Source organism: Paracoccus sp. Ld10, assembly GCF_045064235.1.
Taxonomy (GTDB): domain Bacteria; phylum Pseudomonadota; class Alphaproteobacteria; order Rhodobacterales; family Rhodobacteraceae; genus Paracoccus.
On record NZ_JBISHD010000032.1, the window covers coordinates 567,278 to 681,298 of the forward strand.

Here is a 114,021-nt window from a genome sequence, read left to right on the forward strand (position 1 = left end):
TGGTTCAATCCACCAATTCCCATGTCGGTATCCATGATGCAGGCCGACACGCAGGAGCCCAGAACAGTCGTCAGGACCGCGTCGGGATCGTCACTGATCGCATGCTCTCCCTGTACGACGTGGATGACGCGGGTCGCTTCGTCGCGGATCATGACTGCCTCCGGATGCGGACAGGCTCTCGGGACATCAGACCGGATCCGATACGAGGCAGGGGCAACACATCGACTGCACCGCCCATCTCGACCGCAACGCGGGGCATGCCCCATACGACCGACGTGGCACGATCCTGTGCGATCGTGTGCGCACCCGCGCGACGCAGCGCACACAGACCCTGCGCCCCATCCGCCCCCATGCCCGTCAGCAACGCGGCGCGCACGTCCAGGCGGTCGGCAATCGCCGCACCATCGGAAAACAGCACATCGACGGACGGACGGTGCCCAGAGACCGGCGGGGTTGCCGACAGCCGGGCACGGGGACCAGCGCGCAACGACACGCCCAGATGGCGATCCGGGACAGCAGCCAGGTAGATGACACCGCGCTGCAAGGGCATGTTGTCCTCTGCTGCGACGACGCGTGGCGTCAGCAGCTGATCAAGGCGTCGGATCAGCCCATCGGCAAAACCGGGCCGAATGTGCTGCACAATCATCGTCGGCGGACAGTCGGCGCGAAAAGATGCCAGCACCGCCTCAAGCGCGGTGATTCCACCGGTCGAGGCTCCCAGCAGGATCAGGCCTCCTCCACCGTCAGAACCCGTCGGTGCCGGGTCGATCGCGCGGGCCGGGGTGGGGCGAGCAGGCTGCAGGCCGCTGAACAATCGTGCCAACATCTGTTCCGGACTGGACAGAACTGGATAGCCCCCGGCAGGCACGCGGACCTGACCGTACACAACCACGCCTGCGTCGATCATCGTCAAGATGTCCGCCAACGCATCGAATTCGATCGATTCGGCGAATTCGGCTGCGACGGCCACACGACGCGGCAGGTGCGATTCGATAAGCACGTACGCCTCTCCGGGCGTGGTTGCGCCCAGAACGGTGGCACCGCCTTGTTCTTCGCATCGTCGCAGCAGGGCGCCGAGACGGGCGTTATTGGGATCAACGATCAGCAGGACCGGATGCGACACAGGTATACTCCTGAATTGGTCAATGGGACCATCGCCCGGAAAGATTAAAATATCGTTTTCAAATAAACGCTTACAGGACATAAAATTTATCGACGGCAGCAATGTTTCCTTAACTCCTGGCTGCTAGCGATGGGGATGCCGACGACAATACGAGGTAGTTGAGATGCACGCCCTGCCCCTGCCCGAGACGTTCGACCGCAAGGCCGTCTCAGCCTTTTCCAGAACCCTGCTGGACCACCGGGGTGCGGACGCGATCCTGGATGCGTCCGGGGTCATGCGGATGGGAACCCTTGCAGTCGAGCTGCTGATTGCAGCGCGAAAGCAATGGCAGGCCGACGGCAAGACGCTGTCGATCCGCGATGCCTCGGAACCCTTTATGACGACGATCCAGGCTGTCGGCGCCTCGGTCCAGCTTCTTCAAACCGGGGGACCCGCATGACGACCCGAATTCTGGCGGTCGACGATTCGCCGACAATCCGCGCGCTGGTGTCCAAAGCCCTGCGCAATGCCGGCTTTGACGTGTTCCTCGCCGTGGATGGCGTGGACGGCGTCGGCGCCCTTAGCGAGGCCGACCCGCATCTGATCATTACCGACATCAACATGCCCCGCATGGACGGCTTCGGCCTGATCGAAAACGTCCGCGCGACCGGCACCTATGCCGATGTGCCCATCCTGGTCCTGACCACCGAAAGTGGCGCCGACCTCAAGGCGCGCGCCCGCAGTGCAGGAGCCACCGGGTGGATCGTGAAACCCTTCGAGGACGAGCGCCTGATCGCCGTCATCGACAAAGTTCTGGGGCGCTGACGATGGCAGACATGGACGAATTCCGCGACATGTTCTTCGTCGAATGCGACGAACTGCTCGAGGTTCTTGCCACTGGCCTCCGCCAGATAGAGGAGCCCGGCTCTGACGTTGAAACGGTGCATGCGGTGTTTCGCGCGGTGCATTCGGTCAAGGGGGGCGCCGCAGCTTTTGGATTGACCACACTGGTCACCTTTGCCCATCGGTTCGAAACTGTTCTGGATCTGGTCAGGTCGGACAAGCTTGATGTGACGCCGCAGATCATGGCGTTGCTGCACCGCTGCTCTGATTGCCTGACGGATCTCGTGGCAACGGCACGATCGGGACAGGAAGCCGATGCGGCACAGGTCGACGGGCTGATGACCGAACTGGCTGCGCTCATCGACACCGACACCCCGGAAGAGACCACGTTTGAATTTACGCCGATCTCGTTGGATTTCGACGCGCCGCTATCCTTTGACCCGATCACGCCGCCGGCCGCGTCCTTGCTGGTCCAGATGACACCGACCTTTCAGCTTTACAGATCGGGCAATGATCCGTTGGCACTGCTGAACGCCCTGCAAAAGTTGGGCGACGCAGAGATCGATCTGGATTGTGACGGTGTCGCCCTTCTTGAAGACTGGTCTGCCGAACACCCTGGGCTGTCGTGGCGTGTCCGGTTGACAGGTGCGGCAACACAGACGGATGTGATGTCTGTTTTCGAATTCGTCGAGGACTGCTGTACGTTGTCGATCCGCCTGATGAGCGATGACGCCCCGCCTCCGCCTCCGCCTGTCGAAGAGGCGCCGGTCATCGCCACGGAAATTGCCGCAGTGGCGGATGTCGTACGCGACACGCCCACCGCGGCGCCGGCGCGTACGGTCCAACAGGCCGACAATGCCCAGGCAGCGCCAACCATCCGGGTTGCCCTGGACCGGGTCGATCGCCTGATGAACATGATCGGCGAATTGGTCATCAAGGAGGCGATGCTGTCCCAGGTGATTCAGACGGCGGGCCTGCATGAGCAACCCGATGTCATCGCCGGCCTGGATGCGATCCGTCAGCTTGCAAGCGACATTCAGGAAAGCGTGATGGCCATCCGTGCGCAACCGCTGAAGCTGGTGTTCCAGCGTATGCACCGCATTCTGCGCGAGGCTGCGGACGCGACGGGCAAGCCGGTGCGCATGATCACCATTGGCGAACAGACCGAGGTCGACAAGACCATGATCGAACGCCTGGTCGAGCCATTGACCCACATGATCCGCAATTCCGTCGATCACGGGCTTGAGGACAGCGTGACCCGCCAGCGCCGCGGCAAACCGCAGGAAGGCACGATCACGCTGTCGGCGGCCCATCGGTCCGGCCGCGTCCAGATCGAAGTATCGGACGATGGCGGCGGCATCAATCGCGCAAAGGTCCGACAGATCGCCGAAGATCGCGGCCTGATCGTACCGGGCGCAAACCTTTCACCGGCCGAGATCGACCAACTGCTGTTCCTTCCTGGTTTCTCCTCCAAAGACGAAGTCTCTGCATTGTCAGGACGCGGTGTCGGCCTCGACGTAGTGCGCCGAGAAATCATGGGGCTTGGTGGTCGTGTGATGATCCAGTCGACAGAGGGTCAGGGCACGACTTTCTCGATCGCGCTGCCGCTGACACTGGCCGTTGTCGAGGGCATGCTGATCCAACTGGGTGATCAGACAATGGTCCTGCCAATAACTGCGGTGCAGGAGACACTGCGTCCGGAAAACACGATGCTCCACGGCGTGGGCCATGGATCGCAGCTGCTGTCCAACCGCGGAGAGCTGATCCCCATCATCGACCTCTGCAACAGTTTTGGCGTGACCCAACCTGCGGGTGACCCGGATGCCGGTGTGCTGATCGTCGTCGAGACAGACAGCCGCAAGCGCGCGGCATTCCGGGTGGATGCGATCTTTGATCAACGCCAGGTTGTCATCAAAAGTCTTGAACAGAACTATGGCCGCGTGCCGGGCGTATCTGCCGCCACGATCCTGGGCGACGGAAAGATCGCCCTGATCATCGACCCCGAAGAAATCCTTCTTTCCATGTCCAACGACCAGGGCCGCCGCATGGCCGCCATGGCATCGAACGGGTGACGCATGCTCCAATCAATCTCGCATAATTCCGTCGGCAAAAGCGACGTGGTGGCCTTCAAGCTGGCCGATCAGGACTTCTGCATCGACATCGGACTGGTCCGTGAAATCCGCGGCTGGACGCCAACGACGATGCTGCCCCACGCCCCCGATTACGTCAAAGGCGTGATCAACTTGCGCGGGTCAGTCGTCACCGTGATCGATCTGTCGGCGCGGTTGGGCTTTGGGGCGGCAACGCCGTCGCACCGACATGTGGTCATCATCGCGATGCATGCAGGGCGTATCGTTGGGCTGCTGGCAGACCTGGTGTCCGACATTCTGCCCATCAACGACGATCACATCCAAGCGGTGCCAGACATCGCGTCCAATCCGGCGCGAGAGTTCATTGTCGGGATGATCACGCTGGACGACGGCCGCATTCTGCGCAAGATCGACCTGGCACAGCTGCTTCCCGCAGCGCATGGGGTCGACGCGTGAGGTCGGCGCCCCTTGCGGCTCCCGCCCCCGCGGGACCGGTGCTGACGGACAGTCAGTTCCGCAAGATCGCCGCAATCGTGCATCAGGACAGCGGTATCATCCTGGCGGAATCCAAGCGTAGCTTGCTGATGGCACGGCTTAACCGACGGCTGCGTGCTCTGTCGCTGCCCGACTATGGCGCATATTGCGACCGGCTGGATGGCGCCGACGGGCCACAGGAACGGCGGCACCTTCTGTCCGCCATCACCACCAACGTCACCGCATTCTTTCGCGAAGGGCACCACTTTCAGGCGCTGGCCCAGGAGGTGCTTCAGCCACTGATCGCACAGGCCCGTGCGGGTCGGCGCCTGCGCCTGTGGTCAGCGGCGTCCTCTTCAGGAGAAGAGCCCTATTCGATCGCGGTGACGCTGCTGGATGCCTTTCCCGACGCGGCACAGCACGACGTCCTGATCCTGGCAACCGATATCGACCCCGAAATGGTGGAACGCGCCCAACACGGCCGGTTCGCGGCCGAGGCGCTGGCCCCGGTTCCGCCTGCGCAGGTCAAACGGTATTTCCAGCCCAACGCATCGGGGTTCGAGGCCAAACCAGAGGTCAAGCGCCTCATGCGGTTTGGCGAATTGAACCTGCATGACGAATGGCCGTTCTCTGGCAAATTCGATGTGATCTTCTGCCGGAATACGGCGATCTACTTTGACAGCGCCGCAAGACAGCGTCTCTGGTCGCGCTTTGGCGCCGCCCTGAATGACGGCGGCGCGCTGTTCATCGGCCATTCGGAGCGGCTTGACGGTCCGGCTGCTGGCCTGTTCGCAGCCACAGGAACCACTCAATACCGGCGCAATGCGACGCCGGCATCTGCCACGGCGTGAAAGGGACAACATGGCACTGAAATCGAACCTTCATGTGATGGTGGTTGACGACATGACCATCAGCCGCTCGCTGATCGAACAGGCGCTGGACTGGGCCGGTTTGGTCAACGTCCAGTACGAGGCGAACGGAGAGACCGCGTTCCGCAAACTGGCGGCGGCACCGGTGCATCTGGTCATTTCCGACTACAACATGCCCGGGATGGATGGCCTCGCGCTGCTGGAGGCGCTGCGGCAGAACCCAAGCACACAACGCATCGGATTCATCCTGATCACCGGCACCGCGACACGCGAAATGATTGAAAGGGGGCAACGTGCAGGAATGAACAACTTTATTGCCAAGCCCTTTACCAAGGAGGCACTGCTGCGCTGCGTCGAATCGGTCACGGGTAAACTGCAGTGACTGTGCCGCCAGACCCATGCCTGAACACCGCGCTGCAGCGCGCGGCCGCCGAGGCGCATCGCATCGCCTTGGGTCTGGGACAGATCGATGCCGCGTTGGGGGCGATGTTACAGGTTACAGATGCGGCGGCGGAGTCGCTGCAGGTTGCCGATCTGCTGCGTCAGGAGGTCGAGGGGTTGTCCCACTTCTTGGGCGTCCTGGCACAGCAGACGCCATCCGGGCATCCTTGTGATCTTGTACGTGCCGCGGCAGGGCTGGATCTGCGGGCACAGGCGGTTCGGCTGGGTGGTCTGGTCACCGCCGCGGAACCCGCCTCGACGGATGATCTGTGGTAGCCAGGTCAGTTGCAGGCATCGGTCGCGTATCGCGCCGCCGATAGTTGACTTAAACGATAAAGAAATATAATCCCCATCTGCCAGCATCTGCCAGCCTCGTGATTTCCCGGCCCAAGGCCGCACCCCGAGGCGCAGATGACCTTTTCCAACCCTCGTCCGACGCATGCCGTCCAGCATGACGATGCACGATACACGACCTGCACACGTCTCGATCCGTGCGCGTCCTGCGACCCTTCTTGTGTCGCTGACTTGGCCAGCCTCCGAGCACTGTTGATCTGCGACATCCGAGAGCTTGGCGGTGGACGCAATCTTGTCCCCGTCGCAGGCGGCTGGATCGAGATAGTGACCGACGTGCCCCTGGCCACGGGTTTGTCGCGCATTCATGGGCTGGTCCAGCATGGACCGGAGGGATCGCGCGCCATCGGCCCCGATATTGCACTGTCACTTGTTCTGCACCGCTTGGCCAGCGACCATGGTCCGGACGGGGAGGCGCTGGCGCGTCGTGTACACGACAGCCGCGACCGGATTGCCACCATTTGCGGACAGCGCATGGCGCGGCCCCAGCCCGTGCCAGACTGGCTGGCCGCCGAACAGGCCGTGATGTTCGGACACTGGATGCACCCCTGCCCAAAGGCGCTGTCGGGCATGTCCCTCCAAGAACAGCATGCGATGACACCGGATTGGCGCGGCGCGGCGCGTCTTGTCGGCCTGTCGGTGCGCGACGATCTGATCGCGGGCACGGACCCGGACCGCATCCGCGACCTACCGGGCATGGACACGGAGCTTGAACCGGGGCGTATCCTGCTGCCCGCGCATCCTTTGACTTGGGACCGTGCCCGTCGCGATCCGGCCATCGCCGCGCTGCTGGCGTCAGGTGATATCCGCGACCTTGGGCCGATGGGTCCGGCATGGTGGGCGACCTCGTCGGTACGGACATTGTGGCGCGGCGACAGCCCATGGCAGGTCAAGGTTTCGCTGCCCGTGACCATCACGAATTCACGACGTGTGAACAAGCATCACGAGCTGCTGGCTGGCGCGGCGATGGCGGCGCGGATTTCGGTGCTGCAAGGGCGGTTCGGGCCGCTGCGGCTGGTCGATGATCCGCATTGGATCACGCTCTCTCTGCCGGGCCGTGCCGAATCCGGGCTGGAGGTGATCTTGCGCCGCAATCCGTGGCGCGGCGCGCGCGGGGGGCGGGTGATGCAGGTCGCCGGGCTGGTTGCGGAACCCCTGCCGGGGCAGGCCTCGATGCTGGCGCAGGTTATGGCGGGGCACGACCCGGCCACCTGGTTCGACGCGTATCTGAACTGCGCCGTCGCCCCCCTTTTGCGCCTGTATGATGCGACCGGCATCGCCGTCGAAGCGCATCAACAGAACGCACTGCTGGACCTGTCCTGCGGCCTGCCAAGCCGCTGCGACATTCGCGACAATCAGGGGTTCTATGTCGCCGACAACATGGCCAGCGCCGCGCTGCGCGCCATTCCCCAACTGGTCTATCCGCGCCCCGAGGCCGAGGATGCGCTGGCCTATTCGCTGATCGTGAACCAGGTCTTTGGCGTGGTCCATCGCATGGCACTGGACGGGATATGGCCGGAAACGCGCGCGCTGACCGCGCTGGCCGCCCATCTTGGCGGGCTGGCACGGCTGCCGGGTTATGGCGGTGCGCTGGCACGGCGCTGGCTGACGCAGCCATATCTGCCCGCCAAGGGCAACCTGCTGACACAACTGCGCGGGGTGGACGAACTGTTGATCCCCGGGGAACGCGCGCCGATGATCCGCGTGCCGAACCCCCTACCCGCACTGGCACATGCCGGGATGCTGTCCGATGTCGCCTGACACGCGCGCCCTGCGCCAGACGATCGAGGCACTGGCATTCGAGGGCATCCTGACCCCAGCGCCGGGTGGGTGGAGCGTGGGCGGCCTGACCATCCGCGCGCCCCATCGCCTGCAGGCAAGTGGCCGGGTGCGGCTGCTGGACGATCCGCGCGACGCCATGGGCCGGTTGCTCGATGCCGATACCCTTGCAGGGGCGATGGCCACGGCGGGCCACGACCCCGCCGCCCTGCTGAATGCCATGCGGCGCAGCGCGCATTTCCTGCGCATGGCGGGGCCGGCGCGCGCAGGTCGCCTGTCCTTGACCGGCCTCGCACTGGAAGCGAGCCTGATCGAGGGGCACCCCTATCACCCCGGCTTCAAGACACGCATCGGTTTTTCCGACGCCGACAATGCGGCTTTTGGCCCCGAAGGCGGCCGTCCCATCGTGCCTGTCTGGCTGTCGGTCGATTCCGCATTGGTGACGCGGGCGGGGACAGACCCCGCACAGGGCTGGGCGCCGCCGGGTGCCGTTCCCGTCCATCCGTGGCAATGGCGCACCCTGCAGCGCGACCCCGCGGTGCAGGCCCTGATGGCGCGTGGCGCGCTGCGGGTGCTGCCGATCGACGGGCCGCGGATGCAGGCCACGGCATCGCTTCGGACGCTGGCCGCGTGTGACGGGGGCGACCACCTGAAGCTGTCGGTTGGCGTTGGGGTCACCTCTTCGGTTCGCGATCTGGTGCCGTGGTCGGTGGCCGTGGCGCCCGTCCTGTCGGACTGGCTGGGGCGGGTGGTGGCGTCGGACGATGACCTGGCGGGGCTGACGATCCTGCCGGAACATGGCGCTGCGATCGTGGCGCGCGACCAGTTGGGGGGCAGGCTGGCCGTCATCCGGCGCAGCCCGCCGCCCCCCGGCGCCGTTCCCCTGTCGGCCCTGTCCCTGACCCAACCAGACGGCCGCCCGTTGATCGCGCCGTGGCTGGACGCGCATGGTACCCGCGCCTGGACCGCACGGCTGCTGGCAATCCTGCGACCGGTCTGGCGGCTGATGACCCATCACGGCATCGCGCTGGAGGCGCATGGACAGAACCTGCTGATGACCCATGACGCGGGGTGGCCGACCGGCCTGATCGCCCGCGATTTCAGCGAAAGCCTGGAATATGTGCCCGACCGCCTGACCCTGCCCGCCCCGGACCTGGCCCTCATCGAACCGGCGATGGCGGGTGCCCCGGATGGCACGTATCACCGCATGGGGCGTGCGTCCGACCTGCGTGATCTGATTGCCGACTGTCTGGTGACCCATGTGCTGTCGGACCTGGCCGATCTGCTGCACCGCACCGATCGCCTGCCCGAGGCGACCTTCTGGCGGCTGGCCCGCGCCGCCCTGCCCCACCCCCCCGGCCTTGGCACCGATGCGGCGACCGTTCCCGCAGAGAGCCTGGCCGCGGGGCTGCTGGGCCGTGCCGAATCCCATCCCGCGCCGAACCCGTTGAAGGACACCCCCATGACCCGCCTGTTCCACCTGAACGACACGCCGATCGACCCGTTCGGACCGGACATCCCCGACCTGCTGACGGGCCGCGACCCCGACCGCACGCGTATCGCACTGCTGATGACCGACCGCGCGGCGTGCCTGTCGCAGATATTGCGCCTGCGGGACGCGGGGGCGTCGTGCCATCCGATCCACCCGGAAACGCCGCCGGATCAGGCGCGCGATATGGCGCGGCGGGCGGGGTGCGACCTGATGCTGACCGACGCCGCGCTGGCGGGGTTGGGACAGGATGCGCCCCATGCGCCGGGGGGCGTGCTGATCCAGACCAGTTCCGGCACCACCGGCGCGCCCAAGATCATCGCCCGCAGCTGGGCCGCCATACAGACGGAAATCGACGCCTATCTGCGCGCCTTTCCACAGGCTGCCGACATGACCCCGGTGATCGCCGCACCGATCACCCATTCCTATGGCCTGATCGCGGGGGTGCTGGTGGGTCAGGCGCGGGGGCATGTCCCGGTCGTTCTGGACCACGCCAATCCGCGTGCCATCCTGCGCCAGCTGGCGCAGATCCGGGATCCGTTGATCTATGCTGCGCCCCCCTTGCTGCACGTGCTGGCGCGGCTGTCGGGGGCACGCGGACTGCATGCGGTGATGTCGTCGGGGACGGTGCTGCCGCAGCCGTGGTTCGACGCGATCCGCGCCGCCACGCAGCACATGTTCCAACAATACGGCTGTTCCGAGGCGGGCTGCCTGTCCATCGCCCCAGATCCAGACCGCCCCGAGGACATGGGCCTGCCCCTGCCGCACATCCGTCTGCAGGCCGGGCAGGACGCGCCCGCCCCCGTCACTGTGCACGGTGCGGGCCGCGCGGTGGACACAGGCGATCTGGGCGTGATCGACGCGCGCGGCCGCCTGATCTTTGCGGGGCGCGCGGCCGAGGTGATCGATGTCGCGGGTCTGAACGTCTATCCCGCCCAGATCGAGGCCGCCGCCCTGTCCCTGCCCGGTATCGCCGACGCGGTGGCCTTTGCCATCCCCGATCCCGTCGCGCATCAGCGCCCGGCCCTGGCCTATGCGGGAGACGTTGCGGAATCGCGGCTGGACGCGCATCTGGCCACCCTGCTGTCGCCACGCCAGCGCCCGGTGCGCCTTATCCGCCTGCCCGCCTTGCCGCGCAGCGCGAACGGCAAGATCGCGCGCCGCACCCTTGCCCGGACCCTGTCGGAGACCCCCGCATGACCGATCCCCGTCCCATCCCCACCCCCCAGGATGCGCAGGACCGCATCCGTACCATTCTGGCCGGACCGATGTCCTGTCCCCGCATGGCGGCCTTTGGCCCCGACGCACGGATCGGCCATGATCTGGGTCTGGATTCCGTGGCCCTGATGACGCTGATGCTGCATCTGGACGAGGCCGGCATCCAGATGGCCGAGGACACGTTCGACCGCGCCCCCGGCATGACCGTCTGGGCCCTGTCCATGGCGCTGGCAGGCGTGACCCCGGCCCAGGACGACCCCGCCGACATCAAGGTGCATTGCGTTGTCAGTTGCCTGTGCCAGGCGCTGAAGGATCGCGGCGGGATCGACCATCGCCCGCTGTATCTGGGCCTGTGGGACGGGCAGGTGATCGTCGACGACCACCTGCGCCTGTCCTATCACGTGCCGGGGATCGATCACGGCTTTTATCTGGACTGGGCCGAGCGCCTGTTCGGCCTGCGCGTCACGCGCTGGTATGACGATGCAGCACTCAAGGCGCAGAACCTGAACGACCTTCACTCGCTGCTGGCCGATTGGCGGCCCGGCCGCTATGTCATGCCGATGGTCGACATGGCGCTGTTGCCGCAACGCGACAACAAGTTCGCCCAGGCCAGCTTTCCGCATTACGCCCTGCTGGAGCCCACGGCGGACCCTGACACCTGGCTGATGCGCGACCCCGATTTCCGGTGGGAGGGGCCATTGCCCGCCCGCGACCTGCGCGCAGCGTTCATGGCGCCGACCGTGGCGGGGGGCTTTGTCTTTGACAATGCCGATGCCCATGCCGCCGACGATGCGACCATCGCGGCCATGCACCACGCGACCTTCGACGCCGAGGCTGTGCCGCTGATCGACGCGGTCCGTCGCATCGTTCAGGCCCATGTCGCCGATCTGCCGCGCGCCGATCTGGAACCTGCGTTGCGCGAGCTGCCGGTCATTGCGATCCGCAAATACGCTTATGAACACGCGCTGGCGATCTTTGGCGACATCGAGGGCGCAGACTATGACGCGTTCGAGGAATGCTGTGACCGGATCGCGGCGCTGCATGGCGGGCTGAACGCGGTCCACCTGCGCGCTGTGGCCTTTGCCCGGGGCGGCGACGGCGACGACCTGTTGCAGGTGCTGGCCGATCTGGACCGCCTTACGGTTCTGGAACGCGGCATCAAGGCGACTCTGGGCCGGTGGTTCGACCGCTGGCAGGTGGCGTGCGCATGAGGATCAACACCTGTTCCGTGGCCTTTCGCCATCTGGACGTGACCGCCCGCGACCTGGCCCGCTATGTCGCCCGCGAAGGGTTCGACGGGTTGGAGATCTGGGCACCCCATGCCCGCGCGCTGGCCGCCGAATGGCAGACCCTGCCACAACGCCCGCCGGTGCCGATGCTGGCGGGTTACCTGCCCCTGGGCACACCGGATTTCAACCGTGCCGACGCGAACGCCCTGTTGGATCTGACCGGGGTCTGGGACGCGCCGCGCCTGCGGCTGTTCGCGGGCGGGCTGGGCAGTGACCGGGCCGACGCGGATCAGCGCCGCGCCGTCCAGCGCGATCTGGCGACAGTGGCCGACATGGCCCGCGACCGCGGCCTGCGCATCGCGGTCGAGACGCATCCCGACACACTGGCCGACAGTCTGGGCGCGACGCTGTCCCTGCTGGACGCGCTGGACCACCCGGCGGTTGGCGTGAACTTCGACGTGCTGCATGTCTGGGAATCCGGCACCGACCCCATGGCGGCACTGTCCGCGCTGCGCAGTCACGTCGATCACCTGCACCTGAAATCCGTCACCGGGCGCGACCGCCTGTCGGTGTTTCACCCCGCCAATGTCCACGACCCGCAGGGCAGCCGCGACGGCATGTGCCCGCTGCTGTCAGGCGCGATCGATTATGCGGCGCTGCTGCCCTGCCTGCCCGCAGACATCGGCGCGTCGCTGGAATGGTTCGGGCCAAAGCCCGCAGCGACCATGGCGGGGGACCTGCGCGCGCTGCGGCGCGACATGCTGGATCGGGTGGCGTGACGATGCGCGGTTTCCGCGCCTGCCCCCCTTTTCATCCCCGGTCATATCCCTATGCTTGCCCCCAAGACACAGCAGGGTGACGTCATGGCGCGATCGGGACTGGATTACGGCGGAATGATGCATCGCGCGATGCAGGGGCTGATTGCCGAGGTGTTGCGCCAGATCGCCCGCGACGGCCTGCCCGGAGAGCATCATTTCTTCATCACCTTCGACACGCGCGACGACGGTGTCGAGATGGCCGACTGGCTGCGCGAACGGTACCCCGAGGAAATGACCATCGTCATCCAGCACTGGTTCGACAACCTGACGATCCAGCCCGACCATTTCACCATCACGTTGAACTTTGGCAACCAGCCCGAACCGCTGAAGATTCCGTTCGACGCGCTGCGCACTTTTGTCGATCCGTCCGTCGAATTCGGCCTGCGTTTTGAGACGCAGGACAGCGACGATGACGACGAAGATGAGGACGCCGAGGCCGATGCCGAATATCAGCTGGACGCCGAAGATGATGGCGACGACACGCCCCCGTCCGGCGGGGCCGATGTCGTGCGGCTGGACCGCTGGCGGAAATAGCGCCGTGACCATGCGCGGCCTGTCGGCCTTTCCGATCACGCCGACCGACGCCGCGGGCAACCCCCTGCCCGCCGACCTGCGCCGCATGATCCTGCGCCTTGCGCGGGCGGGTGTGGACAGCATCGGGGTGCTGGGGTCGACGGGCGGCTATGCCTATCTGGACGCGGACCAGCGTCGCGCCGTTCTGGAAACCGCGCTGGACGCCGCAGGCGGCAAAGTGCCGGTCATTGCGGGTGTGGGCGCGTTGCGCAGCGACACCGCGGCGGCGCTGGCGCGCCATGCCGCGGATGCGGGGGCGTCGGGCCTGTTGCTGGCGCCGATGTCCTATACACCGCTGACCGGGAACGAGGTGTTCGCGCATTTCGAAACCGTCGCGGGGGCATCGGATCTGCCGATCTGCATCTACAACAACCCCTCGACCACGCATTTCACCTTTACGCCGGCGCTGATCGCCCGGCTGGCGGCACTGCCCACCGTCACCGCCGTCAAGATGCCCCTGCCTGCGGGCGGTGATTTCGCAGGCCAGATCGCGGCCCTGCGCGCCGATCTGCCGCCCGGTTTCGCCATCGGCTACAGCGGCGACTGGGGCTGTCCCGACGCACTGCTGAACCATGCCGACGGCTGGTTCAGCGTGGCTGCGGGTCTGTGGCCCGACCAGACGCTGGCATTGGCCTGCGCCGCCCGTGCGGGCGACCGGGCCGGGACCGGCGTCTGGCAGGCGCGGTTCCAGCCGATGTGGGATCTGTTCCAGGCCCATGGCAGCCTGCGCGTCGTTCATGCCTGCGCCCGGCTGATGGACCTGACCGAGGCGCAGCCGCCGCGTCCGATCCTGCCCCTGCCCGACGCGATGACGCCACGCCTGCGGGCGGCGATGCAGGCGATGGACGGCTGACGGCGCTGTTTGCGCCAGCATACCGTTGCATACGAATTGCGCCCAAGCCCCCGGACCGCTACAACCCGCCACGAAACCGTGAGGGAGCGACCCGATGACCAAGACCCGCACCGAAACCGACAGCTTTGGCCCGCTGGAGGTTGACGCGTCGAAATACTGGGGCGCGCAGACGCAGCGTTCGATCATCAACTTCCCGATTGGCTGGGAACGCCAGCCGGTGCCGATCATCCGCGCCTTGGGCGCGATAAAGCTGGCCGCCGCGCGCGTCAACCGCGCCTCGGGCGACCTGCCCGGCGATCTGGCCGACGCGATGGAACAGGCCGCAACCGAGGTGTTCCAGGGCAAGTTCGACGACAACTTTCCGCTGGTCGTCTGGCAGACCGGGTCAGGTACCCAGTCGAACATGAACGCCAACGAGGTGATTTCGAACCGCGCGATCGAGATCATGGGCGGAGAGATGGGTTCGAAAAAGCCTGTCCACCCCAATGATCACTGCAACATGGGCCAGTCGTCGAACGACACCTTTCCGACGGCCATGCATGTGGGCATCGCCATGCTGGCCCGCGACACCCTGCTGCCCGGTCTGGACAAGCTGGCCGCCGCGCTGGAGGCCAAGTCCGCCGAGTTCAAGGACATCATCAAGATCGGCCGCACCCACACCCAGGATGCGACGCCCCTGACCCTGGGTCAGGAATTCGGCGGCTATGCCCATCAGGTCCGCAAGGGGATCGAACGGGTCAAGGCCTGCCTGCCCGATATCCATGAACTGGCGCAGGGCGGCACCGCCGTCGGCACAGGTCTGAACACCAAGGTCGGCTGGGACACGGCGATTGCCGCCGAGATCGCCAAGATCACCGACCTGCCCTTTGTCACCGCCCCCAACAAGTTCGAGGCGCTGGCCGCCCATGATGCGATGGTCATGTTCTCGGGCGCGCTGAAGACGGTGGCCGGTTCGCTGTTCAAGATCGCCAACGACATGCGCCTGCTGGGCTCTGGCCCGCGTTCGGGTCTGGGCGAGCTGATCTTGCCCGAAAACGAGCCGGGTTCGTCGATCATGCCGGGCAAGGTGAACCCGACCCAGGCCGAGGCGCTGACCATGGTCTGCGCGCATGTCATGGGCAACGACGCCGCCGTGGGCTTTGCCGGATCGCAGGGGCATTTCGAACTGAACGTCTATAACCCCATGATGTCGTACAACGTGCTGCAATCCATGCAGCTTTTGGGCGATGCGGCCAGCAGCTTTACCGACAACATGGTCGTGGGTACGCAGGCCAACGTGAAACGCATCGACCAGCTGATGCGCGAATCGCTGATGCTGGTGACGGCGCTGGCGCCGACCATCGGCTATGACAACGCCACCAAGGTCGCCAAGACGGCGCACAAGAACGGCACCACCCTGCGCGAAGAGGCCATCGCCCTGGGCTTTGTCGACGGCGAGACCTTCGACCGCGTCGTCCGCCCCGAGGACATGATCAGCCCCAAGGGCTGACCTCTTGACCAGAGCCATGGGGGCGCGCCACGGTGGCGCGCCCCTTGTCGTTCCCGGACCGCCATGACCCGCATCATCAACCTTCGCCAGGCCCGCAAGGCCCGTGACCGCGACGTCAAGCGCGCCAAAGGCGACACGAACGCCGCCCTGCACGGAGAGGCCAAACCCCTGCGCGATGCGCGACAGGCCGAACGCGACCGCGCGGCACGCGTGCTGGACGCGCACCGCGCTGATACGCCGGACGAATGATCGACCTGCCCCCCATGACGCCGCCACTGAAGCGGTCGGTCACCATCGACGGCCACCGCACATCCGTCTCGCTGGAGGACGCGTTCTGGAAGGCCTTGGCGACCCAGGCCGCGGCACGCGACCTGACTCGTGCCGCCCTGATCGGACTGATCGACCACGCCCGCCCCCCGCAGATCGGCCTTGCCACCGCCCTGCGGCTCTTCGTGCTGTCATCCGCGCAGACGCAGGAACGCTGACCACGTCTGACACCGGCGGCTGCAGCCCCCCCCTACTCCCGCAGATCGGGCAGAACGTGGTCGCGGAAATGCTCCCGCAGGGTCAGCTTGCTGACCTTGCCGGTCGCGGTCAGCGGCATTTCGTCGACATAAACAACGTCGTCGGGCAACTGCCAGCCGGCCAGATGCGCGCCCAGATGGGTCCGCATCTCTTCCAGTCCCGGCCGGGCCGTCCCCTTGGGCTTGATCACCAGCAGCGGGCGTTCGTCCCATTTGGGATGGGGCAGCGCGATGACCGCACATTGCGCCACATCCGGATGGGAAACCGCCAGGTTCTCAACGTCGATCGAACTGATCCACTCGCCGCCCGATTTGATCAGATCCTTGGCCCTGTCGCGCAAGGTCAGAACGCCATCGGCGCTGATCGACGCGATGTCGCCCGTTCCGAACCATCCGTCCGCATCGATCACGCGGGCGGTGGCATCGGCATTGTCGTGATACCCCGCAGCGACGGTATTGCCGCGCACGAACAACTCGCCCATGGCGTGCCCGTCATGGGGCTGGCGGGCACCCGCGTCATCGACGATCTTCATCTCGACCCCAAAGACGCGGCGCCCCTGCGCCTGCTTCAGTGCCATCCGGCGCTCGAACGGCAGGTCGCGCTGATCCGGCGTCAACGACCCCTGACTGCCCAGCGGTGACGTCTCGGTCATGCCCCAGGCGTGGTTCACGTCGATGCCCAGACGCTCGAAACCCTCGGTCAGGCTGCGGGGCATGGCACTGCCGCCGACGACGATATGGCGCAGGGCATCGGGCTTGGCACCGCGGGCCTGGATCTCGGCGAACAGACCCTGCCAGATGGTGGGCACGCCCCAGGCGCTTTGCACGCCCTCGGCCTGGCACAGGTCCCACAGGCTGGCCCCGTCCAGCGCCGGGCCGGGCATGATCAGGCTGGCCCCGATCAGCGGCGCGGTAAAGGGCAGCCCCCAGGCGTTGACATGAAACAACGGCACCACCGGCAGGATACGCGGCTGTGGTCCCAGATCGGGACCCAGCACCGCGGCCGTCGCCAGCGCGTGCAGCATGTTCGACCGGTGCGAATACAGCACGCCCTTGGGGTCGCCCGTCGTGCCCGACGTATAGCACAGGCCCGATGCGGTCGTCTCCGGGAACTCCGGCCAGACCCGGTCGGTCGGCTGGCCCGCCAGCAGATCCTCATAGCACAGCGCGTCCAGCGTCGTCGCGGGCATGTGGGCGGCGTCCGTCATCACCACATACCGCATGGCCGGCAGGCGATCCTGCAGCTTTTCCAGCAGCGGCACAAAGGTCAGGTCGGTGAACAGCAGCCCATCGCCCGCGTGATGCGCGATGAACACCATCTGATCAGCCGACAGGCGCGGGTTGATGGTGTGGCAGACGGCCCCGATCGCAGGGACCGCGTGATAGATTTCCAGATGGCGATGCCCGTTCCAGGCCAGCGTCGCGACCCGATCGCCCGACGCCACGCCAAGGCTCTCCAGTGCCAGCGACAACTGAACGGCGCGAGCGCGGGTGTCGGCCCAGCTTTGTCGGTGCAGGTCGCCCTCGACCCGCCGCGACACGACCCGCCCTTCGGGAAAGCTCTCGGCCGCATAATCAAGAAGCCCGCTTTGCAGCAGCGGGCGATGCATCATCAGACCATTCATGACGTCTCCTCCATCATGGTCCTATGATGACGGGATCGCCGCGCGGTTCAAGCCGCGCGGTAGGTCCCTGCCGTTGGGTCAGCGGGCGCTGACATGGGTCGATGTCAGGTCCAGCAACAACGCGCCGTCCGCGTCGCTGACCTGCGTACGCACGGTCGAGATGCGCCGCCCCCGCTGCACCCAGCATGCCGCCGCAGTCAGCACCCCGTCGCGACGGTTTGACAGCAACTGGGCATTCAGCGTGATGGCCACCGGAAAGCTGTCCATCCCTTCCTGCGGCTGCTCTCCGCCCAGGACCAGGTTGGTGGCAACCACATCACCGAACCAGACCAGCGCCCCGGCCTGAACGGTACCGAACGGATTGAGCACACCCGCGGTGATCGTCATCTCGCCAGTGGCCTCCTGATCGTTGACGCCGGTGATCTCGAATTCGATCTGTCCGGCAAGGGTGTGATTCGACATCCCCCAAAGTCCTTTTCAGCAAATGCGGGCACGCCGCGACATGTGGTTGCCGGCCCTCAGCGGGTCAGCCGTGCGATCAGCGAAGAGGTATCCCACCGGCCCCCGCCCATCGCCTGCACATCCTTGTAGAACTGGTCGACCAAGGCAGTGATCGGCAGGGCCGCCCCCAACTGATCGCCCGCCTGCAGGCAGATCGCCAGATCCTTGCGCATCCAGTCGACGGCAAAACCGTGTTCGAACTCTCCACGATGCATGGTTGAGTGACGGTTGACCATCTGCCAACTGCCTGCCGCGCCCTGACTGATCACTTCGACGACATCGGCCACGTCCAACCCTGCCTTTTGCGCAAATGCCAATGATTCCGACAGCGCCTGAACCAGACCCGCAATCGCGATCTGGTTGCACATCTTGGTCATCTGGCCAGCACCCACATCGCCCATGCGGCGGCAGATCTTGGCATAGGCGTCGATCGCGGGCGCGGCGCGGTCGAAATGCTCGGCGGCACCGCCGCACATGACCGACAACTGTCCGTTTTCGGCCCCTGCCTGCCCGCCCGATACCGGCGCATCGACATAGCCGATCCCCGCCTGCGCCGCAGCCTGTGCCAGCTCTTGCGTGACTTGCGCGGAAACGGTCGTGTGATCGATAAAGACGGCACCGCGCGCCATGCCAGCAAAGGCGCCATCAGGGCCCAGACATACCTGGCGCAAATCGTCGTCGTTGCCGACGCAACACATGACCAGGTCCGCACCTGCCGCCGCCTTGCGCGGGGTCGGCGCCGCAGAACCGCCGTGGCGGCCGACCCAGTCCTCGGCCTTGGCCGGGCTACGGTTGAACACCGTCACCTGATGCCCGGCCGCCGCCAGATGCCCGGCCATCGGAAAGCCCATAACGCCCAGTCCCAGAAACGCCGTCTTGGTCATGTAAATCTCCCTCGGGTCGCGACCCTTGGCACGGGGGTGCGTTGAAAAGCCCGCGCGCCTGTCCTATGCAATACACCACCATCCATGCGCGACAGGGTCAACCCGTGCCGCGCCCCCGGCCAAGGACCTGCCCGCACATGCTGACCTTGTTTCGCTGGCTTTTGCGGCTGACCATTGCACTGATCGTCCTGGCCGTCCTGTCCGCCGTTCTGATCTGGTATTTCGCGGTCCGATCGCTGCCCGATTATACCGCAAGCTACTCCGTGACGGGCATCACAGCCCCGGTCGAGATCATACGATCGACCGAGAACGTACCCCATATCTTCGGTGAAACCGATCCCGACGTCTTCTTTGCTCTGGGTCTTGCTCATGCTCAGGACCGGCTGTTCCAGATGACCCTGCTGCGCCGTGCGGCACAGGGGCGCCTGGCCGAGGTGCACGGCCCGCGTGCCCTGCCCGCCGACGATCTGGTGCGCAGGCTTGGCCTGCAGCGCGCTGCAAGAGCGTCGCTGGAGGTTCAGGACGATGATACGCGCGCCGCACTTCAGGCCTATGCCGACGGCGTTAACCAGTGGATCCGTATCGTCAACGACAGTGCGATGGGGCGTGGCGCGCCGGAATTCTTTCTGTTCCCGGACGTCATCACCTTTTGGCAGCCGGCTGATTCGCTGGCGATCCTAAAGCTGCTGGCCGCCGCCGGCACCGATGCCGCGGGGGACGAGATCCTGCGCGCGCGTCTGGCCCTCGCATGGCCCGACCGCGGCATGCAGATCGTCGAACGCGGCGGCACGCCAAAGACCCTGCCGCCCTATGCCGAACTGTTTCCCGGCGCGCGACTTGGGGCACCGGAACGGCGGCTGGACGCACAGGCGGAATACGATCCGCTTGGATTTCTCCGGCCCGGGCAGGCCCTTGGTGGCAATGCCTTCGGGGCGGAACCGCAACGGACGGCGGCGGGCGCATCGCTGTTGGCCAATGACCTGCATGCAGGACTGACGGTGCCATCGCTGTACTACCTGGCGCGGCTGGAGCTGACGGGCGGCGGCGTGATCGGCGCCACGGTGCCCGGGCTGCCGCTGGTTCTGTCAGGGCGCAATCCGACCCTGTCCTGGGCGCTGACGCCGCTGGACCTGGACGTGGCCGACATCGCGATCGAAGAGGTTCAGCCCGGCAACCCCGACCGTTATCGTGGATCGCAGGGCTGGACCGAGTTTCAGACCCGGACCGAGGTGATCCGCGTGCTGGACGCACCGCCCCAGACCATCACCCTGCGGGAAACACAGAACGGCCCCGTGGTTCCCGGTCTGGACCCCGGCCTGCGCGACGTGACGCCCATCGGCCATGTCCCATCCCTGCGTTGGACCGGTCTGTCGCACCGCGACCGGACCATGTCCGCGCTGATGGGGCTGATGCGCGCCACCGACGCGGATCAGGCCACCCGCGCCTTGGCCGATGTCGTGGCCCCGGCGCTGGACGTCATGCTGGCACAGGGCGACAGCATCACCCGCCTGGCAGCCGGCGCCGCACCGCAACGCGCGCCCGATCACCCGACCGGCGGCGCCCTGCCGGCGCCCGGCTGGCTGGCCGGCACCGTCTGGCAAGGCACCGTGTCGCTGGCGACCCAGGCTCGCCGCCCCCAGGACGGTCTGGCCCTTGCGACCGAGGAGGCCGACGCCGATGGCCTGCGGCAGGATCGCCTGTCCCGCCTGTTGGGCGACCGAGAGGTGCATTCCCGCGACAGCTTCATCGCGGCGCAGCTGGACGTGGTCAGCCCGGCCGCGCGCGCGCTGTTGCCGCTGGTGGGGGCCAACCTGTGGTTCACCGGCGATCCGGCCGCGCCCGGCACCCCGGAACGCCAGCGTCAGGACGCCCTGACCCTGCTGGCCGAATGGGACGGCGCCATGAACGAGCACATGCCAGAGCCGCTGATCTATGCCGCATGGATGGGCGCCCTGCAGGACCGCCTTGTCAGGGATGAACTGGGGCCGGTCGCGGACGACCTGATCCACCTCCAGCCCCATTTCGTCGATAGGGTGTTCCGCAATCGTGACGGCGCCGCCGCCTGGTGCGACGTGGTGCAAAGCGCCGTGACCGAGGATTGCGCCACCATCGCCCGCCAATCGCTGGACCGCGCCATTCTGGACCTGTCTGCCCAGTACGGACCGGACGTGACCAGTTGGCGTTGGGGTGATGCCCATCAGGCGCGGCACATGCATCCGGGTCTGGGCGCGCTGCCTGCGCTTGGCTGGATCATGAACATCACCCAGTCAATCTCGGGCGGAGAGTTCACGGTGGCCCGCACCGGGCAGATCGGCACAGGCCCCACCCCGTTCCAGGCCACCGGCGGCGCGGGCTATCGCAGCGTCATCGACCTGGCCGATCCCGACAGTTCGGTGTTCATCACCTCGACCGGGCAATCGGGGCATCCGCTGTCGCGGCATTATGACGATCTGGCAGGCCTTTGGCGGCGCGGCGAATATATCGGCATGTCGCTGGACCCCGATCTGGCCCGCGCCGCAGCCACGGGCGTCACCCGGCTGACACCTGCGGACTGACGTAAAAAGGGGGGCGAAACGCCCCCCTTTGTCATCGCGATCCCGGTCGGATCAAAAGTGGATCGCACGCCCATACGCGTCCAGCACGGATTCGTGCATCATTTCGGACAGGGTGGGATGCGGGAACACGGTTTCCATCAGGTCCTGTTCGGTCGTCTCCAGCTGGCGGCCGATGACATAGCCCTGGATCAGCTCGGTGACCTCGGCGCCGACCATGTGCGCACCCAGCAGTTCGCCCGTCTTGGCGTCAAAGATCGTCTTGATCATGCCCTCGGATTCACCAAGGGCGATGGCCTTGCCGTTGCCCACGAATGGGAAACGACCAACCTTGATGTCCAGCCCCTGTTCCTTGGCCTTGGCCTCGGTCAGGCCAACGCTGGCGACCTGGGGGTGGCAATAGGTGCAGCCGGCGATAGAGCCCGGTTTGATCGGGTGCGGATGACCGCCCGCGATCAGTTCGGCCACCATGACGCCCTCGTGGCTGGCCTTGTGCGCCAGCCAGGGCGCACCGGCCAGATCGCCGATGGCATAGACGCCCTCGACCCCGGTACGACAGTATTCGTCGGTGATGACATGGGTGCGGTCGATCTTGATGCCCGCTTCTTCAAGACCCAGGTTTTCGGTGTTGCCGACGATGCCCACAGCCGAGATCACGGTATCGAACTCGTGCGTCTCGGTCTTGCCCCCGACCTCGATATGGGCGGTGACGGTATCGCCCTTGCGGTCCAGCTTCTTGACGGTTGCCTTTTCCATGATCGTCATGCCCTGCTTGACGAACTGTTTCCTGGCGAATGCGCTGATCTCGGCGTCCTCGACGGGCAGGACGCGGTCCATGACCTCGACCACCGTCGTCTTGGCGCCCAGCGTGTTGAAAAAGCTGGCGAACTCGATGCCGATCGCACCCGATCCGATAACCAGCAGCTTTTTGGGCATGTGCGGCGGGACCAGCGCGTGCTTGTAGTTCCAGACCAGCTTGCCGTCCGGTTCCAGCCCCGGCAGCTCGCGCGCCCGCGCGCCGGTCGCCAGGATGATGGATTTTGCGGTGACCTCCTCGGTCCCCTTGTCGGTCTTGACCGAAACGCGGCCTTTCCCGGCCAGCTTGGCCTCGCCCATGATGACGGTGACCTTGTTCTTTTTGAACAGATGGCCAATGCCGCCGGACAGCTGCTTGGCGACACCGCGCGAGCGTTTCACGACCGCGTCCAGGTCATAGCCGATGCCGTCGGCCGACAGACCGAACTCCTTGGCGCGGTGCATCAGGTGATACACCTCGGCCGATCGCAGCATGGCCTTGGTCGGAATACAGCCCCAGTTCAGGCAGATGCCGCCCAGATGCTCGCGCTCGATGCAGGCCACCTTGAGGCCCAGCTGCGCGCCCCGGATCGCGGCCACATAGCCGCCCGGCCCTGAGCCGATCACCACCAAGTCGAAATTCTGGGCCATCGGGTCCCCCGCTGATGAATTATAGTTCAGCGTTAAACCATTTACCCCAAGGCAGCAAGCCGCCGGTCAGGCGGTGGCCTGCTGCTGGGGGTCGTCAGACTGTGCCTCCTCCAGGATGGCATCGACGGCCAGGGGGGTGGCGTTCGGGGTGATGACGGCAAAGCTGCCCTGTTCGTCCGGCGTCAGCGCCCGACGCTGCGTGGTCCGCCATCCGGCATACCCGGTCAGCAACGCCAGCAGCGTGCCCATATAGACCCAGTACCCATCGGGTCCCATCACGCCCATCATCCAACCGGTGATGACAGGTCCGCCCATGCTGCCGATGCCATAGATGAACAGCAGGCCCGCCGATGCGGACGCCATGTCGGACTGGTCCAGATAGTCGTTGGTATAGGCCAGCAGCAGCGCATAGACCGGGTTCGCGATCCCGCCCATGATCGCCCCCGCGATGACCAGCCCCACGGTCCCCGGCTGCGCAGCCACCGTGATCAGACCGCACAGCCCGCCGATGGCCGACATTCCCAGCACCAGCTTGCGCCGGTCATAGCGGTCCGAGATCCAGCCGATCGGATATTGCAGGACCAGACCACCCGCATAGATCGCGGCCACGAACAGACTGATCTGCGCCACCGACAGGCCGATCTGCGCGCCCCAGACGGACGACATCCCCGACAGGACCGAAAACACGCCCCCGATCAGGAAAATCCCGACGCACCCCAAGGGCGACGCCTCGTACAGTTTGGCAAAGGACATCCGCTTGATCGTCTGGAACTGCGGCGCGGGCTGGGCCGACAGCAGGATTGGCGTGAACGCCAGCGACACCAGAACTGACGGGATGATGAACAGCAGATAGCCCGCGGGGCTGCTGATGTTCAGCAGGGCCTGAGCGATGACGATGCCCAGCAGCTGCACGATCATGTAGAGCGACAGCGTCTGGCCGCGGTTCTCATTGGTCGAACCGGTGTTCAGCCAGCTTTCCGCCGCGACATAGACCCCGCAGAAACAGAACCCGATCAGAAATCGCAGGAGGGTCCAGCTGATCCAGTGCGGTTCCACCGCAAACAGCACCAGCACCGCGGAAATCAGCGACCCCAGGGCTGCAAAGACCCGCACGTGGCCGACATTCTTGATCAGGTCGGGCACGGTCAGGCTGCCCAGCATGAACCCGCCGTAATAGCTGGCCATGACGACGGACATCTGCAGGGTCGGGATGCCCTCGATCCCGCCGCGGATGCCCAGCAGGGTGCCCTGCATGCCGTTGCCGACCATCAGCAGCAGGATGCCAAGCAAAAGCGGCCATGTCGTGCGCAACACCGAAATCATCGCGGGTCTCGTCTTGTTCAGGGGCGTGGAGGCTGGATGCCCGACCTATGCCCGAAGGGCCCTCGATGCCAGCCGGAATGCGACCTCAGGGGATCAGCAGCGACGCATCGCCATAGCTGAAGAAACGATAACCGCGTTCGACCGCATGTCCATAGATATCCTTGATCTTTTCCGACCCCATCAATGCCGACACCAGCATCAGCAGCGTCGATTTCGGCAGGTGGAAATTCGTCATCAGCCCGTCGGTCACCCGGAATTGATACCCCGGATAGATAAAGATGTCGGTCGTCCCCGTGAACGGCGCCATCTGTCCGACCCCGGGGGCGGCCGATTCGATCAGGCGCAGGGCGGTTGTGCCCACCGGGATCACCCGGCGGCCTTCGGCCTTGGCGCGATTGATCGCGTCGGCGGCGCGGGGCGACACCTCTCCCCATTCGGCATGCATGCGATGGGTCGTGACGTCGTCGACCTTGACCGGCAGGAACGTCCCCGCCCCCACATGCAACGTCACATGCGCAAATTCGACACCCCGTTCGGACAGCGCCTGCAGCAGTGGCGCGTCGAAATGCAGGCTGGCGGTGGGGGCCGCGACGGCGCCCTGCCGCGCGGCCCAGACCGTCTGATAATCATCGCGGTCCTGGTCGTCAGGCGCCCGCAGCGCGGCGATATAGGGCGGCAGGGGCATCGCGCCCACCTGCTGTAACGCCGCATCGAACGCATCGCCCGTGGCGTCAAAGACCAGCCGCAGGCCCGTTTCCGTCATCTCGGCCACGGTGGCTGACAGGGCGTCTCCGAACCGGATCACCTCGCCCACGCGCAGCTTGCGCAGAGGCTTGGCCAGCGCCTGCCAGCCGTCGGCTGCGGGTTCCAGCAGGGTGATCTCGATCCGGGCGACGGCCTCTCCCTGCGGGGTCTGGCGGGCGCGGGTGCCGGTCAGGCGGGCGGGAATGACCTTGGTGTCGTTCAGCACCAGCAGGTCGCCGGGACGCAGGATCTGCGACAAGTCGCCCACGTGGCGATCAGCGATCATGCCGTCCTGTGCCAGCAACAGGCGTGCGGAACTGCGCGGCTTGGCTGGCCGCGTGGCGATCAGGTGCGGGGGCAGGTCGAAATCAAAATCGGACAACTTCATGGCACGGGGTTTGCGGCCACCCCGCGCCCGCGTCAAGCAGCCGTGAAGACAAAGCAAAAACGTCGGACTTTACAAGACCAACGAAATTGGTAAGTCTTCGCCTGACAGGAGCCCGCCATGATCGTCTGCCATTGCACCATGATCTCGGATCACGACATCCGCGCCGCCATCGACTGGATGCGGGCGGCGGATGCCCAGACCATCATCACGCCCGGCAAGATCTATCACGCGTTGGGAAAGCGGGCCGATTGCGGGGGCTGCATGCCGCTGTTTCTGGACACCATGCGCGCGTGCGATAAGCTGGGCGTCGCACCGCCGATCTTGCGGGCCGGAACAGATAGCAAAAAGGATGCCACCCATGAAGGGCGACGCCAAAGTCATCGAGTATCTAAACGCCGCACTTCGCTCTGAGCTGACGGCGGTCAGCCAGTACTGGCTGCACTATCGCCTCCAGGAAGACTGGGGTTTTGGCAAGATTGCCAAGAAATCGCGCGAAGAATCCATTGAAGAGATGAACCACGCCGACAAGCTGATCCAGCGGATCATCTTTCTGGAGGGGCATCCCAACCTGCAACGGTTGGACCCGCTGCGAATCGGACAGAACCTGCGCGAGACGCTGGACAGCGATCTGGCCGCCGAACACGATGCGCGCACGCTGTACATCGAGGCGCGTGACCATTGCGAAAGCGTCGGCGACTATCCCAGCAAGATGCTGTTCGAGGAACTGATCGCCGACGAGGAAGGTCATATCGACTTTCTGGAAACACAGATCCACCTGTTCGAGACGATCGGCGCCCAGAATTATGGCCATCTGAACGCGACCTCCTCGGACGAGGCCGAATAGGAGCCTATCCCAACCAATCGCGGGCAATGTCCGGCAACCGGTCGAAATGGCCCAGCAGCGCCTCGGGGGCCAGGCGGGAAATCGCCTCTCCCTCGGGGCCAAAGCTGACCAGCGCCACGCGCACCCCCGCCGCCGCAGCCGTCTTGCGGTCGGTTTCGGTATCGCCCACCAGAAAAGATTGCGCGACGGTGCCGCCCGCGCCTGCGACTGCGGCCTGATAGGGACGCGGATCGGGCTTTCGCACGGGCAGCGTGTCGGCGCCGATCATCGCGCCGAACCGGTCGCGAATGCCCAATTCGCGCAGCAGAGTTTCAGCCAGCGCCGCGGGCTTGTTGGTGCAGACGGCCAACCGGTGCCCGTCGGCGGCCAGACGGTCCAGCGCCGATTCTACCCCCGGATACATTCGGGTATGCACCGCGATGGCCGATCCGTAATGGGACAGCAGGCTGTCGAAATCCTCGTCTTCGGCACCGGGCGGCAACAGCGTGTCGCCTGACATCCGGCCATAACCCGCCCGCAACATCGCGCGCCCGCCATGGAACGCGATCAGCGCATCGGCCACAGGGTCCAGCAGGTCCCCCAAGCCCCGCGCGCGAAAGCATGCGTTCGCCGCCGCGACCAGATCGCCGGACGTATCCGCCAGCGTCCCGTCCAGATCAAAGACCACCGTACCCGCCATGCGTCATCCCCTCTGGAAATGTTCGGAAAACAAAGGTGACCGCGCCGGGCCTTTCCAGCGCGTCCCGCCCCGATTAGAACGCCAGGAAGAAAAAGCAAACAGGCGATGGGGGCGGTGATGTCGGAAGCTGGATTGGCGGTCGTGATTCTGGCGGCAGGACAGGGCAGCCGGATGCAATCGGATCTGCCCAAGGTCCTGCACCGGCTTGGCGGGGTACCGCTGGTGGGGCACGCGTTGCGCGCGGCGCGCAACCTGCAGCCGGAACAGATCGTCGTCGTGACCGGCCACGGGTCGGACGCTGTCGCGCGCGCCGTGGCAAAACTGGACCCTGAGGCGGCAACGGTCCTGCAGGCCGAACAACTGGGCACCGGCCACGCCGTGCGCCAGGCTCTGCCCAGCCTAGAGGGGTTCGAAGGGCGGGTGATCATCCTGTACGGCGACACGCCCTTTATCGCTCAGGACACGCTGGACGAACTGGCCGCCCACCCCGCCGACCTTGTGGTGCTGGGCTTCGAGGCCGGCGATCCGGGCCGCTATGGCCGGCTGGTCGTCACCGATCGCGGGCTGGAACGCATTGTCGAATACAAGGACGCCGATGCCGCGACCCGCGACATCGCGTTGTGCAATTCGGGCGTCATGGCGCTGCAGGCCGACCTGTTGCGCCGTCTGATCGCGGGGCTGGGCAATGACAACGCGGCGGGCGAATACTATCTGACGGATCTGGTCGCCCTGGCCCGGGCCGATGGGCACCGCGCCGACGTGGTGATCTGCGACGAGGCCGAGACGCTTGGCATCAACACCCGCGCCGAACTGGCCGCCGCCGAGGCCGCGTTCCAGACCCGCGCCCGTGCCGCGCTGATGGAGGACGGGGTGACGCTGACCGATCCGGGCAGCGTCTTTCTGGCGCTGGACACGGTGATCGGCCGCGACGCGGTGATCGGGCCGAACGTGGTGTTTGGCCCCGGCGTGACGGTGGAGTCGGGCGCAGAGATCCTACCCTTCTGTCACCTTGAGGGGTGTCATGTCAGCGAAGGCGCGACCGTCGGACCCTTTGCCCGCCTGCGCCCCGGTGCGGAACTGGGCGCGGATGTCCATGTCGGCAACTTTGTCGAGATCAAGAACGCCGTTCTGGACGAGGGCGTCAAGGTCGGCCACCTGACCTATCTGGGCGACGCCCATGTGGGCGAACACACGAACATAGGCGCGGGCACGATCACCTGCAACTATGACGGCGTGTCCAAGCATCGCACCACGATCGGCCCGCGCGCCTTCATCGGCAGCGACACCATGCTGGTCGCCCCCGTCCATGTCGGCGCGGACGCGATGACCGGATCGGGCAGCACCATCACCGAGGATATCCCGGACGGTGCCTTGGCCATCGGCCGGGCGCGCCAGGTCACGAAACCGGGTCTGGCCACCCGCCTGATGGCGGCGCTGCGGCTGAAAAAGGAGGCGCGCTGATGTGCGGCATCATCGGAATACTGGGCAACCACGAGGTCTCACCCCAGCTGGTCGATGCGCTCAAGCGGCTGGAATATCGCGGCTATGACAGCGCCGGCGTGGCGACTGTGGACGCCACCGGACAACTGGCGCGCCGGCGTGCGGTGGGCAAGCTGGTCAACCTGTCGGACCGGCTGGTCCACCAGCCGCTGACGGGCCACGCGGGCATCGGCCACACTCGATGGGCCACCCATGGCGCCGCGACCGAGGTCAACGCCCACCCCCACCAGTCCGGCCCCGTCGCCGTCGTCCACAACGGCATCATCGAGAACTTCCGCGAATTGCGGGCCGAACTGGCGGAACTGGGTATTCAGGCGGAAACGCAGACCGACACGGAAACCGTGGCACTGTGGACCGCGCACCATCTGGCCCGTGGCCTGTCGCCGCTGGAGGCCGCGCGCGCCACGCTGGCCCGCCTGAAGGGAGCGTTCGCGCTAGCCTTTCTGTTTCAGGATCAGCCCGACCTGCTGATCGCGGCCCGCCGCGGCAGCCCGCTGGCCATTGGCCACGGCGACGGAGAGATGTTTCTGGGTTCCGACGCGGTGGCGCTTGCCCCCTTTACGGACCGCATCACCTATCTGGAGGATGGCGACCACGCCGTGCTGACCCGCGCGGGCGTGCAGGTCTGGGACGCGGACGACCACCAGGCCCACCGCGCATGCGCCCGCATCGATGTGGGCGCAACCGTGATCGACCGTGCCGGACATCGCCATTTCATGGCCAAGGAGATCGCCGAACAGCCCGTGGTGATCGGCGACGTGCTGAACCATTACGTCAAGGGCGACCGGATCGTGCTGCCGGAAGGCCTGGATTTCGCGGCGCTTGACCGGGTGACCCTGGTCGGTTGCGGCACCGCGCATCTGGCGGGGCATGTGGCGAAATACTGGTTCGAACAGCTGGCGGGCCTGCCCTGCGACATCGATGTCGCGTCCGAATTCCGCTATCGCGAGCCGCCTTTGTCGGATCGCAGCCTGTTCGTTGCCGTCAGCCAGTCGGGAGAGACCGCGGACACGCTGGCCGCTCTGCACTATGCGCGCGGCAAGGTCGCCCGGACCGTGGGATTGGTGAACGTCGGCACCTCGGCCATCGCACGCGATGCGGACATGGCACTGCCGACGCTGGCGGGGATCGAGGTCAGCGTCGCGTCCTCCAAGGCATTCACCTGCCAATTGGCAGTTCTGGCCGTCCTGGCGCTGAAGGCGGCGCATGATCGCGGCCGGATCGACGATACCGGTTTGATGGCGCATCTGCGCGACCTGCGTGCCATTCCCGCGCTGCTGGCGCAGGCGCTGGCCCTGTCGGACGAATGCCGGACGCAGGCCGACTGGTTGGCGCAGGCCCGCGACGTGCTGTATCTGGGCCGCGGCGCGCTGTACCCCGTCGCCTTGGAAGGCGCGCTCAAGCTTAAGGAACTGAGCTATATCCATGCCGAGGGCTATGCGTCCGGAGAGCTGAAGCACGGCCCCATCGCCCTGATCGACGGCGACGTGCCGGTGGTGGTGCTGGCGCCGCATGATGCGCTGTTCGACAAGACCATCTCGAACATGCAGGAGGTGATGGCGCGTCACGGACAGGTGCTGCTGATTTCGGACGCGGCGGGGATCGCGGCGGCCGGTGACGGCATCACCGCCAGCCTGGCCCTGCCCACCGGCGGCGGGGTGTTCCAGCCGATCCTTTATGCGGTGCCCATGCAGTATCTTGCCTATCACACGGCCGTCGCCAAGGGCACGGATGTCGATCAGCCCAGAAATCTGGCGAAATCCGTGACCGTCGAATGAAATAGGCCCGCCTCGGTGGGCCTTTTCCTACAGGCGGCGAAAGGTCACGTAATGGGGCGGACGCCCCTCACGCAGGGCCTTCTGTTCATAGCGGGTGCTGATCCAGTCGTCCCAAGCCACCGGCGTATCATCGACCGTCTCGAACCCTGCCGGCGGCACTTCCTCACGGGTCTGGCGGATATAGTCGGGGATGTCGCTGGCCGCGCGAAAGATCCCGCCGGGCTGCATGATCCGCGCAAGGGGCCGCAGATGTTCTGGCGTCACGAACCGGCGCCGGTGATGGCGGGCCTTGGGCCAAGGGTCGGGATACATCAGAAAGGCACGCTGGACGCTGTTATCGGGCAGCACGTCCATCAGGTCGCGCGCATCGCCCGGGTGGACGCTGACATTCGTGACGCCGGCCGCACGGATCTTGCCCAGCAACATTGCAACGCCATTGATAAAGGGCTCGCAGCCAATGATATTGATGTCGGGATAGGTGGCGGCCATGTGTACCATGTGCTCACCCCCGCCAAACCCGACTTCCAGCCAGACTGGATGATCGTTGCCGAAAATCGCGGCGGGGTCGACCTGCGCGCGGTCAGGGTTTTCCTGCACGGTGATGCCATGGGGCCGCAATTCGCCCAGATCTTCGGACAAATAGCCCTTCTGGCTCTGTCGCAGCGTCTTGCCATGACGCCGCCCATAAAAGTTGCGGCGGGGCGGGTTCGGATCAAAGCCGGATTCGGGTGTGTCGCTCATGGTGCTGGGCATTGCCGCAAGCGCGCCGCGGTTTCAAGCCCCCTGCGCCGCTTTGCGTCCCGCGGTGGCCGGGGGGCTTCGCACCCCCCGGACCCCCTGCGGTCTGGCCAAGCTTACACTACCGTACCGTGCGACATCGGGGGGTCCGGGGGGCTGGCCCCCCGGCCATCGCGGGACGCAAGCCAAGGTAATGGTCAGTCGGCCATCAGACGACTGATGCTGACGGTGACCTCCGGCTTCTTGCCGATCTCTTCCATCGCGACCTGACGGGTGATCTTGCGGATCGCCTCATCCATCTTGCCGTCGTCGCGCACGGTGCGGGCATCGGCCCGCTCGAGGAACTCGGACAGCTCTGCCTCGATCTGGCGCGCCAATTCACCGCCCGAACGGGTACGCTCGGACAGGCCCATCAACTCGACCCAGGCATCTGGCAGGGCGTTGTCATCCTCATCGACGATCACGCTGACCATCGCATGCCCGTTCAGCGCCATCCGAATGCGGTCGCGAACGACCCCGTCCATCGCGCCGATCAGCTGGTTGCCGTCCAGATACAGCCGCCCAGTCTCGACCTGGTCGCAGACCTTGGGGCGGTCGCCCGTCAGGTCCAACATCGTGCCGTTCGTCACGATCTCGGCGGTCATGCCCTTGGCGCGCGCCAGCATCGCATGCTCCCGCAGATGCAGATGCTCGCCATGCATCGGGATCACGACCTTGGGCTTCAACAGATCGTGCATCGCCTCGATGTCGGGGCGGTTCGCGTGACCAGACACATGGTACAGGCCATCATCCGCGTCCCAGACATCGACGCCCGCCTCGCTCAGCGCATTCATGATGCGACCGACCGATTTCTCGTTGCCGGGGATGGTCTTGGAGCTGAACAGAAAGCTGTCGCCTTCCTTAAGGGACAGGCCCAGATAGCGACCGCGCGACAGCTGCGCGCTGGCCGCGCGGCGTTCGCCCTGGCTGCCGGTGACCAGCAGCAAAACCTTGTTGCGGGGCAGCTTGGCGGCCTCCTCGGGCCCGATCGTGTCGGGAAAATCCTTGAGGATGCCGCTGTCGAAGCCGACACTGACCATGCGCCGCATCGCACGACCCAGCAGGCAGACCTTGCGACCCGACGCACGGGCAGCATCGGCCAGCGTCTTCAGACGCGCGATGTTGCTGGCGAATGTGGTGGCAACGATCATGTTCTGTTGTGCCATGACCCATTCCAGGATCGGGGTCGCCAGAACCGCCTCGGACCGGCCAGGATGGGTCGAGAAGATATTGGTGCTGTCGCAGGCCAGGATCTTTACGCCCTTGCCCTCTGCGGCAATCTGGGACAGGCCGACCGGATCGAACGCATCGCCCACAACCGGGGTCACGTCCATCTTGAAGTCGCCCGTATGCACGACGCGCCCGGCGGGCGTATCGATGATCAGCGCACTGCTTTCCGGGATCGAATGGCTGATCGGCACGAACTGCACGCCGAAGGGGCCGACATTGGTCACGGCGGGGCGCGCCTCGGTGATGTTGACCACCTCGGTCGGAAGGCCATGCTCCTCCATCTTCAGGCGCACCAGCGTCCCGGTAAAGCGGCGGGCATAGATCGGCACGTCCAGACGTTTCCACAGATGCGCGATGGCACCGATATGGTCCTCGTGGCCGTGGGTGACAAAGATCGCCTCCAGACGATGGCGGTTCTTTTCCAGCCAGGTCAGGTCGGGCATGATCAGGTCGATCCCCGGGCTGCCCTCCATGTCACCAAACGTGACGCCAAGGTCCACCAGGATCAGCCGTTCCTTGCCAGGCAGGCCGTATCCGTAGACATAGGCGTTCATGCCAATTTCGCCCGCTCCGCCGAGCGGCAGATAGATCAGGCGTTCAGCCATTTCCCATCTCCTTGTTAAAGTCGTGAATGAGCCGAAGCCCGTGCATCGTCAAATCGTCTTCTATCGCATCGAACAGGTCGAACCCCTGATCGAACAGTGGCGCAAGCCCGCCAGTGGCTATGACTTTCATCGGGCGGTCGCGCTCGGCGCGGATCTTTCCCACGATACCGTCGACCAACCCTACATATCCCCAGAACACGCCTGACTGGATACATGCAACCGTATTCGTGCCGATGACCGCCGCCGGCATCGTCACATCGACATGCGGCAGGGACGCCGCCCCCATGTGCAGCGCCTCCAGCGACAGGTTCACGCCGGGCGCGATGACGCCGCCGATATAGGCGCCATCGACGTCTACCACGTCGAACGTGGTCGCCGTGCCGAAATCAACCACGATCAGGTCCGGCCCGTGCCGGTCATAGGCGCCGACCGTGTTCACTAAGCGGTCCGGCCCGACCGTCGTGCCCGCATCGACCCGCGGAGAGACCGGCAACAGGCAGTCGGGCTTGCCGACTACCAGCGGGCGCGTGTCGAAATATCGGTTGCACAGCACCCGCAGGTTGAAGACCACCCGCGGGGCCGTGGCGCTGATGATGCAGGCGTCGATCTGCAGTTCAAATCGCTGCACCGCGATCAGCGTCGACAGCCAGACGTAATATTCGTCGGCCGTGCGCCGGTGATCGGTGCGGATCCGCCAATGGGCCAGAAACCGCGTCCCCTCCCAAATCGAAAAGACCGTGTTGGTGTTGCCGGTATCAATGCACAACAACATTGGGTCTATCCCCCGAAGTGGATGTCTGCGGCGGAAATCGCCTGCCTGCCGCGCGGGCCGGTCAAGATCAGAGCGCCGGTGTCGTCGATGCCGTCAAACCGTCCGGTGATCTCGGCGGTGCCGGTTCGGGCGGTGATCGTCTCTCCCAGCCGTGCGGCGCGAGCCAGCCACGCAGCGCGGATGGGCGCAAAGCCATAGGCCGCCATCTGGCGTGCACCCTCATCGAACCGGACGGCCAGCGCATCTAGCAGATCGTCGGGTATGACCGTCAGGCCGGTTTCCCCGGCCAGGCTGACCGGGCGTAACGCGCCGGGTTCGACCTGCGACACCTCGGGCGCATGCGTCAGGTTGACGCCGATGCCGATGGCAAGAACCGCGACCTGCCCCCCGGCACCGCTGCTTTCCAACAGGATACCTGACAGTTTTCCGCCGTTCAGCAACACGTCATTGGGCCACTTCAACGACACATTCAGCGACGGGCCGCACAGGTCGCGCAGGGCATCATGAACGGCCAGTGCCGCAACAAAGGACAGCCGCGCCGCATCGGCGGCTGTTCCGTCCGGGCGCATAACCAGCGTGGCCGCAAAGTTTCCCGGCGGATCGGTCCAGGCGCGCCCGCGACGACCCCGACCGGCCTGCTGTTCGCGCGCCATGATCCAGGTCGGACCGCTGAGCGTCGGGGCCAATCGGAACCCTTCGGCATTGGTGCTGTCCACGCGGTCAAGAATGTGGCGCGCCACACCCTGAGGCCATGTGGCAGGCGAATTACTCACCCGCAACCGTGACGTCACCCACCAGCGACTGCGCAGCAACCGCTGCAGCATCGTCGATGCCCAGCAACGTGATCGACCCCAGCAGCAGCGCAAATGCCGGGACCAGCAGGGCGGCGTATTGAACGCCACCCATGCGGCTGGTCACGCCTTCGGACTCGGCGCCGAAATACATGTAGAACACGATCCGCAGGTAATAGAAGGCACCGATCACCGACGCGATCACACCGGCAATCGCCAGCCATGCCATACCGCCATCGACCGCTGCCGACAGCACGCCGTATTTGGCCCAGAAACCGACCAGCGGCGGAACGCCTGCAAGGCTGAACATCAGCAGCAGGACGGCCATTGCCTTCAACGGTTCGGCGCTGGCAAAGCGGTTCAGGCTTTCCAGGTCGGTGACCGGGCGCCCGTCGCGTTCCAGCGACAGGATGAAGGCAAAGCTGCCCACATTCATCACCGCATAGATCGCCATGTAGATCAGCATCGCCTGCACGCCATAGGCAGTGCCGGCGGCCAGACCGACAAGCGCAAAGCCCATATGCGCAATCGAGGAATAGGCCATCAGACGTTTGATATTGCGCTGGCCGATGCCCGCGATCGAGCCGAGGAACATCGACATCACTGCCAAGGCAGCGATGATCTGGCCCCAATCGGCCGGGACATTTCCAAACGCGTCGAACATCAGACGTGCGATCAGCGCCATCGCGGCAACCTTGGGTGCAGTCGCAAGAAAGGCCGTCACAGGCGAGGGTGAGCCCTCATAAACGTCAGGCGTCCACATGTGGAACGGCACAGCGGATACCTTGAACGCCAGACCGACCAGCAGAAAGACCAGACCAAACAGCAAACCCAAGGGCAGGCTGCCGGCCTGAACGGCCTGCAGGATGCCCGCGAACTGTGTCGTGCCAGCAAAGCCGTAAACCAGCGAGGCACCATAGAGCAAAAGACCCGAGCTCAAGGCACCCAGCACGAAGTATTTCAACCCGGCCTCGGACGACTTGACGCTTTCGCGGCGCATGGCCGCCACGACATAGAGCGCCAGCGACTGCAGCTCCAACCCCATGTACAGCGACAACAGGTCCCCAGCCGACACCATCACCATCATGCCGACAGTCGCGAGGACAATCAGAATCGGATATTCAAAGCGCATCAGACGATGCCGCTCCATGTACTCGGCACTCATCGCCAGCACGGCGGCACCGGACAGCAGGATCGTGACCTTCGCAAAGCGGGCAAAGGCGTCGTCCATGAACATCCCGAAGAACGCGCTTTGTTGTGGGCGGTCCGCCATGCCCACGACCATCGCCGCAGCCAGCAGCGCCACGACGCTGGCCCACAGGATCTGCCGCGCGATCCGGTCCTTGCCCAGATAGGCCCCCGCCAGCAGCGCAGCCAGAGCGTAAATCGCCAGCAGCAGCTCGGGCAGAATGGTCGAGATATCCAAACCGGTCATCGTGCGTTCCTCAATGGCTGGCGGTGGCCGAGGCCATGTCGCCCGTCGCCGCATCAGCAGGCAGCGCGTCGTTGTAATTCACCAGCAGCGCCTGGACCGAGGGGCCGGTGATGTCGGTGACCAGGCGCGGATAGACGCCCAGGATCAGGGTCATCGCGATCAGCGGCGCAAAGATCCAGCGTTCGCGCGGCGTCATGTCGGTGATCGTCCGCAGGCTTTCCTTGATCAGCGCACCCATGGTCACGCGGCGGTACAGCCACAGCGCATAAGCCGCTGACAGGATCACGCCGGTAGCCGCCACAAAGGCAACCCATGTGTTGGCGTGAAACGCACCCATCAGGGTCAGGAACTCGCCCACGAAACCGGACGTGCCGGGTAGGCCGACGTTGGCCATCGTGAAGAACAGGAACACCAGCGCATAGACCGGCATCCGGTTCACCAGCCCACCATAGGCGCCGATTTCGCGCGTGTGCATGCGGTCATAGATGACGCCGACGCACAGGAACAACGCACCCGAAATGAAACCGTGCGACAACATCTGAAAGATCGCGCCGTCCAGCCCCTGCTGGTTCGCGGCAAAGATGCCCATCGTCACATAGCCCATATGCGCGACCGACGAATAAGCGATCAGCTTTTTCATGTCGGACTGCGCCAGCGCGACCAGCGAGGTATAGACGATGGCGATTGCCGACATCCACAGGACAAGGCCCTGAAGATGGTCCGATGCAACCGGGAACATCGGCAGGCTGAAGCGCAGGAAGCCGTAGCCGCCCATCTTCAGCAGCACTGCCGCCAGAACCACAGACCCGGCTGTTGGCGCCTGCACGTGCGCATCCGGCAGCCAGGTGTGGACGGGCCACATCGGCATCTTGACCGCAAAGCTGGCAAAGAAGGCAAGGAACAGCAGGGTCTGCATGCCCCCGACAATGCTGAACCCCATGACCGCCATGGTCTGCGACGGAAAGTCGAAGGCCAGCAGTTCGGCGATGTCAGTGGTGCCCGCGGTGCGTGCCATGGCGATCATGGCGACCAGCATCAGGACCGATCCGATGAACGTGTACAGAAAGAACTTGAACGACGCATAGATGCGGTTCTTGCCCCCCCAGATGCCGATAATCAGGAACATCGGGATCAGGCCGGCCTCGAAGAACAGGTAGAACAGGATCAGGTCAAGCGCCGCAAAGACGCCGATCATCAGCCCCTCCAGCACCAGAAAGGCGATCATGTATTCCTTGACCCGGATCTCGACGTCCCAGCAGGACAGGATGGTCAACGGCATCAGGAATGTCGTCAACATGATGAACAGGACGGAAATTCCGTCAACACCCATCTTGTAGCGCAGGCCCATGATCCAGGCGTGATCCTCGACGAACTGAAAGCCCGTATTGGCGGGGTCGAACCCAGACAGCAGGAACAGCGACACCAGGAACGTCGCGGTGGTCGCGATCAGGGCCAGCCACTTGGCGTTCTTCTGCGAGGCGGCATCGTCGCCGCGCAGAAACAGCGCCAGAATGCCCGCCGCGACGATCGGCAGGAATGTGATGATCGAAAGTAGGTTCGTCATGTCAGTGCGCGCCCCGCATCATCACCCAGATCAGCAAGCCCACGATGCCCAGGACCATCGCAAAGGCATAATGGAACAAATAGCCCGACTGCACGCGTCCGGCGAACCGGGTCAGCCGTGGGATGATTCCCAAAGCCAGCCCGTTGATGGCGCCGTCGATAACGGCTCCGTCACCGGCCGTCCACAGCTTGCGGCCGATCCAACGGGCCGGACGCACGAAGATCGCGTCATAGGCTTGGTCAAAGTACCACTTGTTCAGCAGGAAATGGTACAGGCCCCGCTGCTGCGCAGCCAGTTGACCCGGCATTTCCGGGCGCCGGATATACATCAGCCACGCCAGTCCGAACCCGATCAGCATCGCGACAAAGGGCGAAACCTTGACCCACGCGGGGACATAGTGAGCATCGTGCATCACATGGTTGTCCGGGTGCATATAGATCGCCCCCTGCCCCACGACGATGCCTTCGGTGCGGATGCCCGCGCCGGGTTCAACTTCGGCGTGACCGGCGTCCGCGGGCGCAGCCTCGACCGTCCCGGTTTCAGCCGGTTCGTGCCCGCCGGTATCGTGGCTGGCCTCGATGGCGGACATACCAAAGAACTGATTGACGCCCTCTTCCTCAAAAAAGCTGTTGTACCAGACCATGCCCGCAAAAATCGAACCGATCGCCAGCACGATCAGCGGCGCGGTCATCACGCGGGGACTTTCATGCGCATGGTCATGCGCATGATGATCGCCCCGCGGCGTGCCGAAAAAGGTCATGAACATCAGACGCCACGAATAAAAGCTGGTCATCAGTGCCGCGATCACCAGCATCCAGAACGCATAGGGGCTGCCGACATAGGCGCTCTCGATCACGGCATCCTTGGACAGGAAACCGGCGAAACCGATATGAGTCAGCGGAATGCCGACGCCCGTGATGGCCAACGTGCCGATCATCATCGCGGCAAAGGTCAGCGGAATCTTTTTACGCAACCCGCCATAGTTCCGCATGTCCTGTTCGTGGTGCATCGCATGGATCACCGAACCGGCGCCCAGAAACAGCATCGCCTTGAAAAAGGCATGGGTCAGCAAATGGAACATCGCGACAGAATAGACGCCGACGCCCGCCGCCACGAACATGTAGCCCAGCTGCGAGCAGGTCGAATAGGCGATGACGCGCTTGATGTCGTTCTGAACCAGACCGACGGTCGCGGCAAAGAACGCAGTGGTCGCGCCGACATAGACGATCATCATCTTTGCCTCGGGGGCGAATTCGTACAGCGGCGACATGCGGCACACCAGGAAAACGCCCGCCGTCACCATGGTCGCGGCGTGGATCAGCGCCGACACAGGGGTCGGACCTTCCATCGCGTCAGGCAGCCATGTGTGCAGGAACAGCTGCGCCGATTTGCCCATCGCGCCGATGAACAGCAAAATCGCCAGCACGTTCGCCGCGTTCCAGTCGCGCCACAGGAAGGTCATTTCGGTCTGGGCCAGCATTGGGACTTGAGCAAAGATCTCGTCGAACTGGATCGATCCGGTCATCCACCACAGCCCGAAGATGCCCAGCAGAAAGCCAAAGTCGCCGACGCGGTTGACGATGAACGCCTTCATCGCAGCGGCACCCGCCGACTGCTTCTTGAAGTAGAAACCGATCAGCAGGTAGGACGCGACGCCCACGCCCTCCCAGCCAAAGAACATCTGCAGCAGGTTGTCGGACGTCACCAGCATCAGCATCGAAAAGGTGAAGAACGACAGATAGGCGAAAAAGCGTGCCCGATAGGGTTCGTCGTCGCCGAAATTCTCATCATGCGCCATGTAACCGAAGCTGTAGAGATGGACCAACGCCGAAACCGTGTTGATCACGATCAGCATGATCGCAGTCAGGCGGTCAAGCCGGATCGCCCATTCGCTGGTGAAATCACCCGAAACGATCCAGTCCATGACCGGGATGCTTTGCGGTTCGCCCAAGGTCAGAAAAATGACCCAGGACAGCGCGGCGGCGGCGAACAGGATGGCCGTCGTCAGGATCTGCGCGCCGCGCTCTCCGATCAGCCGCCAGCCAAAACCGGCGATCAGGGCACCCAGCAGGGGCGCGAAAAGAACGAACTGAGCCATGACCCTAACCCTTCATCACGTTGACATCTTCGACCGCGATCGTGCCGCGGTTTCGGAAGAAGACGACCAGGATGGCCAGGCCGATGGCCGCTTCGGCGGCTGCGACGGTCAGAATGAACATCGTAAAGATCTGGCCCCCCAGATCGCCCAGGTGGGCCGAAAACGCGACGAAGTTGATGTTGACCGCCAGCAGCATCAGCTCGATCGACATCAGGATGACGATGACGTTCTTGCGGTTCACGAAGATGCCGAAGATCCCGGCGACGAACAAAATCGCGCCCACGACCAGGTAATGTGTCAATCCGATCATCAGTTCAGTCCCTCCGGGCTCTCTCACCCGTTGATATTCCGTTGGCCGGGGCGGTGGCTTACAGCCCCTGCCCAGGCTTGACGTCGCGCAGCTGCATGGCCTTTGCCGGATCGCGATGCATCTGCGCGATCACGTCCTGACGTTTGACATTGGTACGGTGCCGCATGGTCAGCGTGATCGCCCCGATCATGGCGACCAGCAGGATCAGCCCCGAGATCTGGAACGGCAGGATGTAGCGGTCGTACAGCAGCAGGCCGATGGCGTTGGTGTTCAGCATCTCGGTGGACATCGGCACCGACCGCAGGGTGGCGGACTGATCGCTGCTTTCCCACGCACCATAGGCAATGGCCAGCTGCGCCAGCAACACGATGGCGATCAGCCCTGCCAGCGGCAGATACTGTGCAAACTCACCCTTCAGTTTCGTGAAATCGACGTCCAGCATCATCACGACGAACAGGAACAGAACCGCGACCGCGCCGACATAGACGATGATCAACAGCATCGCCACGAACTCTGCGCCCAACAGCACGAACAGTCCCGCTGCAGACAGAAACGCCAGGATCAGCCACAGCACCGAATGCACTGGGTTGCGCGCCAGCACCACCATGAAGCCCGCGGTGCAGACCGATATGGCAAACAGATAGAATGTAAATGTCATCATGCCTGGGTGCTCCCCTCGGATTCGGTAAAGACGCCCTGGGCGATCTCCAGTGCCTTCTGCATCGCTGGCAGGCCGCCGAACATGCCCATCTGATAGATCACCTCGGCGATTTCGCGCGGCGTGGCGCCGGCCTGAATCGCGTGCCGGATGGTCATGCGCATCTGCGGCTCGGCCAACGCGCCCTGGACGGTCATCGCAGCGATCGTCACCAGCAGACGGGTCCGCGCGTCAAGCCCGTCGCGGTTAAAGGTCTTGCCAAACCACATTTCCAGCATGTCTGCGGGCATGGTCGGGAACATCTTTTCGAACGCCTTGACGTCGAAATGCTCCAGCGCAGGATTGAAGGTCCGCGCCATCTCCTGCCCCTGGGTCAGCATCTGCTGAAACATCTTGGTAAAGGGATCGGTCATCTGTAGGGCGCGTCCATCGCCAGATTGCGCGCAATTTCGGATTCCCACCGCGCGCCGTTGTCCAACAGCTTTTCCTTGTCGTAGAACAGCTCTTCGCGGGTCTCGGTCGCGAACTCAAAGTTCGGCCCCTCGACGATCGCGTCGACCGGACAGGCCTCCTGACAGAAACCGCAATAGATGCACTTGGTCATGTCGATGTCATAGCGCGTCGTGCGGCGCGAGCCGTCGTCGCGGGGTTCGGCATCGATGGTGATCGCCTGCGCGGGACAGATCGCCTCGCACAGTTTGCAGGCGATGCAGCGTTCCTCGCCGTTGGGATAGCGGCGCAATGCATGCTCACCGCGAAAACGCGGAGACAGCGGTCCCTTTTCGTGGGGATAGTTGATCGTGGCCTTGGGCGCGAAAAAATACCGCATGCCCAGGCCGAACCCTTTGAGAAAATCCACCATCAGGAAGTATTTGGTGGCGCGGACGACGTCGAAAGCCATCTTTTACACTCCTGCCCAACGGGCCCAGAAGGTCCCGAAGACTTCGAATTTCGCAAGGAAAGCCACAATCACGACCCAACCCAGGGACAGCGGCAGGAACACCTTCCAGCCGATCCGCATCAGTTGGTCATAGCGGTACCGCGGCACGATGGCCTTCACCATGGCGAACATGAAAAACCAGATGACCATCTTGAGGAACATCCAGATCGCACCGTCCGGCAGGCCGGGAATGGGCGACAGCCAACCGCCAAAGAACAGCAGGCTGATCAGCGCGCACATCAGCCACATGGCGATGTATTCGCCGGCCATGAACAGCAGATAGGGCGTGGACGAGTATTCGGTCATGAAACCCGCGACCAGTTCGGATTCCGCTTCCGGAAGGTCGAAGGGCGGGCGGTTGGTCTCGGCCAGGGCCGAAACGAAGAACAGCACGACCATCGGCAGATGCGGCAACCAGAACCACGATAGCAGACCCGCGCCGCGCTGCGCCTCGACGATCGCGGTCAGGTTCATGGACCCGGCCGAGATAATCACGCCGATGATGATCAGGCCCAGGCTGACCTCGTAGCTGATCATCTGGGCCGCAGAGCGCAGCGACCCCAGAAACGGGAATTTCGAGTTTGATGCCCAACCACCCATGATCACGCCGTAGACCTCCAGCGAGGAGACGGCAAAGATGAACAGGATGCCCACGTTGATGTCGGCCATCACCCAGCCCGGTGCAAAGGGAATCGCCACGAACGCCAACAGCGCCAGCATCATCGACAGGAACGGTGCCAGAAAGAACACGAACTTGTCCGCGCCTGCAGGCACGACGATTTCCTTGACCACGAATTTCAGCGCATCGGCAAAAGTCTGCAGGATGCCCCAGGGGCCGACGACGTTCGGGCCACGGCGCATCTGCACCGCCGCCCAGATCTTGCGGTCGCCATAGACCATGTAGACCAACGACAGCATCACGAAGACGATCAGCGCCAGGCCCTGCGCCAGCAGGATCAGCGCGATGCCCCAGGAAGATGCCCAAAAATCAGCCATGATGCCAGTCCCTTTGCCTTACGCCGTTGGAATGCCGCGTGCGTCGCATTCGCGCAAGGTCTCTTCCGTTTCCATCACCCGCAATCCCATCGGCTTGCTGTCCGACAGCAGGAACGCCGATCCGATCAGCAGCTTGCCGTTGCGTTCAGCCTGCAGCGTGCGGACGTGCCGACCATAGGGGTTGCCGTTGTCGCGGGCCCAACCGGCCAATGCGCAGGTGGCATACGAGAACGCGATATCCGCGTCCACCCCCTGCTGCAGATTGGCGGTCACCTCGACCAGATCGGCACCCGCACCTTGGTTCAGCGGCACGACCTGCACCGCGATAAAGGATTCGGGCGCGATCTCTGTCCCCTCGGCCAGCACCGGCAAGGCGGGCTGTGTCCGGGCGGCGAACGCCTCCAGCGCCTTGTCCTGCGCGGTTTTCTCTCGCGGGCGGTTGGGCGCGACAAGGCCCGCAAAGTCCAGGTCCAGGTTCTGGTTCAGCGCGGCCAGATCGGCCTCCGTCACGGCAAACGCATCGCGGCCGCCCTCAGTGTCCAGATCCATCGTGGTGATGCTGCCGTCCTCCTCAAGAATTAGGATCTCTCCCGATTGCGTAGAGATTCGGGCCCGCCCCAGTCTGTCGCTTCCGGCTACAGATGCCGCCACGGGCCGGCGCGCCTCGGTGCCCCCGCCCGTCGACGTGTGCATGCACCCCGACAGGGCCAGAACGGCCCCGATCAGAGCCGTTATCGAAACGCTGGTCCGAACATTGGGGGTCATCCGTCTACTCCGCAGCCAACGCGGGCGAATGGCGCGCCGCAGCCATGCGCGACAGTTCCCCCATCAACGGAGAACTGCGTGCGATCGGGTTCGTCAGGTAGAAATCGCGGACCGGGTTCACGAACGCGGCCTTGCCCAGATCGCGCATCGGCAGAGGCTGCCAAGCGCTTTCGACGATCTGATCGACCTGCCCCAGATGCGGGACCGCCTTTACCAGCGAACGGCGCAGCTGTGCCAGGCTGTCCCATGGAAGGGTCTGGCCCAGTTCGGCGGACAGCGCCCGCAGGATTGCCCAGTTTTCCTTGGCCTCGCCCGGCGCGAAATTGGCGCGCATGGCCAACTGGGGACGGCCTTCGGTGTTTACGAACAGGCCCATCTCTTCGGTATAGCAGGCGGCGGGCAGGATGATGTCGGCGCGGTGTGCGCCGCGGTCGCCATGGCTGCCCTGATAGATGACCACCGGACCCGCAGCGATCTCGACCTCGTCGGCGCCCAGGTTAAAAATGACCTGTGCGCCGTCGATGGCAGCAGGCATCCCGCCGTCGGTAACCGCGCCCACATCCATCGCACCCACGCGTGCCGCGGCGGTATGCAGGACCAGCAGCCGCGCCCCGGTCGCCTGTGCCAGCGCCTGAGCGGTGGCCAGCACGGCCTCACCGTCAGCCTCGCGCAGCGCGCCCTGACCCACGATGATCAAACCAGCCTCCTCGGACGGTTCGGCCCCATCCAACAAGGCCGACAGCGCCGCACGGTCGGTCCCCGCATGGTCGTAATCAAAGGTCAGATCGACCGCCGGGCCCACGACCGTGACCTGTGCGCCGCGCGCCCAGGCCCGACGCAGGCGGGCGTTCAGCACCGCCGCCTCGTCACGCGGATTGGTCCCGATCAGCAGAATCGACGCAGCGGTATCGATGTCCTCGATCACCGCATTCCCGACATAGCCCGACCGGTTGCCAGCGGGCAGACGCGCACCGTCGGTGCGGCATTCGACCGAACCGCCCAGAGCCTCGATCAGCGTCTTCAGGCTGTACGCCGCCTCGACGGATGCCAGATCGCCGACCAGTCCGGCGACCTTGCCGCCCTGCATCGCACTGGCCGCGGCGCTCAGCGCCTCGGGCCAGGTTGCGGCGCGCAGGCGACCGTTCTCGCGAAGATAGGGCGTGTCCAACCGCTGGCGACGCAGACCGTCCCAGACAAAGCGCGTCTTGTCGCTGATCCACTCCTCGTTCACGGCATCATGGTTGCGCGGCAGGATGCGCATCACTTCGCGCCCCTTGGTGTCCACGCGGATCGCGCTGCCAACGGCGTCCATGACGTCGATCGTCTCGGTCTTGGTCAGCTCCCACGGGCGGGCGGTAAAGGCATAGGGCTTGGAGACCAGCGCGCCCACCGGGCACAGGTCGATGATGTTGCCCTGCAGATTCGAGGCCAGCGTCTGGTTCAGATAGCTGGTGATCTCGCTGTCCTCGCCACGGCCGGTCTGGCCCATCTGGGTGATGCCCGCGACCTCGGTCGTGAAACGCACGCAGCGGGTGCAGCTGATGCACCGCGTCATGTGGGTTTCCACCAGCGGACCCAGGTTCAGTTCCTCGGACGCGCGCTTTGGCTCGCGATAGCGGCTGAAATCAACGCCATAGGCCATCGCCTGGTCCTGCAGATCGCATTCGCCGCCCTGATCGCAGATCGGACAGTCCAGCGGATGGTTGATCAGCAGGAACTCCATCACGCCTTCGCGGGCCTTCTTTACCATCGGGCTGTTGGTGCGGATCTCGGAGGGGGCACCGTCAGGACCGGGGCGCATGTCCTTAACCTGCATCGCGCAGGATGCGGCGGGCTTGGGCGGGCCGCCAACGACCTCGACAAGGCACATCCGGCAGTTGCCCGCGATGGACAGCCGCTCGTGATAGCAGAAGCGCGGGATCTCGATCCCGGCCTGCTCGCAGGCCTGGATCAGGGTCAGGTTCGGATCGACCTGGATCTCGGTGCCGTCGATCTTGATTGTCCGCAATTCGGCCATGATGACTTCCTTATCTGGCACTCAGCAGCGATCCTGCGACCGTCTGCCGTGCGATTTCGTCCCGCCCAAGGCGGCAAAAGGTTTCCGGCTGTCCGTTCACGACGCCATTCTGGACCATATAGCGGTCTGCCTCGGCATAAATGCGTCGGCGATCCTCGCGGCTGTCCAGAAAGGTCTCGATCTCGGTCTCACTATAGCCCTGATCCAACGCGTAACGCTTCAGCGCGCGCGCCTCACTGAACGCGCGGATCATCCGCGCGCTGATGTCGGGGCATCCGCGGCGCAGCATGTCGGCGACGCGCGCCTGGACCAGCCGGTCGTTGATATAGGTTTCCTGGCGCAACGGTGTCTGCGCGGCGGCGGGTACTGCCAGCAGGGCCAAGGCGATTGCGGCAAGCATCAGGCGTTTCATCACGGCATCCTTTCGGTGATCACGTGTCACCACGTAATCACCCGCCGGGCGCATTGCCCGACACGACCCCGTGCGGGGATCGTGATATGCCGCAACGTTGCTCATTCCGCCGCCAATGCGCCCATGCGCCCGGTCTTCTTGGCAATCAGGCGATCCTCGATCTCTCCGCGGAAATTGCGGATCAGGCCTTGGATCGGCCAGGCAGCCGCGTCGCCCAGGGCGCAGATGGTGTGCCCCTCGACCTGCTTGGTCACGTCCAGCAGCATGTCGATCTCTTCGACCTCGGCCTCGCCGGAAACCAGCCGCGCCATGACCCTCATCATCCAGCCGGTGCCTTCGCGGCACGGCGTGCACTGGCCACAGCTTTCGTGCTTGAAGAACGCGGACAGCCGCCAGATCGCCTTGATGATGTCCGTCGACTGATCCATCACGATCATGCAGCCGGTGCCGAAACTGGATTTCAGTTCGCGCATCCCGTCATAATCCATGATGGCGTTTTCGCACTGCTCTGCCGTCAGCACAGGACAGGACGCGCCACCGGGGATCACCGCCTTGAGGTTCTTCCAGCCGCCGCGCACGCCGCCACCATGCTTTTCGATCAGCTCCTTCATGCTGATCGACATGGCTTCCTCGATCACGCAGGGGGCGTTCAGATGCCCGGTCAGGCCGAACAGCTTGACGCCCGCATTGTTCGGGCGACCAAAGCCCGCGAACCACTCTGCCCCGCGCCGCAGGATCGTCGGCACAACCGCGATCGATTCCACGTTGTTCACCGTCGTCGGGCAGCCGTACAGACCGGCACCAGCCGGGAACGGCGGCTTCATCCGCGGCATTCCCTTCTTGCCTTCCAGGCTTTCCAGCAGCGCGGTTTCCTCGCCACAGATATAGGCGCCGGCACCGTGATGCAGGTACAGGTCGAACTCCCAGCCCGACCCGGCCGCATTCGCGCCCAAGAGGCCCGCGTCATAACATTCGTCGATGGCGGCCTGCAGCGCCTCTTTTTCGCGAATGTATTCGCCGCGCAGATAGATATAGCAAACATGCGCGTTCATCGCGAAGGCCGCGATCAGCGCCCCCTCGATCAGGGTGTGCGGATCATGGCGCATGATCTCGCGGTCCTTGCAGGTCGCGGGTTCGGATTCGTCGGCGTTGATCACCAGATAACTGGGCCGCCCGTCCGATTCCTTGGGCATGAAGGACCATTTCAGACCGGTCGGAAAGCCTGCGCCGCCACGCCCGCGCAGCCCCGAGGCCTTGACCTGTTCGATGATCTTGTCGCGTCCGCGGCCGATGATGTCGCCGGTCCCGTCCCAATGGCCACGCTTTTGCGCGCCGGCCAGGCTGCGATCGCCCATGCCATACAGGTTGGTGAAAATGCGATCCTGGTCTTTCAGCATCCGATACGTCCTTTATTCCCGGCGTCACGCATTCCTGCGCCGCCAGATACGCCAGGTCACGATCAGCGACCAGACAAAAGCGCCCATGGCGGCAAGGTCAGCCAGAAAGGCCCACTTACCCGCCCAGTCATAGTGCTGCCCGATCGCCTGAATGGCGAGCCAGATCAGCATCGTCACCGCGATCACGATCGCGACCAACCGCATCTGGCGGGCGTCCTGCGCAGGGTCAGCCATCACCCCGCCTCCTGCGGGAGTGCGGCCAGCACGCGCGCCTGCCCCACCCAGTCATCGTTGCGGATGTGCGACGCGGCGCGCCCGATCACGTCCGCCATGCGATCCACATCGGCATCGTCCCATGCGGCGATCTGCGAGAAACGCGTCACACCCGCCTGTTCCAACGACTGCTGGACCTTGGGCCCGATACCCTTGATCGCCCGCAGATCGTCCGGCCCCTCCAACTTGCTGCCGGTGGCAAGTGGTCGTGCCACTGCGGGCGCATCGTTCTCACGGGGCCGCGCCATCGCACGGGGCGTTTGACCAGCGGGTTGCACAGGCATCGCGTCCCAATCCGATCCGTCCATCGCTGCGCTGCCCGGATCGCTCAGCCATCCGACCGTCAGAGCCAGCATCCCGCCCGCGATCACGGCCAGAACCAGCGCGGCCAACCAGCCCATCTGCCCGAACAGGCCGATGCCCAGAAAGACCAGCAGTGCCGTGACAGCTCCGGTGGTTCTGCTGGCGGGTGTCATGGCTGGCGTCCTTTCTGCGGGTCGTCTGGCTGCGATCAGTCGCGGTCTTTGTCATCCTTGCGCACATCCGCCGGTTCGCGCTTGGATATCGGGCGCGCGGCGGACCCGGCCTGTGCCTCCTGCTCGGTCACGCCAGTCGAATCGGCGGGCGCGCCGTCCGCGGGACGCGGTTCATTCTGGGGTGCTGTGTCGACGCCAGACTGATCATCCGCCGCGGCATTTGGTTTGCGGTGCCATTTGGTCAGGATGGGAACCTCTGTCCCGTCGATACGCTTGAGCGTTTCGCCCAGGTCGGAGGCCAGCTGAACGCTGGCATTGCGACCCTCCTGCCCCTTCAGATCGGCCAGACTGGTCAGGCCGCTGACAGGTTCTGACGCAAAGCGGCCGGTCTGCGAACCGGGCGCCGGAACCTCTCCGGCGGTCATGCGGTCAATCAGGGCCTCAAGGCTTTCAGGGGTGAGGTCTTCGTAGTAATCCTTGCCGATCTGGGCCATCGGCGCATTCGCGCAGGCGCCCAGACATTCGACCTCTTCCCAGCTGAACTTGCCGTCGGCGGACAGGGTGTGCGGCGTTGGCGCGATGCGGCGTTTGCACACGGCGACCAGATCCTCGGCTCCGCAGATCATGCAGGTCGTGGTTCCGCAGATCTGGATGTTCGCCACGGTTCCAACAGGCTGCAACTGGAACATGAAATAGAACGTCGCCACTTCCAGTGCCCGAATATAGGCCATGCCAAGCAGCGCGGCGCAATATTCGATGGCAGGACGCGACAGCCAGCCTTCCTGCTCCTGCGCGCGCCACAAAAGCGGGATGATCGCCGATTGCTGGCGACCTTCCGGGTATTTGGTGATCTGCGCCTGCGCCCATTCAAGGTTCGCAGACGTGAATTCGAAACTGTCCGGCTGGACGGGGTGCAGGCGGCGCAGCATCAGCGGTCAACCTCTCCGAAGACGATATCCTGGGTGGCGATCAGGGCCGGGACGTCGGCCAGCAGATGGCCCTTGGACATCCAGTCCATGGATTGAAGGTGCAGGAAGCCCGGCGCGCGCAGTTTCGCGCGATAGGGTTTGTTGGTGCCGTCGCTGACCAGATAGACGCCGAACTCGCCCTTGGGCGCCTCGACTGCGGCATAAACCTCGCCGGCGGGAACGCGGAAGCCTTCGGTGTACAGCTTGAAGTGGTGGATCAGGCTTTCCATGTCACGCTTCATGTCGCCGCGTTTGGGCGGGGTCAGCTTGCCGCGTGCCAGAACCTCTCCGGGCCCTTCGGTCCGCAGCTTGGTTATGGCCTGCTGCATGATCAGCGTCGATTCGCGCATTTCCTGCATCCGGCACAGAAAGCGGTCGTAACAGTCGCCGTTGGTGCCGACGGGGATCTTGAAGTTGAATTCGTCATAGCACTCATAGGGCTGGCTGCGGCGCAGATCCCAGGCCATGCCCGATCCCCGCACCATCACGCCCGAAAAACCCCAGTCCAAAGCGTCCTGTTCGGACACGATGCCGATATCGACAAGACGCTGCTTGAAGATGCGGTTTTCGGTCAGCAGGGTATCCAGATCGTCCAGCACCTTGGGGAAACGCTCGCACCACGCCTCCATGTCGTTCAGCAGGTCCGGCGTCAGGTCCTGATGAACGCCGCCCGGCCGAAAATAGGCCGCGTGCAGACGCGCACCCGATGCGCGTTCATAGAAGATCATCAGATCCTCGCGCGCCTCAAAGCCCCACAGGGGCGGCGTCAGCGCACCCACGTCCAGCGCGCCGGTGGTCAGGCCCAGCAGGTGGTTCAGGATGCGCCCCACCTCGCAGAACAGCACCCGGATCAGGCTGGCGCGACGCGGCACGACGGTGCCGGTCAGACGCTCGATCGCCAGGCACCAGGCATGTTCCTGGTTCATGGGCGATACGTAATCCAGCCGGTCGAAATACGGCAGGTTCTGCAGATAGGTCCGGCTTTCCATCAGCTTTTCGGTGCCACGGTGCAGCAGGCCGATATGCGGGTCGGCGCGTTCCACGACCTCGCCGTCCAACTCCAGCACCATGCGCAAAACACCATGCGCGGCAGGGTGTTGCGGACCAAAGTTGATGTTGAAGTTGCGGATGCGCTGTTCGCCGGTCACCAGATCCTGGCTACCGTCGTCATAGCTGTTCGCACGGATGTCGCCGTCCATCATTTCGCGGCCCCCTTTTCGTCGCCGGGCAGGGCGTATTGCACGCCTTCCCAAGGCGACAGGAAATCGAACTGGCGGTATTCCTGGACCAGCGACACGGGCTCATAGATCACGCGCTTTTCGGCGTCATCGTAACGAACCTCGACATAGCCGGTGGTCGGGAAATCCTTGCGCAGCGGGTGGCCCGAGAAACCATAGTCGGTCAAAAGACGCCGCAGGTCGGGGTGGCCGGTGAACAGGATCCCGAACATGTCGAAAATCTCGCGCTCGAACCAGTTGGCGGCGGGATAGATCGCGGTCAGCGTCGGCAGCATCTCATCTTCGCGGATGGCGACCTTCACGCGGATGCGGTGGTTCTGGTACATCGACAGGAAATGCCAGACCACGTCGAACCGCTGCTGGCGCGACGGGTAATCCACGGCAGTGATGTCGACCAGCGTGGAAAACCGGCAGCTGCTGTCGCTGCGCAGGAAATCCAGCAGGTCCAAAATGCCGCTGGCGGTGGCCGTCACGGTCAGTTCGCCAAAGGCCACGTCGGTGCCGATGACCTCGTTCGGGCGGCGCAGCTTGATGTGCTCGGCCAACTGGTCCAGTGCGTCGGGATCGGTATAGGTCGCCATGATCACCTCACCAGCGTGCCGGTGCGCCGGATGCGGCGCTGAAGTTGCAGGATGCCGTACAGCAGCGCCTCGGCGGTCGGCGGGCAGCCGGGGACATAGATGTCCACGGGCACGATCCGGTCGCAGCCGCGCACCACGGAATAGCTGTAATGGTAATAGCCGCCGCCATTGGCGCAGCTGCCCATGCTGATGACGTAACGGGGTTCCGGCATCTGGTCATAGACCTTGCGCAGCGCCGGGGCCATCTTGTTGGTCAGCGTACCCGCGACGATCATCAGGTCCGACTGGCGCGGGGATGCGCGCGGCGCGGTCCCGAACCGTTCCAGGTCATAGCGCGGCATCGAGGTCTGCATCATCTCGACCGCGCAGCAGGCCAGACCGAACGTCATCCAGTGCAGCGAGCCGTTGCGCGCCCAGTTGATGATGTCCTCGGTCGTGGTCAGCAGGAAACCCTTGTCCTGCAGTTCCGCGTTCAGGGCCTTGGTCGCGTATTCGCGATCGGGTCCGGCGGTGTTCGCCCCTGCCATCACGCCCATTCCAAGGCTCCCTTCTTCCATTCGTAGGCAAAGCCCACGGTCAGCACGCCCAGAAACACCATCATGGACCAGAACGCAGTCTCGCTGATCGCCTGAAAGCTGACCGCCCACGGGAACAGGAACGCGACTTCCAGATCGAAGATGATGAACAGGATCGACACCAGATAGAATCGCACGTCGAATTTCATCCGCGCGTCGTCGAACGGGTTGAAGCCCGATTCATAGGCACTGACCTTTTCGGGGTCAGGATTGCGCACGGCGATGACGAACGCGGACAGCAGCAAGATCAGCGCAAGCGCCGATGCCATCGCCGCGAAGACGAGGATGGGCAGATAATCCTGCGTAATGTTTTGCACGGGTGACGATCCCCTTGTCGGTCGCGGGTATCACGGCTGACCCCGCGACGGGTTGGCTGAGTGCGGTTTAGACCCGTGACCGTCCGGGGTCAACGGGCGCGGGGGACCGAAAGCGCGGCGAATTGTTGCAATGCGGCGCGGATCAGTCGCGGATTTCGCCCGCGTCCACACCCCAGATCGTCGACTTGGGCACCCAGCCCCGTTGCCCGCCACCCGACACGCGGCACCATTCGGGTTCGCATTCGTTCAGCCGCAGGATGGCCCCGGCCTCGGCGCGGGCCACGATGTCGGCATCGGCATGCGGCCTGCCGCGCAGTTCCAGCATGTCGCGCGTGACCAGCGCGGTGCGCACCCCCGACAGCAGCGCATAGTGAATCCAGCCGCCTGCGCCGTCCTTGTCCTCGACCCGGCGCCAATGGCCGAATTCGGCTACCACCCGCAGCGGCATGCCTGCGTGCCGGAACACCCAGTCGATGCGATGCGACAGGCTGGGGCCGCGCCGGGCATTGCCCTCGTTTCCCTTCAGACTGACATAGCGGGGCAGTGGCAGGTTGGTCACCGGCCCGCGCTGTTCAGTCGCGCCCTGGCTTTGTTGCGGCTCGCTCTGGGCCATCGCCTGCGGGGCGGCAGCCCCCATCATCGCCACAAACGCAAGTGCCACCCTTGCGCCCGTCCTGCCTGGCCGTGCCGTCATGCGTTGTCCGTTCCTGTCCTCTGCGGGGCGCGGACGCCCCTTCTGGGGTCTTGTGCCGGCCCCTCAACGCGGGCAGTTTGCCAAAAGCGCCCGCCGATGGGAAGGGCGTGCCTGCACCCGCCCGATCAAGGCGCTGACACAGTGAGGTGACCATGCCCGCCACCCCCGCAGCCCCCCGCGGCAGATTGCGCGTCGCCGTGACGCGCCGCCTGCCCGAGGCCGTCGAGACCCGCATGTCCGAACTGTTCGACGTGGTTCTGCGAGACGACGACCGTAAGATGACTGCTGATCAGCTGGTCGCGGTGATGCAGGATGCCGATGTGCTGGTGCCGACCGTGACCGACCAGATCACCGCCGCCATGCTGGCCCGCGCGGGCGACCGGCTAAAGCTGATCGCCAATTTCGGTGCGGGCGTGGACCATATCGACGTCCTGTCGGCTCGCCAGCGCGGCGTGCTGGTCAGCAACACCCCCGGCGTCGTGACCGAGGACACCGCCGACATGACGCTGGCGCTGATCCTGGCCGTGACCCGCAAGATCCCCGAAGGTCTGGCCGAGATGCAGGCCGGGCGCTGGCAGGGCTGGTCGCCCACGGCCCATCTGGGCGGACGCGTCGGCGGGCGGCGTCTTGGCATCCTGGGCATGGGCCGCATAGGCCAGGCCGTCGCGCGACGTGCCGCCGCATTCGGCATGCAGGTCCATTACCACAACCGCACGCGCCTGCGCCCCGAGATCGAAGCGGCCCTGGGCGCAACCTGGTGGGAAAGCCTGGACCAGATGCTGGCCCGCATGGATATCGTCAGCGTGAACGCGCCGCACACGCCCTCCACGTTTCATCTGTTGAACGCTCGGCGGCTGAAGCTGATGAAGCCGTCGGCGGTCATCGTGAACACGTCGCGCGGCGAGGTCATCGACGAGAACGCCCTGACCCGCATGTTGCGCGCCGGAGAGATCGCCGGCGCAGGCCTCGACGTGTTCGAGCATGGCCACGAGATCAACCCCCGCCTGCGCGAACTGCCCAACGTGGTCCTGTTGCCGCATATGGGGTCGGCCACCGTCGAGGGCCGGGCCGAGATGGGCGAAAAGGTGATCATCAACATCAAGACATTTGCGGATGGGCATCGTCCGCCCGATCTGGTCGTGCCCTCGATGCTGTGATGACGATGCGATGGGCCGTATCGGCCCTGTTCCTGGTGAACGGCCTGCTGATCGGCAGTTGGGCGCCGAAAATCCCCGTGCTGATGGAACGGCTTGGCATCACCGAGGCCAGCGCCGGGGTGATCGTTCTGGGGCTGGGCCTTGGCTCCTTATGCGTGATGCCGCTGTTCGGCGCGATGGTCGCGCGGGAGGGATCGGCCAGCGCGGTGCGGCTGGCGGCATGGCTGGTGGCGCCGTCGATGATCTGGATCTCGCTTGCGCCGGGATATTGGACGGTGGTGGCGACGGTGGTGCTGTTCGGCGGCATGGTCGGCGGCATGGACGTTGCGATGAACGCCAATGCGGTCGCGGTCGAACGCGCGCGCGGCCGCGCGATAATGTCGTCATGCCACGGGTTCTGGAGCGTGGGGGCCTTTGCCGGGGCAGCGGCGGGCGGCTGGCTGATCCATCGATTCGGAGAACTGGCCCATGCCGTGATCATCACGATGGCCTTTGGCGTGGTGCTGGTCGGGGCGCTGCCCCGCCTGCTGCACGATGCCCCCAAAGCGGGCGCGCCCAAGGTCCCCCTGCGCCTGCCGCGCAGCCCCATGCCCTGGCTGATCGGCCTGATGGCGATGGCTGCGATGATCCCCGAAGGCGCGATCCTGGACTGGGCCGCCGTCTATCTGCAACGAGAGATGGGTGCGTCGCTGTCCGTCGCGGGACTGGGCTTTGCGGCCTGCGCGGGCACGATGGCCGTGATGCGGTTTCTGGGCGACGGGCTGCGGCGGCGTTTCGGCGCGGTCGCCACGCTGCGCGTCAGTGCCGCCGTCGCCATGGCGGGGCTGGTGCTGGCGGGGGTGTCGACCGTGCCGGTGCCTGCGATCGCGGGGTTCGCGCTGGCCGGTGTCGGCGTCGCGAACATGGTGCCCATCGCCTTTTCAGCGGCAGGAAACGTGCCGGGATTGGGCGCGGGCGTGGGCCTGTCGGTGGTCACGATGATGGGCTATTCGGGCATCCTGCTGGCCCCCGGCAGCATCGGCTTTCTGGCCGAACGGCTCAGCCTTGGCACGATCTATCTGGGCCTGGCCACCCTGCTGCTGATCCCGCTGGCACTGGCCCCCCTGGCCCGCACGGCCGATTTCCAACCGCCCGACACCTGAGCGCCGCGCCTGTCCTGCCGGCTCAGCGGTACAGTTCGGCGTCGGACGGAAAGCTGCGGTCGCGGACGGCGGCCGCATAGGCGGCGATGGCAGCATCGGCCTGCGTCCCCAGATCCCCGAACCGGCGCACGAAACGCGGCACCCGGCCCGACAGGCCCAGCATGTCGTCCAGCACCAGGATCTGGCCGTCGCAGCGGGCGGACGCCCCGATGCCGATGGTCGGGATCGTCACCGCGTCGGTGATCTGGTCCGCCAGAGCCTCCATCACGCCTTCGACCACGACCGAAAACGCCCCGGCATCGGCCACGGCGCGGGCGTCGGCCACATGCGCGGGCCAGGTTGCGGGGTCGCGGCCCTGGGTCTTGAACCCGCCCATCGTGTTCGTGGCCTGCGGCGTCAGGCCGACATGGGCCATGACCGGAATGCCGCGTTCCGTCAGGAACCGGATGGTCGGGGCGATGCGGGCACCGCCCTCCAGCTTGACCGCACCGGCACCGGTTTCCGCCATGACGCGGGCGGCGTTGCGAAAGGCCTGTTCGCGGCTTTCCTCATAGGTGCCAAAAGGCATGTCGATCACCACCATCGCGCGGGTCGATCCGCGCATGACGGCCTGACCGTGCAGGATCATCATCTCCAGCGTGACGCCGATGGTCGAGGGCAGGCCGTGGACCACCATGCCCAAGCTGTCGCCCACCAGGATCACATCGGCATGGGCATCGACCGCCGCGGCCATGGGCGCGGTATAGGCGGTCAGGGCGACGATGGGCGTCCCGCCCTTGCGGTCGGCGATCTGGGGGGCGGTGACGCGGCGAACGGGGGCTTGTACGGACATGGGTCGGCCTTTCAGGGATGGGCGGTGCGCTGATCGATCAACAGCACATCGCCGAAACGGACCGCCAGCAGGATCGCCACCGGACCGCCGACGACGGCGATGCGTGACAGGTCGGCCGCGGCGCGGATGTCGATGGAACGGATGTCTGCCCGCGGTTCAGAGGACAGGATGGCGCGAATCTGGCGACGCAGCAGGCTGACCGGCGTGCCCATGGCCACCGATTCCGCGACATGATCCAGTGCGCGGGCCAGCACCGGGGCCGCTGTGCGGTCCTGTGGGGTCAGGCGCTGGTTGCGCGATGACATGGCCAGCCCGTCGGGTTCGCGCACGGTGGGCACGGGCAGGATGGTCACGGGAATGTCAAGATCCTTGACCATGCGGCTGATCAGGGTCAGCTGTTGATAGTCCTTTTCGCCAAAGGCCGCGGCCTGGGGCTGGACGATGTTGAACAGCTTGGTGACCACGGTCGCCACGCCGCGGAAATGACCGGGACGCAGGCGACCCATCAGGATGCCGCCCAACTGCGTCACCTGCACATGCGTCTGCGCGCCGGGCCGCCAGATGTCGGACACCTGCGGCAGGAACACCGCGTCGCAGCCCGCTTTGCCCAACAGGTCCAGATCCTGCGCCTCGTGGCGGGGGTATTTATCCAGATCCTCGTTCGGGCCGAACTGCGCGGGGTTGACGAAAATCGATGTCACCACGCGACCGCCGCCCTGCCCGTCCAGCCAGTCGCGGGCACGCGCGACCAGCGTCAGGTGGCCCTGATGCAGCGCGCCCATCGTGGGCACCAACGCAACGCGGCCGGCATCACGACGCCAGACGCGCATGGCGTCGGTGCTGCGGCAGATGTCCATGATGCCCCCCTGTTGGCGTGTGCCGCAACCTAGCGACGGGGGCGGGTCCGGGCAAGGCCATGTCGTTTTTCGCCCGCAGATGTCGGGCGCCCTTGACGCGGCGTTTCACCGATGGGGCATCACAGGCGAAACGGGTCTAACAGGAGAGCGCGATGACGTCGCATGTGAAGGTTCTGGTCGTGGGCGGGGGCGCGGTCGGCTGCGGCATCGCGCTGCATCTGGCGCGGGCGGGCTGGGACACGCTGCTGGTCGAGCGCGACGAGCTGACGGCCGGATCGACCTGGCATGCGGCGGGCCTGCTGCCGCTGTTCAACATGGGTTACGCCACCAGCCACATCCATGATTATTCGGTGAAACTGTATGCCGGGCTGGAGGCCGAGACGGGCCTGAACGCGGGTTTCACCCGCTGCGGCAACCTGCGGATGGCGCAGACGGATGCGCGGATGGACGAATACATGCTGTATTCCGCCACCGCCGAGACGATCGGGATCGAGCATCAGTTCATGACCCCCGCCCAGATCAAGGACCGCTGGCCGCTGGTGCGCACCGAGGATCTGAAGGGCGCGCTGTTCCACCCGACCGACGGATACATCAACCCCGCCGACGTGACACAGGCCATGGCCAAGGGCGCGCGCATGGCGGGATGCCGGATCGAACGCAAGATCCAGGTGAACGCCTATCGCTGGACCGGCAGCGAATGGGTGGTGACAGTGGAGAAGATGGTCGACCGCGGCGGCAACCTGATCCCGTCCGGAGAGGTCTATGACATTCACGCCGAACATGTCGTCACCGCGACCGGCAACCACGCGCAGCGCACCGCCAAGCTGCTGGGGATCAAGATCCCAGCCATCCCGGTGGAACACCAGTTCATCGTGACCGAACCCGACCCCGCCCTGATGCGCTGGCGCGCCGACGGAAACCCTGAACACCCGGTCCTGCGCGACGCCGATGCCAAGTGGTATGTCCGCGAGGAGCGCGGCGGCTGGATTCTGGGCCCGTACGAACAGGGCGCGCCCGCGCGGTTCGAATACGGCGTGCCGGACAGTTTCCGCGCCGACCTGTTCCCTCTGGACCTGGAGCGGATCGAAGAGGAATACATGGCGATGATCCACCGCATTCCGACGTCGGAAACGGTGGGCCTCAAGGACGACTTCAACGGTCCGATCTGCTATACGCCCGACGGCAACCCGCTGGTCGGCCCCGCGCCGGGGCTGCGCAACATGTGGTTGGCCGAGGGGTTCAGCTTTGGCATCACCGCCGCCGGTGGCGTGGGCCATTACCTGGCGCAGATGATGACCGAGGGCGAGGCCGAGATCGACATGGCCAGCTTGGACCCGCGCCGCTTTGGCAGCTGGATGACCACGGAATACGCTGCCCGCAAGAACGAAGAGGCCTATGACCACGTCTTTGTCCTGCACCATCCCGATGAGGAACGGCCCGCCTGCCGCCCGCTGCGGACATCGCCCGCCTATGACCGGCAGGCGGCGCGTGGGGCACAGTTTGGCCATGTAAACGGGTGGGAACGCCCGAATTACTATGCGCCCGCAGGTTTCGACGATCATGACAGCCGCAGCTTTCGCCGCGGCGGTTGGTGGGAATACGCGCGTGCCGAGGCCGAGGCCGTGCGCCAGACGGCAGGCCTTGTCGACGCGACGGCCTTCGCCAAGCATACCGTCACCGGGCCGGGGGCGACGGCGTTCCTGGACTGGCTGACGACCAACAAGCTGCCCAAGGTGGGGCGGATCAACCTGACCTATGCGCTGACCGATGCGGGAACGGTGCGGACCGAATACACGATCGTGCGGCGCGGCGAACATGATTACTATCTGGTCAGCGCCGGGGCATGGACGGATTACGACCGCGACAACCTGCTGAAAGCCGCGCAGGATTTCATGGGCGCGGGCGGCGAATACGTCCATGTGCAGGACGTGACCACGCAATGGGGCGTCTTTGCGCTTGCGGGGCCGGAAAGCCGCGCGATCCTGTCGCGCATGATCCGCGATGTGGAACCCGCCACCGCCCTGTCGAACAAGCGTTTTCCGTGGCTGTCGATGCGCACCATCGAATTGGGCATGGTCCCGGTCATGGCCATCCGCGTCGCCTATACCGGCGAGTTGGGATGGGAACTGCACCACCCGATCGAAATGCAGAACCACCTGTTCGACAAGCTGATCGCCGCAGGTGAACCGTCCGGGATGAAGCTGGTGGGCGCACGTGCCCAGAACTGGCTGCGCCAGGAAAAATCGTACCGCGCCTTTGGCACCGAACTGGGCCGCGACGCGACACCGCTGGAGGCGGGTCTGGACCGTTTCGTCGATCTGGCCAAGGAGTTCCGCGGCAAGGCGGCCATGCAGGCCAAGGGCATCCGGTCGGCCTGTGTCACGCTGTTGATCGATGGGCCGGCGGATGCCGATCCCTGGGGCCGCGAGGCGCTGTTCCTGAACGGCAAGAAGGTCGGGCGCCTGACATCGGGCGGGTATTCGGCAGCCTTTGGCAAGCAGATCGGCATGGGCTACGTCAGCCCCGACCTGACCGCGCCGGGCACCCGGTTGCAGGTGCGCATGTTCCGCGAGCTGTATGACGCCGTGGTGACCGAAGACAGCCCCCACGACCCGCAGAACGCCCGCATCCGCATCGACGGCTAGGCCGTGTTCGCAGGCGGTCCACAGTGGCCGCCTGCCCGCGATCCGTGCTTTGAGCGCCGCCGGTGATCGTACAGGCATCGGTGATTTCGACAGGATGACCCATTGGTCGATGGCAATGCGTCACAGCGGTCAGGGGCGTTCGGGACAGCCAAGCTGCATTCCGCACAGATCGGCAAAGACCGTCCTGTTGACTGCTTGTGGGAATGTCGGTCGGCATGACAACTCCTGAAACGACAAAGGCCAGACCCGAAGGTCTGGCCTTTTGTTTTTGGAGCGGGCGAGGCGATTCGAACGCCCGACCCTAACCTTGGCAAGGTTATGCTCTACCCCTGAGCTACGCCCGCACTCCAGTCCCTCTTGCGATCCGTTTCACCGTCTCGCCTTCGGTGAGCGGGTATTTACGAAAGCCCGCCGGGGGGTGCAAGAGGAAAAAACGCACCCCCGGCGATTTTCTTTCGCACCCCCTGCCCTATTCCGCGGCGCGGCTGCGGGCGGGGTTCAGCATGGGGCCAAGATAGCGCCCGGTATGGCTGGCCTCGACCTGCGCCACGTCCTCGGGCGTGCCGGCAGCCACGATCACGCCGCCGCCGTCACCGCCCTCGGGGCCGATGTCGATGATCCAGTCGGCGGTCTTGATGACGTCCAGATTATGTTCGATCACGATGACCGAATTGCCCTGATCGACCAGCTCATGCAGCACCTCCAACAGCTTGCGCACATCCTCGAAATGCAGACCCGTGGTGGGCTCGTCCAGGATGTACAGAGTGCGGCCAGTGGACCTGCGCGACAGCTCCTTGGACAGCTTGACCCGCTGCGCCTCGCCGCCTGAAAGGGTCGTGGCCTGTTGGCCGACCTTGATATAGCCCAGGCCCACCTGCATCAGCGCGTCCATCTTGTCGCGGATCGACGGCACGGCGGCAAAGAACTCCTGCGCATCCTCAACGGTCATGTCCAGCACGTCGGCGATGGATTTGCCCTTGAACTGCACCTCCAGCGTCTCGCGGTTATAGCGTCTTCCCTTGCAGGTCTCGCACTCGACATAGACGTCCGGCAGAAAATGCATCTCGATCTTGATGACGCCATCGCCCTGGCACGCCTCGCAACGCCCCCCCTTGACGTTGAAGCTGAAGCGGCCTGGCTTGTAGCCGCGCGCCTTGGCCTCGGGCAGGCCCGCGAACCAGTCGCGGATGGGCGTGAAGGCACCGGTATAGGTCGCCGGGTTCGACCGCGGCGTGCGGCCGATGGGGCGCTGGTCGATGTCGATGACCTTGTCCAGATGTTCAAGGCCCCTGATCGTCTCGCAGGGCGCCGGGGTCTGGCGCGCGCCGTTCAGGCGCAGGGACGCGGTCTTGAACAGCGTCTCGATGGTCAGCGTGGACTTGCCACCACCCGACACGCCCGACACGCAGACGAACCTGCCCAACGGAAATTCCGCCGTGACGTTTTTCAGGTTGTTGCCGGTCGCCTTGACCACGGTGACCTTCTTGCCGTTGCCCTTGCGCCGCTCCTCGGGGACCGCGATCGCGCGCTTGCCCGACAGGTACTGGCCGGTCAGGCTGTTCGGATCAGCCGCAATTTCGGCAGGTGTGCCCTTGCTGACCACCGTGCCGCCATGCACCCCCGCCCCCGGCCCCATGTCGAACACATAGTCCGCATGGCGGATCGCATCCTCGTCATGCTCGACCACCAGGACCGAGTTGCCTTGGTCGCGCAGGTTCATCAGCGTGGTCAACAGGCGGTCGTTGTCGCGCTGGTGCAGGCCGATGGACGGCTCGTCCAGCACATACAGCACGCCGGTCAGGCCCGAACCGATCTGGCTGGCCAGACGGATGCGCTGGCTCTCGCCACCCGACAGCGTGCCCGCGGCACGCGACAGCGTCAGATAGTTCAGGCCGACATTGACCAGAAAGCCCAGCCGCTCACGGATTTCCTTGAGAATCGCGGATGCGATCTCGGTCTTTTGCTTGGACAGGTGGTTGGGGGCGTCGGTGACCCAGTCCAGCGCCTCCTGAATCGACAGTTGCACCACGCGGCCCACATGATCGCCTGCGATCTTGACCGCCAGGGCCTCGGGCTTCAGACGATAACCATTGCAGGCTCCGCAGGGGCGGTTGTTCTGATAGCGCTCGAACTCCTCGCGGACCCAGGCACTGTCGGTCTCGCGCAGGCGACGTTCCATGTTGGGGATCACCCCCTCGAACACGCGGCTGATTTCGTACACCCGACCCGCATCGTCGAATCGGAACTTGATCTCGTCCTTGCCCGACCCGCGCAGGAACATCTGCTGGACGTCGTCGGGCAGGTCTTTCCACGCGGTCTTCTTGTCGAAACCGTAATGTTTGGCCAGCGCGTTGATGGTTTGGGTCAGATAGGCCGATTTCGTCTTGGCCCACGGTACGATGGCGCCCTTGTCCACGGACAGGGCGGCATCGGGAACCACCAGACGGTCGTCAAAGAACAGCTCGACCCCCAGACCGTCGCAGACCGGGCACGCACCGAACGGCGCGTTGAAGCTGAACAGGCGCGGTTCGATCTCGGGGATTGTAAAACCACTGACGGGACAGGCGAATTTCTCGCTGAAGGTCAGGCGTTCGGGCTCTCCTTCGGCACCGTCCTCTTGCGCCAGCTCCAGATGGGCGATGCCGTCAGCCAGGTTCAGCGCGGTGCGCAGACTGTCCGCCAGACGCGTCTCCAGCCCCTCACGGACGACAATGCGGTCAACGACGATATCGATGTTGTGGCGGAATTTCTTGTCCAGCGTCGGCGAATCGTCCAGATCGTGGAATGTGCCGTTGATCTTGACCCGCTGAAAGCCCTGGCGGCGCAGTTCGGCCAGCTCCTTCTTGTACTCGCCCTTGCGGTCTCGGACGATGGGGGCCAGCAGATAGGCGCGCGTCCCCTCGGGCAGGGCCATGGTCCGGTCAACCATGTCCTGAACCTGCTGCGCCTCGATCGGCAGGCCGGTGGCGGGGGAGTAGGGCGTGCCCGCACGCGCGAACAGCAGGCGCAGATAGTCATAGATCTCGGTGACAGTGCCGACCGTCGACCGCGGGTTTTTCGAGGTCGTTTTCTGTTCGATGCTGATCGCAGGCGACAGACCGCTGATGTGGTCGACATCAGGCTTGCCCATCATGTCCAGAAACTGGCGCGCATAGGCCGACAGGCTCTCGACATAACGCCGCTGCCCTTCGGCATAGACCGTGTCAAAGGCTAGGGACGACTTGCCGGACCCGGATAACCCTGTGATCACCACCAGCTGATCGCGGGGGATGTCCATGTCGACGTTTTTAAGGTTGTGCTCGCGCGCGCCGCGCACCTCGATGAACTTCTGTTCCATGTGTGCCCCTCTGACCGACTGCAAAAGATAGGGACGCTTGGGCAGAAAGCAAGTTCCATTTGCGAACGAAGACGGAACATCGAATGGTCATGACGTCGCGCGCCGTTCTCGCCACCACTTGCGCTGCAACGCAGCACGCGTAGGATGCCGCCAATCACAATGATGGGAGCCCCGGCCATGTTCAACAAAATCCTGATTGCGAACCGGGGCGAAATCGCCATCCGCGTGATGCGCGCGGCCAATGAATTGGGCAAGAAAACCGTCGCCGTCTATGCCGAGGAAGACAAACTGGGCCTGCACCGTTTCAAGGCGGACGAGGCTTATCGCATCGGCGAGGGGCTGGGCCCGGTCGCGGCCTATCTGTCCATCCCTGAAATCATCCGCGTGGCCAAGCTGTCGGGCGCCGATGCGATCCATCCGGGATACGGCCTGCTGTCAGAAAACCCTGATTTCGTCGATGCCTGTTTCGAGGCCGGAATCACCTTTATCGGCCCGCGTGCCGACACGATGCGCGCCCTGGGCGACAAGGCCAGCGCACGGCGCGTGGCGATCGAGGCGGGCGTGCCGGTCATCCCCGCGACCGCCGTGCTGGGAGAGGATTTCGACGCTATCAAGGTCGAGGCCGCGGAGGTCGGCTATCCGCTGATGCTGAAGGCATCCTGGGGCGGCGGCGGGCGCGGCATGCGCCCGATCAACAACCCCGAGGAGCTGATCGAAAAGGTCCGCGAGGGTCGCCGCGAGGCCGAAGCCGCATTCGGCAACGGCGAGGGCTATCTGGAAAAGATGATCCTGCGCGCGCGCCACGTCGAAGTGCAGCTGCTGGGCGACACGCATGGCGGCCTTTACCACCTGTTCGAACGCGATTGCACCGTCCAGCGCCGCAACCAGAAGGTCGTGGAACGCGCCCCTGCTCCCTATCTGACCGACGAACAGCGCGCCGAGGTCTGCGCGCTGGCGCTGAAGATCGGGCAGGCGGTCGGGTACCAGAACGCCGGCACGGTCGAGTTCCTGATGGATATGGACGACGATCAGTTCTATTTCATCGAGGTGAACCCGCGCGTTCAGGTCGAACACACCGTGACCGAGGAGGTCACAGGCATCGACATCGTCCAGTCCCAGATCCGCATTGCCGAAGGCGAGACGCTGGCCGATGCCACCGGCCACGCAAGCCAGGCCGACATCACTCTGTCGGGCCACGCCCTGCAATGCCGGGTCACGACCGAGGACCCGCAGAACAACTTCATCCCTGATTACGGGCGCATCACGGCCTATCGGTCCGCGACCGGCATGGGCATCCGCCTGGACGGGGGCACGGCCTATGCGGGCGGCGTCATCACGCGGTATTACGATTCGCTGCTGGTCAAGGTCACGGCCTGGGCGCAAACCCCCGACCAGGCGATCCGCCGCATGGACCGCGCCCTGCGCGAGTTCCGGGTGCGCGGCGTCAGCACGAACATCGATTTTGTCATCAACCTGCTGAAGCATCCGACCTTTCTGGACGACACCTACACGACCAAGTTCATCGACACGACCGATGACCTGTTCGACTTCAAAAAGCGCAAAGACCGGGCGACCAAGATCCTGACCTATCTGGCCGACATCAGCGTGAACGGCCACCCCGAGACCGCAGGCCGCGCCCTGCCCCCGGCCCAGACCCGCGCACCCGTACCACCGGCCGCAAAGGCCGCCCCCGCGCCGGGCACCCGCCAGCTGCTGGAGGAACAGGGTGCGCAGGCCGTGGCCGACTGGATGGCCGCGCAGAAACAGCTGTTGATCACCGACACCACGATGCGCGACGGGCACCAGTCGCTGCTGGCCACGCGGATGCGGTCGATCGACATGATCCGCGTTGCTCCCAGCTATGCCGCCAACCTGCCGCAGCTGTTCAGCGTCGAATGCTGGGGCGGGGCGACATTCGACGTGGCCTATCGGTTCCTGCAGGAATGTCCGTGGCAGCGCCTGCGCGACATCCGCGCGCAGATGCCCAACCTGATGACACAGATGCTGCTGCGCGCGTCGAACGGGGTGGGCTATACCAACTATCCCGACAACGTGGTGCAGTTCTTTGTAAAGCAGGCCGCGGAAACCGGCGTCGATGTGTTCCGCGTGTTCGACAGCCTGAACTGGGTCGAGAACATGCGCGTCGCAATGGACGCGGTGATCGAGTCGGGCAAGATCTGCGAAGGCACGGTCTGCTATACCGGCAACATGCTGGATCCGGACCGGTCCAAGTACGACCTGAAATACTATGTCAAAACCGCACAGGATCTAAAGGCTGCGGGCGCGCATGTGTTGGGCCTCAAGGACATGGCCGGCCTGCTGAAACCCGAGGCGGCGCGTATTCTGGTGCGCACGCTGAAGGAGGAGGTCGGCCTGCCGATCCATTTCCATACCCATGACACCAGCGGCATGGGCGGCGCGACCATCCTGGCCGCCGCCGAGGCGGGCGTGGATGCCGTCGATTGCGCGATGGACGCGCTGTCGGGCAATACCAGCCAGCCGACCCTGGGGTCCGTGGTCGAGGCGCTGGACCAGACCGATCGCGAAACCGGTCTGGACATCGGTGCAGTGCGCGCCATCAGCAACTATTGGGAGCGGGTGCGCGAAAGCTATGCCGCGTTCGAATCCGGCCTGCAATCACCGGCATCGGAAGTCTATCTGCACGAGATGCCCGGCGGGCAGTTCACCAACCTGAAATCCCAGGCCCGCAGCATGGGCCTCGAGGATCGCTGGCACGAGGTGGCGCAGGCCTATGCCGACGTGAACCGCATGTTCGGCGACATCGTCAAGGTCACCCCGTCGTCAAAGGTCGTGGGCGACATGGCGCTGATGATGGTATCTCAGAACCTGACCCCGGACGACGTGACGAACCCCGACCGCGACATGTCATTCCCCGATTCGGTCGTGGACATGATGCGCGGCAATCTTGGCCAACCCCCCGGCGGCTGGCCCCATGCGATCCAGGCCAAGGTGCTGAAGGGAGAGACCCCGATCACCGACCGCCCCGGCGCCCATCTGGAGCCGGTCGACCTTGAGGCCGAGCGCGCCAAGCTGTCCGAGATGCTGGATGGCAAGGCGATCGACGACGAGGATCTGAACGGATACCTGATGTACCCCAAGGTCTTCACCGATTACATGCAGCGCCATCAGACCTATGGCCCGGTCCGCACCCTGCCCACCCGCACGTTCTTTTATGGAATGGAGCCGGGCGACGAGATCAGCGTCGAGATCGACCCCGGCAAAACGCTTGAGGTCCGCCTGCTGACCTTGGGCGAAACCGACGAGACCGGACAGATGAAGGTCTTCTTCGAACTGAACGGCCAGCCCCGTCAGGTCCGCGTTCCGAACCGGTCCGCCACCGGTGCACAGGCTGCGCGTCCCAAGGCCGATGCCGCGAACCCGGGCCATGTCGGCGCCCCGATGCCGGGTGTCGTGGCCTCGGTGGGCGTCGCGCAGGGCGCGCAGGTCAAGCAGGGCGACCTGCTGCTGACGATCGAGGCGATGAAGATGGAGACCGGCCTGCACGCAGATCGCGACGGCACCATCACGGCGCTGCATGTGTCCCCCGGCCAACAGATCGACGCCAAGGACCTTCTGGTCGAGATCGAGTGACCCCGTGGGCCGGGGCACCCCACCCCGGCCCCGCACGACCGCGCCGCGTCAGCGGCGCCCCGGCCCGGGCGGCAGCACGCCGACCGACGGTCGGCTCCGTCCCTGATATCACCCCTCCCGCGGATACAGGAAGGCGGTGTCGCACACGGGCATCCCGATCTGCCGATAGAACGGCACCGCATCGGGCGCCGCGACCAGCAGGCACATGCATTCGGGGCCCGCCAGTCGGCGTGTCTCGGTCATCAGTGCCCGGCCTATTCCCTGCCCCTGCCATTCCTTATCCACGGCCAGATCCGACAGATAGGTCGCATAGGCCCCATCGGTGATCGCCCGCGATACGCCCACCAGCCTGTCACCTGCACGTGCCGTCACGACGATCCCTGACCCGTCAAGCATACGTTGCAGCCGGTCCAAATCCCCGACCGGCCGCCGCGCACCAAGGCCGGATGCATTCAGAACCCGCGCGAACGCCTCCGCTCTGATACGCTCAGGCCGGATGCAGATGCCCGGTATCTGCTCGGGTTCGGTCATGCCAGGCCGCGCCCCTTCAGCAGGGCGTCCACACCCGGCATGCGACCGCGAAACTCCATCCACAGCCGATCCGCCGGAGCCGACCCGCCTTGGGACAGGATCGTCTCCTCCAACCGCCGCGCGGTGGCGGGGTCAAAGATGTCGCCCGTCTCGGCAAAGGCCTCGAAGGCGTCGGCATCCATCACCTCGGACCACATGTAGGTGTAATAGCCCGCCGCATAGCTGTCCCCGGCAAAGACATGCGCGAAATGCGGGGTCGCGTGACGCATCGGGATGGCGTCCGGCGCCTCCAGCCCGTCCAGAACCTGCGCCTGCCGGGCCATCGGGTCCGTGGCAGGCGCGCCCTCATGGAACGCCAGATCCACCAGCGCGCTTTCCAGATACTCGACGGTCGAGAACCCCGCCCCCGCCTTGCCCGCGGCCAGCATCCGGTCGCGCAGATCGGCGGGCAGCACCTTGCCCGTCTGGTGATGGCGCGCATGGGCGTCCAGAACCGCGGGTTGTTCCAGCCAATGTTCGTACAGCTGGCTGGGCAGCTCGACGAAATCCTGCGCCACCGACGTCCCCGAGATCGAGGGCCAGGTCACGTCCGACAGGATATGATGCGTCGCGTGGCCGAATTCGTGAAACAGCGTGCGTGCATCGTCCCAGGACAGGAATGCTGGGCCGCCCGGCTGATCTGGCGGGGTAAAGTTACAGACGTTCACCACGATGGGCCGCTGCCCCCCGCCGATCTTGTGCTGCATCTGCAGGGCCGAACACCACGCCCCCGACCGTTTCGACGGTCGCGCGAAATAGTCGCCGACAAAAATCGCCATCAACTGGCCGTCGCGCGTGATCCGCCAGGCCCGCACGTCGGGCGCCCATAGCGGTGCGTCCAGCGGCTGGAACTCCAACCCGAACAGGCGATTGGCCACGTCAAAGACCGCGCCCAGCATCGCATCCAGCGTCAGATACGGCGCGACGTCATCGGCGTCGAAATCGTGTGTCCGCGCGCGATGGCGTTCCGCGTACAGACGCCAGTCCCACGCCTGCAGCGGGCCGTTCACGCCGTCCTGGTGCAGCATGTCGGTCAGTGCGTGCTGATCCGACAGCGCGCGCGCGCGGGCCGCCGTCCAGACCTGAGACAGCAGATCGCGTACCCGGTCCGGGGTCGCGGCCATCTGCGTTTCCAGCTTGTAGCTGGCGAAATCATCGTAACCCAACAGCTGCGCGCGTTCATGGCGCAGGGCCAGGATCTCGGCGACCAGCGGCAGGTTGTCGGTCGCCTGACCACCCGCACCCGACCCCGAGCCGCGCGCGGTCCAGGCGCGGAACGCCGTTTCGCGCAAAGTGCGGTCCTGGGCGTGCTCCAGAAACGGCACGATCAGCGACCGGTTCAGCGTCACCACCTGCCCCGCCATGCCGCGTTCGCGCGCCGCCGCCTGCATCGCGCGAACCAGCCAATCGGGCAGCCCCGCCAGCGCGTCGTCGGCCACGGGCAGGACGTAATCGCGTTCGTCGGTCAGCACGTTCTGGGTGAATTGCGTGGTCAGCACCGCCAGCCGCGCGCGGATCCGGGCCATGCGGGTGCGACCCGCCTCGTCCAGCCCCGCGCCGGCCCGCGTCAGGTCGCGCAGCGCCAGTTCGGTGATGCGACGGTCTTCGGGCGGCAAGCCCTCCGCCCCTGCTGCCACCGCCCGCACGCGGGCATACAGGCGCGGGTCCATGCTGATCCGGCTGCCATATTCGGCCAGGCGCGGCGCAAAATCGCGCTGCAGCGCCTGGCGTGCATCGTTCGAATCGACCCCCGCCAGCGTATAGAAAACCGACAGGACGCGGTTCAGATCCTCGTCCGCCGTTTCCATCGCGGCAATAGTATTGGTGAAGTCGGGCGCGTCGGGGTTGGCGGCGATCGCCTCGTTGGCGGCCTCGGCCGCAGCCAGCGCCTGATCAAAGGCAGGCGCGAAATCCGTGTCGCGGATCAGGTCGAAACGCGGCAGCCCTTCGGGGCCGGTCCAGCGGGTCAGTTGCGGGTTCATCAAGACCTCCTGTCGTCGAGGGGCAGCCTAGGGTTGGCTCGCAGCAGGTTCCAGCACCGATTGCGCCCCGCAGACCGGACAGGCCGGGTCCTGCGCGCAGGTGATGGTCCGGGTTTCGCCGTACAGCCCGTCGAACAGCATCATCCGGCCGCGCAGGCCCTGCCCTGCGCCGGTCAGGTGCTTGATCGCCTCCAGTGCCATCAGGCTGCCGATCACGCCGGGCAGCGCGCCGACCACGCCCGCCTCGGCGCAGGGGGCGTCGCGTTCGGGGGCCGCAGGGAACAGGCACGCCATGCAGGGACCGCCGCGGGCCGGGTCGAACAGCGTCACCTGCCCCTCCCACTGGCCGATGGCGCCTGACAGCAGCGGCACCCCCGCCGCCGCACAGGCGCGGTTGATCGCGGCACGGCCCGCGAAACTGTCGGTGCCGTCGATGACCAGATCGTGGTCCGCGATCAGGTCAATGTCGGCCTCCGTAATGCGGCGGGTCAGCGGCGTCACGTCCAGATGCGGGTTCAGGCGCAGCATAACCTCGGCTGCGGCATAGGCCTTGGGCTCGCCCCGCAGGTCGTCGCGAAAGATCACCTGACGTTGCAGGTTGGACAGGCTGACCGTGTCGTCATCGGCCAACGTGATCCGCCCCACTCCGGCCGCGGATAGATACAGGCAGACCGGCGATCCAAGGCCCCCCGCCCCCACGACCAGCACCCGCGCGGATTTCAGCCGCATCTGACCCGCACCGCCGATCTGGTGCAGGACCAGATGGCGGGCATAGCGGTCCAATTCTCCGTCCGACAGGCCCGCGTCGCGGGTGACGGGGACCGGCTCGGGCGTCGCCCGCACACGCAGTCGCGCCAACAGCCGGCGATAGGCGATCACCAGCATCACCAATGCACCCAGCACCAGCCAGCCTGCGGCACTGCCGCCAAAGGCCGCCGCCGCACCACTGCCCGGTGCGATCACCTGCAACGACAGCATGCCGACCCACAGGATCCCCACCATCAACAGCGTCACTTGACGCGGCAGGTCCAGCACCCGACCCAGAATCAGCAGCATCACGATCAGAAAGACACCGGTCACAGCCCAGCCCCCCCGGTCGAGCCGAACCCGCCCTGCCCCCGCGCGGTGTCGTCCAGCGCGCCCACCAGATCGAACCGGGCCTGCGGCGCAGGGGCCACAACCATCTGGGCGATCCGGTCGCCGTGACAGATGGTAAAGGGCGCGTCGCCCAGGTTCAGCACGATCACCCCCAAAGGCCCGCGATAATCGCAGTCGATCGTGCCGGGGCTGTTGGGCAGGGTCAGGCCGTGTTTCAGCGCCAGTCCGGACCGGGGTCGGACCTGAACCTCCCACCCCTGCGGGATGGCCAGCGCCAGCCCCGTTGGGATCAGCGCGCGCCCCATCGGCGGCAGGGTCAGCCCCTGCGCACGGTCGGCGGGGGCAAGGTTGGCGCACAGGTCGGCCCCGGCCGCACCCGCCGTCTGATAGGACGGCAGGGGGATGGCGGGGTCGGCATCGGGAAGGCGCATCACGCGCAGGACGGGCTGATGGGTCATGGCCCTATCCATGCAACGCAAAAGGCCGCGCGGCAATGCCGCACGGCCCTTCAACGTTGTCGCAGTCGGGATGGATCAGCGCGGGGCGATCATCATCACCATCTGCCGGCCTTCCAGCTTGGGCATGGTCTCGACCTTGCCTGCCTCTCCGACGTCGTCGCGGACGCGGTGCAGCAATTCCAGGCCAAGATCCTGGTGGGCCATCTCGCGGCCCCGGAAACGCAGGGTCACCTTGACCTTGTCGCCGCCTTCCAGGAACTTCAGCACGCTGCGCATCTTGACGTCATAGTCGTGGGTATCGGTTCCCGGACGGAACTTGATCTCCTTGACCTCGATGACCTTCTGCTTCTTGCGGGCCTCGGCCTCGCGTTTCTGCATCTCGTACTTGTACTTGCCGAGGTCCATGACCTTGCAGACCGGGGGGGCCGCGTTCGGCGAAATCTCGACCAGATCCAACCCGGCATCCTGTGCCATCTGCATGCCGACCGACGGCGGCACGACGCCGATGTTTTCCCCTTCGGGACCGATCAGGCGAATTTCGGACACGCGGATGCGTTCGTTGGTGCGGGGACCGGTGTCACGTTGGGGCGGTGCGTTATGCGGGCGGCGGGCTATGGCGTTGCTCCTTGTATAGCCAATGCGAAGTGACAGGAAAATAAGGGCAACCGCGCCATAATTCAACCGGAATTGATCGACATGGGCCGCAAATCGGCCCGCCAGCCCCCCGATCAGGCCCCGATCAGGGGGCGCGGCGCTTTTCCGGCGCGGGGGGCTGTGTCATAGAGTGTGCAAATGCCGTGAACATCAGGGGTCCATGATGCCGAAACTGTTGCCCATCGTTGTGATTCTGGTTCTGGCCGCGGGGGCTGCGTCCGTCCTGATGCAAAGTCGCACCGACGAACCCGTGGAACTGGCGCAGGCCCCCGAGGCCGAAACCGTGGCCCCCGACACCGTCGCGGGCGATGCCGCGCGTCTGGCCGACGATGCCGCAGATGCGGCCCAGACCGCCGCCGAGACCGCGGTCGAGGCACCCGAGACGCAGGCCACCGACAGCCAGGACGCGGCCAATGCCGCAGCCGACGCGGCCGCCGATGCCGCAGCCATCGCCGCCGATGCGGCGGCCGAGGCCGTCGCCGCCTCAAACGACACCGGCGCCGCCCCCGCCAATGACGCGGCGGACGCCGCCGAGGCCGCGGCCGAGGCTGCGCTGGACGCCGCCGACCGGGCCGCGGCCGCAGCTGCGGGTGCTACAGCGGGCGTCACCGGCCTGACCCCCGACGCCGCCGCCCAGGAGGCCGCCAGCGCCACTCGCGACGCGGCCAATGCCGCCGCCGACACCGCCGATGCCGCATCCGTCGCCGCCCAGATCGAGGCGCAGCTGACGCCCGAGGGGTTCGACCGGGCCCGGGTCGACAGCATCATCGACGGCGCGGCCATTTCCGACACGCAGAAACAGACGCTCAAGCAGCTGGTGTCACAGGCCGAGAGCAACCCCGCCCTGCTGGCGGCCGCGCTGGAACAGGTCAAGGCGGTCATGCGCTGATGGCCGTGCTGCCGATCCGGGACATGGAGCGGTTCCTGGCCGGACGGCCCGAGGTCCTGGCCCGTGGTCCGCTGGCCGTGATCCTGGTCGAGGACGACACCGCCGTGGTGGAAACCCTGCGCCACCACCTGGATCGCGGGTTCCGTCATATCCTGCTGATGTCGGACCAGCCGCAGGATCTGCCCGACGCGATGGCCACGCAGGTCACCCAGCTGCGCCATGACCCGCGCCGTCCGGCGGCCCATGTGGACGCGGTGAACGCGGTGATCCGCGCGGTGCCCGTGGGCACGTGGCTCTATTACGGCTTCAACGCCGAATTCCTGTTCCATCCGTTCTGCGAAACCCGCAGCGTGGCCGAAATGCTGGCGTTCCACACCGAGGAACGCCGTGGCGCGATGCTGTCGTATGTGATCGACCTCTATGCGGGGGACCTGCAGGCCTGTCCCGACGCGGTCGATCTGGAGGGGCCGCTGTTCGACCGGACCGGGTACTATGCCCTTGGCCGCCGCGGCGCGGACGGCCAGTCCCGCGAACGCCAGCTGGACTTCCACGGTGGCCTGCGCTGGCGCTATGAAGAGTTCCTGCCCGCCGACCGCCGGCGCATCGACCGCATCGCGCTGTTCCGCGCGGCCCCCGGCCTGACGGTGACCGCCGACCACCGTTTCTCGATCGAGGAATACAACACCTATTCCTGTCCATGGCACCACAACCTGACGGCGGCGATCGCATCGTTTCGCGTGGCCAAGGCGCTGGTGCGCAACCCCGGATCGCGCGATCAGGTCCGCGACATGACCTGGCGCAATTCCGAACGCTTTGACTGGACCAGCCAACAGCTGATGGACCTGGGCCTGATGGAGCCGGGACAGTGGTTCTAGCCGCCTGCGGGTGGCACTTGCGCGGGTCTTGCCCCGGGTGATAGACCCTGCGGCAACCTGAAAACCGACCGGCCCGCAGGGGCCGCACAGACAAAGGCATGACCCGCATGGCATTGACCCAGACCAGCTTCGACCGCGACGACCTGCTTGCCTGCGCGCGCGGAGAACTGTTCGGCGCCGGAAATGCGCAGCTGCCCGAACCGCCGATGCTGATGATGGACCGCATCACCGACGTGTCCGAGGATGGGGGCGAACATGGCAAGGGCCATATCGTCGCCGAATTCGACATCACCCCCGACCTGTGGTTCTTTGGTTGCCATTTTCCGGGCAACCCGATCATGCCGGGCTGTCTGGGCCTGGATGGCCTGTGGCAGCTGACCGGTTTCAACCTGGGCTGGCGCGGCTGGCAGGGGCGCGGCTACGCCCTGGGCGTCGGCGAGGTCAAGCTGACCGGCATGGTCCGCCCGGACCGCAAGATGCTGCGCTATACCGTCGATTTCACCAAGGCCGTCCAGACGCGCCGCCTGACTATGGGCGTCGCCGACGGCCGGGTCGAGGCCGATGGAGAGCTGATCTATCAGGTCAAGGACATGAAAGTGGCCCTGTCGGCCAGCTGACCCCCATAAATTCAAGGAGGCCCCCATGCGTCGTGTCGTCATCACCGGGCTTGGTATCGTATCCCCCATCGGCAACAACGCCGATGAGGTCACTGACAGCCTGCGCGCAGGCAAGTCGGGCATCGTCTTTGCCCCCGAATACGCCGAACACGGTTTTCGCAGCCAGGTTCACGGCATGCCGCAGATCGTGCTGGAGGACCATGTCGACAAGCGCAACCTGCGCTTCATGGGTCCGGGCGCTGCCTACAATTTCCTGGCCATGGAGCAGGCGATCGCCGACAGCGGCCTGGAAGAAGGTGACGTGTCGAACCCGCGCACCGGCCTGATCATGGGATCGGGCGGTCCGTCCACGTCGAACTTTTTCCAGGCGCATCAGACGGTGATTGAAAAGGGCAGCCCCAAGCGCATGGGCCCCTTCATGGTCACCCGCTGCATGTCGTCGACCAACTCCGCCTGTCTGGCGACGCCGTTCAAGATCAAGGGCGTGAACTATTCGATCACCTCGGCCTGTGCGACATCGGCGCATTGCATCGGCAACGGGGTCGAGCAGATCCAGATGGGCAAGCAGGACATCGTCTTTGCCGGCGGCGGAGAGGAACTGGACTGGACGCTGTCGTGCCTGTTTGATGCGATGGGCGCGATGTCGTCGAAATACAACGACACGCCCGAAACCGCATCGCGCCCCTATGACGCGACCCGCGACGGGTTCGTGATCGCGGGCGGCGGCGGGGTCGTCGTGCTGGAAGAGCTGTCCCACGCCCTGGCGCGCGGCGCCAAGATCTATGCCGAGGTCACCGGTTACGGCGCGACCAGCGACGGATACGACATGGTCGCCCCGTCCGGCGAGGGTGGCGAACGTGCGATGCGCGTGGCCATGGCAACCCTGCCCGAGGGTCGCAAGGTCAGCTATATCAACGCGCACGGCACCTCGACCCCGGTGGGCGATCTGGGAGAGATCAAGGCGATCCGCCGCATTTTCGGCGACGGCTCGACCCCGCCCGTCAGCTCGACCAAGTCGCTGACCGGGCATTCGTTGGGCGCGACCGGCGTGCACGAGGCGATCTACAGCCTGCTGATGTTGCAGAATGACTTCATTGCGGCATCCGCGAACGTCACGGCTCTGGACCCCGAGATTCAACCGGGCGAGATTGCGACAAGCCGCGTGGACAACGCCGGGTTGGATTCGGTCCTGTCGAACAGCTTCGGCTTTGGCGGCACGAATGCCACCTTGCTGATGTCGCGGTATCAGGACTGACGCAAAGGACCAACGCATGGGCGATCTTCTGAAGGGCAAACGCGGGCTTGTGATGGGGGTCGCCAACGAGCGGTCCATTGCCTGGGGCATCGCACGCGCGCTGGCCGATCAGGGGGCAGAACTGGCATTCAGCTATCAAGGCGAGGCGTTCGGCAAGCGGGTCGAACCGCTGGCCGCCTCGGTCGGGTCGGACCTGCTGGTCGATGTCGACGTGACGAATGACGCGTCGCTGGACGCGGCCTTTGCCACGCTGGCCGACCGGTGGGGGTCGATCGATTTCGTGATCCACGCGGTGGCGTTTTCCAACAAGGACGAACTGACCGGCCGGTTCATGAACACCAGCCGCGCCAACTTCAAGCACAGCCTTGAAATCAGCTGCTATTCCCTGATCGAGGTTGCGCGTCGCGCCCATCCGCTGATGACCGATGGCGGGTCGATCATCACGCTGACATATGGTGGATCAAACCGCGTGACGCCCTTCTACAACGTCATGGGCGTTGCCAAGGCCGCGCTGGAAAGCAGCGTGCGCTATCTGGCCAATGATCTGGGCCCGGACGGCATCCGCGTGAACGCGATCAGCCCCGGCCCGATGAAGACGCTGGCCGGCGCGGCCATCGGCGGCGCGCGCAAGACCTTCCGCCACACCGAGGCGAATGCCCCCCTGCGCGCGAACGCGACGCTGGAATCCATCGGCGGCACGGCGGTCTGGCTGTTGTCCGACTGGGGCGCGTGCACCACCGGAGAGATCGTGATGGTCGATGGCGGCTATCACGTCCTGGGCATGCCGCAGAGCGAGAACCTCTAGCGGCGATCACGACGGAAAGGGCGCGGCATGGCGGTTTTCACGGCGGGTGACGGGGCGCGCATCGCCTTTTCCGACGACGGGGATGGCCTTCCGGTCCTGTGCCTGGCCGGACTGACACGCAGCATGTCCGATTTCGATTATGTCGCGCCCCACCTGTCCGGGGTGCGGCTGATCCGCATGGATTACCGCGGGCGCGGCGCATCGGAATGGACCGGGGCCGACACCTATACCGTCCCGCGCGAGGCGCGTGACGTCATCGACCTGCTGGATCATCTGGGGATCGGACGGGCGGCGGTGCTTGGCACGTCGCGGGGCGGGCTGGTCGGCATGGTGCTGGCCGCGACCGCCCATGACCGCCTGTCGGGCCTGTGCCTGAACGACGTCGGCCCCCAGATCGAGCGTGCCGGGCTGGAACGGATCTTTGATTATGTCGGGCGCAATCCGCGCGCGGCGACCCATGCCGATCTGGCCGCGCAGATGCCCGACCTTATGCCCGGTTTTGCCGATGTCCCCACGGGCCGCTGGCTGGAGGATGTCCGCCGCCATTACCACGCCACGCCTGACGGGTTGCGCATCACCTATGATCCGGCCCTGCGCGAGGCATTCCTGGCCGCGTTTCAGGGTGCCCCGGTCGATCTGTGGCCGCTGTGGCAGGCAACGGCAGGATTACCGGTGGCGCTGATCCGTGGGGCGAATTCCGACCTGCTGTCGCCCGCCGTGGTCGCGCGCATGCAAACGATGCGCCCCGACCTGATCCTGGCCGAAGTTCCTGGCCGCGCCCATATTCCCTGGCTGGACGAGGAACCTTCCCTGGAGGTGATCGGTCGGTGGCTAAAGGCCTGCACCGCCTAGCCATCGATCATCCGCAGGCCAAAGAAAAAAAGGGCACCCGACCGCAAGGCGGTCGCCGCGACCATGGGTAAGGTGTACACAAACACCGCCCGCACCGTCGCACGTCGTGATGCCACCGAAGTCTGGGGCGCCGCGTATCGCGAATTGTATTCCCTGTCACAGCGCTGGATCCATGGTCGCCGGCGTCGGTACGCTTTCAGTCAGCGCCCTGCTCTGCGGAACAAAGGGATCTGGCGGCATCTGTACAGTATGTCACGATACGCCGATGCAGATACTGCCGCTTTTGGCTGGCCCGCTCCAGCTTTCGCTGACCTTCGTGCTGGGCGAGCGAACCTGTACAGGGCTTGACCTTATGTCCTGTGGCAACCCACTGGGACATCGACCTGCATGGCCGTATCGCGCCGCCGTTTCATCAGACGCTGCGTCCCGGTGGCTCTTTAGCTGTAGCTCTTCGGAACGAGTGCACCATAAATCGACGCACCTGACCAATTTGCATCATCGGGTGCCGAATTGGTCAGCGGCTGCGATGCTGAAAGAGGCGCGCACACGTGCGTTCATGAGCAAATCAGGCTGCCGTCACGTTGGACAGGAAGAATGAGCGGCGCGGCCGGTCGGATGAACTGCCGCCCATGACGCGGACCAGGCCACGCCATCAAGGGATATGTGCAGCGTCAACGATGAGCCAAGGTCGACCATCAACGCGATGACGGTCGCAGGCACCGGCTGCGCGATGTCATTGCCGCGATCAAAACCCCGCTGTTGATGGTGGACGGCGCGTTCAGGGCGCGAAACTGTGCCAATGCCGTGCTGGTGATCGTTTCGCTGTGCCAAGCCGGACACGACTGCACGCTGGATCCCTGTCCACCGCCTTTGCACGGCAACGTCCTCCTGCCGATGGTGCCGCGGGTCGCGCCAAAGCGCGAGGCACAGGCACTGAACTTCTGCGCGTCGCGTCACCCTGGCCCCGCCCGTGGCCCGAAGACCGGCTGGGGACGGCGGCTGCGTGCGGCGAGGATGTCGGACCTGACTTTGGCGCAATCGGCCGGTACCCTGCACACTCAGGTGATTTGCAGGATGAATCATCCGGGTCCAGACCATGTTCACCCGGGTCGCGGCAATCCTGCGAATGATGGCGCGGCGCGGGGTCAGGATCGCGGATGTGGCTGGCCGACCCGACCGCCACCATCCTGTCGAACAGTGATGCTGTGCTGGCTGACAGCATCGGCGACGACCTGCGGACACAGACGCCGTCGGTCCTGCACAGACGGGCCATTGCCGCCTTCTGGTCGGCGATCTGCGGCGACTGGGTGGTGCTGGACAGGATCGAACGCCACGACCCGCCGCGGGCGCAGGCTGTCCCGGCGCGGGGTTCGGTCTCATCCTGTTGCAGGCGACGTCACGCAGCGGCGACCGCTGTAGCCGACAACAGATGCACACGGTCGTCAGCTGAGCAGCGCGCCCACCTGCCGCATCTGCGTGCGCAGCATGTCGGGAATATCTGATTCGGTCATGCTTTCGTCCCGGGCCCAGGTGCGGACGGCATGCGACAACGCATGGGTCGCCAGTTCGGCGATCAGCATCGCCTCGGCCTGGCGGTCGGGTCCAAGCCGGGCGTGCAGCAGGCCAGCTATGGTCAGCGCGATGTTGTCCATGGAGTTGCGGAACACCGCCATCAGCTCGGGTGTCGTGTCCCAGATCTGTTCGATCATGCACACCACCTGCCGGTCCATGTCCTTTTGCTTCAACATACAACCCAGCAATTGCGCCAGATCGTCGATCAGGGGCCCGTTGGATCTGACGATCCAGTCAGCGGCGCAGGTGTCCAGCTGCGGCGGCACGCCTACGACCGCCGCCTGCTTGTTGGCGTAATAGTTGAAGAAGGTGCGCGGACTGATCCCGGCCTCGGCGGCAATGGAATCGGTTGTGACGGCCGCATAGCCCAGACGGATGCTGAGCCGCAGGGCAGCAAGCTGTATCTCTTGGGCGGTCTGCTGGCGGCGACGGTCGCGCAGGTTGCTGGTCATTTTCGGGGCAGTCTCCTCGTGCAGTCAAAGCAAATATTGCATAGTCCGCAAAAACATGCAATCAGCACGCAACAATGACGCCCTGTCGGGTGCCAAGCCAGGACAAAGATGATGCCCAAACACAACCTTGCGACCGGTGCCGCCATGATCGCCGCGATTCTGACTGCCCCTGCGGCCTGGGCGCAGGCACCGGGCGGCATGCCACCAAAGCAGGTCGGCGTCATGCAGATCGCCGTTCAGGACGTTCCGCGAATCGTCACATTGCCCGGGCGCGCGGTGGCGGTGTCTGAAACCGAAATCCGCCCCCGCGTCGGCGGCATCGTGACCGAGATCCTGTACGAACCCGGCAAGCGCATCGAGGCCGGCACGCCGATGTACCGTATCGAGGACACGACCTATCAGGCGAACCTGGCCAGCGCCCAGGCGCAGGTATCGTCGGCGCGCGCATTGGTCACGCAGGCCCAGTCGTCCTTCGACCGGACCCGCCAGCTGCTGGGATCGGGCACAACCCAGGCCCAGGTAGAACAGGCACAGGCCACGCTGGACCAGGCGACTGCATCGGTCCAGTCGGCCGAGGCGGACCTGACCCTGGCCCAGGCCCAGCTGGACTGGACCACGGTCACCAGCCCGCTGTCGGGCATTGCCAGCGTATCGGCCGCATCGGTCGGCGATCTGGTGACAGAAGGTCAGGCCGAGGCGATGGCCACGGTCACCCAACTGGACCCGATAGAGGTCGATATGTACGAACCATCCAGCCGCTTTCTCAGCGTGCTGGACGACATCAACGACGGCAACCTGCGTCTGAACGACGAACTGGCCGCGACGCTGACGCTGGAGAATGGCCGCGAATATCAGGCGGTCGGCCAGCTGGTTGCGCCCGGCGTGACCGTCTCCACCTCGACCGGGTCCATCGACACGCGGTTCCGGTTCGACAACCCCGACAACCTGCTGTTGCCGGGCATGTTCCTGCGCGGGCGGGTCGATCTGGGTGTGACCTCGGCCATTCTGGTGTCGCAGTCCTCGGCCTCGCGCGACAAGGTTGGCACATTGTCGGCCTGGGTCGTCGAGCACGGCAAAGTCAGCCAGCGCCAGCTGACTGAGGATGGCAGCTATCAGCAACAGTGGATCATCACCGATGGGCTGGAAGATGGCGATACGCTGGTCGTCGACGGCCTGACCGGCCTGGCCGAGGGTATGGAGGTCGTCACTGTCCCCGTGACCATCGACCAGACCGGCGTGGTGCGCGAACAGGTCCCCGCCGCCGACACAACCGCTGACGGCACGCCCGCAGACGATGCCCCCGCCGAGGCCGCCCCCGCCGATGCAGCCCCCGCGGAGGCAGACGCTGCCCCCGCCGCCGCGACGGAGTAAGCGCGCATGGCACGTTTTTTCATCCACCGGCCGGTCTTTGCATGGGTGATCGCGCTGATCACCATGCTGGTCGGCGCGCTTGGCCTGAATACCCTGGCCATCGAGCAGTATCCCCAGATCGCGCCCACGACCGTTCAGGTCCGGGCCGTCTATAACGGCGCCTCGGCCGAGATCGTCGAATCGTCGGTCACCACGGTGATCGAGGATGCGATGACCGGCATCGACGGCCTGACCTATATGACGTCGAACTCGACGCCGGGCTCGGCGTCGGTGGCGCTGACCTTTGACGACACGGTCGACCCGGAAATCGCGCAGGTGCAGGTGCAGAACAAGCTGCAGCTGGTCACCTCGCAGCTGCCCGACGTGGTGCAGCAGCAGGGCGTACAGGTCGAACGTTCGTCCAGCTCGATCCTGCTGGTGGCGGCGCTGACGGCGCAAGACGGTGCCTATACCACGGTGCAGCTGGGCGACCTGATCGCCCAGTTCATCGAGGACCCGGTCAAGCGCACGCCCGGCGTGGGCTCGATCAACACCTTTGGTTCGGGCTATGCGATGCGGGTCTGGATGGACCCGATGAAGATGGTCCAGTACAGCGTCACCCCCGCCGACATAACCGCCGCCGTGGCCGCCCAGAACACCAACGTCACCGTCGGCGACCTGGGCGCGCAACCCGCGGCCGAGGGCCAGCGGCTGACCGTGTCGGTGACGGCCCAGTCCCAGCTGTCCACCGTCGAGGAATTCGAGAGCATCCTGTTGCGCGTCGACCCGGACGGATCGACCGTCTTTCTGGGCGATGTCGCCCGGATCGAGATCGGGCAGGAGAGCTATGGCGGCAATTCGCGTTATAACGGCAACCCGGCCGCCGCGGTCGCGGTGAACCTGGCCACCGGCGCGAACGCCGTGACGACGGCCGAGGCCGTCCGAGAGACCATCGACAGCCTGGCGGGCGTCCTGCCCGCGGGGGTGGACATCACCTATCCCTATGACACCTCGCCCTTCGTCGAGGAATCGATCAGTCAGGTCTATCACACCCTGGGCGAGGCCGTGGTGCTGGTGTTCCTGGTGATCCTGGTCTTTCTGCAAAGCTGGCGGGCGACGATCATTCCCGTCGTGGCGATCCCGGTCGTGCTGTTGGGCACATTCGCGGTGCTGGCGGTCGCGGGCTTTTCCATCAACACGCTGACGATGTTTGCGATGGTGCTGGCCATCGGCCTGTTGGTCGATGACGCCATCGTGGTCGTGGAAAACGTCGAACGCGTAATGGAGGAAGAGGGGCTTGGCCCCGTCGAGGCGACCGAGAAGAGCATGGACGAGATCACGTCCGCGCTGGTCGGCATCGTGCTGGTCCTGTCGGCGGTGTTTCTGCCGATGGCGTTCCAGACCGGCGCCACGGGGGTCATCTATCGTCAGTTCTCGATCACGATCATCACCGCGATGATCCTGTCCCTGGGCGTGGCCGTGATCCTGACCCCCGCCATGTGCGCCAGCCTGCTCAAGGCGCGCAAGCATGGCGAGGGGGGCATCGCCCCCGCCCGCTGGTTCAACCGCAATCTGGACCGCACGACCAACGGCTATGTCGGCGTCGTCACCCGTCTGGTGAAACGCCCGCTGCGGATGCTGCTGGTGCTGGTCGCCATCGGCTTTGGCGTGGTGACGCTGTTCGACCGCCTGCCCGGATCGTTTCTGCCCGACGAGGATCAGGGCGTCGCCCTGGCCATCATTCAGGGCCCGGACGGATCGACCACCCAGCAGACGCAGGCCCTGGTCGAAAAGGTCGAACAGTACCTGCTGACGCAGGAAACCGACACGGTGGAATCAGTTTTCGCGGCGCTTGGCTTCAGCTTTGGCGGGACCGGGCAAAGCAACGCGCTGGTCTTCATCAAGCTGCGCGATTACGAAGACCGCGACGGGTTCGACATCGGGTCGCTGGTCGGTCGGGCGAACGGATTCTTTTTCGGGACCAACCGCCAGGGGCAGATCTTTGCCCTGCAGCCGCCCGCGATCCAGGGTCTGGGCACGTCGTCGGGCTTTACCATGTACATGGTCGATCAGTCGGGCCGGGGTCAGGACGCGCTGGCCGCCGCCGCCAACCAGCTTGTCGCCGATGCGCAGGCGGGCGGTCAGGTCACCAACCTGCGCGGCAACGAGACCGCCGCCACCCAGACCGCCCTGCGGCTGGACATCGACCAGCAAAAGGCCGCGGCCTTTGGCCTCGAGATCGGCGATGTGAACGCCATGCTGTCGGTGATCTTTGCCGGGCGTGACGTGAACGACTTTGCGCTTGGAAACGACCTGCGGCCCGTCCTGGTTCAGGGCGAGGCCGACAGCCGCAGCCAGCCTCAGGACATCGACCGCTGGTACGCTCGCAACAGCGAGGGAGAGATGGTGTCCTTTGGCGCCTTTGCCGATCAAAGCTGGCAGCAGGAACCGCAACAGCTGGCCCGTTTCGGCGGGACGCGAGCGCTGGAAATCAGCGGGGCGGCCGTTGCCGGCCTGTCGTCCGGAGAGGCGATGGACGTGATGGAACAGATGGTCGCCGACATGGACGGCGGTTACGGCACCGCATGGACCGGCCTGTCGTTCCAGGAACGCCTGTCGGGCAACCAGGCGCCGTTGCTGTTCGGGCTGTCCGCGCTGGTGGTGTTCCTGTCACTGGCGGCGCTGTACGAAAGCTGGTCGGTGCCGCTGGCGGTCATGCTGACCGTTCCGGTGGGCATCCTGGGTGCATTGGCCGCGGCGCTGTACTTTGGACAGTCGAACGACGTGTACTTCAAGGTGGGCCTGCTGACGACCATCGGGCTTGCTGCCCGAAACGCCATCCTGATCGTCGAATTCGCCGAAGCGCAGGTCAAGGAGGGCAAGACCGTGATCGAGGCCGCCCTGATCGCGTCGCGTCAGCGTCTGCGCCCGATCCTGATGACCACATTCGCGTTCATGCTGGGCGTGCTGCCGCTGGCCATCGCGTCCGGGGCGGGTGCGGGTGCGCAGAACTCGATCGGCATCGGGGTTCTGGGCGGCATGGCGTCCTCTGCCGTCATCGGGATCTTTCTGGTGCCGGTGTTCTATGTGGCCGTGCTGAAAATCCGGTCGCTGGTGTCGCGCAAAAAGGAAAAGACCTCGTGACGTTTCCCCGTATGACCCGCGCGACCCTGTCGCTGACCGCCCTTCTGATGATTTCGGCCTGTGCGGCGGTGGGGCCCGATCCCACCGACCTGCCCGACACAAGCGTGCAGGGCGTCTTTGCCGAAGGCGGCAGCGACCCCGTGGGACAGGTCGGCACCACGGCCTTTTGGTCGGGCTATCAGGACCGGACCCTGTCGCGGTTGATCGCGGGCGGGCTGGACACCAGCCTGGACATCATCACCGCCAATGAACGCATCCGTGCGGCGGCGGCTGATCTGCAGGCGAGCCAGCCGCTGTCGGCCCAGATCAGCGGCGACTCCGCATCGGCCAGCCGCGTGCGGTCGGGCGGCGACGGTCTGGCGACCGGCTATACCAGCAGCGCCGATCTGTCGGCTGGTTTCGTGTTCGACCTGTTCGGGGGCGCCCGCCGTGCCCGCGAAGGGGCGGCCGCCGGCGTCGCATCGGCCGAGGCACAGGCCCAGGTCACCCGTCTGGCGTGGCTGGCCGAGGTGATCAGCGCCTATTCCGACGCGCGTTATAACCAGCAGGCGCTGGCCCTGACCCGCGACACGATCGAGGCGCGCCAGGCCACCCTGTCCGTCACCCGCGACACCCAGGCCCTGGGCCTTGCCACCGATTTCGACATCGCCCAGACCGAGGCGCTGCTGCAGACGGCCCAAGCCGACCTGCCCGCATTTGAGGCACAGTTCAACGCACAGGTCTATCGCCTGTCGACGCTGCTGAACCAACAGGCGAACCCGCTGATGGCGCAGATGCAGGGCGGATCGGGCGCGCTGCGCATCCCGCCCGGCCCCGGCACCGGGGTTCCCGCCGAATTGCTGCGCAACCGTCCTGACGTGCGCGCGGCCCAGCAGGATCTGGTGCAGGCGCTGGCGGCGGTGGGGGTTGCCACGGCGGACATGCTGCCCTCGCTGTCGCTGACCGGCACGGTCAGTGACACGGGCGGAACGACGGCATGGGGCTTTGGCCCGCGCATCAGCCTGCCGGTCGCCAATCAGGGCATTCTGGGCGCCACCCGCACCCGCCGTGTCTCGGAGGCGCGCCAGGCCGATCTGGCATGGCGCAGCCAAGTCGCAGCCTCGGTCGAGGATGTGCAGACCAGCCAGTCGAACCTGCGCCGCCTGCGCCAGCGCGTCGATGCGCTGGACCGCGCGGCGGCCAGTTATGACCGCGCCTATGCGCTGGCCCGCACCAATTTCGAGGCGGGCGCATTGCCGCTGGTCGACCTGCTGGACGCCGACCGCCAGCGCGCGGCGGCACGCCTGCAGGCCGCATCGGCGCGCAACGACGCGGCTAAGGAATGGGCGGCCCTGCAGATCGCGACCGGTGCCGGTGCCGCCGTAGCGCGGATCGCCGACTAGTCCCGTGGCGGCAGCAGATCGCTGCCGCCGCTTTCGTCCTTGAGCACGACGCCCGTCGCGCCGATGCGACGCCCCTGCGTCACCAGCCAAGCCAGCCGTTCCGCGGCGGCCTGATGGGACAGGCCGCCATTCGGATGAATGTTCGACACGCAGTTGCGCGCATTGTCGCGCAGTCCGATCCGGGGCGCATGGGTCAGATAGGCGCCAAGGCTGTCGGCCACGGACAGGCCGGGCCGTTCACCGATCAGCATCAGCACCATCCCCGCCCCCGTCACAGCCCCGATCGCATCGCCCAATGCAACCCTTGCACCCTGAGCCAGGATGACAGGGCGCGTCGCCAGGTCCGGCAGGCACGCGACCAGCGCCCGCACCACGCCCGCCGCCTGCGCCATGACCGCAGGGGCGGACAGCCCGTCACCGATCACCAGTTGCAGCGGCGCGTCCAGCCGCGGCAGATCATGCGGTGCCAGCTGTCGCCCCATGTCGGGGCGGCGCAGATAGGTGGCGCGGTCGGTGGCCATGCTGTCCACCCGCAGCACCGGCAGCGGGGCAAGATCCTGCGCCAGCGCGTCCCAGTCCACCTGCCCGTGGATCGCATCACGCGCCGCCGCGTGGTCCTGTTGAAAGCGCAGCAGGTCCGACAGGTCGGTCGGCCCCGCCCCCGCCTGCAACCTGACCCGGGCGGGCGTCAGCGCGGACAGGCGACGCAGGTCCGGCACGCTCATGCGGGCAGCCCCAGACGGCGGGCAATCGCACCCGTATCCGGCAAAGCCCCATCCGACAGGCCAACCGCCTGCAACCAGGCCGAAAACTCGGGTGCGGGGGTCAGGCCGGTGGTCTCTCGCAGATAGGCGATGTCCTCGAACGCAAGGCTTTGATAGCCCAGCATGACGTCGTCGGCGCCGGGCACGGCGATCACGAAATTGACGCCCGCCTGCGCCAGCAGGGTGGACAGCGTGTCCATGTCGTCCTGATCAGCCTCGACATGGTTGGTGTAACAGACATCGACCCCCATCGGCAGGCCCAGTAGCTTGCCGCAGAAATGATCCTCCAACCCCGCGCGGATGATCTGCTTGCCGTCGTACAGGTATTCCGGCCCGATAAAGCCCACGACCGTGTTGACCAGCAGCGGCGTATAGGCGCGGGCGACGCCCTGGGCGCGGGCCTCCATCGTCTGCTGATCGACGCCGTGATGGGCATCCGCCGACAGGGCCGACCCCTGCCCCGTCTCGAAATACATCACGTTCCGGCCAACGGTGCCACGTTCCGCGGCAAGCCCCGCCTGATGCGCCTCGGCCAGCATGGACAGGGTGATGCCGAACCCCTCGTTCGCGGCCTGACTGCCCGCGACCGACTGAAAGATCAGATCCACCGGCGCGCCCCGCTCCAGCAGGGTCAGGGCGTTGGTCACATGGGTCAGCACGCAGGTCTGGGTCGGGATGTCCAGCGCCTGACGCATGTCATCCAGGGCGGTCAGCAGGGCGTGACAGTTGGCCAGGTTGTCCGATGCCGGATTGATCCCGATCACCGCGTCGCCCGCCCCCTGCAACAGCCCGTCCAGCACCGCGACCGCAATGCCACGCGGATCGTCGGCCGGATGGTTGGGCTGCAACCGCGAGGCCAGCACACCCGCTCCGCCGATGGTGTTGCGGAACGCCGTGATGACCCGCACCTTGCGCGCCACGCGGAGCAGGTCCTGATTGCGCATCAGCTTGCTGACCGCGGCCACCATTTCGGGGGTCAGACCGGGTGATACACTGGCCAGCGCCGCGCCGTCGGTGGCGGGCGACAACAGCCAGTCGCGCAGATCGCCCACGGTCATCGATGCGATCGGCGCGAATGCCTCCGGGTCATGGCTGTCGATGATCAGCCGGGTAACCTCATCCTCTTCATAGGGGACGAGAACATCCGTCAGAAAGATCCTCAGGGGCAGATCCATCAGCACCCGCCGTGCCGCAACCCGTTCCAGCGCGCTGCCCGCCGCGATGCCGGCCAGCTGATCGCCTGCCCGTTCGGGCGAGGCTGCGGCCATCACCGCAGCCAGACTGTCGAATCGAAAGACGTGATCCCGCGCTGTGGCGGCATAATGGGCCATGGCCATCCCCGGTTGTCCGGAAACAGAATGACCCGAACCGCATCGGGGTCAAGGCATCGATGAAATAATAGGGGGGTTGGTGCGGCCGAGAAGACTCGAACTTCCACTCCGGTTAAGGAACAGCGACCTCAACGCTGCGCGTCTACCAATTCCGCCACGGCCGCATCCGGGCAGTGCGCGCCTGATAACCGAGGCCGATTGCAAAGAAAAGCGGTTTCTGCGGTTACCAACGGATGTTGACGAGGACCGGTGGACAGGCCACATCGCAGGGATGGTTGAATGGATCATCAGCAGCGGCCTGACCGCGCATGCCGACGCCGTGGCCCTGATGGAGGACCGCGTCGCCCAGATCCATGCGGGCCAGGCCCCCGAGGCCGTGTGGCTGGTCGAACACCCGCCCCTGTACACCGCCGGCACCAGCGCGCGGCCCCAGGACCTATTGGACGCGCGCTTTCCGGTGCATCAGACGGGGCGCGGCGGGCAATACACCTATCACGGGCCGGGCCAGCGCGTGGCTTATGTCATGCTGGACCTGAACCGGCGCGGTCGCGACGTGCGCGCCTTCGTGGGCCAGCTGGAGGGATGGGTGATCGACGCGCTGGCCAGCTTTGGCGTGTCGGGCCAGATCCGCGAGGGTCGCGTGGGCGTCTGGGTTCCGCGCCCGGACAAGCACCCCCTGCCCGACGGTCAGATGCGCGAGGACAAGATCGCTGCCATCGGCGTCAAGCTGCGCCGGTGGATCAGTTTCCACGGGATCTCGATCAACGTCGATCCGGACCTGTCGCATTACGGCGGAATCGTGCCCTGCGGAATCAGCGGGCATGGGGTGACGTCGCTGGTCGATCTGGGTCTGCCGGTGGGCATGGCCGATCTGGACGTGGCCCTGCGCCAGGGTTTCGTGCGCACATTCGGCTGACCCCCGATCATTTCTTGGAATGCGACCTTTCGGTGTCTGGATTTCTACGCTGCGTTGGTCCTACGGTATGACTCAGGAGACCACGGTCCTTTCAGGACCTAGCGAGGAAATACGCATGAGATCAGCCATTGTCGGCGCCCTGCTGGGCGCGACCCTAGCCATCCCCGCCGTCGCCCAGGAAGCGGGCGACGCCGCCGCGGGTGAGGGCGAATTCCGCAAGTGCCGCGCCTGCCACATGATTCAGGACGCCAGCGGCACCGACATCGTCAAGGGCGGGGCCACCGGTCCCAACCTGTGGAACATCGTCGGATCGCCCATCGCCCACACGGAAGGCTTCAACTATGGCGACGGACTTCTGGCCGCCAAGGAAGCCAACCCGGACATGGTCTGGACCGAGGAGGAGCTGGTCGCCTACGTGACCGACCCGTCGGCCTGGGTAAAGGAAAAATCAGGTGACGATTCGGCCCGCAGCAAGATGACCTTCAAGCTGAACCGCAATCAGGCGGACGTAGCGGCATATCTGGCCAGTGTTTCTCCGGATGCGCCCGCCGAATGACCTGACGCGGCACTGTGCCGCACCATCGCGCCCCGGCTGGTTTTCTGGAACCGGGCGGGGCGTTTGCCTGTCCGGCCACTGTGACGCATTGCCCGGTGCCCGCAGGTGGTCTAAAGAATGCGTGATATGACGGTCGACAGGCCGGATCGACGAAATCTTGAGGGAGTTCGGGTATGGCAGACGCAGCCGCACACGGCCACGACGACCATCATGACACACGCGGGTTCTTTACCCGCTGGTTCATGTCCACCAATCACAAAGACATTGGTATTCTTTATCTTTTCACCGCCGGTCTGGCGGGCCTGATCTCGGTCAGTTTCACCGTCTACATGCGGATGGAACTGCACGAGCCGGGCGTCCAGTACATGTGCCTGGAAGGCGCACGATTCTTTGCGAATGCCGCCGCGGAGTGTACCCCGAACGGTCACCTGTGGAACGTCATGATCACCTATCATGGTGTGCTGATGATGTTCTTTGTCGTGATTCCGGCACTTTTCGGTGGTTTCGGCAACTATTTCATGCCGCTGCAGATCGGCGCCCCGGACATGAGCTTTCCGCGCATGAACAACCTCAGCTATTGGTTGTACGTGTCGGGCCTGGCACTGGGCATCGCCTCGCTTCTGTCGCCGGGTGGCAACCAGCAGCTGGGTTCGGGCATCGGTTGGGTTCTGTACCCCCCGCTGTCGACGACCGAAGGCGGCTATTCGACCGACCTCGCCATCTTTGCGGTGCACGTCTCGGGCGCCTCGTCGATCGTCGGTGCGATCAACATCATCACCACTTTCCTGAACATGCGTGCCCCTGGCATGACGCTGTTCAAGGTGCCTCTGTTCGCCTGGTCGGTGTTCATCACCGCATGGCTGATCCTGCTGGCCCTGCCCGTTCTGGCGGGCGCCATCACCATGCTGCTGATGGACCGCAACTTCGGCACGAACTTCTTCAATCCGGCCGGCGGCGGCGACCCGGTGCTGTACCAGCACATCCTGTGGTTCTTTGGCCACCCGGAAGTGTACATCATCATTCTGCCCGGCTTTGGCATCATCAGCCACGTCATCGCGACCTTCTCGCGCAAGCCGATCTTCGGCTACCTGCCGATGGTTCTGGCCATGGCCGCGATCGGCATCCTGGGCTTTGTCGTGTGGGCGCACCACATGTACACCGTCGGCATGTCGCTGACCCAGCAGAGCTATTTCATGCTGGCCACCATGACCATCGCCGTGCCCACGGGCATCAAGGTGTTCTCGTGGATCGCGACGATGTGGGGCGGCTCGGTCGAGTTCAAGACACCCATGCTGTGGGCCTTCGGCTTCCTGTTCCTGTTCACCGTCGGTGGCGTTACCGGCGTGGTTCTGTCGCAGGCACCGTTGGACCGGGTCTATCATGACACCTACTATGTCGTGGCACACTTCCACTATGTGATGTCGCTTGGCGCGGTCTTTGCGATCTTTGCGGGCATCTATTACTGGGTCGGCAAGATGTCCGGTCGCCAGTACCCCGAATGGGCTGGCAAGCTGCACTTCTGGGCGATGTTCATCGGCGCGAACCTGACCTTCTTCCCGCAGCACTTCCTGGGACGTCAGGGCATGCCCCGTCGTTATATCGACTATCCGGTCGAATACGCCTTCTGGAACGCGATCAGCTCGTGGGGCGCCTATCTGTCCTTTGCGTCGTTCGTGTTCTTCATCGGCGTGATGGCCTATACCCTGCTGGCTGGAAAGCGCGTCAGCCAGAACAACTACTGGAACGAGTACGCCGACACGCTGGAATGGACCCTGCCCTCACCCCCGCCCGAGCACACGTTCGAGCAGCTGCCCAAGCGCGAGGACTGGGACCGCAGCCCGGCACACTAAGGCTTATCCGTCGATGCCATATCGTTGGACAAAAGCGGCCCCGGACACGTCCGGGGCCTTTTTGCAAACCGTCACCCTGTGGCCGCACCGATCACTGCCCAAACGGGGCTTTGTCTGGTTTATCGGCACGACAGCGGTGCTGCTGCTGCTGCCGATCCTGGCGGTGCTGGGCACTCAGGTACTGTGGGGATTGCTGCCGTTCATGGCGTTGTCCGTCGCCGGGGTCTGGATCGCATTGCGCCAGACCTATCGCACCGGCCAGACGCGCGAGGAACTGGTCATGGACCGGACGCGCCTGCAGATCCGCCGCAACGACCCGGGTCGTCCCGAACGGCTGTGGCAGACCAACAGCTATTGGGTACGGCCCGGCCTGCGCGATGGTCCGGTCGAGGCCTATCTGACCCTGTCGGACGGCCAGCGGGAAATCGAACTGGGCGCGTTTCTGACCCCCGACGAACGCCGCGAACTGTGCGACGACCTGATGCGGCGGCTTGCACGCATGCGTTAGTCGTCGTCGACGTGGTCGGGCAGATCGTCGTGGTCGGTCGCGGCAAAGTCTTCCAGCTCTGCCTCGGACATGCTGTGATACATGTCCTTGGATGCACCTTTCAGGTCGCCGACCCTGGTCTCGCCGCGCTTGGCGGACAGGGCGGCGCCGGCGGCACGTTGTTGGGCTTTCGATCGTGCGGGCATGGGGTCACCTCCTGCCCGCACAACGCATCACGGACGAAGCGGTTTCAGGCCAGCAGGCGCGCCTTGACCGCCGGCCCCACGGCGCCGAAATCCATCTGGCCGGCATGGCGTTCCTTGAGCGCGGCCATGACGCGGCCCATGTCGCGGATACCATCGGCCCCCAGATCGGCGATGGCGGCATCGATGGCGGCCGTTGCCTCGACGCTGGTCATCTGGCGCGGCAGGAACTCCTGGATCACGCCGATCTCGTCCTCCTCCTTGGCGGCCAGCTCCAGGCGACCGCCCTCTTCATAGGCCTTGGCTGATTCCTGACGCTGTTTGACCATGCGCGACATGATCAGGACCAGATCGCCTTCGGTCAGGGTGCCGTCGGTATCGCCACCGCGGGCCGCGATCTCGCGGTCCTTGACGGCGGCGGCGATCAGGCGCAGCGTCGACAACCGAGCGGTGTCGCGGGCCTTCATCGCCTCTTTGGTGGCGGCTTGCAGCTTGGCGCGCAGATCCATCTTCGTCTCCAACCCAAGGCGCGGGATGCGCCCGAAAGACCCGCATCTAGCCCTACCGGGCCAGTGTTTCAAGCATGGGCCCCGGTCCGCCGCGGGTTGACCTCGGGGCGTGCGCCCCCTATTCACCGCCTGATTTCATTCCAGAGGTGCCGACATGGCTGCTAAACCGACCGCCTGCCTGGCGCTTGCCGACGGGACCGTTTTCTATGGAACAGGATTTGGCGCCCCCGGCGAGGTCGTGGCCGAACTGGTCTTCAACACCGCGATGACCGGCTATCAGGAGATCATGACCGATCCGTCCTATGCCAGCCAGATCGTGACCTTTACCTTTCCCCATATCGGCAATACCGGCGTCACTGAAGAGGATGACGAGGCGCAGGATCCGGTCGCCAGCGGCATCGTCGTGCGGTGGGACCCGACAGAGCCGTCGAACTGGCGCAGCACGTCGGAACTGACCGACTGGATGGCGCGGCGCGGACGGATCGGCATCGGCGGGATCGACACACGTCGCCTGGCCCGCGCAATCCGCCAGCAGGGCGCACCCCACGTGGTTCTGGCGCATGACCCGGACGGCAATTTCAACATCGAGGCGATGATTGCCCGCGCCCGGGACTGGCAGGGACTGGTCGGTCTGGACCTCGCCCGCGGCGTCAGCTGCGCCCAAAGCTATCAGTGGGATCAGGGCGCGTGGCAGTGGGGTACGGGTTTCGGCACCGCACCGGGCGATAAGCCGTTCAAGGTCGTGGCACTGGATTACGGCGCGAAACGGAACATCCTGCGCTCGTTGGTGGCCTATGGCGCGGACGTCACCGTCCTGCCCGCGACGGCCACCGCCAAAGAGGTGATGGCCCACGCGCCCGAGGGCGTGTTCCTGTCGAACGGTCCCGGCGACCCGGCAGCGACCGGCGCCTATGCCGTGCCGATGATTCAGGACCTGCTGGAGCGCGACATGCCGATCTTTGGCATCTGCCTGGGCCATCAGATGCTGGCGCTGGCGCTTGGGGCCAAGACCGTCAAGATGAGCCATGGCCATCACGGCGCAAACCATCCCGTGCGCGACGTCGAGACCGGCAAGGTCGAGATCACGTCGATGAACCACGGGTTCGCGGTCGATTCGCAAAGCCTGCCCGTCGGCGTCATCGAAACCCATGTCAGTCTGTTCGACGGCAGCAACTGCGGCATCCGCATGCAGGACAAGCCAGTGTTTTCCGTTCAGCATCACCCCGAGGCATCGCCGGGCCCGCAGGACAGCCTGTACCTGTTCAAGCGGTTCACGGATTCGATGCGCGCCCGTCGCACCTGACCCGGGAATTGCCACGCCCGATCGGTTTTTACCGGTCGGGCGGAATTACTTAATCCTCTGTTAATACATGGCGTGCCAAGATGGGTCGATCCTGATGGGAAACGACCATGGCGCAGCCTGCTCCCCTGCCCCTGCCTGCCAACCTGCCCGATCCGGCACCTACGGGCAGTCCGGTCCTGCGCGGGCCGACGCTGGCCCCGCGTGACCGCCGATCGCTCGGCCAGATCCTGTTGGAGGATGAGGCGGTCGATGCGGGCGACATGCTCAAGGCCACGGTGATCCAGAAAAAACTGCGCCTGCGCCTTGATCAGGTGCTGTTGGCGCAAGGGATGGTACAGCCGCAGGCGCTGGCCCGGGCGCTGTCACGCCAATGGCGCACAACCGCAATCGATCCGGACCAGACACCTGCTGATCCCCGCCTGATCGACGATGCCGGGGCGGGGTTCTGCCTGACGCACGGCTTGCTGCCATGGCGGCGAATCGGGGGGGTGACGTGGATCGCGACCGCGCGGCCTGATGATTTCACAAACGTGCTTCCCCTGCTGCCACGCCAGTTCGGCCAGGTTCGGATGCTGCTGTGCAGCGCCGATCAGGCACAGGCCGGGGTTCTGAATTCACGGCGTACCCGTCTGATCCGCGAGGCAGAGACCCGCGTTCCCGCCATGGAAAGCTGTCGCACCCAAAATCAGGCCCGCACGGCGCGGCTGGCCATTGCGGCACTGGCCCTGACCGGCGCAGGCATGATCATGATCCCCACGTTGATCGTGGGTCTGCTGACCTTCTGGGCCCTTTTGACGCTGCTGACGCAGAGCGGGCTGAAGCTGGCATCGTTTCTCGCGGCACGTCGGGCGACGCGCGAAAAGGACGAGCATGCTCTGGCCATCGAACAGGGCCATATGGTCGCCCCGCAAATGGAGACCGCGTTACCGCTGATTTCCGTGATGGTGCCGCTGTTTCATGAAAAGGACGTTGCAGGCAAGCTGGTCGCACGTTTGGCACGGCTGGAATACCCACGTGAACTGACCGACATCCTGCTGGTGATCGAGGCCAGCGATCAGATTACCGAAGCCGCCCTGGATGGGGTGCGCCTGCCCCACTGGATCCGCGTTGTGCGGGTCCCCGACGGGCCGATCAAGACCAAGCCCCGGGCGCTGAACTATGCGCTGAATTTCTGTCGCGGCCAGATCGTGGGCATCTGGGATGCCGAGGATCGTCCCGACCCCGATCAGTTGCACAAGGTCGCCCGCCGGTTCCATTTCGCCCCCGCGGATGTCGCCTGCCTGCAGGGCGCGCTGGATTACTACAACCCGCGCACCAACTGGTTGGCGCGGTGCTTTACCATCGAATATGCGGGCTGGTTCCGCATCCTGCTGCCCGGCGTGGCGCGGCTTGGGTTGATCGTGCCGTTAGGGGGGACCACGCTGTTCTTTCGCCGCGATCTGTTGGAGCAGGTCGGTGCGTGGGACGCGTGGAACGTGACAGAGGATGCCGATCTGGGCGTCCGGTTGGCGCGCCGCGGCTATCGGACCGAGATCATCGAGACCACCACCGACGAAGAGGCCAACTGTCGTGCCCTGCCCTGGGTCAAGCAGCGGTCCAGATGGCTCAAGGGATATGCGATGACATGGGCGGTGCACATGCGCGACCCGGCGGCGCTGTATCGTGATCTGGGCGCATGGCGCTTCTGGGGCTTTCAGGTTCAGTTTCTGGGCGCGCTGTCGCAATACCTGCTTGCCCCGGTTCTGTGGAGTTTCTGGCTGTTGACCTTTGGCCTGCCGCATCCACTGCGCGCGCCGCTGGAAACCAGCGTCGGGTCCTGGGCGATCACCGGTCTGTTCGGGCTGTTCGTGGCGTCTGAATTGCTCAGCATCTTTGTCGGCATGCGCGCGGTCAGCGGTGCGAAACATCGCCACCTGATGGCCTGGGTGCCGACATTGCATTTCTATTACCCGCTTGGATGCCTGGCAGGATGGAAGGCCATCTACGAAGTTGTGGCCAAGCCCTTCTACTGGGACAAGACCGCGCATGGGTTATTCATCGAGGCGGGGGATGCGCCTGCCGCACCGCTGGCGCCGGGTCTGGTGTCGATCCCGGTCCTTGGACAGATCGGTGGGCGGACCCTGGCCGAAGTGGCGGCCGACCTTCAGGCGAATGCCGGCCATGCAACCGTCGCACAGACAGATGCCCCGACAGCCGAACGCGACGCCATGCACTTTCCCAAGGATCGTGCCGCAAGCGGCTAAGGTTGCGCACCATCATCGGAAAGGCGCGTTTCGACGATCGCCTGCACCGTGCTGAAATCACGGGCCAGCCGGTCGTGCAGCGCCTCTGGACTCTCTGCGTCGACCTCCCGCATCAGAAAGTTAAGACCTCCGCGCCCGATTTCATCCACGTCCAGCGGCTTATCCGTCAGCAGCTTGGCCGCGGCATGTACACGCCACAGACCCTGCCAAATCGACGACAGCTGCTGGGCTTCGTGTGTCTCCAGCAGGCCCGCTCGACGGCCGGCGCGCAGCTGCGCCAGCGTTGACCGCGCCGGGTCGCCCGCACGCAAGGCACAGCTTTGTGCCAGCAGATCGATGTCCTGCAACCGTCCTGCCCCCTGCCGCACGTCGAATGCTCCACCCGGAGGCTTGGCCGCAAACAGGCGGTCGCGCATCTGCCGCGTGTCGGACAGCACCCGAGTGTCGGTGCCGCGTTCGGTCAGGATCTGCCGGCGCAAAGCCTCTATGTCATGGCACAGGGCCGCCCCGTCGCGGCCGAACTGCGCGACACAGCGTGCGCGCGTCAGTGCCAGATGCTCCCATGTCCACGCCTCGGTCAGCTGATAGGTGCGGAAACTGTCAATCGACGTCGCGACCGGACCCTGACGCCCTGACGGCCGCAGCCGCATGTCGACCTCATAGAGACGCCCTTCGGCGGTGGGGGCGGACAGCGCGGTGACCATCGCCTGTGTCAGGCGGGCGTAATACGGACGCGCCGCCAACGGTCGCGGCCCGTCGGATGCATCCACCCCATCTGCGTCATAGATCACGATCAGGTCCAGGTCCGAGCCCGCGTTCAACACCCGCGCGCCCAGAGAGCCCATCCCCATGACCACCGCACCCCGTCCCGGCGGCGGCCCGTGACGGCGGGCAAAGTCGGCGGCCGTCACAGGCAAAAGCGCGCCGACGCAGGCCCCTGCAAGGTCGGCGTATTGCACAGCGGCCTCATCCGCGCCGATCAGGCCACGCAGGTGATGGACACCGATACGGAACTGCCATTCATGCGCCCACCGCCGTGCCGCATCCAGCGCGCGTTCATAGCCGCCAGCGGGCTGGCTCAGTGCGCGCTGCAACACCGTGTCCAGTTCCGCCGCCAGCCCCGCCTCGGCCGGCCATGGCGCAAAGAAGCTGCCGCCCAGAACCCCGTCCAGGACCGACGGGTGGCGTGCCAGATAGGCGGCCAGCGCGGGCGCGGTGCCGCAGATGTCGACGATCAGGTCGATCAGTTGTGGATTGGCCTCGAACAGGGAAAACAGTTGAACCCCCGCAGGCAGGCCGGACAGAAAGGTGTCGAACCGCGCCAGCGCCTCGACCGGGTGGCCGGCGCGGGCCATACGCGACAAGAGCGGGGCCTCGATCCGGCGAAAGATCTGGCGCGCGCGGTCGGACCGCAATGCGGGATAGGTCTGCCAGCCTTGGATGACCGCTTGCGATTCGTCTGACAGGTCGGGCACGGTTTCGGTCGGTTCGGACGGCGCAAAGAATCGTTCGGTCAACGCATGCACACGCTCCAGCCGCGATTTCAGCCGGGCGCACCACGCATCGGCATCGGCCTCGCCCATCAGGGCGGCGATGGTGGTCAGGCCCTGATCGTCCTTGGGCAGGCTGTGGGTCTGGGCGTCGTTCACCATCTGGATGCGGTGTTCGATGTCGCGATGGTCGCGGTAATGCGCCGTCAGTTCGTCGGCGACATCCCGGGGGATCCAGTTCTTGGCCGCCAGCGCCGCCAGCCCGCCGACCGTATCGCGGCATTGCAGGTCACGGTCGCGTCCACCCGCGATCAGCTGACGGGTCTGGGTAAAGAACTCGATCTCGCGGATGCCGCCGCGGCCCAGTTTCAGGTTGTGGCCCGCAACCTCCAGCCGCCCGCCAAGGCCTTTGTGGTCGCGGATCCGCAGCCGCATGTCATGCGCGTCCTGAATGGCCGCGAAATCCAGATGCTTGCGCCAGACAAACGGCCGCAGATCGCGCAGCAGCCGTTCCCCTGCGGCGATGTCGCCCGCAGCCGCCCGCGCCTTGATGAAGGCCGCGCGTTCCCAGGTCCGGCCCTCGGCCTCGTAATAGGCCAGCGCCGCAGCGGTCGAGATGCAGACCGGCGTCACCGCCGCATCGGGTCGCAGACGCAGGTCGGTGCGAAAGACATAGCCGTGATCGGTTACGTCCGACAGGGTCGCAGCCATGCGCCGCGTGGCGCGGATCAGGGCGGCGCGGGCCTCCATCTGGTCGGGCTCGGCATAGGCGGTCTCATCGAACAACACGATCAGATCGATGTCCGAGCTGTAGTTCAGCTCGCGCGCGCCGCCCTTGCCCATCGCCAACGCAAAAATACCGCCCGCATCGGCGGATGTCGGGGGCAGCTTGCCGCGCCGGATCTCGGTCGCGACATGGGCGCGCAGGGCCAGATCGACGGCGCGGTCGGCCAGGTCGGACAGCGCACCCGTCACCTGCTCCAGCGGCCAGACGCCACCCAGATCGGCCAGCGCCGCCAACAGCGCCACCCGCCGCTTGGCCCGGCGCAGCGCCACGCCAAGCGCATCCGCCTCCAGCGATTGCAGGTCCTGCGTCTCACGCGCGACGACGTCGTCGTGGTCCAGCGCATCGGGCAGCCAGTCCGCCTCGGACCGCAGCAGGCCTGCCAGATAAGGGCTGCTGCCCGCGGCACCCGCGATCAGGTCGCGCATTCGGTCGGACAGGGTCGGAAACAGCGCCGCCGCATCCGCCCCGCGGGCGGCATCGACGGGCAGCGGAAGGCGGGTGATGCGTGTCTGAAAGCTCATGCGCATCACCTTGCCGGGACGGCCTCGGCCCGTCAACGCAACGCGGCGTAAACCATGTTGTACGGAACCCTCCAGCACACTGTTTTCCATGCTTGGCCTGCCGGGAAATCGTTGCTAGGCTTTCGCGCATACCAACCCGCGATATGGAACCTTCTGCGCCCGCATGATCAGTTGCGACCTGACCATATGCTGTACGGGGCGCACGTGATGCGCCATACGCTGCCCCATGCGCCGCAGTTCTATGTGACCGCGCCCCAGCCGTGCCCGTATCTGCACGGCCGTGCCGAACGCAAACTGTTCACCGCGTTGCAGGGCGACAATGCCGTCGAACTGAACAACGCCCTGTCGCGGCAGGGATTTCGCAGGTCACAGAACGTCCTGTACCGGCCCAGTTGCGAAAGCTGTGTGGCCTGCATGTCGGCGCGCATCCGGGTGGCCGATTTCCACCCATCCAAGACACAGCGTCGCGTGACCACGCGCAATGCCGCTCTGCGCCGCCTTGCGACCAGTGCCTGGGCGACCGAGGAACAGTTCGAACTGTTTCGCCGCTATCTGGATAGCCGCCATGCGGATGGTGGGATGGCGGACATGGACATCTTTGAATTCGCCGCGATGATCGAGGAAACGCCGGTCAAGACCCGCGTGATCGAATACCGGTGCAGCGACGATGCGATGCCCGCGCTGGAAAAGGGCGACGACCATCTGGCCGGGGTCTGTCTGACCGACGTGCTGGATGACGGGCTCAGTCTTGTCTACAGCTTCTACGACCCGCTGTTGCGGCCGGCCAGCATGGGCACCTATATCATCCTGGACCATATCGAGATCGCGCGTGCGGCGGGCCTGCCCTATGTCTATCTGGGCTATTGGGTCCCCGGCAGCCGCAAGATGGACTACAAGGCCCGCTTCAGCGCGCTGGAAATCTACAAGGGCGGCGTCTGGCAGGACATCGGCAACCCCGAGGACCATTCGAACGAGGCCCATCCCCTGTCCGTCGATCCCATCGTCGAACAGGTCGCCCGGATTGCGCTGCCGCAGTTCGACCGATAGCGGCCATCAGGGCGCGAAATAAAGTTTCAATTTCGACCCCGCCTGCGTCACTTTATCCACCCAATGCCATTGACCCTGTCCGGACCTGACTTTAGGTTGCGCCGACGTGGGGTTGCGGTTGGCATGCCCTGCGGGTTTTTTGATGGATGGAGCAAGACGATGTCCCGAACAATGACGGGTGCGAGAATGGTGGTCGAGGCGCTGCGCGATCAGGGTGTCGATACCGTATTCGGATATCCGGGCGGGGCCGTGCTTCCTATTTATGACGAGATATTCCAGCAGAACGACATCACCCATGTGTTGGTCCGCCACGAACAGGGCGCCGTTCACATGGCCGAGGGCTATGCCCGCGCCACGGGCAAACCCGGGGTTGTTCTGGTCACGTCGGGGCCGGGCGCCACGAACGCGGTGACCGGCCTGACCGACGCGCTGTTGGATTCGATACCGCTGGTCGTGCTGTCGGGGCAGGTCCCGACCTTCATGATCGGCACCGACGGCTTTCAGGAGGCGGACACCGTCGGCATCACCCGTCCCTGCACCAAGCACAACTGGCTGGTCAAGGATACGGACAAGCTGGCGGCCACGATCCACAAGGGTTTCCACGTCGCGACATCCGGGCGGCCCGGCCCGGTGCTGATCGACATCCCCAAGGATGTGCAGTTCGCGACCGGCACCTATGTCGGGCCCAAGCAGGTCGACAACGGCCGTTACGACCCCCCGAAAAAGGGTGATCTGGCCGCGATCACGCGTCTGGTCGAACTGCTGGAACAGGCCGAGCGCCCGATCCTGTATACCGGCGGCGGAGTGATCAATTCGGGCCCCGGTGCCAGCGAGTTGCTGCGCGAACTGGCCGAGGCGACGGGTTTTCCGGTCACATCGACCCTGATGGGGTTGGGCTGCTACCCGGCATCGGGCGACAAGTGGCTGGGCATGCTGGGCATGCACGGCACCTATGAGGCCAATCTGGCGATGCATGGCTGCGACCTGATGATCAACATCGGGGCGCGATTCGATGACCGGATCACCGGGCGGATCGCGGATTTCAGCCCCTGTTCGGTCAAGGCGCATATCGACATCGATCCGTCCTCGATCAACAAGGTCGTGCGCGTCGATGTGCCGATCGTCGGCGACGTGGGCCATGTGCTTGAGGATCTGCTGAAGGTCTGGAAGTCACGCGGCCGTAAGACCAACAGCCAGGCGCTGAAGCAGTGGTGGGGCCAGATCGCTGAATGGCGCGCCAAGAAATGTCTGTCCTATCGCGGCAGCGACACAATCATCAAACCGCAGCACGCGCTGGAACGCCTCGAGGCACTGACCAAGAACCACGACCGCTATATCACCACCGAGGTGGGCCAGCACCAGATGTGGGCTGCGCAGTACCTGGGCTTTGAAGGGCCGAACCGCTGGATGACGTCGGGCGGACTGGGCACGATGGGATACGGCCTGCCGGCGTCGATCGGCGTGCAGATGGCCCACCCCGAGGCGCTGGTCGTCAACGTCGCGGGCGATGCCAGCTGGTTGATGAACATGCAGGAGATGGGCACCGCGGTGCAGTTCCGCCTGCCCGTCAAGCAGTTCATTCTGAACAACGAACGTCTTGGCATGGTCCGCCAGTGGCAGCAATTGCTGCACGGCGAACGCTATAGCCAGTCGTGGTCGGACAGCCTGCCCGATTTTGTCAAGCTGGCCGAGGCCTTTGGGTGCAAGGGCGCGCAGGTGCGCGACCCCAAGGATCTGGACGCCGCGATCCAGCAGATGATCGATTACGACGGCCCGTTCATCCTGGACGTCCTGGTCGAGAAGCACGAGAACTGCTTTCCGATGATCCCGTCCGGCAAGCCGCATAACGAGATGCTGCTGGGCGAGGCAGAGACCCTGGGCGTGATCGAATCCGAAGGCGCGGTGCTGGTCTGAGACCGGCCGGAAGGAGAGCAGAACCATGAACGCTTTGAACATCCAGAAGGGCATGTCCAGCCATTCGGCCTATGACCTGCGCGACCCCCATTCGCCCGTCGAGGAAAGCCACACCCTGGCCGTCCTGGTCGAGAACGAGCCCGGTGTGCTGGCCCGTGTGATCGGCCTGTTCGCAGGACGCGGATACAACATCGACAGCCTGACCGTGGCCGAGGTCGACCATACCGGCCACCGTTCGCGGATCACGGTCGTGACGCGCGGCACGCCTGCTGTGATTGAACAGATCAAGGCTCAGCTGGGCCGTATAGTGGTCGTCCACGAGGTGCATGACCTGACGGTCGAGGGCCCGGTGGTGGAACGCGAACTGGGCCTGTTCAAGGTGCGCGGCACCGGGGACAAGCGCGTCGAGGCGCTGCGCATCGCCGAGATCTTTCGGGCGAATGTGGTTGATTCGACGCTGGAAAGCTTTGTCTTTGAACTGGTTGGCACGCCGTCCAAGCTGGAGGCCTTTGCCGATCTGATGCGTCCCCTTGGCCTGACCGACCTGGCCCGCACCGGAGTCGCGGCGCTGTCGCGCGGCGCCTGATCGCGTCTTAGCGCGCGACCCCACTACGGGGTTGCGCATAGGGTGTGGCCGGACGGCGCGTGGTCGACGCAACAGCCCCGCTTGGCACTGTATCCTGATGCGCCACCACCCGAAGGGCCGGGCGCGTTGGCTGCTGTGCATCAGCCAGGATACGTGGCAGTTGCATGCAGATCTTTTCCGACAGCATCGTCACGTTCAGCGCATGGCGCAGATTGCCGACCGTTCGGGTTTCCAGTTCAACCAGATCGCCAGGTTGTGGCCATTCGCCCGGTCCGGCGAAATTCGCGGTTCCTTGCAGATAAGCCAACGTTGCCTGGTCTTCGCACCAGATGATCGCTTTTTCACGCGACCCGCTGCTCCATACGACAACCCCGATCATGGGCGCCCCTTCATAGAAATGGCGCCGTGGCGCCGGATGGTGTCAATTAAGGATCAGTATTGTGCGAACCTTTGCCGACTAAAGCAGAAAACCGCCGACATGCCAGCTTTTTCCTTTCGCCGCATAAATTTTATTGCATCCGGAAGTTGATGCGTTGCAGGGGAGGCACAACCCTTGCGCCGGCCTAACGAATGCGGCCTGCCTGCACATCGGCGACCGCGCGGCGCACCTGCGCCAGTCGCTGCGCCCGTGCCGGATGAGTGCCCAGCACATGGTTTCCGGGGTCGGGAATACGTTGGAACAGGCCCGATCCGCTGATCGGATCGTATCCCGCGTTCATCGTGATGATCGCGCCCAGATAGTCGGCCTCCAGCTCCCACTCCTTTGAGTAGTAGCGGGCGCCGACAGATGCGCCGATTTCCTGCGCGCGCGCGATGGCACCAGTGTCACCGCCATAGGCAGACGCAAGGCTGCCCAGCACCACGGCCGCCGCGGTGGCCGCGCCGGATTTGCGATCCAGATGGTTCAGGATGTGGTGCGCCGCCTCGTGACCCACGACAAAGGCGATCTCGTCGGGGTTTTGGGTTTGCGCGATCAGCGACAGGGTGAAACCCACGACCGGATGTCCGTTGCGGTCAACCGTCTGAAAAGCATTCGGCTCCAGCCCCGGGCGATCGTCGACGACGAAGATGAAATCACAGCTGATCGGCGCGGTGCGGCGGTTCAGGCAATCCTGACGAACCGCAGGCTCCATCCGGCGCATGACCTGAACAAAGCTGCGGGCGGCACCGTCCGGCGTGGCCGCATGCGGCGCCGAGGGCGCGGGCAGAGACGGCCGCTGTGCGACAGGCGCCGGTCCGGTAGCCGCGTCGGAGGCGGGCATCGGTGCACAGCCTGCAACGGCCAATGCCGCGATCAGTCCTGCCAGCCAGCTGCGCGCCATCATCTGTCCCATCGTTCCTGCCTTGTTGCGACGCCCCGGCGTAGGCGCGATCATGTGCGCGCAGAATAGCCCCTGCCCGCCCGACGTAAACCCCGACCGCTTGCCGCAGGCCCCCTTTCACGCGATTGTCGGGCCTTTCCCAAGGAGATTCGGATGTTCACCATCGAACACGACTTCGACGCGACCGTGATCACCCTGATTGACGAGGCCGAGGCGCAGACACGCCCCCTGAACGAGGACGTGGTGATCCTGGGCTTTGACGACCGGGTCGTCCTGGAACAGATGAGCGATGATGGCGAAGAGGTCGTCCGCATCACCCTGTCGATGCATCAGCTGACCGAGCTGCGCCTTGCGCTGAACCTGCCCGAAGGGAACTACCGCATCGAAAAGGACGGCTGACCGACCGCTTGCGGGCCGCGACCGGTTCATGACACACCGTCCCCGACCTTACAGGAGATCCGCATGGACCACCGCAACGACGCTGCCCTGCAGTTTCTGGCCACCCGCCGGTCACACCCCCCCAAGATGATGACCGGACCGGGGCCCGACCGTGATCAGCTGGCCGAACTGCTGACGCTGGCCGCCCGCGTCCCCGATCACGGCAAGCTGGAGCCATGGCGTTTCGTGGTGCTGGGCCGCCAGACGCTGGACGCGATGGCACCGGCGCTGCGCGATGCGGTGCTGACCGCAGGCCAGGATCAGGCGGCGGCGGACAAGGCGGCGCAGGCCATGGCATCGCCGGTGATCGTCGCGGTGGTGTCTTCGCCGGTCGACAGCCTCAAGGTGCCGGAATGGGAACAGGTCCTGTCGGCGGGTGCGATGTGCCTGGGGCTGGTCAACGCCGCACTGGCATCGGGTTGGGGTGCCGCGTGGCTGACCGGGTTCGCGGCGCTGGACCGGGATTTCGCACAGGCCCATCTGGGCATCGCGGCGCATGAACGCATCGCGGGGCTGGTCCATATCGGCACGCGTGGCGCGCCCCCGCCGGAACGGCCCCGCCCTGACGTTGCCGCCAAGACGCGGTGGCTGCCGTGATGCCTGTCCGCGCACTGGTGCGGGGCTGGGCCGACCTGCTGCGCCCGCAGGTGCTGCGACTGGTGCTGCTGGGCATTGCATTGACGCTGGTGCTGTTCGTGGCGCTGCAGGCGGCGATCTTCTGGGGGCTGCGGCTGTGGCTGCCGGGCGGGGTCAACCTGCCCTGGCTGGGTCAGATCGACTTTGGACAGGTCCTGTCCTGGGGATCGCTGGCGCTGTTTCCGGTGATGGGGATCTTTCTGATGGCTCCGGTCGCTGCCGGCTTTGCCGGGCTATTTGCGGAAACCGTCGCCGAGAAAGTCGAGGCGATCCACTATCCGACCCGACGCGGCACGTCGCTGGATTTCTTTGACGGGCTGCTGGAATCGGTGGCGGTCGTGTTGGCGGTGCTGGCCGTGCTGGTGATCAGCCTGATCCTGACACCGTTCATCGGTCCCTTTGCGCCGCTGCTGTTTCTGGGCGCGAACGGCTGGCTGCTGGGGCGGGAATTCTTTCAGATGGCCGCCCGCCGCCACCTGGACGAGGGCCCGGCCAACGACCTGCGGCGCGCCCACTCTGCCCGCGTCACGCTGACGGGGGTTCTGGTCGCTGTCGGCTTGATCATTCCGGTGGTCAACATTGCGGTGCCGCTGTTGGCGGCAGCGGCGTTTACACACCTGTTTCAGATGATCAGCGGATCCACTGATCAAGGTGCGCGATATCGGCGCGCGTGATCACGCCGCCCAGAATGATCCACGCCAGCACCGCCCAGATCGCGCTGGTGATGGCCGTGGTCCAAATCAGCTTGCGCCGCCAATCGACACCCGATGGCGCCCCTGCATGCGTTCCGGGAATGACTTCTCCGGCATCAGCCTGACTGCGCTGGCCGACAGGCATGACGCAGAACAGGGTCAGAAACCACAGGGAAGCGAACAGTACGATACCGCCGGTCAGGTTCATCAGATTTGCTCCAGTTCGATCAGGCAGCCGTTGAAGTCCTTTGGATGCAGAAACAGCACCGGCTTGCCGTGGGCGCCGATCTTTGGCTCTCCGCTGCCCAGGACACGGGCACCCTCAGCCTTCATATGGTCACGCGCCGCGATGATGTCATCCACCTCAAAGCACATATGGTGGATGCCGCCTGCGGGGTTCCGGTCCAGAAATGCACGGATCGGGCTGTCGTCGCCCAGGGGGTGCAGCAATTCGATCTTGGTGTTCGGCAGTTCGATGAACACGACGGTGACGCCATGATCGGGTTCGTCCTGGGGCGGGCCGACGGTGGCCCCCAGGGTGGTCTGATACTGTGCTGCCGCCGCCTTGAGGTCGGGAACGGCGATCGCGACATGGTTCAGGCGGCCGATCATGGTCACATCCTTTGTTTTCACGGGTTCTAAGGCTTTGCGCAGCCGTGGGAAAGGAAAAGCATCGTCGTTAACCCGTTCTTAGCGAATCGCGGTTTAACTGGTTGTGAAGACGTGGATGGGGACAACAACATGCTGACGGATACCACGGCCGACACGCCCAAGCCCTTGCCGCAATGGCGTTTGTCGCTGCCGAACAGACCGCTCACCGGCCTGACAGTGCTGGTGATCGAGGATTCGCGCTTTGCCAGCGAGGCCGTTCGCCTGCTGTGCCTCAAGTCCGGTGCGCGGATTCGCCGCGCGGATTGCCTGCGCTCGGCGGCACGCCATCTGCGCAGCTATCGCCCGGCCGTGGTGGTGATCGATCTGGGTCTTCCGGACGGGGATGGGGTCGCGCTGATCGCTGAATTGCACGCGGCCGAAACGCGGGTGCCGGTGATCCTTGCAATGTCGGGCGACCCCGACCGCGAGGCGCAGGCCTTGGCGGCTGGTGCGGACGGTTTCCTTCCCAAGCCGGTCGAGAGCCTGGCCGTGTTCCAGCAGGCGATCCTGCGCGCGCTGCCTGCCGAAACCGGGGCGATGATGCTGCGCGCCCTGCCTGACGACGTGATCCAGCCGGATCCGTCAGGCCTGCGCGACGACCTGGCCCACGTGGCCGAGGTGCTGTCCAGCGCCCATGACACGACCGAGATCGACTATATCGCCCGCTTTCTGGCTGGGGTGGCGCGGTCGGCCCACGACCCCGCACTGGAAGCCGCGGCCACGGCGCTGGCGCGCGACTATAATGCCGGGAATGCGCTGGCGACGGACCTGGCGCGCATCAGCGGCATGGTCCAGGATCGCCTGTCCCGCGTGGCCGAAATGTAGGTCAGGCGGTCATCCGCGGATCGGACCCCATGTCCAGGCCGGGAAACACCAGTCCCTCCAGCGTGCTGCGATCGATGCCGAATTTGGCGTGCATGGCCCAGGCCGCATAGGCGCGAATGTCGCGCAGGGGCATCAGGTCGCGCCCATCGTACAGGTCCCCCTCGGCCAGTCCCGGCCAATCGCCCATTGCGCGCCCGCCCCGCACCGCACCGCCAGCCACCAGCAGCGCACCCCCGGTACCATGGTCCGTCCCAGCCGATCCGTTCTCGCGCACCGTGCGGCCGAATTCGGTCATCGCCATGACTGTCGTGCGGTCCCAGTTCGCACCCAGATCGGCCTTCAACGTCAGGATCGTGTCAGCCAGCCGCTGCAACATCCGTGTCAGCGACACCGCCTGCCCCGCATGCGTGTCCCACCCGCCGATGGAGAAGCTGGCGATCCGCGTCTGGCCGTTCAGCCGGTCGGCGGCAAAGCGTGCAATCTCAAGGTGGTCCTGTCCGGGTTTGCCGGTGGCAAGGTCCGGCGACAGGCTGGCCACGATCTCCATCGCCTGCGCGCTGGCGTCGCGAAACAGCGGGTCGTCGTGATAGATGCGCGTCAACAGCTGCTGCGCCTGCGGGCTGAGGTCCATCTGGGCCTTGGGGGTCCAGCTTTTGGTCGGCGCCTGCCCCTGCAGGACGCGCATCTGCGACACGCCCACCGAATAGGCGGTTTCCGACGGCTGCCCAGGCACTGCCTGCAGCAGCCGGTTCAGCCAGCCGTCCTGTTGGGCGTCCAGATCCAGGTCTGTGCCCGTACCGGCCTCCAGCATGGTCTGTCCGTCAAAATGGCTGCGCTTGTCGCGATAGGGCGTCGATACGGCAGGCGCAAACCCCATCTGCCCCGCCTGCCACAGGGGCAGCAGATCAGACAGCCCCGGATGCAGCGCAAAGAATCCATCCAGATCGGTGGCGCCATGGTCCGGCCCAAGGGACAGGGTCTGGCGCAGCCCGCCAAGGGCGCGGTCACCATAGGGCTGGAACGCATCCAGCCCGTCCATCGCTCCGCGCAGGATGATCACCACCAGCCGGTTGTCGCCCGGTGCCGCGGCAAACGTGGCCGAGGACAGCAAGGGGTGCGCCGCCGCCGAACAGCCGATCAGCGCGGTCGATTTCAGGAACAGCCGCCGAGACAGCATTGCGTCACCTCCGGTTGAAATCAGCCGACGCCAGGACCAAGGCCACGCCCTCGGCCTGGCTTTCGGCACGCGGGACGGCCCAGGACAGCGCCTCGGACGCGGTGTCACCCAAGGCGGTGCGCAGGAACACACGTGCGTCGGGCAGCGGATCAGCCAATACCGCAGGCGCGCTGAGCGCCCAGGTGATGCGCATGGCCAGACCTTGCGGGCTGGCCCATGCCGCCTGGGCTTCGGGCCAGCCGTCGGGTCCCGCAGGGTTGCCCCACGCCTGCCCCATCGCGGTCATCGGCTGCAACAGCAGGCGCTGCAACTGACCCGGCTTCAGCGCACGGACCTGCCGGCCATCGACGCCAAGGCTGCGCATCGCCGCCACCAGAAATTCGAAGGGCTGCCGCATCTTCTGGCGAAACTGCTGTCCCAGTTCAGGCGCCTGCGCCAATGCCAGGTTCATCGCACCCAGATCGCCACCGGTCTCATCGAAAACCGCCGCCAGCCGGTCGACCAGTGGTTGGGGCGGATCGTCGGCGACGAAATGCACCGCCATCTTGCGCGCGATATGGCGGGCCGTCGCCGGATGGCGCGCCAGATCGGCGATGACCCCGCGGATGTCGTCCAGACTGGCCTTTCGACCGCCATAACTGACCCCAAGAACGGTTTCGGCCCCCGGCTCTGCCTGGACAGGACGAAAGACGCCCGGGTGACGGGGGTGATAGGCCAGACCGGTCAGCAGTTCGGCAAGCTGGGTCACATCCTGCTGGGAATAGTCGGCGCCGACACCAAGGCTGTGCAGTTCGATCATCTCACGCGCCAGGTTTTCGTTCAGGCCCAGTATCCTGTCTGGATTCCGGCGCGCCCGGACAGAGTTCGGCCCAACCGACCGGTCCTGATCCAGATAGCGCACCATCGCCGGGTGCGTTTCGGCGGCCAGCAACATGTCGGCAAAGCGCCCGTTCAGGTTCGGCCTGATCGCGTCCTGGACGAACGCTTCGGTCATCAGGTTCCAATAGACCGTACCGCCGGTGACGGTGAAATGGTCGGCCCAGAACCCGACTAGCCGTTCCCCGAACCCCGATGGCTCATCGACCGCCCGCGCGAAACGGTCCTGGATTGTCGCCCGATAGACGCCACCCAGCCTGCGCCGATAGGCCACGTCGCGGTCGCGGGCGCCGTCATCACCCGCACGGGCCGCAGCACCCAGATCCAACCCCCGATCCTGCCACGCGCGGACCCTGTCCAGGGTCACCGCATCAGGACCGCCCGGCCCGGCCGCTGCGACAGAGGCGGCGAACCGGCCCGCATCGGCAGGCGGTGTCAGGTGCGGCGACAGGCCGAACCCAAGACGAATCGCGGCCATTTCGGCATAGGACGACATCGGGCGACAGGCTCCGGCAGTTGCTGCTGTGCAGCATCATGCCATGCCCGCCGCCCGGGGTCAGGTCACTCTTTCGGCAACGCGCGCAGGCGCAGGTCGCGCATCTGTTCGTTGGTGGGTTCGCTTGGCGCACCCATCATCAGATCCTCGGCGCGCTGGTTCATCGGGAACATGATGACCTCGCGGATGTTCTGCTCATCCGCCAGCAGCATCACGATTCGGTCGATGCCCGCGGCACAGCCCCCGTGCGGCGGCGCGCCATAGCGGAACGCCTTGACCATGCCGCCAAAGCGCTTTTCGACCTCGGATGCCGGATAGCCGGCCAGTTCGAACGCCTTGAACATGATCTCGGGCTTGTGGTTGCGGATCGCGCCGCTGATCAGCTCATAGCCGTTGCACGCCAGGTCGTACTGATAGCCCAGCACCTCCAGCGGGTCGCCCTGCAGCGCCTCCATCCCGCCCTGCGGCATGGAGAAAGGGTTGTGGCTGAAGTCGATCTTGCCGTCGTCGGTCTTCTCGTACATCGGGAAATCGACGATCCAGGCGAACTTGAACTGGTTCTCGTCGATCAGGCCCAGCTCTCGGCCGATCTCGGTGCGGGCGCGGCCTGCGACGGCCTCGAACTGGTCGGGACGACCGCCCAGAAAGAACGCCGCATCGCCTACTCCCAAGTTCAACTGTTTCCGAATTTCTTCGGTGCGCTCGGGACCAAGAGCTTTCGCAATAGGACCGGCAGCTTCCCATGCATCCGGATAATTTTCATGCCACTCGTTCCGACGGCGATGAGCTTCGGCAAACGAGTGCTGTTCAGCAACCGGTCCATTGAGATGGAACTCTTGATATCCGAGTTCCTCAAGCGAAGGAACAGTTGAACGCCAGATGATATAGCCCATGCCGGGCAGGCCCTGCTGTTGCGCAAACGCGTTCATACGGTCGGCGAACTTGCGGCTGCCGCCCTTGGGCGCGGGGATCGCGCGGACCTGCGTGCCCTCCTGCTCCAGCAGCTTGGCAAAGATGCCGAAACCGGAACCCTGGAAATGTTCGCTGACGATCTGCATTTCGATCGGGTTGCGCAGGTCCGGCTTGTCGGTGCCGTATTTCAGCAGGCTGTCGGCATAGGGGATCAGCGGCCAGTCAGCATCGACGCGGCGACCGTTGCCGAACTCCTCGAACAGGCCCTGAATGACCGGCTGGACCGTGGCGAACACGTCCTCCTGGCGGACGAACGACATCTCCATGTCCAGCTGATAGAAATCGGTCGGGCTGCGGTCGGCGCGCGGGTCCTCGTCGCGGAAACAGGGCGCGATCTGGAAATACTTGTCAAAGCCCGCGACCATGATCAGCTGCTTGAACTGCTGCGGCGCCTGCGGCAGGGCATAGAATTTTCCGGGATGCAGCCGCGACGGCACCAGAAAGTCGCGCGCGCCCTCGGGGGACGACGCGGTGATGATCGGCGTCTGGAATTCGGTGAAATCCTGGTCCCACATCCGGTTGCGGATCGACCGCACCACCTTGGAACGCAGCATGATGTTGTTGTGCAGGCTCTCGCGGCGCAGGTCCAGGAAACGATAGGCCAGGCGCGTTTCCTCGGGGTAGTCCTGATCGCCAAAGACCGGCAGGGGCAGCTCGTCCGCGGGGCCCAGCACCTCGATCTCGGTGGCATAGACCTCGATCTCTCCGGTGGGCAGCTTGGCGTTGATCAGCGATGCGTCGCGCATCTTGACGCGGCCATCGATGCGCACGACCGTTTCGGCGCGCAGCTTGTCCATCGCGGCGAATGCCGGGCTGTCGCTGTCGGCCAGCACCTGCGTCATGCCGTAATGGTCGCGCAGGTCGACGAACAGCACGCCCCCGTGGTCGCGGACCCGGTGGACCCAGCCCGACAGGCGGACGGTGGTCCCGGCATCGGCGGCCTTCAGGTCGCCGCAGGTATGGCTGCGATAGGCGTGCATGAGCGTTTTCCCCAGTTTTTCAGCCCCCGCACAAAGCGCGGGCCGGGCGGGAAGTCAACCTCTCAGAACGGTCGCACCACGTTGCCGCTGTAGAAATAGACCCCCATGCCGACCGCGAACAGCACGTTCCCCGCCACCGCATGCAGTGCCCAGGCCGCCGGAAAACCGTGCCGCAGATAGGCACGGGCAAAGAACCAGCCGCCGACAAAGGTCATGATCGCCACGATCCAGGACCAGTACATCAGGTGGGCAAAGGAAAAGATCGCCGCATTCAGCGCGATGGCCGCCCGCCCCTCGGGCAGGATCGCGCCATAGCGGTGAAAGAACAGCGGGCGAAAGATCAGCTCCTGCGGCAGGGCCGACAGGATCGGATAGAACGTCCAGATGATCAGCAGGAATTCGGGCCGGTCGCGGGGAATGGAAAACAGCGCCTCGGGGCGGGCGACGGTCAGGATCGCCCAACCCGCCGCCAGCGTTGCCAGCGCGATGCCGCCCAGTTCCCGCCACGGCATCCGCCGCCAGCCCCGCACCAGCACGCGCCAGCGAAACCCGCCGGTGATCCACAGCAGCGCCATGCCCGCCAGACTGAACACCGCCAATGCGGTGAACAGCTGATCGGGCGGCAGAAACAGGGCGATCGCCATCGGCGCGCCGACATACAGCGCCGCGAATTCTACCCGCAGCCAGCGCCGGGGCGCTAGCGAACCAGACGTGCCTGCAACCATCGCGCCCAATCCGCAGCCGAGCCCGCAAAGGCGTTGATGTCGGTATCACCACGGATGCCCGGAACGATGCCCGTGCCGGTATACTGCCAAAAGGTCCAGCGCTGGCCCGGATAGGTCACACTGGGGTGATCCGCCACCGACCGCAGCCAGAATTCCGCGTTCATGCGGCCCATCTGGTTTTCACGATAGAAATCGACGGTCGTATAGATGATCGGCCGCTGGCCATAGTGGCGGCCGACGATCTGCATGAAAATCTCTGCCTCGCGCAGGACCTCGGCCGCAGGGGGACGGCGGGGGCAGTTGCGCGAGTTGGTCCACTCCATGTCCAGAACCGGGGGCAGCGATCCGGCCTCGCGCGGGACGTTGCGGATGTACCAGTTGGCGTTCTCGGCCCCGGAACGGCAGAAGTAATAGAAGTGATAGGCGCCGCGCGGAATGCGGGCCTGTGCGGCCTCGTACCAATAGCGGCGAAAGTTCGGATCGGCGTGATCGCCCCCCTCGGTCGCCTTGATAAAGGCGAAACTGATGCCAGAGCTGCGGACTTGGTTCCAGTTGATATCGCCCTGCCACCGGGAAATATCGATGCCATGAACCGCATGACCATAGGGCGCGCCGTTGCGCCACTGATGGGGCGCCCTGTCGCCCAGCTGGGGATTCGCCCCGGGGCCAGGCGCTGCCTGATACCCTGCGGGGGCTCCGCCGCGCGGCGGCGTTCGTCCGCAAGACACGGCAAACGTCACAACCGCCAATCCCAGCAACAGCTTTGTCAGAAATCTCATGCCTGCCCCGTCCTTCGGTCCCAGATCCTGCCCGCGGCGCTTTGCGCGCCATTCTGTGGCTGTTATCTCAAACCCGTGAGGCATTGTCATCGTCTCAGACCGGTCACGGTTGCGTCAGCAGAACGCCCGGGCCATTTCCGGTCCGGGCGTCAGGGTGTCATTACGGTCGGTGGATCAGTTCGCCGGAGCCGGGGCGTCGTCGCCGGCGGGCCGATCGGCGGTTCCCGCAGGGGCCATGCTGCCATCGGCGGGAGTATCCGCACCGGGGGTGGTGGGTTCGCCGACATCCTCGCCAAGCCCCCCTGCATCGCTTATCGGCGTATCCGCCGGCGGAGCTGATGTCGCGATTCCGTCCTCCTGCTCATCGACGCCGGGCGTGAACACAAAGAACACCAATGCTGCAACCACCAACGCAACGATGATGGCAATGATCGCGGGCTTGTGGTTGCGCGCGTCTTTTTCCGGCTCAATGTTATGGGACATCGGTTCACTTTCCTGTTGGATTCCGAAACCAACGTGGCCGGGGGTGGGCGGTTCCGCACCGGCTTGGCAAACCCCGCGCCCGTCTGCCACTAAGGCTGCAGCATACGTCCTGATAGGGAACCGCACCGATGACCGATCCCGCGCTGCCCACCGGTCTTGCCGCTGACGGACCGGCAACAACGCTCCAGGCCTTTGTGACGCTGGTCAGCAACACAGCCTATCTGCCAGGTGCCGAGGCACTGCTGCGGTCCCTGCGGCTGACCGGAACGCGCGCCGATCTGGCGGTGCTGCATCGCGGCCTGGATACGGGTGCGTTGGCCCGCCTCTCCGCGCTTGGCGCACGGCTGATCAGGGCCGACCTGCTGCCGACATCGGCCGCGTTCGATCAGGCCCACGCCCGTGACGCACTGCACGCACGTGCCGCGTTCCTGAAAGGCGGCAAGCCCGATTTCCACACGCCACTGGACAATTTCATCAAGCTGCGGCTGTGGCAGTTGGACTACGACGCCTGCGTGTTCATCGACGCCGATGCGATCGTGTTGCGCCCGGTCGACAAACTGTTCGATTTCCCCGAATTCTGTGCGGCACCAAACGTCTATGACGGTCTGGACGGGTTCGGGCGGATGAATTCGGGCGTCTTCACCGCGCGCCCCGACCCTGCGACCTTTGCCGCCATGATGGCGCATCTGGACCGGCCCGGCGTCTTTTGGCGGCGGACGGACCAGACGTTCCTGCAGGATTTCTTTCCCGACTGGCAGGGGCTGTCGATCCACCACAACCTGCTGCAATACGTCTGGACTCACATGCCGCAGCTGTGGGACTGGACCCAGATCCGCATCCTGCATTTTCAGTACGAAAAACCATGGCAGGATCACCCAAAGGCCGACAGCCTGCGCCCCCTGATCGACCTGTGGCGACAGGTGGCGGCGGGCGGGCCGCTGCCCGATCTGTCCGCCCTGCCCGGCCCCCCCGCCTGATGCGCGTGGCCCTGACCGGCGCGTCCGGGATCATCGGCCGCTTTGCCGCGCGCGCGCTGTGCCGCGCGGGCCACGACGTCACGCCGCTGGACCGCGCCCACGGCTGGACCTTGGGCCAACCGGCGCCCCTGCAGGGTCACGACGCGCTGATCCACTGTGCATTCGCCCACACACCGGGCCGTTATCGCGGCGGAGAGGGCGACGACCCGGCGGCGTTCGTGGCCGCGAACCTGGACGGCACACGCGCCCTGTTCGATCAGGCGGTGCAGGCTCGCGTCGGGCGGGTGCTGTTCGTGTCGTCACGCGCGGTCCATGACGGCCACCCGCCGGGGATGCGCCTATCAGACAACCTGCCCGCTGCACCAACCACGCTCTACGGTCAGGTCAAGGCCGGGGCCGAGGCGCATCTGGCAACCCTGCCCCTGATCGGCTGCGCGATCCGTGCCACCGGCATCTATGGTCCGGGCCCTGCGCACAAATGGCGCGCCCTGTTCGCGGATTACCTGTCGGGCCGCCCCACTCCTGCGCGCATCGCGACCGAGGTTCACGCCGCCGACCTCGCCCGAGCGCTGGTCCTCCTGTTGTCGACACCTGCGCCCCTGCCAACCGTCAACTGCAGCGATCTTGTCCTGGACCATCATGACCTGCTGGCGATCGTCCGCGACGTATCCGGCATCGGACATCCCCTGCCCCCGCATGCCGACGTCTTACGCTTGCGCATCCCGGACTGCGAGGCGCTGATAGCCGCCGGATGGCAACCCGGCGGTCACCGCCTGCTGCGCCGCACCGTCCGCCTGCTGCTTCGAGATTAGCCTTCAGATTAACGATGCCTTCGGGGGGTCCGGGGGGCAGCGCCCCCCGGCGTCGCGGGACGCAATCAGCCCCGCCGGATCGCCGCCATGCCCAACACCCGCGCCCGCTTGCGCGGGTCGCTGTCGAACAGCGCCGCCAGCTGTTCGGTGATCGCCCCGGCCAGCTGTTCCGCATCGGTGATGGTCACCGCCCGCTGGTAATAGCGGGTCACGTCATGGCCGATGCCGATCGCCAGCAATTCCACCGCCCGGCGTTTCTCGACCATGGCGATCACGTCGCGCAGGTGGCGTTCCAGAAAATTGGCCGGGTTCACCGACAGCGTGCTGTCATCGACCGGCGCACCATCGGAAATCACCATCAGGATCTTGCGCGCCTCGGGGCGGCGGGTCAGGCGTTTATGCGCCCATTCCAGAGCCTCGCCGTCGATGTTCTCCTTCAGCAACCCTTCCTTCATCATCAGCCCCAGATTGGGACGAACCCGACGCCAGGGCGCATCGGCGGACTTGTAGACGATGTGGCGCAGGTCGTTCAGGCGACCGGGCTGTGCGGGACGCCCCGCGGCCAGCCACGCCTCGCGCGATTGCCCACCCTTCCACGCGCGCGTCGTGAACCCCAAAATCTCGACCTTGACGTTGCACCGTTCCAGCGTGCGCGCCAGAACATCGGCGCAGATCGCTGCGATGCTGATCGGACGGCCGCGCATCGATCCGGAGTTGTCGATCAACAGCGTTACCACCGTGTCTCGGAATTCGGTGTCCTTCTCGATCTTGAAGGACAGCGGCATGGTCGGGTTCGCGACCACGCGTGCCAGACGGCCGGCGTCCAGAACGCCCTCCTCCT

Annotated in this window: 108 protein-coding genes and 2 tRNA genes (2 of these 110 only partly in view); 50 read left to right on the forward strand and 60 right to left on the reverse strand. The window is 65.3% G+C overall.

What is annotated here, in order from left to right; translation table 11 throughout:
* Window positions 1-152 carry the start of a chemotaxis protein CheD gene (locus ACJJVR_RS16560; protein WP_405406220.1) on the reverse strand. Its footprint begins 370 nt before the window's first position, so only the first 152 of its 522 coding nucleotides appear in the window; its start codon is at window positions 150-152; its stop codon lies beyond the left edge, outside the window.
* Window positions 149-1,123, reverse strand: coding sequence for a CheB methylesterase domain-containing protein (locus ACJJVR_RS16565; protein WP_405406222.1), 975 nt, complete (start codon window positions 1,121-1,123; stop codon window positions 149-151). Before ACJJVR_RS16565 ends, ACJJVR_RS16560 begins: the two co-directional genes overlap by 4 nt.
* A 163-nt stretch (window positions 1,124-1,286) precedes the next feature.
* Here ACJJVR_RS16565 and ACJJVR_RS16570 point away from each other — a divergent pair, with 163 nt between their 5' ends.
* The 16 genes from ACJJVR_RS16570 (at window position 1,287) to ACJJVR_RS16645 (ending at window position 16,103) form a co-directional block, all read left to right on the forward strand.
* Window positions 1,287-1,562, forward strand: a complete 276-nt coding sequence (locus ACJJVR_RS16570; RefSeq protein WP_405406224.1) for an STAS domain-containing protein — start codon at window positions 1,287-1,289, stop codon at window positions 1,560-1,562.
* A complete protein-coding gene (locus ACJJVR_RS16575; RefSeq protein WP_042250652.1) occupies window positions 1,559-1,927 on the forward strand; it encodes a response regulator in 369 nt (122 codons plus the stop codon). The genes ACJJVR_RS16570 and ACJJVR_RS16575 overlap by 4 nt, the downstream gene beginning before the upstream one ends.
* Window positions 1,928-1,929: 2 nt before the next feature.
* Window positions 1,930-4,017 (forward strand): chemotaxis protein CheA, encoded by a 2,088-nt coding sequence (locus ACJJVR_RS16580; protein ID WP_405406227.1) that lies wholly within the window; start codon window positions 1,930-1,932, stop codon window positions 4,015-4,017.
* Window positions 4,018-4,020: 3 nt separating this feature from the next.
* Window positions 4,021-4,491: a chemotaxis protein CheW gene (locus ACJJVR_RS16585; protein ID WP_405406229.1), complete on the forward strand. Its 471-nt coding sequence runs from the start codon at window positions 4,021-4,023 to the stop codon at window positions 4,489-4,491.
* Window positions 4,488-5,360, forward strand: a complete 873-nt coding sequence (locus tag ACJJVR_RS16590; protein ID WP_405406231.1) for a CheR family methyltransferase — start codon at window positions 4,488-4,490, stop codon at window positions 5,358-5,360. The genes ACJJVR_RS16585 and ACJJVR_RS16590 overlap by 4 nt, the downstream gene beginning before the upstream one ends.
* Window positions 5,361-5,370: 10 nt before the next feature.
* Complete coding sequence (locus ACJJVR_RS16595; RefSeq protein WP_405406232.1) at window positions 5,371-5,760, forward strand: response regulator; 390 nt, start codon at window positions 5,371-5,373, stop codon at window positions 5,758-5,760.
* A 2-nt stretch (window positions 5,761-5,762) separates the two neighbouring features.
* Window positions 5,763-6,095: a hypothetical protein gene (locus ACJJVR_RS16600; protein ID WP_405406233.1), complete on the forward strand. Its 333-nt coding sequence runs from the start codon at window positions 5,763-5,765 to the stop codon at window positions 6,093-6,095.
* A 342-nt stretch (window positions 6,096-6,437) separates the two neighbouring features.
* Window positions 6,438-7,931, forward strand: a complete 1,494-nt coding sequence (locus tag ACJJVR_RS16605; protein WP_405406235.1) for an IucA/IucC family protein — start codon at window positions 6,438-6,440, stop codon at window positions 7,929-7,931.
* The gene (locus tag ACJJVR_RS16610) at window positions 7,921-10,638 is read left to right on the forward strand and encodes an IucA/IucC family protein (protein ID WP_405406237.1); all 2,718 of its coding nucleotides are present in this window, start codon (window positions 7,921-7,923) and stop codon (window positions 10,636-10,638) included. Before ACJJVR_RS16605 ends, ACJJVR_RS16610 begins: the two co-directional genes overlap by 11 nt.
* Window positions 10,635-11,867, forward strand: a complete 1,233-nt coding sequence (locus ACJJVR_RS16615; RefSeq protein WP_405406240.1) for a DUF6005 family protein — start codon at window positions 10,635-10,637, stop codon at window positions 11,865-11,867. The genes ACJJVR_RS16610 and ACJJVR_RS16615 overlap by 4 nt, the downstream gene beginning before the upstream one ends.
* Window positions 11,864-12,664: a sugar phosphate isomerase/epimerase family protein gene (locus tag ACJJVR_RS16620; protein ID WP_405406242.1), complete on the forward strand. Its 801-nt coding sequence runs from the start codon at window positions 11,864-11,866 to the stop codon at window positions 12,662-12,664. Before ACJJVR_RS16615 ends, ACJJVR_RS16620 begins: the two co-directional genes overlap by 4 nt.
* Window positions 12,665-12,748: 84 nt before the next feature.
* Window positions 12,749-13,237: an SspB family protein gene (locus ACJJVR_RS16625; RefSeq protein ID WP_405406243.1), complete on the forward strand. Its 489-nt coding sequence runs from the start codon at window positions 12,749-12,751 to the stop codon at window positions 13,235-13,237.
* Between the two features lie 10 nt (window positions 13,238-13,247).
* Window positions 13,248-14,129, forward strand: coding sequence for a dihydrodipicolinate synthase family protein (locus ACJJVR_RS16630; RefSeq protein WP_405406482.1), 882 nt, complete (start codon window positions 13,248-13,250; stop codon window positions 14,127-14,129).
* A 94-nt stretch (window positions 14,130-14,223) separates the two neighbouring features.
* The gene (gene fumC, locus ACJJVR_RS16635) at window positions 14,224-15,618 is read left to right on the forward strand and encodes a class II fumarate hydratase (protein WP_405406245.1); all 1,395 of its coding nucleotides are present in this window, start codon (window positions 14,224-14,226) and stop codon (window positions 15,616-15,618) included.
* A gap of 63 nt (window positions 15,619-15,681) precedes the next feature.
* On the forward strand, window positions 15,682-15,867 hold the full coding sequence (locus ACJJVR_RS16640) for a DUF4169 family protein (RefSeq protein WP_405406247.1): 186 nt from the start codon (window positions 15,682-15,684) through the stop codon (window positions 15,865-15,867).
* A 14-nt stretch (window positions 15,868-15,881) separates the two neighbouring features.
* Complete coding sequence (locus tag ACJJVR_RS16645) at window positions 15,882-16,103, forward strand: ribbon-helix-helix domain-containing protein (protein WP_405406249.1); 222 nt, start codon at window positions 15,882-15,884, stop codon at window positions 16,101-16,103.
* Between the two features lie 32 nt (window positions 16,104-16,135).
* Here ACJJVR_RS16645 and ACJJVR_RS16650 read toward each other — a convergent pair whose 3' ends face one another.
* From ACJJVR_RS16650 to ACJJVR_RS16660, 3 genes are all read right to left on the reverse strand, one after another.
* The gene (locus tag ACJJVR_RS16650; RefSeq protein ID WP_405406251.1) at window positions 16,136-17,755 is read right to left on the reverse strand and encodes a long-chain fatty acid--CoA ligase; all 1,620 of its coding nucleotides are present in this window, start codon (window positions 17,753-17,755) and stop codon (window positions 16,136-16,138) included.
* Window positions 17,756-17,845: 90 nt separating this feature from the next.
* Window positions 17,846-18,229, reverse strand: coding sequence for a PaaI family thioesterase (locus ACJJVR_RS16655; RefSeq protein WP_405406253.1), 384 nt, complete (start codon window positions 18,227-18,229; stop codon window positions 17,846-17,848).
* 56 nt (window positions 18,230-18,285) lie between these two features.
* Entirely contained in the window at window positions 18,286-19,152 is an 867-nt protein-coding gene (locus ACJJVR_RS16660; protein ID WP_405406255.1) for an NAD(P)-dependent oxidoreductase, read from the reverse strand.
* A gap of 137 nt (window positions 19,153-19,289) precedes the next feature.
* On the opposite strand from ACJJVR_RS16660, the gene ACJJVR_RS16665 reads away from it, so the two are divergent.
* Window positions 19,290-21,707, forward strand: coding sequence for a penicillin acylase family protein (locus ACJJVR_RS16665; protein WP_405406258.1), 2,418 nt, complete (start codon window positions 19,290-19,292; stop codon window positions 21,705-21,707).
* 51 nt (window positions 21,708-21,758) lie between these two features.
* Here the strand turns inward: ACJJVR_RS16665 and lpdA are convergent, their stop codons facing one another.
* The 3 genes from lpdA to queA form a co-directional block, all read right to left on the reverse strand.
* A complete protein-coding gene (lpdA, locus tag ACJJVR_RS16670) occupies window positions 21,759-23,150 on the reverse strand; it encodes a dihydrolipoyl dehydrogenase (RefSeq protein WP_405406260.1) in 1,392 nt (463 codons plus the stop codon).
* A gap of 66 nt (window positions 23,151-23,216) precedes the next feature.
* On the reverse strand, window positions 23,217-24,473 hold the full coding sequence (locus ACJJVR_RS16675; RefSeq protein ID WP_405406262.1) for an MFS transporter: 1,257 nt from the start codon (window positions 24,471-24,473) through the stop codon (window positions 23,217-23,219).
* 85 nt (window positions 24,474-24,558) lie between these two features.
* Window positions 24,559-25,605, reverse strand: coding sequence for a tRNA preQ1(34) S-adenosylmethionine ribosyltransferase-isomerase QueA (queA, locus tag ACJJVR_RS16680; RefSeq protein ID WP_405406264.1), 1,047 nt, complete (start codon window positions 25,603-25,605; stop codon window positions 24,559-24,561).
* Between the two features lie 117 nt (window positions 25,606-25,722).
* On the opposite strand from queA, the gene ACJJVR_RS16685 reads away from it, so the two are divergent.
* Together ACJJVR_RS16685 and bfr are read left to right on the forward strand one after the other, a co-directional pair.
* Window positions 25,723-26,016 (forward strand): bacterioferritin-associated ferredoxin, encoded by a 294-nt coding sequence (locus tag ACJJVR_RS16685; RefSeq protein WP_405406265.1) that lies wholly within the window; start codon window positions 25,723-25,725, stop codon window positions 26,014-26,016.
* Complete coding sequence (gene bfr, locus ACJJVR_RS16690) at window positions 25,964-26,449, forward strand: bacterioferritin (protein WP_405406267.1); 486 nt, start codon at window positions 25,964-25,966, stop codon at window positions 26,447-26,449. The genes ACJJVR_RS16685 and bfr overlap by 53 nt, the downstream gene beginning before the upstream one ends.
* Window positions 26,450-26,453: 4 nt before the next feature.
* Here the strand turns inward: bfr and ACJJVR_RS16695 are convergent, their stop codons facing one another.
* Window positions 26,454-27,128, reverse strand: a complete 675-nt coding sequence (locus ACJJVR_RS16695) for an HAD-IA family hydrolase (RefSeq protein WP_405406268.1) — start codon at window positions 27,126-27,128, stop codon at window positions 26,454-26,456.
* Window positions 27,129-27,245: 117 nt separating this feature from the next.
* Between ACJJVR_RS16695 and glmU the strand changes: the two genes are divergently transcribed.
* Together glmU and glmS are read left to right on the forward strand one after the other, a co-directional pair.
* On the forward strand, window positions 27,246-28,589 hold the full coding sequence (gene glmU / locus ACJJVR_RS16700; protein WP_405406270.1) for a bifunctional UDP-N-acetylglucosamine diphosphorylase/glucosamine-1-phosphate N-acetyltransferase GlmU: 1,344 nt from the start codon (window positions 27,246-27,248) through the stop codon (window positions 28,587-28,589).
* Window positions 28,589-30,406, forward strand: a complete 1,818-nt coding sequence (glmS, locus tag ACJJVR_RS16705; protein WP_405406271.1) for a glutamine--fructose-6-phosphate transaminase (isomerizing) — start codon at window positions 28,589-28,591, stop codon at window positions 30,404-30,406. Before glmU ends, glmS begins: the two co-directional genes overlap by 1 nt.
* Window positions 30,407-30,433: 27 nt before the next feature.
* Here the strand turns inward: glmS and trmB are convergent, their stop codons facing one another.
* The 24 genes from trmB to ACJJVR_RS16825 all read right to left on the reverse strand — a co-directional run bounded on the left by trmB (window position 30,434) and on the right by ACJJVR_RS16825 (window position 52,214).
* Window positions 30,434-31,147: a tRNA (guanosine(46)-N7)-methyltransferase TrmB gene (gene trmB, locus ACJJVR_RS16710; RefSeq protein WP_405406273.1), complete on the reverse strand. Its 714-nt coding sequence runs from the start codon at window positions 31,145-31,147 to the stop codon at window positions 30,434-30,436.
* A gap of 194 nt (window positions 31,148-31,341) precedes the next feature.
* Window positions 31,342-33,018 (reverse strand): ribonuclease J, encoded by a 1,677-nt coding sequence (locus ACJJVR_RS16715; RefSeq protein ID WP_405406275.1) that lies wholly within the window; start codon window positions 33,016-33,018, stop codon window positions 31,342-31,344.
* Window positions 33,011-33,790: a type III pantothenate kinase gene (locus ACJJVR_RS16720; RefSeq protein WP_405406276.1), complete on the reverse strand. Its 780-nt coding sequence runs from the start codon at window positions 33,788-33,790 to the stop codon at window positions 33,011-33,013. The genes ACJJVR_RS16715 and ACJJVR_RS16720 overlap by 8 nt, the downstream gene beginning before the upstream one ends.
* Before the next feature lie 5 nt (window positions 33,791-33,795).
* Window positions 33,796-34,563 carry a biotin--[acetyl-CoA-carboxylase] ligase gene (locus ACJJVR_RS16725; protein ID WP_405406277.1) on the reverse strand — a complete coding sequence of 256 codons (768 nt, stop codon included), beginning with the start codon at window positions 34,561-34,563 and terminating at the stop codon, window positions 33,796-33,798.
* Window positions 34,556-36,016, reverse strand: a complete 1,461-nt coding sequence (gene nuoN / locus ACJJVR_RS16730; RefSeq protein ID WP_405406279.1) for an NADH-quinone oxidoreductase subunit NuoN — start codon at window positions 36,014-36,016, stop codon at window positions 34,556-34,558. The genes ACJJVR_RS16725 and nuoN overlap by 8 nt, the downstream gene beginning before the upstream one ends.
* Window positions 36,017-36,026: 10 nt before the next feature.
* Window positions 36,027-37,580 (reverse strand): NADH-quinone oxidoreductase subunit M, encoded by a 1,554-nt coding sequence (locus tag ACJJVR_RS16735; protein WP_405406280.1) that lies wholly within the window; start codon window positions 37,578-37,580, stop codon window positions 36,027-36,029.
* A gap of 1 nt (window position 37,581) precedes the next feature.
* Window positions 37,582-39,678 (reverse strand): NADH-quinone oxidoreductase subunit L, encoded by a 2,097-nt coding sequence (nuoL, locus tag ACJJVR_RS16740; RefSeq protein ID WP_405406282.1) that lies wholly within the window; start codon window positions 39,676-39,678, stop codon window positions 37,582-37,584.
* A gap of 4 nt (window positions 39,679-39,682) precedes the next feature.
* Window positions 39,683-39,988, reverse strand: a complete 306-nt coding sequence (gene nuoK, locus ACJJVR_RS16745) for an NADH-quinone oxidoreductase subunit NuoK (protein WP_042248542.1) — start codon at window positions 39,986-39,988, stop codon at window positions 39,683-39,685.
* 58 nt (window positions 39,989-40,046) lie between these two features.
* The gene (locus ACJJVR_RS16750; RefSeq protein WP_405406284.1) at window positions 40,047-40,649 is read right to left on the reverse strand and encodes an NADH-quinone oxidoreductase subunit J; all 603 of its coding nucleotides are present in this window, start codon (window positions 40,647-40,649) and stop codon (window positions 40,047-40,049) included.
* On the reverse strand, window positions 40,646-41,059 hold the full coding sequence (locus ACJJVR_RS16755) for a carboxymuconolactone decarboxylase family protein (RefSeq protein ID WP_405406286.1): 414 nt from the start codon (window positions 41,057-41,059) through the stop codon (window positions 40,646-40,648). Before ACJJVR_RS16755 ends, ACJJVR_RS16750 begins: the two co-directional genes overlap by 4 nt.
* The gene (nuoI, locus tag ACJJVR_RS16760; RefSeq protein WP_405406288.1) at window positions 41,056-41,547 is read right to left on the reverse strand and encodes an NADH-quinone oxidoreductase subunit NuoI; all 492 of its coding nucleotides are present in this window, start codon (window positions 41,545-41,547) and stop codon (window positions 41,056-41,058) included. The genes ACJJVR_RS16755 and nuoI overlap by 4 nt, the downstream gene beginning before the upstream one ends.
* A gap of 3 nt (window positions 41,548-41,550) precedes the next feature.
* Window positions 41,551-42,582 (reverse strand): NADH-quinone oxidoreductase subunit NuoH, encoded by a 1,032-nt coding sequence (gene nuoH, locus ACJJVR_RS16765; RefSeq protein WP_405406290.1) that lies wholly within the window; start codon window positions 42,580-42,582, stop codon window positions 41,551-41,553.
* A gap of 18 nt (window positions 42,583-42,600) precedes the next feature.
* Window positions 42,601-43,347 carry a hypothetical protein gene (locus tag ACJJVR_RS16770; protein WP_405406291.1) on the reverse strand — a complete coding sequence of 249 codons (747 nt, stop codon included), beginning with the start codon at window positions 43,345-43,347 and terminating at the stop codon, window positions 42,601-42,603.
* A 4-nt stretch (window positions 43,348-43,351) separates the two neighbouring features.
* Entirely contained in the window at window positions 43,352-45,364 is a 2,013-nt protein-coding gene (gene nuoG / locus ACJJVR_RS16775; RefSeq protein ID WP_405406293.1) for an NADH-quinone oxidoreductase subunit NuoG, read from the reverse strand.
* A gap of 10 nt (window positions 45,365-45,374) precedes the next feature.
* Entirely contained in the window at window positions 45,375-45,776 is a 402-nt protein-coding gene (locus ACJJVR_RS16780) for a DUF5333 domain-containing protein (RefSeq protein WP_405406295.1), read from the reverse strand.
* A gap of 101 nt (window positions 45,777-45,877) precedes the next feature.
* Window positions 45,878-47,173: an NADH-quinone oxidoreductase subunit NuoF gene (nuoF, locus tag ACJJVR_RS16785; RefSeq protein ID WP_405406296.1), complete on the reverse strand. Its 1,296-nt coding sequence runs from the start codon at window positions 47,171-47,173 to the stop codon at window positions 45,878-45,880.
* 24 nt (window positions 47,174-47,197) lie between these two features.
* Window positions 47,198-47,407: a DUF5337 domain-containing protein gene (locus ACJJVR_RS16790; RefSeq protein ID WP_405406297.1), complete on the reverse strand. Its 210-nt coding sequence runs from the start codon at window positions 47,405-47,407 to the stop codon at window positions 47,198-47,200.
* Window positions 47,407-47,922, reverse strand: coding sequence for a hypothetical protein (locus ACJJVR_RS16795; RefSeq protein ID WP_405406299.1), 516 nt, complete (start codon window positions 47,920-47,922; stop codon window positions 47,407-47,409). Before ACJJVR_RS16795 ends, ACJJVR_RS16790 begins: the two co-directional genes overlap by 1 nt.
* A 35-nt stretch (window positions 47,923-47,957) precedes the next feature.
* A complete protein-coding gene (nuoE, locus tag ACJJVR_RS16800) occupies window positions 47,958-48,851 on the reverse strand; it encodes an NADH-quinone oxidoreductase subunit NuoE (protein WP_405406300.1) in 894 nt (297 codons plus the stop codon).
* Window positions 48,851-50,092, reverse strand: coding sequence for an NADH-quinone oxidoreductase subunit D (locus ACJJVR_RS16805; protein ID WP_405406302.1), 1,242 nt, complete (start codon window positions 50,090-50,092; stop codon window positions 48,851-48,853). Before ACJJVR_RS16805 ends, nuoE begins: the two co-directional genes overlap by 1 nt.
* A complete protein-coding gene (locus ACJJVR_RS16810; RefSeq protein ID WP_405406304.1) occupies window positions 50,089-50,709 on the reverse strand; it encodes an NADH-quinone oxidoreductase subunit C in 621 nt (206 codons plus the stop codon). The genes ACJJVR_RS16805 and ACJJVR_RS16810 overlap by 4 nt, the downstream gene beginning before the upstream one ends.
* A gap of 2 nt (window positions 50,710-50,711) precedes the next feature.
* Window positions 50,712-51,236: an NADH-quinone oxidoreductase subunit B family protein gene (locus tag ACJJVR_RS16815; RefSeq protein ID WP_176695081.1), complete on the reverse strand. Its 525-nt coding sequence runs from the start codon at window positions 51,234-51,236 to the stop codon at window positions 50,712-50,714.
* Window positions 51,236-51,553: an NADH-quinone oxidoreductase subunit A gene (gene ndhC, locus ACJJVR_RS16820; RefSeq protein WP_405406484.1), complete on the reverse strand. Its 318-nt coding sequence runs from the start codon at window positions 51,551-51,553 to the stop codon at window positions 51,236-51,238. Before ndhC ends, ACJJVR_RS16815 begins: the two co-directional genes overlap by 1 nt.
* A 190-nt stretch (window positions 51,554-51,743) precedes the next feature.
* Entirely contained in the window at window positions 51,744-52,214 is a 471-nt protein-coding gene (locus ACJJVR_RS16825; protein ID WP_405406486.1) for an SH3 domain-containing protein, read from the reverse strand.
* 233 nt (window positions 52,215-52,447) lie between these two features.
* Here ACJJVR_RS16825 and ACJJVR_RS16830 point away from each other — a divergent pair, with 233 nt between their 5' ends.
* Together ACJJVR_RS16830 and ACJJVR_RS16835 are read left to right on the forward strand one after the other, a co-directional pair.
* Entirely contained in the window at window positions 52,448-53,452 is a 1,005-nt protein-coding gene (locus ACJJVR_RS16830) for a 2-hydroxyacid dehydrogenase (protein ID WP_405406487.1), read from the forward strand.
* Window positions 53,452-54,594 carry an MFS transporter gene (locus ACJJVR_RS16835; protein ID WP_405406306.1) on the forward strand — a complete coding sequence of 381 codons (1,143 nt, stop codon included), beginning with the start codon at window positions 53,452-53,454 and terminating at the stop codon, window positions 54,592-54,594. Before ACJJVR_RS16830 ends, ACJJVR_RS16835 begins: the two co-directional genes overlap by 1 nt.
* Before the next feature lie 22 nt (window positions 54,595-54,616).
* Here the strand turns inward: ACJJVR_RS16835 and panB are convergent, their stop codons facing one another.
* Together panB and panC are read right to left on the reverse strand one after the other, a co-directional pair.
* Window positions 54,617-55,426: a 3-methyl-2-oxobutanoate hydroxymethyltransferase gene (gene panB, locus ACJJVR_RS16840; protein ID WP_405406307.1), complete on the reverse strand. Its 810-nt coding sequence runs from the start codon at window positions 55,424-55,426 to the stop codon at window positions 54,617-54,619.
* Between the two features lie 11 nt (window positions 55,427-55,437).
* Window positions 55,438-56,283, reverse strand: a complete 846-nt coding sequence (gene panC, locus ACJJVR_RS16845; RefSeq protein ID WP_405406309.1) for a pantoate--beta-alanine ligase — start codon at window positions 56,281-56,283, stop codon at window positions 55,438-55,440.
* Window positions 56,284-56,435: 152 nt separating this feature from the next.
* Here panC and ACJJVR_RS16850 point away from each other — a divergent pair, with 152 nt between their 5' ends.
* A complete protein-coding gene (locus tag ACJJVR_RS16850; RefSeq protein ID WP_405406311.1) occupies window positions 56,436-58,928 on the forward strand; it encodes an FAD-dependent oxidoreductase in 2,493 nt (830 codons plus the stop codon).
* 269 nt (window positions 58,929-59,197) lie between these two features.
* On the opposite strand, the gene ACJJVR_RS16855 is transcribed toward ACJJVR_RS16850, so the two are convergent.
* Window positions 59,198-59,272, reverse strand: a tRNA-Gly gene (locus ACJJVR_RS16855).
* 125 nt (window positions 59,273-59,397) lie between these two features.
* Window positions 59,398-62,265 (reverse strand): excinuclease ABC subunit UvrA, encoded by a 2,868-nt coding sequence (uvrA, locus tag ACJJVR_RS16860; protein WP_405406313.1) that lies wholly within the window; start codon window positions 62,263-62,265, stop codon window positions 59,398-59,400.
* Window positions 62,266-62,442: 177 nt separating this feature from the next.
* Here uvrA and ACJJVR_RS16865 point away from each other — a divergent pair, with 177 nt between their 5' ends.
* Window positions 62,443-65,877: a pyruvate carboxylase gene (locus tag ACJJVR_RS16865; RefSeq protein WP_405406315.1), complete on the forward strand. Its 3,435-nt coding sequence runs from the start codon at window positions 62,443-62,445 to the stop codon at window positions 65,875-65,877.
* Window positions 65,878-65,985: 108 nt separating this feature from the next.
* On the opposite strand, the gene ACJJVR_RS16870 is transcribed toward ACJJVR_RS16865, so the two are convergent.
* From ACJJVR_RS16870 to infC, 5 genes are all read right to left on the reverse strand, one after another.
* A complete protein-coding gene (locus tag ACJJVR_RS16870; protein WP_405406316.1) occupies window positions 65,986-66,408 on the reverse strand; it encodes a GNAT family N-acetyltransferase in 423 nt (140 codons plus the stop codon).
* A complete protein-coding gene (locus ACJJVR_RS16875) occupies window positions 66,405-68,429 on the reverse strand; it encodes a M3 family metallopeptidase (RefSeq protein ID WP_405406318.1) in 2,025 nt (674 codons plus the stop codon). Before ACJJVR_RS16875 ends, ACJJVR_RS16870 begins: the two co-directional genes overlap by 4 nt.
* A gap of 27 nt (window positions 68,430-68,456) precedes the next feature.
* Window positions 68,457-69,509 carry a HesA/MoeB/ThiF family protein gene (locus ACJJVR_RS16880; protein WP_405406319.1) on the reverse strand — a complete coding sequence of 351 codons (1,053 nt, stop codon included), beginning with the start codon at window positions 69,507-69,509 and terminating at the stop codon, window positions 68,457-68,459.
* Complete coding sequence (gene dut, locus ACJJVR_RS16885) at window positions 69,506-69,985, reverse strand: dUTP diphosphatase (RefSeq protein ID WP_405406321.1); 480 nt, start codon at window positions 69,983-69,985, stop codon at window positions 69,506-69,508. The genes ACJJVR_RS16880 and dut overlap by 4 nt, the downstream gene beginning before the upstream one ends.
* A gap of 75 nt (window positions 69,986-70,060) precedes the next feature.
* Window positions 70,061-70,600, reverse strand: a complete 540-nt coding sequence (gene infC / locus ACJJVR_RS16890; RefSeq protein WP_045999550.1) for a translation initiation factor IF-3 — start codon at window positions 70,598-70,600, stop codon at window positions 70,061-70,063.
* A gap of 199 nt (window positions 70,601-70,799) precedes the next feature.
* Between infC and ACJJVR_RS16895 the strand changes: the two genes are divergently transcribed.
* The 7 genes from ACJJVR_RS16895 to ACJJVR_RS16925 all read left to right on the forward strand — a co-directional run bounded on the left by ACJJVR_RS16895 (window position 70,800) and on the right by ACJJVR_RS16925 (window position 77,434).
* Window positions 70,800-71,528: a hypothetical protein gene (locus ACJJVR_RS16895; RefSeq protein WP_405406322.1), complete on the forward strand. Its 729-nt coding sequence runs from the start codon at window positions 70,800-70,802 to the stop codon at window positions 71,526-71,528.
* Window positions 71,529-71,536: 8 nt separating this feature from the next.
* Window positions 71,537-72,403: a glycosyltransferase family 2 protein gene (locus ACJJVR_RS16900; RefSeq protein WP_405406489.1), complete on the forward strand. Its 867-nt coding sequence runs from the start codon at window positions 71,537-71,539 to the stop codon at window positions 72,401-72,403.
* Between the two features lie 107 nt (window positions 72,404-72,510).
* On the forward strand, window positions 72,511-73,020 hold the full coding sequence (gene fabA, locus ACJJVR_RS16905) for a bifunctional 3-hydroxydecanoyl-ACP dehydratase/trans-2-decenoyl-ACP isomerase (protein ID WP_405406491.1): 510 nt from the start codon (window positions 72,511-72,513) through the stop codon (window positions 73,018-73,020).
* Between the two features lie 25 nt (window positions 73,021-73,045).
* Complete coding sequence (fabB, locus tag ACJJVR_RS16910) at window positions 73,046-74,275, forward strand: beta-ketoacyl-ACP synthase I (RefSeq protein WP_405406324.1); 1,230 nt, start codon at window positions 73,046-73,048, stop codon at window positions 74,273-74,275.
* 16 nt (window positions 74,276-74,291) lie between these two features.
* On the forward strand, window positions 74,292-75,080 hold the full coding sequence (locus ACJJVR_RS16915; RefSeq protein WP_405406325.1) for an enoyl-ACP reductase: 789 nt from the start codon (window positions 74,292-74,294) through the stop codon (window positions 75,078-75,080).
* A gap of 27 nt (window positions 75,081-75,107) precedes the next feature.
* Window positions 75,108-75,932, forward strand: a complete 825-nt coding sequence (locus ACJJVR_RS16920; RefSeq protein ID WP_405406326.1) for an alpha/beta fold hydrolase — start codon at window positions 75,108-75,110, stop codon at window positions 75,930-75,932.
* 1,157 nt (window positions 75,933-77,089) lie between these two features.
* Entirely contained in the window at window positions 77,090-77,434 is a 345-nt protein-coding gene (locus ACJJVR_RS16925) for a hypothetical protein (RefSeq protein WP_405406328.1), read from the forward strand.
* Here the strand turns inward: ACJJVR_RS16925 and ACJJVR_RS16930 are convergent.
* Window positions 77,375-77,956, reverse strand: a complete 582-nt coding sequence (locus ACJJVR_RS16930) for a TetR/AcrR family transcriptional regulator (protein ID WP_405406329.1) — start codon at window positions 77,954-77,956, stop codon at window positions 77,375-77,377. The genes ACJJVR_RS16925 and ACJJVR_RS16930 overlap by 60 nt on opposite strands.
* 108 nt (window positions 77,957-78,064) lie before the next feature.
* Between ACJJVR_RS16930 and ACJJVR_RS16935 the strand changes: the two genes are divergently transcribed.
* From ACJJVR_RS16935 to ACJJVR_RS16945, 3 genes are read left to right on the forward strand one after another with little or no spacing between them, the layout of a single operon-like run.
* Window positions 78,065-79,327 carry an efflux RND transporter periplasmic adaptor subunit gene (locus ACJJVR_RS16935; protein WP_405406330.1) on the forward strand — a complete coding sequence of 421 codons (1,263 nt, stop codon included), beginning with the start codon at window positions 78,065-78,067 and terminating at the stop codon, window positions 79,325-79,327.
* Between the two features lie 6 nt (window positions 79,328-79,333).
* The gene (locus ACJJVR_RS16940) at window positions 79,334-82,450 is read left to right on the forward strand and encodes an efflux RND transporter permease subunit (protein WP_405406332.1); all 3,117 of its coding nucleotides are present in this window, start codon (window positions 79,334-79,336) and stop codon (window positions 82,448-82,450) included.
* Entirely contained in the window at window positions 82,447-83,832 is a 1,386-nt protein-coding gene (locus ACJJVR_RS16945) for an efflux transporter outer membrane subunit (RefSeq protein WP_405406333.1), read from the forward strand. Before ACJJVR_RS16940 ends, ACJJVR_RS16945 begins: the two co-directional genes overlap by 4 nt.
* On the opposite strand, the gene eutC is transcribed toward ACJJVR_RS16945, so the two are convergent.
* The 3 genes from eutC to ACJJVR_RS16960 all read right to left on the reverse strand — a co-directional run bounded on the left by eutC (window position 83,829) and on the right by ACJJVR_RS16960 (window position 86,091).
* Entirely contained in the window at window positions 83,829-84,557 is a 729-nt protein-coding gene (eutC, locus tag ACJJVR_RS16950) for an ethanolamine ammonia-lyase subunit EutC (RefSeq protein WP_405406334.1), read from the reverse strand. The two genes, ACJJVR_RS16945 and eutC, sit on opposite strands and share 4 nt — an antisense overlap.
* Window positions 84,554-85,927, reverse strand: a complete 1,374-nt coding sequence (locus ACJJVR_RS16955; RefSeq protein ID WP_405406336.1) for an ethanolamine ammonia-lyase subunit EutB — start codon at window positions 85,925-85,927, stop codon at window positions 84,554-84,556. Before ACJJVR_RS16955 ends, eutC begins: the two co-directional genes overlap by 4 nt.
* 77 nt (window positions 85,928-86,004) lie before the next feature.
* Window positions 86,005-86,091: transfer RNA gene (locus tag ACJJVR_RS16960), tRNA-Leu, on the reverse strand.
* A gap of 107 nt (window positions 86,092-86,198) precedes the next feature.
* On the opposite strand from ACJJVR_RS16960, the gene lipB reads away from it, so the two are divergent.
* The 4 genes from lipB to ACJJVR_RS16980 all read left to right on the forward strand — a co-directional run bounded on the left by lipB (window position 86,199) and on the right by ACJJVR_RS16980 (window position 89,757).
* Window positions 86,199-86,843 carry a lipoyl(octanoyl) transferase LipB gene (gene lipB / locus ACJJVR_RS16965; protein ID WP_405406338.1) on the forward strand — a complete coding sequence of 215 codons (645 nt, stop codon included), beginning with the start codon at window positions 86,199-86,201 and terminating at the stop codon, window positions 86,841-86,843.
* A 115-nt stretch (window positions 86,844-86,958) separates the two neighbouring features.
* Window positions 86,959-87,399, forward strand: a complete 441-nt coding sequence (locus ACJJVR_RS16970) for a c-type cytochrome (protein ID WP_405406340.1) — start codon at window positions 86,959-86,961, stop codon at window positions 87,397-87,399.
* Window positions 87,400-87,572: 173 nt separating this feature from the next.
* Window positions 87,573-89,249 (forward strand): cytochrome c oxidase subunit 1, encoded by a 1,677-nt coding sequence (locus ACJJVR_RS16975; RefSeq protein WP_405406342.1) that lies wholly within the window; start codon window positions 87,573-87,575, stop codon window positions 89,247-89,249.
* 61 nt (window positions 89,250-89,310) lie between these two features.
* Complete coding sequence (locus ACJJVR_RS16980; RefSeq protein ID WP_405406344.1) at window positions 89,311-89,757, forward strand: DUF2244 domain-containing protein; 447 nt, start codon at window positions 89,311-89,313, stop codon at window positions 89,755-89,757.
* Here ACJJVR_RS16980 and ACJJVR_RS16985 read toward each other — a convergent pair.
* On the reverse strand, window positions 89,754-89,942 hold the full coding sequence (locus tag ACJJVR_RS16985; protein WP_405406345.1) for a DUF3008 family protein: 189 nt from the start codon (window positions 89,940-89,942) through the stop codon (window positions 89,754-89,756). The genes ACJJVR_RS16980 and ACJJVR_RS16985 overlap by 4 nt on opposite strands.
* Window positions 89,943-89,986: 44 nt before the next feature.
* On the reverse strand, window positions 89,987-90,448 hold the full coding sequence (locus ACJJVR_RS16990; RefSeq protein WP_405406347.1) for a GatB/YqeY domain-containing protein: 462 nt from the start codon (window positions 90,446-90,448) through the stop codon (window positions 89,987-89,989).
* 154 nt (window positions 90,449-90,602) lie between these two features.
* On the opposite strand from ACJJVR_RS16990, the gene carA reads away from it, so the two are divergent.
* Window positions 90,603-91,751 (forward strand): glutamine-hydrolyzing carbamoyl-phosphate synthase small subunit, encoded by a 1,149-nt coding sequence (gene carA, locus ACJJVR_RS16995; protein WP_405406348.1) that lies wholly within the window; start codon window positions 90,603-90,605, stop codon window positions 91,749-91,751.
* A gap of 107 nt (window positions 91,752-91,858) precedes the next feature.
* Entirely contained in the window at window positions 91,859-93,994 is a 2,136-nt protein-coding gene (locus tag ACJJVR_RS17000) for a glycosyltransferase (protein WP_405406350.1), read from the forward strand.
* Here ACJJVR_RS17000 and ACJJVR_RS17005 read toward each other — a convergent pair.
* Entirely contained in the window at window positions 93,991-96,792 is a 2,802-nt protein-coding gene (locus tag ACJJVR_RS17005) for a glutamine-synthetase adenylyltransferase (RefSeq protein ID WP_405406351.1), read from the reverse strand. The genes ACJJVR_RS17000 and ACJJVR_RS17005 overlap by 4 nt on opposite strands.
* Window positions 96,793-96,999: 207 nt before the next feature.
* On the opposite strand from ACJJVR_RS17005, the gene ACJJVR_RS17010 reads away from it, so the two are divergent.
* The 3 genes from ACJJVR_RS17010 (at window position 97,000) to ilvN (ending at window position 100,339) form a co-directional block, all read left to right on the forward strand.
* Window positions 97,000-97,839, forward strand: coding sequence for an arginyltransferase (locus tag ACJJVR_RS17010; protein WP_405406353.1), 840 nt, complete (start codon window positions 97,000-97,002; stop codon window positions 97,837-97,839).
* A gap of 159 nt (window positions 97,840-97,998) precedes the next feature.
* A complete protein-coding gene (locus ACJJVR_RS17015) occupies window positions 97,999-99,753 on the forward strand; it encodes an acetolactate synthase 3 large subunit (RefSeq protein WP_405406355.1) in 1,755 nt (584 codons plus the stop codon).
* 25 nt (window positions 99,754-99,778) lie between these two features.
* A complete protein-coding gene (ilvN, locus tag ACJJVR_RS17020) occupies window positions 99,779-100,339 on the forward strand; it encodes an acetolactate synthase small subunit (protein WP_405406357.1) in 561 nt (186 codons plus the stop codon).
* 7 nt (window positions 100,340-100,346) lie between these two features.
* On the opposite strand, the gene ACJJVR_RS17025 is transcribed toward ilvN, so the two are convergent.
* The gene (locus ACJJVR_RS17025) at window positions 100,347-100,718 is read right to left on the reverse strand and encodes a hypothetical protein (RefSeq protein ID WP_405406359.1); all 372 of its coding nucleotides are present in this window, start codon (window positions 100,716-100,718) and stop codon (window positions 100,347-100,349) included.
* Window positions 100,719-100,902: 184 nt separating this feature from the next.
* A complete protein-coding gene (locus ACJJVR_RS17030) occupies window positions 100,903-101,673 on the reverse strand; it encodes a M48 family metalloprotease (RefSeq protein WP_405406361.1) in 771 nt (256 codons plus the stop codon).
* Window positions 101,674-101,814: 141 nt separating this feature from the next.
* Between ACJJVR_RS17030 and ACJJVR_RS17035 the strand changes: the two genes are divergently transcribed.
* From ACJJVR_RS17035 to ACJJVR_RS17045, 3 genes are all read left to right on the forward strand, one after another.
* Window positions 101,815-102,060, forward strand: coding sequence for a hypothetical protein (locus ACJJVR_RS17035; protein ID WP_405406363.1), 246 nt, complete (start codon window positions 101,815-101,817; stop codon window positions 102,058-102,060).
* 63 nt (window positions 102,061-102,123) lie between these two features.
* Complete coding sequence (locus tag ACJJVR_RS17040) at window positions 102,124-102,696, forward strand: nitroreductase (protein WP_405406364.1); 573 nt, start codon at window positions 102,124-102,126, stop codon at window positions 102,694-102,696.
* Entirely contained in the window at window positions 102,696-103,409 is a 714-nt protein-coding gene (locus tag ACJJVR_RS17045; protein WP_405406365.1) for an EI24 domain-containing protein, read from the forward strand. Before ACJJVR_RS17040 ends, ACJJVR_RS17045 begins: the two co-directional genes overlap by 1 nt.
* On the opposite strand, the gene ACJJVR_RS17050 is transcribed toward ACJJVR_RS17045, so the two are convergent.
* Together ACJJVR_RS17050 and mce are read right to left on the reverse strand one after the other, a co-directional pair.
* Complete coding sequence (locus tag ACJJVR_RS17050; RefSeq protein ID WP_405406366.1) at window positions 103,366-103,635, reverse strand: DUF1467 family protein; 270 nt, start codon at window positions 103,633-103,635, stop codon at window positions 103,366-103,368. The genes ACJJVR_RS17045 and ACJJVR_RS17050 overlap by 44 nt on opposite strands.
* Complete coding sequence (mce, locus tag ACJJVR_RS17055; RefSeq protein ID WP_405406368.1) at window positions 103,635-104,039, reverse strand: methylmalonyl-CoA epimerase; 405 nt, start codon at window positions 104,037-104,039, stop codon at window positions 103,635-103,637. Before mce ends, ACJJVR_RS17050 begins: the two co-directional genes overlap by 1 nt.
* 129 nt (window positions 104,040-104,168) lie before the next feature.
* Here mce and ACJJVR_RS17060 point away from each other — a divergent pair, with 129 nt between their 5' ends.
* Window positions 104,169-104,903 (forward strand): response regulator, encoded by a 735-nt coding sequence (locus tag ACJJVR_RS17060; protein WP_405406371.1) that lies wholly within the window; start codon window positions 104,169-104,171, stop codon window positions 104,901-104,903.
* Between the two features lies 1 nt (window position 104,904).
* Here ACJJVR_RS17060 and ACJJVR_RS17065 read toward each other — a convergent pair whose 3' ends face one another.
* The 6 genes from ACJJVR_RS17065 to ACJJVR_RS17090 form a co-directional block, all read right to left on the reverse strand.
* Window positions 104,905-106,080 (reverse strand): DUF1501 domain-containing protein, encoded by a 1,176-nt coding sequence (locus tag ACJJVR_RS17065; protein ID WP_405406373.1) that lies wholly within the window; start codon window positions 106,078-106,080, stop codon window positions 104,905-104,907.
* Between the two features lie 4 nt (window positions 106,081-106,084).
* Window positions 106,085-107,452: a DUF1800 family protein gene (locus ACJJVR_RS17070; protein WP_405406375.1), complete on the reverse strand. Its 1,368-nt coding sequence runs from the start codon at window positions 107,450-107,452 to the stop codon at window positions 106,085-106,087.
* Between the two features lie 65 nt (window positions 107,453-107,517).
* The gene (aspS, locus tag ACJJVR_RS17075) at window positions 107,518-109,404 is read right to left on the reverse strand and encodes an aspartate--tRNA ligase (RefSeq protein ID WP_405406376.1); all 1,887 of its coding nucleotides are present in this window, start codon (window positions 109,402-109,404) and stop codon (window positions 107,518-107,520) included.
* 62 nt (window positions 109,405-109,466) lie between these two features.
* The gene (locus tag ACJJVR_RS17080) at window positions 109,467-110,129 is read right to left on the reverse strand and encodes a CPBP family intramembrane glutamic endopeptidase (protein ID WP_405406378.1); all 663 of its coding nucleotides are present in this window, start codon (window positions 110,127-110,129) and stop codon (window positions 109,467-109,469) included.
* Window positions 110,102-110,908: a GH25 family lysozyme gene (locus tag ACJJVR_RS17085; RefSeq protein WP_405406379.1), complete on the reverse strand. Its 807-nt coding sequence runs from the start codon at window positions 110,906-110,908 to the stop codon at window positions 110,102-110,104. The genes ACJJVR_RS17080 and ACJJVR_RS17085 overlap by 28 nt, the downstream gene beginning before the upstream one ends.
* A gap of 174 nt (window positions 110,909-111,082) precedes the next feature.
* Window positions 111,083-111,391 carry a hypothetical protein gene (locus ACJJVR_RS17090; protein WP_405406381.1) on the reverse strand — a complete coding sequence of 103 codons (309 nt, stop codon included), beginning with the start codon at window positions 111,389-111,391 and terminating at the stop codon, window positions 111,083-111,085.
* A gap of 128 nt (window positions 111,392-111,519) precedes the next feature.
* Between ACJJVR_RS17090 and ACJJVR_RS17095 the strand changes: the two genes are divergently transcribed.
* Window positions 111,520-112,368, forward strand: a complete 849-nt coding sequence (locus ACJJVR_RS17095) for a glycosyl transferase (RefSeq protein WP_405406382.1) — start codon at window positions 111,520-111,522, stop codon at window positions 112,366-112,368.
* Window positions 112,368-113,180 carry an NAD-dependent epimerase/dehydratase family protein gene (locus ACJJVR_RS17100; protein ID WP_405406384.1) on the forward strand — a complete coding sequence of 271 codons (813 nt, stop codon included), beginning with the start codon at window positions 112,368-112,370 and terminating at the stop codon, window positions 113,178-113,180. Before ACJJVR_RS17095 ends, ACJJVR_RS17100 begins: the two co-directional genes overlap by 1 nt.
* 65 nt (window positions 113,181-113,245) lie before the next feature.
* Here the strand turns inward: ACJJVR_RS17100 and cobT are convergent, their stop codons facing one another.
* Window positions 113,246-114,021, reverse strand: partial view of a cobaltochelatase subunit CobT gene (gene cobT / locus ACJJVR_RS17105; protein WP_405406385.1) — the 3' portion only. Its footprint extends 1,093 nt past the window's final position; the window shows 776 of its 1,869 coding nt (coding positions 1,094-1,869); its start codon lies off the right edge, out of view; it ends in the stop codon at window positions 113,246-113,248.

Coding starts and splice junctions, on each gene's coding strand:
- nuoK (WP_042248542.1), bottom strand. CDS start 39,988: ATGATCGGATTGACACATTACCTGGTCGTGGGCGCGATTTTGTTCGTC.
- ACJJVR_RS17005 (WP_405406351.1), bottom strand. CDS start 96,792: ATGAGCTTTCAGACACGCATCACCCGCCTTCCGCTGCCCGTCGATGCC.
- ACJJVR_RS16580 (WP_405406227.1), top strand. CDS start 1,930: ATGGCAGACATGGACGAATTCCGCGACATGTTCTTCGTCGAATGCGAC.
- aspS (WP_405406376.1), bottom strand. CDS start 109,404: ATGCACGCCTATCGCAGCCATACCTGCGGCGACCTGAAGGCCGCCGAT.
- ACJJVR_RS17045 (WP_405406365.1), top strand. CDS start 102,696: ATGCCTGTCCGCGCACTGGTGCGGGGCTGGGCCGACCTGCTGCGCCCG.
- fabA (WP_405406491.1), top strand. CDS start 72,511: ATGGCATTGACCCAGACCAGCTTCGACCGCGACGACCTGCTTGCCTGC.
- ACJJVR_RS16985 (WP_405406345.1), bottom strand. CDS start 89,942: ATGCCCGCACGATCGAAAGCCCAACAACGTGCCGCCGGCGCCGCCCTG.
- ACJJVR_RS17100 (WP_405406384.1), top strand. CDS start 112,368: ATGCGCGTGGCCCTGACCGGCGCGTCCGGGATCATCGGCCGCTTTGCC.
- ACJJVR_RS16640 (WP_405406247.1), top strand. CDS start 15,682: ATGACCCGCATCATCAACCTTCGCCAGGCCCGCAAGGCCCGTGACCGC.
- nuoH (WP_405406290.1), bottom strand. CDS start 42,582: ATGGCTGATTTTTGGGCATCTTCCTGGGGCATCGCGCTGATCCTGCTG.
- dut (WP_405406321.1), bottom strand. CDS start 69,985: ATGACCCATCAGCCCGTCCTGCGCGTGATGCGCCTTCCCGATGCCGAC.
- ACJJVR_RS16770 (WP_405406291.1), bottom strand. CDS start 43,347: ATGACCCCCAATGTTCGGACCAGCGTTTCGATAACGGCTCTGATCGGG.
- ACJJVR_RS16940 (WP_405406332.1), top strand. CDS start 79,334: ATGGCACGTTTTTTCATCCACCGGCCGGTCTTTGCATGGGTGATCGCG.
- ACJJVR_RS16615 (WP_405406240.1), top strand. CDS start 10,635: ATGACCGATCCCCGTCCCATCCCCACCCCCCAGGATGCGCAGGACCGC.
- fabB (WP_405406324.1), top strand. CDS start 73,046: ATGCGTCGTGTCGTCATCACCGGGCTTGGTATCGTATCCCCCATCGGC.
- ACJJVR_RS16790 (WP_405406297.1), bottom strand. CDS start 47,407: ATGGCTGACCCTGCGCAGGACGCCCGCCAGATGCGGTTGGTCGCGATC.
- ACJJVR_RS16630 (WP_405406482.1), top strand. CDS start 13,248: ATGCGCGGCCTGTCGGCCTTTCCGATCACGCCGACCGACGCCGCGGGC.
- ACJJVR_RS16685 (WP_405406265.1), top strand. CDS start 25,723: ATGATCGTCTGCCATTGCACCATGATCTCGGATCACGACATCCGCGCC.
- ACJJVR_RS17035 (WP_405406363.1), top strand. CDS start 101,815: ATGTTCACCATCGAACACGACTTCGACGCGACCGTGATCACCCTGATT.
- nuoG (WP_405406293.1), bottom strand. CDS start 45,364: ATGGCCGAATTGCGGACAATCAAGATCGACGGCACCGAGATCCAGGTC.
- ACJJVR_RS17010 (WP_405406353.1), top strand. CDS start 97,000: ATGCGCCATACGCTGCCCCATGCGCCGCAGTTCTATGTGACCGCGCCC.
- ACJJVR_RS17050 (WP_405406366.1), bottom strand. CDS start 103,635: ATGAACCTGACCGGCGGTATCGTACTGTTCGCTTCCCTGTGGTTTCTG.
- ACJJVR_RS16645 (WP_405406249.1), top strand. CDS start 15,882: ATGACGCCGCCACTGAAGCGGTCGGTCACCATCGACGGCCACCGCACA.
- ACJJVR_RS16955 (WP_405406336.1), bottom strand. CDS start 85,927: ATGGCCCATTATGCCGCCACAGCGCGGGATCACGTCTTTCGATTCGAC.
- nuoF (WP_405406296.1), bottom strand. CDS start 47,173: ATGCTGAAAGACCAGGATCGCATTTTCACCAACCTGTATGGCATGGGC.
- ACJJVR_RS16805 (WP_405406302.1), bottom strand. CDS start 50,092: ATGATGGACGGCGACATCCGTGCGAACAGCTATGACGACGGTAGCCAG.
- ACJJVR_RS16720 (WP_405406276.1), bottom strand. CDS start 33,790: ATGTTGTTGTGCATTGATACCGGCAACACCAACACGGTCTTTTCGATT.
- ACJJVR_RS17085 (WP_405406379.1), bottom strand. CDS start 110,908: ATGAGATTTCTGACAAAGCTGTTGCTGGGATTGGCGGTTGTGACGTTT.
- nuoN (WP_405406279.1), bottom strand. CDS start 36,016: ATGACCGGTTTGGATATCTCGACCATTCTGCCCGAGCTGCTGCTGGCG.
- ACJJVR_RS16830 (WP_405406487.1), top strand. CDS start 52,448: ATGCCCGCCACCCCCGCAGCCCCCCGCGGCAGATTGCGCGTCGCCGTG.
- ACJJVR_RS16825 (WP_405406486.1), bottom strand. CDS start 52,214: ATGGCCCAGAGCGAGCCGCAACAAAGCCAGGGCGCGACTGAACAGCGC.
- eutC (WP_405406334.1), bottom strand. CDS start 84,557: ATGAGCGTGCCGGACCTGCGTCGCCTGTCCGCGCTGACGCCCGCCCGG.
- nuoI (WP_405406288.1), bottom strand. CDS start 41,547: ATGGCTTTCGACGTCGTCCGCGCCACCAAATACTTCCTGATGGTGGAT.
- queA (WP_405406264.1), bottom strand. CDS start 25,605: ATGAAGTTGTCCGATTTTGATTTCGACCTGCCCCCGCACCTGATCGCC.
- ACJJVR_RS16895 (WP_405406322.1), top strand. CDS start 70,800: ATGATGCCGAAACTGTTGCCCATCGTTGTGATTCTGGTTCTGGCCGCG.
- ACJJVR_RS17040 (WP_405406364.1), top strand. CDS start 102,124: ATGGACCACCGCAACGACGCTGCCCTGCAGTTTCTGGCCACCCGCCGG.
- ACJJVR_RS16665 (WP_405406258.1), top strand. CDS start 19,290: ATGCTGACCTTGTTTCGCTGGCTTTTGCGGCTGACCATTGCACTGATC.
- lpdA (WP_405406260.1), bottom strand. CDS start 23,150: ATGGCCCAGAATTTCGACTTGGTGGTGATCGGCTCAGGGCCGGGCGGC.
- ACJJVR_RS17090 (WP_405406381.1), bottom strand. CDS start 111,391: ATGTCCCATAACATTGAGCCGGAAAAAGACGCGCGCAACCACAAGCCC.
- ACJJVR_RS17060 (WP_405406371.1), top strand. CDS start 104,169: ATGCTGACGGATACCACGGCCGACACGCCCAAGCCCTTGCCGCAATGG.
- ACJJVR_RS16975 (WP_405406342.1), top strand. CDS start 87,573: ATGGCAGACGCAGCCGCACACGGCCACGACGACCATCATGACACACGC.
- ACJJVR_RS16990 (WP_405406347.1), bottom strand. CDS start 90,448: ATGGATCTGCGCGCCAAGCTGCAAGCCGCCACCAAAGAGGCGATGAAG.
- ACJJVR_RS16795 (WP_405406299.1), bottom strand. CDS start 47,922: ATGACACCCGCCAGCAGAACCACCGGAGCTGTCACGGCACTGCTGGTC.
- ACJJVR_RS16780 (WP_405406295.1), bottom strand. CDS start 45,776: ATGAAACGCCTGATGCTTGCCGCAATCGCCTTGGCCCTGCTGGCAGTA.
- ACJJVR_RS17000 (WP_405406350.1), top strand. CDS start 91,859: ATGGCGCAGCCTGCTCCCCTGCCCCTGCCTGCCAACCTGCCCGATCCG.
- ACJJVR_RS16970 (WP_405406340.1), top strand. CDS start 86,959: ATGAGATCAGCCATTGTCGGCGCCCTGCTGGGCGCGACCCTAGCCATC.
- panB (WP_405406307.1), bottom strand. CDS start 55,426: ATGTCCGTACAAGCCCCCGTTCGCCGCGTCACCGCCCCCCAGATCGCC.
- fumC (WP_405406245.1), top strand. CDS start 14,224: ATGACCAAGACCCGCACCGAAACCGACAGCTTTGGCCCGCTGGAGGTT.
- ACJJVR_RS17025 (WP_405406359.1), bottom strand. CDS start 100,718: ATGATCGGGGTTGTCGTATGGAGCAGCGGGTCGCGTGAAAAAGCGATC.
- ACJJVR_RS17030 (WP_405406361.1), bottom strand. CDS start 101,673: ATGGGACAGATGATGGCGCGCAGCTGGCTGGCAGGACTGATCGCGGCA.
- trmB (WP_405406273.1), bottom strand. CDS start 31,147: ATGAGCGACACACCCGAATCCGGCTTTGATCCGAACCCGCCCCGCCGC.
- nuoL (WP_405406282.1), bottom strand. CDS start 39,678: ATGGCTCAGTTCGTTCTTTTCGCGCCCCTGCTGGGTGCCCTGATCGCC.
- ACJJVR_RS16815 (WP_176695081.1), bottom strand. CDS start 51,236: ATGGCAGGGGCGAACACCGCCGGACCCGATCGCGAATACGCGACCAAG.
- ACJJVR_RS16735 (WP_405406280.1), bottom strand. CDS start 37,580: ATGACGAACCTACTTTCGATCATCACATTCCTGCCGATCGTCGCGGCG.
- ACJJVR_RS16650 (WP_405406251.1), bottom strand. CDS start 17,755: ATGATGCATCGCCCGCTGCTGCAAAGCGGGCTTCTTGATTATGCGGCC.
- ACJJVR_RS16920 (WP_405406326.1), top strand. CDS start 75,108: ATGGCGGTTTTCACGGCGGGTGACGGGGCGCGCATCGCCTTTTCCGAC.
- ACJJVR_RS16625 (WP_405406243.1), top strand. CDS start 12,749: ATGGCGCGATCGGGACTGGATTACGGCGGAATGATGCATCGCGCGATG.
- ACJJVR_RS17015 (WP_405406355.1), top strand. CDS start 97,999: ATGTCCCGAACAATGACGGGTGCGAGAATGGTGGTCGAGGCGCTGCGC.
- ACJJVR_RS16930 (WP_405406329.1), bottom strand. CDS start 77,956: ATGACCAGCAACCTGCGCGACCGTCGCCGCCAGCAGACCGCCCAAGAG.
- ACJJVR_RS17080 (WP_405406378.1), bottom strand. CDS start 110,129: ATGGTTGCAGGCACGTCTGGTTCGCTAGCGCCCCGGCGCTGGCTGCGG.
- carA (WP_405406348.1), top strand. CDS start 90,603: ATGGCTGCTAAACCGACCGCCTGCCTGGCGCTTGCCGACGGGACCGTT.
- ACJJVR_RS16660 (WP_405406255.1), bottom strand. CDS start 19,152: ATGACCAAGACGGCGTTTCTGGGACTGGGCGTTATGGGCTTTCCGATG.
- ACJJVR_RS16875 (WP_405406318.1), bottom strand. CDS start 68,429: ATGAACCCGCAACTGACCCGCTGGACCGGCCCCGAAGGGCTGCCGCGT.
- ACJJVR_RS16575 (WP_042250652.1), top strand. CDS start 1,559: ATGACGACCCGAATTCTGGCGGTCGACGATTCGCCGACAATCCGCGCG.
- ACJJVR_RS16715 (WP_405406275.1), bottom strand. CDS start 33,018: ATGGCTGAACGCCTGATCTATCTGCCGCTCGGCGGAGCGGGCGAAATT.
- nuoE (WP_405406300.1), bottom strand. CDS start 48,851: ATGCTGCGCCGCCTGCACCCCGTCCAGCCGGACAGTTTCGAATTCACG.
- ACJJVR_RS16810 (WP_405406304.1), bottom strand. CDS start 50,709: ATGGCGACCTATACCGATCCCGACGCACTGGACCAGTTGGCCGAGCAC.
- ACJJVR_RS16870 (WP_405406316.1), bottom strand. CDS start 66,408: ATGACCGAACCCGAGCAGATACCGGGCATCTGCATCCGGCCTGAGCGT.
- ACJJVR_RS16935 (WP_405406330.1), top strand. CDS start 78,065: ATGATGCCCAAACACAACCTTGCGACCGGTGCCGCCATGATCGCCGCG.
- ACJJVR_RS16675 (WP_405406262.1), bottom strand. CDS start 24,473: ATGATTTCGGTGTTGCGCACGACATGGCCGCTTTTGCTTGGCATCCTG.
- ACJJVR_RS16570 (WP_405406224.1), top strand. CDS start 1,287: ATGCACGCCCTGCCCCTGCCCGAGACGTTCGACCGCAAGGCCGTCTCA.
- ACJJVR_RS16655 (WP_405406253.1), bottom strand. CDS start 18,229: ATGTCGAATCACACCCTTGCCGGACAGATCGAATTCGAGATCACCGGC.
- lipB (WP_405406338.1), top strand. CDS start 86,199: ATGGTTGAATGGATCATCAGCAGCGGCCTGACCGCGCATGCCGACGCC.
- ACJJVR_RS16925 (WP_405406328.1), top strand. CDS start 77,090: ATGTGGCTGGCCGACCCGACCGCCACCATCCTGTCGAACAGTGATGCT.
- ACJJVR_RS16755 (WP_405406286.1), bottom strand. CDS start 41,059: ATGACCGATCCCTTTACCAAGATGTTTCAGCAGATGCTGACCCAGGGG.
- mce (WP_405406368.1), bottom strand. CDS start 104,039: ATGATCGGCCGCCTGAACCATGTCGCGATCGCCGTTCCCGACCTCAAG.
- ACJJVR_RS17095 (WP_405406382.1), top strand. CDS start 111,520: ATGACCGATCCCGCGCTGCCCACCGGTCTTGCCGCTGACGGACCGGCA.
- ilvN (WP_405406357.1), top strand. CDS start 99,779: ATGAACGCTTTGAACATCCAGAAGGGCATGTCCAGCCATTCGGCCTAT.
- ACJJVR_RS16865 (WP_405406315.1), top strand. CDS start 62,443: ATGTTCAACAAAATCCTGATTGCGAACCGGGGCGAAATCGCCATCCGC.
- ACJJVR_RS16620 (WP_405406242.1), top strand. CDS start 11,864: ATGAGGATCAACACCTGTTCCGTGGCCTTTCGCCATCTGGACGTGACC.
- glmU (WP_405406270.1), top strand. CDS start 27,246: ATGTCGGAAGCTGGATTGGCGGTCGTGATTCTGGCGGCAGGACAGGGC.
- ACJJVR_RS16915 (WP_405406325.1), top strand. CDS start 74,292: ATGGGCGATCTTCTGAAGGGCAAACGCGGGCTTGTGATGGGGGTCGCC.
- ACJJVR_RS17065 (WP_405406373.1), bottom strand. CDS start 106,080: ATGCTGTCTCGGCGGCTGTTCCTGAAATCGACCGCGCTGATCGGCTGT.
- ACJJVR_RS16585 (WP_405406229.1), top strand. CDS start 4,021: ATGCTCCAATCAATCTCGCATAATTCCGTCGGCAAAAGCGACGTGGTG.
- panC (WP_405406309.1), bottom strand. CDS start 56,283: ATGGACATCTGCCGCAGCACCGACGCCATGCGCGTCTGGCGTCGTGAT.
- ACJJVR_RS16610 (WP_405406237.1), top strand. CDS start 7,921: ATGTCGCCTGACACGCGCGCCCTGCGCCAGACGATCGAGGCACTGGCA.
- ACJJVR_RS16850 (WP_405406311.1), top strand. CDS start 56,436: ATGACGTCGCATGTGAAGGTTCTGGTCGTGGGCGGGGGCGCGGTCGGC.
- ACJJVR_RS16695 (WP_405406268.1), bottom strand. CDS start 27,128: ATGGCGGGTACGGTGGTCTTTGATCTGGACGGGACGCTGGCGGATACG.
- ACJJVR_RS17070 (WP_405406375.1), bottom strand. CDS start 107,452: ATGTCGTCCTATGCCGAAATGGCCGCGATTCGTCTTGGGTTCGGCCTG.
- bfr (WP_405406267.1), top strand. CDS start 25,964: ATGAAGGGCGACGCCAAAGTCATCGAGTATCTAAACGCCGCACTTCGC.
- ACJJVR_RS16835 (WP_405406306.1), top strand. CDS start 53,452: ATGACGATGCGATGGGCCGTATCGGCCCTGTTCCTGGTGAACGGCCTG.
- ACJJVR_RS16750 (WP_405406284.1), bottom strand. CDS start 40,649: ATGATGACATTTACATTCTATCTGTTTGCCATATCGGTCTGCACCGCG.
- ndhC (WP_405406484.1), bottom strand. CDS start 51,553: ATGGCATCGGCGCTTGCGCTGATCTTGCTGCTGTCCGCGTTCGTCATC.
- uvrA (WP_405406313.1), bottom strand. CDS start 62,265: ATGGAACAGAAGTTCATCGAGGTGCGCGGCGCGCGCGAGCACAACCTT.
- glmS (WP_405406271.1), top strand. CDS start 28,589: ATGTGCGGCATCATCGGAATACTGGGCAACCACGAGGTCTCACCCCAG.
- ACJJVR_RS16595 (WP_405406232.1), top strand. CDS start 5,371: ATGGCACTGAAATCGAACCTTCATGTGATGGTGGTTGACGACATGACC.